At 70.1% G+C, this 111,797-nt stretch carries 113 protein-coding genes and 4 tRNA genes (2 of these 117 cut by a window edge); 27 read left to right on the top strand and 90 right to left on the bottom strand.

Translation table 11 applies throughout. From position 1 onward, the window contains the following. The 3 genes from guaB to AB0M39_RS05075 form a co-directional block, all read right to left on the bottom strand. A protein-coding gene (gene guaB / locus AB0M39_RS05065; RefSeq protein ID WP_365360294.1) for an IMP dehydrogenase crosses the window boundary here: on the bottom strand, window positions 1-767 show its 5' portion. Its footprint begins 733 nt before the window's first position; only the first 767 of its 1,500 coding nucleotides appear in the window; its start codon is at window positions 765-767; the stop codon falls past the left edge of the window. Window positions 768-937: 170 nt separating this feature from the next. Continuing rightward, the gene (locus tag AB0M39_RS05070) at window positions 938-1,525 is read right to left on the bottom strand and encodes a sigma-70 family RNA polymerase sigma factor (protein WP_365360296.1); all 588 of its coding nucleotides are present in this window, start codon (window positions 1,523-1,525) and stop codon (window positions 938-940) included. 254 nt (window positions 1,526-1,779) lie between these two features. Further along, on the bottom strand, window positions 1,780-2,391 hold the full coding sequence (locus AB0M39_RS05075) for a response regulator transcription factor (RefSeq protein ID WP_003948568.1): 612 nt from the start codon (window positions 2,389-2,391) through the stop codon (window positions 1,780-1,782). A 441-nt stretch (window positions 2,392-2,832) separates the two neighbouring features. Between AB0M39_RS05075 and AB0M39_RS05080 the strand changes: the two genes are divergently transcribed. Continuing rightward, window positions 2,833-3,156 carry a WhiB family transcriptional regulator gene (locus AB0M39_RS05080; protein WP_365360298.1) on the top strand — a complete coding sequence of 108 codons (324 nt, stop codon included), beginning with the start codon at window positions 2,833-2,835 and terminating at the stop codon, window positions 3,154-3,156. A 711-nt stretch (window positions 3,157-3,867) separates the two neighbouring features. Here AB0M39_RS05080 and AB0M39_RS05085 read toward each other — a convergent pair. Then, window positions 3,868-4,761, bottom strand: a complete 894-nt coding sequence (locus tag AB0M39_RS05085) for a LysR family transcriptional regulator (protein WP_365360300.1) — start codon at window positions 4,759-4,761, stop codon at window positions 3,868-3,870. 82 nt (window positions 4,762-4,843) lie between these two features. Between AB0M39_RS05085 and AB0M39_RS05090 the strand changes: the two genes are divergently transcribed. The 3 genes from AB0M39_RS05090 (at window position 4,844) to AB0M39_RS05100 (ending at window position 7,924) form a co-directional block, all read left to right on the top strand. Continuing rightward, complete coding sequence (locus AB0M39_RS05090) at window positions 4,844-5,533, top strand: MOSC domain-containing protein (RefSeq protein ID WP_365360302.1); 690 nt, start codon at window positions 4,844-4,846, stop codon at window positions 5,531-5,533. Between the two features lie 92 nt (window positions 5,534-5,625). After that, the gene (locus AB0M39_RS05095; RefSeq protein WP_365360304.1) at window positions 5,626-7,140 is read left to right on the top strand and encodes a multicopper oxidase domain-containing protein; all 1,515 of its coding nucleotides are present in this window, start codon (window positions 5,626-5,628) and stop codon (window positions 7,138-7,140) included. Between the two features lie 10 nt (window positions 7,141-7,150). Continuing rightward, window positions 7,151-7,924: an SDR family oxidoreductase gene (locus tag AB0M39_RS05100; protein ID WP_365360306.1), complete on the top strand. Its 774-nt coding sequence runs from the start codon at window positions 7,151-7,153 to the stop codon at window positions 7,922-7,924. Here the strand turns inward: AB0M39_RS05100 and AB0M39_RS05105 are convergent. Then, complete coding sequence (locus tag AB0M39_RS05105) at window positions 7,887-9,821, bottom strand: DUF2264 domain-containing protein (RefSeq protein ID WP_365360308.1); 1,935 nt, start codon at window positions 9,819-9,821, stop codon at window positions 7,887-7,889. The two genes, AB0M39_RS05100 and AB0M39_RS05105, sit on opposite strands and share 38 nt — an antisense overlap. Window positions 9,822-9,955: 134 nt before the next feature. On the opposite strand from AB0M39_RS05105, the gene AB0M39_RS05110 reads away from it, so the two are divergent. From AB0M39_RS05110 to AB0M39_RS05120, 3 genes are all read left to right on the top strand, one after another. Further along, window positions 9,956-11,092: a substrate-binding domain-containing protein gene (locus tag AB0M39_RS05110; protein WP_365360310.1), complete on the top strand. Its 1,137-nt coding sequence runs from the start codon at window positions 9,956-9,958 to the stop codon at window positions 11,090-11,092. Window positions 11,093-11,347: 255 nt separating this feature from the next. Continuing rightward, window positions 11,348-12,376: a hydroxyacid dehydrogenase gene (locus AB0M39_RS05115; RefSeq protein WP_365360312.1), complete on the top strand. Its 1,029-nt coding sequence runs from the start codon at window positions 11,348-11,350 to the stop codon at window positions 12,374-12,376. 102 nt (window positions 12,377-12,478) lie between these two features. After that, window positions 12,479-13,165, top strand: a complete 687-nt coding sequence (locus AB0M39_RS05120; RefSeq protein ID WP_365360314.1) for an ester cyclase — start codon at window positions 12,479-12,481, stop codon at window positions 13,163-13,165. Window positions 13,166-13,231: 66 nt separating this feature from the next. Here the strand turns inward: AB0M39_RS05120 and groL are convergent, their stop codons facing one another. The 3 genes from groL to AB0M39_RS05135 all read right to left on the bottom strand — a co-directional run bounded on the left by groL (window position 13,232) and on the right by AB0M39_RS05135 (window position 16,987). Beyond that, entirely contained in the window at window positions 13,232-14,860 is a 1,629-nt protein-coding gene (gene groL / locus AB0M39_RS05125; RefSeq protein WP_365360316.1) for a chaperonin GroEL, read from the bottom strand. A 98-nt stretch (window positions 14,861-14,958) separates the two neighbouring features. Continuing rightward, window positions 14,959-15,267 (bottom strand): co-chaperone GroES, encoded by a 309-nt coding sequence (groES, locus tag AB0M39_RS05130; RefSeq protein WP_119103562.1) that lies wholly within the window; start codon window positions 15,265-15,267, stop codon window positions 14,959-14,961. A 670-nt stretch (window positions 15,268-15,937) separates the two neighbouring features. Continuing rightward, window positions 15,938-16,987, bottom strand: a complete 1,050-nt coding sequence (locus AB0M39_RS05135) for a polysaccharide deacetylase family protein (protein ID WP_365360319.1) — start codon at window positions 16,985-16,987, stop codon at window positions 15,938-15,940. A gap of 9 nt (window positions 16,988-16,996) precedes the next feature. Between AB0M39_RS05135 and AB0M39_RS05140 the strand changes: the two genes are divergently transcribed. The 6 genes from AB0M39_RS05140 to AB0M39_RS05165 all read left to right on the top strand — a co-directional run bounded on the left by AB0M39_RS05140 (window position 16,997) and on the right by AB0M39_RS05165 (window position 20,832). Continuing rightward, a complete protein-coding gene (locus AB0M39_RS05140; RefSeq protein WP_365360321.1) occupies window positions 16,997-18,175 on the top strand; it encodes a class I SAM-dependent methyltransferase in 1,179 nt (392 codons plus the stop codon). A 97-nt stretch (window positions 18,176-18,272) separates the two neighbouring features. After that, on the top strand, window positions 18,273-18,662 hold the full coding sequence (locus tag AB0M39_RS05145) for a WXG100 family type VII secretion target (RefSeq protein WP_365360323.1): 390 nt from the start codon (window positions 18,273-18,275) through the stop codon (window positions 18,660-18,662). 146 nt (window positions 18,663-18,808) lie between these two features. Continuing rightward, window positions 18,809-19,108 carry a WXG100 family type VII secretion target gene (locus tag AB0M39_RS05150; protein ID WP_365360325.1) on the top strand — a complete coding sequence of 100 codons (300 nt, stop codon included), beginning with the start codon at window positions 18,809-18,811 and terminating at the stop codon, window positions 19,106-19,108. Between the two features lie 93 nt (window positions 19,109-19,201). Beyond that, window positions 19,202-19,861, top strand: coding sequence for a hypothetical protein (locus tag AB0M39_RS05155; RefSeq protein ID WP_365360327.1), 660 nt, complete (start codon window positions 19,202-19,204; stop codon window positions 19,859-19,861). Between the two features lie 10 nt (window positions 19,862-19,871). Next, a complete protein-coding gene (locus AB0M39_RS05160; protein ID WP_365360329.1) occupies window positions 19,872-20,177 on the top strand; it encodes an RNase A-like domain-containing protein in 306 nt (101 codons plus the stop codon). A 13-nt stretch (window positions 20,178-20,190) separates the two neighbouring features. After that, on the top strand, window positions 20,191-20,832 hold the full coding sequence (locus AB0M39_RS05165; RefSeq protein WP_365360331.1) for a contact-dependent growth inhibition system immunity protein: 642 nt from the start codon (window positions 20,191-20,193) through the stop codon (window positions 20,830-20,832). Window positions 20,833-20,933: 101 nt separating this feature from the next. On the opposite strand, the gene AB0M39_RS05170 is transcribed toward AB0M39_RS05165, so the two are convergent. From AB0M39_RS05170 to tsaB, 6 genes are all read right to left on the bottom strand, one after another. Beyond that, a complete protein-coding gene (locus AB0M39_RS05170) occupies window positions 20,934-21,548 on the bottom strand; it encodes a hypothetical protein (RefSeq protein WP_365360333.1) in 615 nt (204 codons plus the stop codon). A 90-nt stretch (window positions 21,549-21,638) separates the two neighbouring features. Then, window positions 21,639-22,877, bottom strand: a complete 1,239-nt coding sequence (locus AB0M39_RS05175; RefSeq protein WP_365360335.1) for an RNA polymerase sigma factor — start codon at window positions 22,875-22,877, stop codon at window positions 21,639-21,641. A gap of 59 nt (window positions 22,878-22,936) precedes the next feature. Further along, entirely contained in the window at window positions 22,937-23,221 is a 285-nt protein-coding gene (locus AB0M39_RS05180; protein ID WP_365360337.1) for a hypothetical protein, read from the bottom strand. Next, on the bottom strand, window positions 23,218-24,339 hold the full coding sequence (gene tsaD, locus AB0M39_RS05185; RefSeq protein WP_365360340.1) for a tRNA (adenosine(37)-N6)-threonylcarbamoyltransferase complex transferase subunit TsaD: 1,122 nt from the start codon (window positions 24,337-24,339) through the stop codon (window positions 23,218-23,220). The genes AB0M39_RS05180 and tsaD overlap by 4 nt, the downstream gene beginning before the upstream one ends. 3 nt (window positions 24,340-24,342) lie before the next feature. Beyond that, window positions 24,343-24,828, bottom strand: coding sequence for a ribosomal protein S18-alanine N-acetyltransferase (gene rimI / locus AB0M39_RS05190; RefSeq protein ID WP_365360342.1), 486 nt, complete (start codon window positions 24,826-24,828; stop codon window positions 24,343-24,345). After that, window positions 24,825-25,478, bottom strand: a complete 654-nt coding sequence (tsaB, locus tag AB0M39_RS05195; RefSeq protein ID WP_365360344.1) for a tRNA (adenosine(37)-N6)-threonylcarbamoyltransferase complex dimerization subunit type 1 TsaB — start codon at window positions 25,476-25,478, stop codon at window positions 24,825-24,827. Before tsaB ends, rimI begins: the two co-directional genes overlap by 4 nt. A gap of 128 nt (window positions 25,479-25,606) precedes the next feature. Here tsaB and AB0M39_RS05200 point away from each other — a divergent pair, with 128 nt between their 5' ends. Continuing rightward, window positions 25,607-26,167 carry a hypothetical protein gene (locus tag AB0M39_RS05200; RefSeq protein ID WP_365360346.1) on the top strand — a complete coding sequence of 187 codons (561 nt, stop codon included), beginning with the start codon at window positions 25,607-25,609 and terminating at the stop codon, window positions 26,165-26,167. Window positions 26,168-26,413: 246 nt separating this feature from the next. Here AB0M39_RS05200 and AB0M39_RS05205 read toward each other — a convergent pair whose 3' ends face one another. The 9 genes from AB0M39_RS05205 to AB0M39_RS05245 form a co-directional block, all read right to left on the bottom strand. Next, window positions 26,414-26,593, bottom strand: a complete 180-nt coding sequence (locus tag AB0M39_RS05205; RefSeq protein WP_365360348.1) for a hypothetical protein — start codon at window positions 26,591-26,593, stop codon at window positions 26,414-26,416. Window positions 26,594-26,760: 167 nt separating this feature from the next. After that, a complete protein-coding gene (gene tsaE, locus AB0M39_RS05210) occupies window positions 26,761-27,282 on the bottom strand; it encodes a tRNA (adenosine(37)-N6)-threonylcarbamoyltransferase complex ATPase subunit type 1 TsaE (RefSeq protein WP_365360350.1) in 522 nt (173 codons plus the stop codon). Further along, window positions 27,254-28,474 carry an alpha/beta hydrolase gene (locus AB0M39_RS05215; RefSeq protein ID WP_365360352.1) on the bottom strand — a complete coding sequence of 407 codons (1,221 nt, stop codon included), beginning with the start codon at window positions 28,472-28,474 and terminating at the stop codon, window positions 27,254-27,256. The genes tsaE and AB0M39_RS05215 overlap by 29 nt, the downstream gene beginning before the upstream one ends. 10 nt (window positions 28,475-28,484) lie before the next feature. After that, window positions 28,485-29,630 (bottom strand): alanine racemase, encoded by a 1,146-nt coding sequence (gene alr / locus AB0M39_RS05220; RefSeq protein WP_365360354.1) that lies wholly within the window; start codon window positions 29,628-29,630, stop codon window positions 28,485-28,487. A 66-nt stretch (window positions 29,631-29,696) separates the two neighbouring features. Next, the gene (locus AB0M39_RS05225) at window positions 29,697-31,142 is read right to left on the bottom strand and encodes an NAD(P)H-hydrate dehydratase (protein WP_365360356.1); all 1,446 of its coding nucleotides are present in this window, start codon (window positions 31,140-31,142) and stop codon (window positions 29,697-29,699) included. Between the two features lie 4 nt (window positions 31,143-31,146). Further along, the gene (locus AB0M39_RS05230) at window positions 31,147-31,515 is read right to left on the bottom strand and encodes a holo-ACP synthase (protein ID WP_365360358.1); all 369 of its coding nucleotides are present in this window, start codon (window positions 31,513-31,515) and stop codon (window positions 31,147-31,149) included. Continuing rightward, on the bottom strand, window positions 31,512-33,359 hold the full coding sequence (gene glmS / locus AB0M39_RS05235) for a glutamine--fructose-6-phosphate transaminase (isomerizing) (RefSeq protein ID WP_365360360.1): 1,848 nt from the start codon (window positions 33,357-33,359) through the stop codon (window positions 31,512-31,514). The genes AB0M39_RS05230 and glmS overlap by 4 nt, the downstream gene beginning before the upstream one ends. Window positions 33,360-33,450: 91 nt before the next feature. Beyond that, on the bottom strand, window positions 33,451-34,260 hold the full coding sequence (locus AB0M39_RS05240) for an ABC transporter permease (RefSeq protein WP_365360362.1): 810 nt from the start codon (window positions 34,258-34,260) through the stop codon (window positions 33,451-33,453). 2 nt (window positions 34,261-34,262) lie between these two features. Further along, complete coding sequence (locus tag AB0M39_RS05245; protein WP_365360364.1) at window positions 34,263-35,306, bottom strand: ATP-binding cassette domain-containing protein; 1,044 nt, start codon at window positions 35,304-35,306, stop codon at window positions 34,263-34,265. 188 nt (window positions 35,307-35,494) lie between these two features. On the opposite strand from AB0M39_RS05245, the gene coaA reads away from it, so the two are divergent. Together coaA and AB0M39_RS05255 are read left to right on the top strand one after the other, a co-directional pair. Beyond that, window positions 35,495-36,496: a type I pantothenate kinase gene (coaA, locus tag AB0M39_RS05250; RefSeq protein ID WP_365360366.1), complete on the top strand. Its 1,002-nt coding sequence runs from the start codon at window positions 35,495-35,497 to the stop codon at window positions 36,494-36,496. A gap of 70 nt (window positions 36,497-36,566) precedes the next feature. Further along, a complete protein-coding gene (locus AB0M39_RS05255; protein ID WP_365360368.1) occupies window positions 36,567-37,505 on the top strand; it encodes a DUF389 domain-containing protein in 939 nt (312 codons plus the stop codon). A gap of 52 nt (window positions 37,506-37,557) precedes the next feature. On the opposite strand, the gene AB0M39_RS05260 is transcribed toward AB0M39_RS05255, so the two are convergent. The 5 genes from AB0M39_RS05260 to AB0M39_RS05280 form a co-directional block, all read right to left on the bottom strand. Then, the gene (locus AB0M39_RS05260; protein ID WP_365360370.1) at window positions 37,558-38,949 is read right to left on the bottom strand and encodes an alpha/beta hydrolase; all 1,392 of its coding nucleotides are present in this window, start codon (window positions 38,947-38,949) and stop codon (window positions 37,558-37,560) included. A gap of 877 nt (window positions 38,950-39,826) precedes the next feature. Next, window positions 39,827-41,185 (bottom strand): phosphoglucosamine mutase, encoded by a 1,359-nt coding sequence (gene glmM / locus AB0M39_RS05265; protein ID WP_365360372.1) that lies wholly within the window; start codon window positions 41,183-41,185, stop codon window positions 39,827-39,829. A gap of 158 nt (window positions 41,186-41,343) precedes the next feature. Beyond that, window positions 41,344-41,871 carry a 30S ribosomal protein S9 gene (gene rpsI, locus AB0M39_RS05270; protein WP_365360374.1) on the bottom strand — a complete coding sequence of 176 codons (528 nt, stop codon included), beginning with the start codon at window positions 41,869-41,871 and terminating at the stop codon, window positions 41,344-41,346. Between the two features lie 44 nt (window positions 41,872-41,915). Continuing rightward, window positions 41,916-42,359: a 50S ribosomal protein L13 gene (gene rplM, locus AB0M39_RS05275; protein WP_365360376.1), complete on the bottom strand. Its 444-nt coding sequence runs from the start codon at window positions 42,357-42,359 to the stop codon at window positions 41,916-41,918. 418 nt (window positions 42,360-42,777) lie between these two features. Then, complete coding sequence (locus AB0M39_RS05280) at window positions 42,778-44,397, bottom strand: ATP-binding cassette domain-containing protein (RefSeq protein WP_365360378.1); 1,620 nt, start codon at window positions 44,395-44,397, stop codon at window positions 42,778-42,780. Between the two features lie 55 nt (window positions 44,398-44,452). Here AB0M39_RS05280 and AB0M39_RS05285 point away from each other — a divergent pair, with 55 nt between their 5' ends. After that, window positions 44,453-45,442: a hypothetical protein gene (locus AB0M39_RS05285; protein WP_365360380.1), complete on the top strand. Its 990-nt coding sequence runs from the start codon at window positions 44,453-44,455 to the stop codon at window positions 45,440-45,442. Here the strand turns inward: AB0M39_RS05285 and truA are convergent. The 31 genes from truA to rpsJ form a co-directional block, all read right to left on the bottom strand. Then, a complete protein-coding gene (truA, locus tag AB0M39_RS05290; protein ID WP_365360382.1) occupies window positions 45,413-46,282 on the bottom strand; it encodes a tRNA pseudouridine(38-40) synthase TruA in 870 nt (289 codons plus the stop codon). The genes AB0M39_RS05285 and truA overlap by 30 nt on opposite strands. 108 nt (window positions 46,283-46,390) lie before the next feature. Further along, window positions 46,391-46,876: a 50S ribosomal protein L17 gene (rplQ, locus tag AB0M39_RS05295; protein WP_365360384.1), complete on the bottom strand. Its 486-nt coding sequence runs from the start codon at window positions 46,874-46,876 to the stop codon at window positions 46,391-46,393. 138 nt (window positions 46,877-47,014) lie between these two features. After that, the gene (locus AB0M39_RS05300) at window positions 47,015-48,037 is read right to left on the bottom strand and encodes a DNA-directed RNA polymerase subunit alpha (protein WP_003956430.1); all 1,023 of its coding nucleotides are present in this window, start codon (window positions 48,035-48,037) and stop codon (window positions 47,015-47,017) included. Window positions 48,038-48,146: 109 nt separating this feature from the next. Further along, a complete protein-coding gene (gene rpsK, locus AB0M39_RS05305) occupies window positions 48,147-48,551 on the bottom strand; it encodes a 30S ribosomal protein S11 (protein ID WP_003956432.1) in 405 nt (134 codons plus the stop codon). Window positions 48,552-48,617: 66 nt separating this feature from the next. Beyond that, window positions 48,618-48,998 (bottom strand): 30S ribosomal protein S13, encoded by a 381-nt coding sequence (rpsM, locus tag AB0M39_RS05310; RefSeq protein WP_005313488.1) that lies wholly within the window; start codon window positions 48,996-48,998, stop codon window positions 48,618-48,620. Between the two features lie 186 nt (window positions 48,999-49,184). Then, window positions 49,185-49,298, bottom strand: coding sequence for a 50S ribosomal protein L36 (rpmJ, locus tag AB0M39_RS05315; RefSeq protein ID WP_003956441.1), 114 nt, complete (start codon window positions 49,296-49,298; stop codon window positions 49,185-49,187). Window positions 49,299-49,360: 62 nt separating this feature from the next. Beyond that, window positions 49,361-49,582 carry a translation initiation factor IF-1 gene (gene infA / locus AB0M39_RS05320; protein ID WP_003956442.1) on the bottom strand — a complete coding sequence of 74 codons (222 nt, stop codon included), beginning with the start codon at window positions 49,580-49,582 and terminating at the stop codon, window positions 49,361-49,363. Between the two features lie 331 nt (window positions 49,583-49,913). Then, entirely contained in the window at window positions 49,914-50,750 is an 837-nt protein-coding gene (gene map / locus AB0M39_RS05325; RefSeq protein WP_365360387.1) for a type I methionyl aminopeptidase, read from the bottom strand. Window positions 50,751-50,912: 162 nt separating this feature from the next. Further along, a complete protein-coding gene (locus AB0M39_RS05330; protein WP_365360389.1) occupies window positions 50,913-51,578 on the bottom strand; it encodes an adenylate kinase in 666 nt (221 codons plus the stop codon). Continuing rightward, window positions 51,578-52,897, bottom strand: a complete 1,320-nt coding sequence (secY, locus tag AB0M39_RS05335; RefSeq protein WP_365360391.1) for a preprotein translocase subunit SecY — start codon at window positions 52,895-52,897, stop codon at window positions 51,578-51,580. Before secY ends, AB0M39_RS05330 begins: the two co-directional genes overlap by 1 nt. A gap of 252 nt (window positions 52,898-53,149) precedes the next feature. Next, window positions 53,150-53,605, bottom strand: a complete 456-nt coding sequence (gene rplO, locus AB0M39_RS05340) for a 50S ribosomal protein L15 (RefSeq protein ID WP_142214197.1) — start codon at window positions 53,603-53,605, stop codon at window positions 53,150-53,152. Window position 53,606: 1 nt separating this feature from the next. Then, window positions 53,607-53,789, bottom strand: a complete 183-nt coding sequence (gene rpmD, locus AB0M39_RS05345) for a 50S ribosomal protein L30 (RefSeq protein WP_018550611.1) — start codon at window positions 53,787-53,789, stop codon at window positions 53,607-53,609. After that, complete coding sequence (rpsE, locus tag AB0M39_RS05350) at window positions 53,789-54,397, bottom strand: 30S ribosomal protein S5 (protein WP_005481208.1); 609 nt, start codon at window positions 54,395-54,397, stop codon at window positions 53,789-53,791. The genes rpmD and rpsE overlap by 1 nt, the downstream gene beginning before the upstream one ends. A 46-nt stretch (window positions 54,398-54,443) precedes the next feature. Beyond that, the gene (gene rplR, locus AB0M39_RS05355) at window positions 54,444-54,827 is read right to left on the bottom strand and encodes a 50S ribosomal protein L18 (protein ID WP_365360394.1); all 384 of its coding nucleotides are present in this window, start codon (window positions 54,825-54,827) and stop codon (window positions 54,444-54,446) included. Window positions 54,828-54,830: 3 nt separating this feature from the next. Continuing rightward, window positions 54,831-55,370 carry a 50S ribosomal protein L6 gene (rplF, locus tag AB0M39_RS05360; protein WP_365360396.1) on the bottom strand — a complete coding sequence of 180 codons (540 nt, stop codon included), beginning with the start codon at window positions 55,368-55,370 and terminating at the stop codon, window positions 54,831-54,833. Window positions 55,371-55,391: 21 nt separating this feature from the next. Further along, window positions 55,392-55,790: a 30S ribosomal protein S8 gene (gene rpsH / locus AB0M39_RS05365; RefSeq protein WP_005313538.1), complete on the bottom strand. Its 399-nt coding sequence runs from the start codon at window positions 55,788-55,790 to the stop codon at window positions 55,392-55,394. A 208-nt stretch (window positions 55,791-55,998) separates the two neighbouring features. Further along, the gene (locus AB0M39_RS05370; protein WP_003956452.1) at window positions 55,999-56,184 is read right to left on the bottom strand and encodes a type Z 30S ribosomal protein S14; all 186 of its coding nucleotides are present in this window, start codon (window positions 56,182-56,184) and stop codon (window positions 55,999-56,001) included. A gap of 5 nt (window positions 56,185-56,189) precedes the next feature. Next, window positions 56,190-56,747 carry a 50S ribosomal protein L5 gene (gene rplE / locus AB0M39_RS05375; protein WP_365360398.1) on the bottom strand — a complete coding sequence of 186 codons (558 nt, stop codon included), beginning with the start codon at window positions 56,745-56,747 and terminating at the stop codon, window positions 56,190-56,192. Next, window positions 56,747-57,070: a 50S ribosomal protein L24 gene (rplX, locus tag AB0M39_RS05380; RefSeq protein WP_105868304.1), complete on the bottom strand. Its 324-nt coding sequence runs from the start codon at window positions 57,068-57,070 to the stop codon at window positions 56,747-56,749. Before rplX ends, rplE begins: the two co-directional genes overlap by 1 nt. Before the next feature lie 2 nt (window positions 57,071-57,072). After that, complete coding sequence (gene rplN / locus AB0M39_RS05385; RefSeq protein WP_003956455.1) at window positions 57,073-57,441, bottom strand: 50S ribosomal protein L14; 369 nt, start codon at window positions 57,439-57,441, stop codon at window positions 57,073-57,075. A gap of 128 nt (window positions 57,442-57,569) precedes the next feature. Next, window positions 57,570-57,878: a 30S ribosomal protein S17 gene (gene rpsQ / locus AB0M39_RS05390; RefSeq protein WP_365360399.1), complete on the bottom strand. Its 309-nt coding sequence runs from the start codon at window positions 57,876-57,878 to the stop codon at window positions 57,570-57,572. Continuing rightward, window positions 57,878-58,102 carry a 50S ribosomal protein L29 gene (gene rpmC, locus AB0M39_RS05395; RefSeq protein WP_142214203.1) on the bottom strand — a complete coding sequence of 75 codons (225 nt, stop codon included), beginning with the start codon at window positions 58,100-58,102 and terminating at the stop codon, window positions 57,878-57,880. Before rpmC ends, rpsQ begins: the two co-directional genes overlap by 1 nt. Next, window positions 58,102-58,521, bottom strand: a complete 420-nt coding sequence (gene rplP / locus AB0M39_RS05400) for a 50S ribosomal protein L16 (RefSeq protein WP_189190333.1) — start codon at window positions 58,519-58,521, stop codon at window positions 58,102-58,104. Before rplP ends, rpmC begins: the two co-directional genes overlap by 1 nt. 5 nt (window positions 58,522-58,526) lie before the next feature. Next, window positions 58,527-59,360, bottom strand: coding sequence for a 30S ribosomal protein S3 (rpsC, locus tag AB0M39_RS05405; protein ID WP_328397597.1), 834 nt, complete (start codon window positions 59,358-59,360; stop codon window positions 58,527-58,529). Further along, window positions 59,360-59,707: a 50S ribosomal protein L22 gene (gene rplV / locus AB0M39_RS05410; RefSeq protein WP_135332555.1), complete on the bottom strand. Its 348-nt coding sequence runs from the start codon at window positions 59,705-59,707 to the stop codon at window positions 59,360-59,362. The genes rpsC and rplV overlap by 1 nt, the downstream gene beginning before the upstream one ends. A 42-nt stretch (window positions 59,708-59,749) precedes the next feature. Continuing rightward, a complete protein-coding gene (rpsS, locus tag AB0M39_RS05415; RefSeq protein ID WP_030154697.1) occupies window positions 59,750-60,031 on the bottom strand; it encodes a 30S ribosomal protein S19 in 282 nt (93 codons plus the stop codon). A gap of 12 nt (window positions 60,032-60,043) precedes the next feature. Beyond that, on the bottom strand, window positions 60,044-60,880 hold the full coding sequence (gene rplB, locus AB0M39_RS05420) for a 50S ribosomal protein L2 (protein WP_365360403.1): 837 nt from the start codon (window positions 60,878-60,880) through the stop codon (window positions 60,044-60,046). A 39-nt stretch (window positions 60,881-60,919) separates the two neighbouring features. After that, window positions 60,920-61,243 carry a 50S ribosomal protein L23 gene (rplW, locus tag AB0M39_RS05425; RefSeq protein ID WP_365360405.1) on the bottom strand — a complete coding sequence of 108 codons (324 nt, stop codon included), beginning with the start codon at window positions 61,241-61,243 and terminating at the stop codon, window positions 60,920-60,922. Next, complete coding sequence (gene rplD / locus AB0M39_RS05430; RefSeq protein ID WP_365360407.1) at window positions 61,243-61,896, bottom strand: 50S ribosomal protein L4; 654 nt, start codon at window positions 61,894-61,896, stop codon at window positions 61,243-61,245. Before rplD ends, rplW begins: the two co-directional genes overlap by 1 nt. Before the next feature lie 5 nt (window positions 61,897-61,901). Next, window positions 61,902-62,546 carry a 50S ribosomal protein L3 gene (gene rplC, locus AB0M39_RS05435; protein WP_351547860.1) on the bottom strand — a complete coding sequence of 215 codons (645 nt, stop codon included), beginning with the start codon at window positions 62,544-62,546 and terminating at the stop codon, window positions 61,902-61,904. A gap of 14 nt (window positions 62,547-62,560) precedes the next feature. Beyond that, entirely contained in the window at window positions 62,561-62,869 is a 309-nt protein-coding gene (gene rpsJ, locus AB0M39_RS05440; protein WP_003948644.1) for a 30S ribosomal protein S10, read from the bottom strand. 716 nt (window positions 62,870-63,585) lie between these two features. Between rpsJ and AB0M39_RS05445 the strand changes: the two genes are divergently transcribed. After that, window positions 63,586-65,724, top strand: a complete 2,139-nt coding sequence (locus AB0M39_RS05445; protein ID WP_365360409.1) for a PIG-L family deacetylase — start codon at window positions 63,586-63,588, stop codon at window positions 65,722-65,724. 154 nt (window positions 65,725-65,878) lie between these two features. Here the strand turns inward: AB0M39_RS05445 and tuf are convergent, their stop codons facing one another. The 14 genes from tuf to AB0M39_RS05515 form a co-directional block, all read right to left on the bottom strand. After that, window positions 65,879-67,072: an elongation factor Tu gene (gene tuf, locus AB0M39_RS05450; RefSeq protein ID WP_365360411.1), complete on the bottom strand. Its 1,194-nt coding sequence runs from the start codon at window positions 67,070-67,072 to the stop codon at window positions 65,879-65,881. A gap of 135 nt (window positions 67,073-67,207) precedes the next feature. Further along, entirely contained in the window at window positions 67,208-69,337 is a 2,130-nt protein-coding gene (gene fusA, locus AB0M39_RS05455) for an elongation factor G (RefSeq protein ID WP_365360413.1), read from the bottom strand. Window positions 69,338-69,375: 38 nt separating this feature from the next. Then, a complete protein-coding gene (rpsG, locus tag AB0M39_RS05460; RefSeq protein ID WP_147987673.1) occupies window positions 69,376-69,846 on the bottom strand; it encodes a 30S ribosomal protein S7 in 471 nt (156 codons plus the stop codon). A 2-nt stretch (window positions 69,847-69,848) separates the two neighbouring features. Beyond that, entirely contained in the window at window positions 69,849-70,220 is a 372-nt protein-coding gene (rpsL, locus tag AB0M39_RS05465; RefSeq protein WP_003948652.1) for a 30S ribosomal protein S12, read from the bottom strand. 379 nt (window positions 70,221-70,599) lie between these two features. Beyond that, window positions 70,600-74,514 (bottom strand): DNA-directed RNA polymerase subunit beta', encoded by a 3,915-nt coding sequence (locus AB0M39_RS05470; RefSeq protein WP_365360416.1) that lies wholly within the window; start codon window positions 74,512-74,514, stop codon window positions 70,600-70,602. 98 nt (window positions 74,515-74,612) lie between these two features. Continuing rightward, window positions 74,613-78,098: a DNA-directed RNA polymerase subunit beta gene (rpoB, locus tag AB0M39_RS05475; protein ID WP_365360418.1), complete on the bottom strand. Its 3,486-nt coding sequence runs from the start codon at window positions 78,096-78,098 to the stop codon at window positions 74,613-74,615. 553 nt (window positions 78,099-78,651) lie between these two features. Then, the gene (rplL, locus tag AB0M39_RS05480) at window positions 78,652-79,035 is read right to left on the bottom strand and encodes a 50S ribosomal protein L7/L12 (protein WP_365360420.1); all 384 of its coding nucleotides are present in this window, start codon (window positions 79,033-79,035) and stop codon (window positions 78,652-78,654) included. A gap of 111 nt (window positions 79,036-79,146) precedes the next feature. After that, complete coding sequence (rplJ, locus tag AB0M39_RS05485; protein ID WP_356633366.1) at window positions 79,147-79,677, bottom strand: 50S ribosomal protein L10; 531 nt, start codon at window positions 79,675-79,677, stop codon at window positions 79,147-79,149. Between the two features lie 1,422 nt (window positions 79,678-81,099). Beyond that, window positions 81,100-82,041: a hypothetical protein gene (locus tag AB0M39_RS05490; protein ID WP_365360422.1), complete on the bottom strand. Its 942-nt coding sequence runs from the start codon at window positions 82,039-82,041 to the stop codon at window positions 81,100-81,102. 145 nt (window positions 82,042-82,186) lie between these two features. After that, complete coding sequence (rplA, locus tag AB0M39_RS05495) at window positions 82,187-82,909, bottom strand: 50S ribosomal protein L1 (protein ID WP_365360424.1); 723 nt, start codon at window positions 82,907-82,909, stop codon at window positions 82,187-82,189. Window positions 82,910-83,016: 107 nt separating this feature from the next. Then, on the bottom strand, window positions 83,017-83,451 hold the full coding sequence (gene rplK, locus AB0M39_RS05500; protein ID WP_365360426.1) for a 50S ribosomal protein L11: 435 nt from the start codon (window positions 83,449-83,451) through the stop codon (window positions 83,017-83,019). Between the two features lie 176 nt (window positions 83,452-83,627). Next, the gene (gene nusG, locus AB0M39_RS05505; protein ID WP_365360428.1) at window positions 83,628-84,575 is read right to left on the bottom strand and encodes a transcription termination/antitermination protein NusG; all 948 of its coding nucleotides are present in this window, start codon (window positions 84,573-84,575) and stop codon (window positions 83,628-83,630) included. Between the two features lie 75 nt (window positions 84,576-84,650). Further along, a complete protein-coding gene (gene secE / locus AB0M39_RS05510; RefSeq protein WP_365360430.1) occupies window positions 84,651-84,935 on the bottom strand; it encodes a preprotein translocase subunit SecE in 285 nt (94 codons plus the stop codon). Between the two features lie 108 nt (window positions 84,936-85,043). Then, window positions 85,044-85,116: transfer RNA gene (locus tag AB0M39_RS05515), tRNA-Trp, on the bottom strand. Between the two features lie 409 nt (window positions 85,117-85,525). On the opposite strand from AB0M39_RS05515, the gene AB0M39_RS05520 reads away from it, so the two are divergent. Beyond that, complete coding sequence (locus tag AB0M39_RS05520) at window positions 85,526-86,752, top strand: pyridoxal phosphate-dependent aminotransferase (RefSeq protein ID WP_365360432.1); 1,227 nt, start codon at window positions 85,526-85,528, stop codon at window positions 86,750-86,752. Window positions 86,753-86,911: 159 nt separating this feature from the next. After that, window positions 86,912-87,931: an adenosine deaminase gene (locus tag AB0M39_RS05525; protein ID WP_365360434.1), complete on the top strand. Its 1,020-nt coding sequence runs from the start codon at window positions 86,912-86,914 to the stop codon at window positions 87,929-87,931. A gap of 59 nt (window positions 87,932-87,990) precedes the next feature. Here AB0M39_RS05525 and AB0M39_RS05530 read toward each other — a convergent pair whose 3' ends face one another. From AB0M39_RS05530 to AB0M39_RS05565, 8 genes are all read right to left on the bottom strand, one after another. Next, window positions 87,991-89,046, bottom strand: coding sequence for a UDP-N-acetylmuramate dehydrogenase (locus AB0M39_RS05530; RefSeq protein ID WP_365360436.1), 1,056 nt, complete (start codon window positions 89,044-89,046; stop codon window positions 87,991-87,993). An 89-nt stretch (window positions 89,047-89,135) separates the two neighbouring features. Further along, window positions 89,136-90,668: a DHA2 family efflux MFS transporter permease subunit gene (locus tag AB0M39_RS05535; RefSeq protein ID WP_365360438.1), complete on the bottom strand. Its 1,533-nt coding sequence runs from the start codon at window positions 90,666-90,668 to the stop codon at window positions 89,136-89,138. Window positions 90,669-90,748: 80 nt separating this feature from the next. Then, window positions 90,749-91,306 (bottom strand): TetR/AcrR family transcriptional regulator, encoded by a 558-nt coding sequence (locus AB0M39_RS05540; RefSeq protein ID WP_365360440.1) that lies wholly within the window; start codon window positions 91,304-91,306, stop codon window positions 90,749-90,751. Window positions 91,307-91,550: 244 nt separating this feature from the next. Further along, on the bottom strand, window positions 91,551-91,979 hold the full coding sequence (locus AB0M39_RS05545; RefSeq protein ID WP_365360442.1) for a MaoC family dehydratase: 429 nt from the start codon (window positions 91,977-91,979) through the stop codon (window positions 91,551-91,553). A 3-nt stretch (window positions 91,980-91,982) separates the two neighbouring features. Next, window positions 91,983-92,435 carry a MaoC family dehydratase N-terminal domain-containing protein gene (locus tag AB0M39_RS05550; protein ID WP_365360444.1) on the bottom strand — a complete coding sequence of 151 codons (453 nt, stop codon included), beginning with the start codon at window positions 92,433-92,435 and terminating at the stop codon, window positions 91,983-91,985. 109 nt (window positions 92,436-92,544) lie between these two features. Continuing rightward, complete coding sequence (rpmG, locus tag AB0M39_RS05555; RefSeq protein WP_003956487.1) at window positions 92,545-92,709, bottom strand: 50S ribosomal protein L33; 165 nt, start codon at window positions 92,707-92,709, stop codon at window positions 92,545-92,547. Between the two features lie 88 nt (window positions 92,710-92,797). Next, window positions 92,798-92,870 (bottom strand) — tRNA-Met (locus AB0M39_RS05560). Between the two features lie 48 nt (window positions 92,871-92,918). Next, a tRNA-Thr gene (locus AB0M39_RS05565) sits at window positions 92,919-92,991 on the bottom strand. A 432-nt stretch (window positions 92,992-93,423) separates the two neighbouring features. Here AB0M39_RS05565 and AB0M39_RS05570 point away from each other — a divergent pair. The 3 genes from AB0M39_RS05570 (at window position 93,424) to AB0M39_RS05580 (ending at window position 96,055) form a co-directional block, all read left to right on the top strand. After that, window positions 93,424-94,683 (top strand): amidohydrolase family protein, encoded by a 1,260-nt coding sequence (locus tag AB0M39_RS05570; protein WP_365360446.1) that lies wholly within the window; start codon window positions 93,424-93,426, stop codon window positions 94,681-94,683. Between the two features lie 107 nt (window positions 94,684-94,790). Beyond that, window positions 94,791-95,447, top strand: coding sequence for an SDR family oxidoreductase (locus AB0M39_RS05575; protein ID WP_365360448.1), 657 nt, complete (start codon window positions 94,791-94,793; stop codon window positions 95,445-95,447). A gap of 110 nt (window positions 95,448-95,557) precedes the next feature. After that, on the top strand, window positions 95,558-96,055 hold the full coding sequence (locus AB0M39_RS05580) for a GyrI-like domain-containing protein (RefSeq protein ID WP_365360450.1): 498 nt from the start codon (window positions 95,558-95,560) through the stop codon (window positions 96,053-96,055). Between the two features lie 439 nt (window positions 96,056-96,494). Here the strand turns inward: AB0M39_RS05580 and AB0M39_RS05585 are convergent, their stop codons facing one another. From AB0M39_RS05585 to AB0M39_RS05600, 4 genes are all read right to left on the bottom strand, one after another. Beyond that, window positions 96,495-96,896 (bottom strand): XRE family transcriptional regulator, encoded by a 402-nt coding sequence (locus AB0M39_RS05585; protein WP_365360452.1) that lies wholly within the window; start codon window positions 96,894-96,896, stop codon window positions 96,495-96,497. A 686-nt stretch (window positions 96,897-97,582) separates the two neighbouring features. Further along, window positions 97,583-98,269, bottom strand: a complete 687-nt coding sequence (locus AB0M39_RS05590) for an RES family NAD+ phosphorylase (RefSeq protein WP_365360454.1) — start codon at window positions 98,267-98,269, stop codon at window positions 97,583-97,585. Window positions 98,270-98,553: 284 nt separating this feature from the next. Continuing rightward, a complete protein-coding gene (locus AB0M39_RS05595) occupies window positions 98,554-101,496 on the bottom strand; it encodes a hypothetical protein (RefSeq protein ID WP_365360456.1) in 2,943 nt (980 codons plus the stop codon). Further along, window positions 101,483-103,873: a hypothetical protein gene (locus AB0M39_RS05600; protein WP_365360458.1), complete on the bottom strand. Its 2,391-nt coding sequence runs from the start codon at window positions 103,871-103,873 to the stop codon at window positions 101,483-101,485. The genes AB0M39_RS05595 and AB0M39_RS05600 overlap by 14 nt, the downstream gene beginning before the upstream one ends. A 62-nt stretch (window positions 103,874-103,935) precedes the next feature. Here AB0M39_RS05600 and AB0M39_RS05605 point away from each other — a divergent pair, with 62 nt between their 5' ends. Further along, window positions 103,936-105,375 (top strand): hypothetical protein, encoded by a 1,440-nt coding sequence (locus AB0M39_RS05605; protein ID WP_365360460.1) that lies wholly within the window; start codon window positions 103,936-103,938, stop codon window positions 105,373-105,375. Between the two features lie 91 nt (window positions 105,376-105,466). On the opposite strand, the gene AB0M39_RS05610 is transcribed toward AB0M39_RS05605, so the two are convergent. The 3 genes from AB0M39_RS05610 to AB0M39_RS05620 form a co-directional block, all read right to left on the bottom strand. After that, on the bottom strand, window positions 105,467-106,123 hold the full coding sequence (locus AB0M39_RS05610; protein ID WP_365360462.1) for a class I SAM-dependent methyltransferase: 657 nt from the start codon (window positions 106,121-106,123) through the stop codon (window positions 105,467-105,469). Window positions 106,124-107,106: 983 nt separating this feature from the next. Beyond that, entirely contained in the window at window positions 107,107-108,213 is a 1,107-nt protein-coding gene (locus AB0M39_RS05615) for a hypothetical protein (RefSeq protein ID WP_365360464.1), read from the bottom strand. Window positions 108,214-108,626: 413 nt separating this feature from the next. Beyond that, window positions 108,627-108,708 (bottom strand) — tRNA-Tyr (locus AB0M39_RS05620). A 194-nt stretch (window positions 108,709-108,902) separates the two neighbouring features. Between AB0M39_RS05620 and AB0M39_RS05625 the strand changes: the two genes are divergently transcribed. The 3 genes from AB0M39_RS05625 (at window position 108,903) to AB0M39_RS05635 (ending at window position 110,789) form a co-directional block, all read left to right on the top strand. Continuing rightward, on the top strand, window positions 108,903-109,391 hold the full coding sequence (locus tag AB0M39_RS05625) for a YajQ family cyclic di-GMP-binding protein (protein ID WP_365360466.1): 489 nt from the start codon (window positions 108,903-108,905) through the stop codon (window positions 109,389-109,391). 178 nt (window positions 109,392-109,569) lie between these two features. Further along, window positions 109,570-110,082: a methylated-DNA--[protein]-cysteine S-methyltransferase gene (locus AB0M39_RS05630; RefSeq protein ID WP_365360468.1), complete on the top strand. Its 513-nt coding sequence runs from the start codon at window positions 109,570-109,572 to the stop codon at window positions 110,080-110,082. After that, entirely contained in the window at window positions 110,079-110,789 is a 711-nt protein-coding gene (locus tag AB0M39_RS05635; protein ID WP_365360470.1) for an alpha-ketoglutarate-dependent dioxygenase AlkB, read from the top strand. Before AB0M39_RS05630 ends, AB0M39_RS05635 begins: the two co-directional genes overlap by 4 nt. A gap of 94 nt (window positions 110,790-110,883) precedes the next feature. Here AB0M39_RS05635 and AB0M39_RS05640 read toward each other — a convergent pair whose 3' ends face one another. Together AB0M39_RS05640 and AB0M39_RS05645 are read right to left on the bottom strand one after the other, a co-directional pair. Next, entirely contained in the window at window positions 110,884-111,153 is a 270-nt protein-coding gene (locus AB0M39_RS05640; RefSeq protein WP_365360472.1) for a GlsB/YeaQ/YmgE family stress response membrane protein, read from the bottom strand. Window positions 111,154-111,450: 297 nt separating this feature from the next. Continuing rightward, a protein-coding gene (locus tag AB0M39_RS05645; protein WP_365360474.1) for a YccF domain-containing protein crosses the window boundary here: on the bottom strand, window positions 111,451-111,797 show its 3' portion. 46 nt of this gene lie beyond the right edge of the window; the window shows 347 of its 393 coding nt (coding positions 47-393); its start codon lies beyond the right edge, outside the window; its stop codon occupies window positions 111,451-111,453.

Consider the following 111,797-nt stretch of genomic DNA (forward strand, 5'->3'; position numbering starts at 1 on the left):
GAGGTGTCCACGATCAGGAAGTCGACGCCCGCGCCGGCGAGCGCCTGGGCCCGCTCCAGCGCCTCCGGGCTCGCGCCGACGGCGGCGCCGACGAGCAGCCGGCCCTCGGCGTCCTTCGCCGCGTTCGGGTACTGCTCGGCCTTGACGAAGTCCTTGACCGTGATGAGGCCCTTGAGGATGCCCGCGTCGTCGACCAGCGGGAGCTTCTCGATCTTGTGGCGGCGCAGCAGCTCCATGGCGTCCTCGCCGGAGATGCCGACCTTGCCCGTGACCAGCGGCATCGGGGTCATGACCTCGCGCACCTGGCGCGTACGGACCGACTCGAAGGCCATGTCACGGTTGGTGACGATGCCGAGCAGCTTGCCCGCCGCGTCGGTCACCGGCACACCGCTGATGCGGAACTTCGCGCACAGGGCGTCGGCCTCGGCGAGCGTGGCGTCGGGGTGCACCGTGATCGGGTCCGTGACCATGCCGGACTCGGAGCGCTTGACCAGGTCGACCTGATTGACCTGGTCCTCGATGGACAGATTGCGATGCAGCACGCCCACGCCGCCCTGGCGCGCCATCGCGATCGCCATGCGGGACTCAGTGACCTTGTCCATCGCCGCCGAGAGCAGCGGGATGTTCACCCGTACGTTCCTGGAGACGCGGGACGAGGTGTCGACCGCGTTCGGAAGCACTTCCGACGCACCCGGCAGGAGCAGCACATCGTCGTAGGTCAGCCCGAGTGTCGCGAATTTCTCGGGCACTCCGTCGACGTTGGTCATGACACCTTCCCTAATGGCCTTGATCGGTGCGGATGTCCATGCTAACGGGCTCAGCGGCCGTCTCATTCCACGATCAAGATCGACGAGCAGCTTTGTGTGTTCATACGTACGGGAATGCCGTACGACTCAGCTGCTCAGCTGCCCCATCGAGGCATCGGTCACGCCCTGCGTCACTGCTCCGCCAGCGCGCGCAGCCTGCTGAGCGCGCGGTGCTGCGCGACCCGGACGGCTCCCGGCGACATCCCCAGCATCTGCCCGGTCTCCTCGGCGGTCAGCCCCACCGCGACCCGGAGCACCAACAGCTCGCGCTGGTTCTCCGGGAGGTTGGCGAGGAGTCGCTTGGCCCACTCGGCGTCGTCGCTCAGCAGCGCGCGCTCCTCGGGGCCGAGGGAGTCGTCGGGACGCTCCGGCATCTCGTCCGAGGGCACGGCGGTCGATCCCGGGTGGCGCATGGCCGCCCGCTGGAGATCGGCGACCTTGTGGGAGGCGATTGCGAAGACGAACGCCTCGAACGGCCTGCCCGTGTCCTTGTAGCGCGGCAGCGCCATCAGCACGGCGACGCAGACCTCCTGGGCGAGGTCCTCCACGAAGTGGCGCGCGTCGCCGGGCAGGCGGTTGAGCCGCGAGCGGCAGAAGCGCAGAGCGAGTGGATGGACGTGCGCGAGCAGGTCGTGCGTGGCCTGCTCGTCGCCGTCGACGGCACGGTGCACGAGGGCGCCGATGGCCCCCTGAGCAGTCGCCGCCTCGTCGTCACGCATCGGACCATCGTGCCTTGGCTGCTGAGCCTCCGTGGCACTGCGTCCCATCTTGTGCACCGAAGCGTTATGAGCAGGTGCGCCGGAAGTCATCTCGTGCGCCCTCCCCTCCCGCTCGACCGACTCGTCCCCGAGGAACTCCACACTCCAAGGATGCGGCATCGCGCGGGAAACGAATGCCCTCGGCAGTGCGCGGCCCCGCCCACCGGTGGCGGGCGGGGTCGGTCGTGCCCCCGCGGCGACCCACTCCTTATGGCCTAGCGGACCAGGCCCCAGCGGAATCCGAGCGCGACGGCGTGCGCCCGGTCCGATGCGCCCAGCTTCTTGAAGAGCCGCCTGGCATGCGTTTTCACGGTGTCCTCGGAGAGGAAGAGCTCGCGCCCGATCTCCGCGTTGGACCGGCCGTGGCTCATGCCTTCGAGCACCTGGATCTCACGGGCGGTGAGAGTGGGCGCGGCGCCCATCTCAGCCGAACGGAGCCGGCGCGGGGCCAGCCGCCAGGTCGGGTCGGCGAGCGCCTGTGTGACGGTCGCGCGCAGCTCGGCGCGCGAGGCGTCCTTGTGCAGATAGCCGCGGGCGCCTGCGGCGACGGCGAGCGCCACGCCGTCCAGGTCCTCCGCGACGGTGAGCATGATGATCCGGGCGCCGGGGTCGGCCGAGAGCAGTCGGCGGACCGTCTCGACACCGCCCAGGCCGGGCATGCGCACATCCATCAGAATCAGGTCCGAGCGGTCTGCGCCCCAGCGGCGGAGGACTTCCTCGCCGTTGGCCGCGGTCGTCACGCGCTCGACGCCGGGCACGGTCGCGACCGCGCGGCGAAGCGCCTCTCGGGCAAGCGGGGAGTCGTCACAGACGAGGACGGATGTCATGGCCGCCCTCCGCAGCTGATGCGCGTCACCTTGAGCCTCCAGGCTGGGGTACGAATCGTCACCTGTGCGGTTGACGCTCTCGGACATGTGCCCGAGCGCTTGTTCTTTCAACCGCCTCCGCACTCTCAACGACGGTCACTCGAAAGAGTTACGGGTCGGACGGCTGCCTTCAGCACTCTATGTGAGGGGTCGTGCGCAGAGGAGAGCGCCGCAGGTCATCCGTCCTTCACTGGACAGCTATGCCCCATTTAGCGGCTTTTCTTCCCTTTTGCTGGTGTCTGTGGCTAGATTCGCAATGAGTCATATTTACATCTACTAACACAGTAGATGTACGGTCGTTGGCACGGTGTGGGTGACTGGTTCGAGCGCCCCTCGGCTCGCATCCCGCCCGTTTCCGACTGGTCCTGTATCCACTCGCACGGTTTCAAGGGGACATGCGCTATGGCAGATTTCTCCCGCCTTCCCGGACCCAACGCCGATCTGTGGGACTGGCAGCTCCTCGCGGCATGCCGTGGGGTCGACAGCTCGCTCTTCTTCCACCCCGAGGGCGAGCGGGGCGCGGCGCGGAGTGCGCGCGAGAACTCGGCGAAAGAGGTCTGCATGAGGTGCCCGGTCCGCGCGGAGTGCGCGGCGCACGCGCTGGCGGTGCGGGAGCCGTACGGCGTGTGGGGTGGACTGACAGAGGACGAGCGCGAAGAGCTCATGGGACGTGCACGCCACCGGCTGATTCCGGCGACGAGCGCGGGAGGCGCGGCACGGGGATGAGACCTGAGGTCTGGGGACCTCGGGAGCTTTGGAAGAAACGTTTCTGCACTACCCCCTGCCCGGGTTGGGCGGGGGGTCGGTGCGCTGCGGGTCGACGGGGCGGGGGGGGATCGGTCTGGGTACGGCTGGTCGATCACTCGAATGGGCGAACGGGTTGGCGCGGGTATCGGCGCGGGGGGTGGGTGCGGGGGTTGCCGGGGGCGGGGGGGTGCCGCCTGGCGCGGGCGACGAGGGCGGGGCACCGGCCGCCGAGCGGCAGCCCGGAGGGGCACAGCAGCGAGCCTGCCGGGGGGCCCGCCGCCGGGTCAGGAGACCGGGCTCGGTCAGGACACCCGCTTCGGCGCGGCGGCCGCCGTGACTGGCGAGGGCTCGCCGCCCCGCCCACAGACGGGCTCCACCCAAGGGGGACACAGCCCGTTCAGAAGACCCGGCTCGGCCAAGCGACCCGCCCTGGTCAGGACCCACTCCGGTCGGGAGACCCGCCTCGGTGCGGCGGCTGCCATGACAGGCGACGGATCGCCGCCCGGCCCACAGACGCGCTCCATCCAAGGGGGACGCAACCGGGGACCCGCCTCCCGGAGAGCCGCCCTGGTCAGGACCCACGCAGGTCAGGAGACCCGCCTCGGCCCTGCGGTCGCCCCGGCAGACACGAACCCGACACCCAGCCCGGAGGCCCCGACCCCACCGTCCCCGCCAGGGCACCCACCCCCCTCAGCGCGCAGCCGACGCCGACGTCAGGTGGTTCAGGGTTGCGGCGACCGAGGGGACCTGGGCTAGGTCGGGGAGGGTGAGGGCCACGATCTGTCGTTGCACCGCCGGCTCGACGGTCACCGTGCGCGAGCCCTTCGGGCGTACCGACTCCAGTGCGAGCTCGGGCAGCACCGCCACCCCCAGGCCCGCCCCCACCAGGCCGATCACCGCCGGATAGTCGTCCGTCGCGAAGTCGATGCGCGGGGTGAAGCCCGCCTCCTCGCAGACCTCGACCAGCTGGCGGCGGCAGCGCGGGCAGCCCGCGATCCACGACTCCTCGGCGAGGTCGCCGATGGCCACCGCGTCCGACTCCGCCAGCCGGTGCCCCTCGGGGACCAGGCCCACGAGCCGGTCCGTGAGCAGCGGGCGGACCACCAGGTCGTCCCACTCCGTTCCCGTCGCGCTATAGCGGAAGGCGAGCGCCACGTCGCAGTCCCCCTCGCGCAGCATCTCCACCGAGCGCGGCGGCTCGGCCTCGACGAGGGAGACCCGGGTCCCTGGATGGGCCGCGCGCAGGGCTGCGAGCGCCCTGGGCACGAGGGTGGAGCTGCCGCTGGGGAAAGACACCAGGCGGACGCGGCCGGCCCGCAGACCGGCGATGGCCGCGATCTCCTCCTCGGCGGCGGTGAGCCCGGCGAGGATGCCGGACGCATGCCGTACGAGCGCCTCGCCGGCCTGAGTCAGGCGCATCTCGCGGCCGGTGCGGACGAGCAGCGGGGTGCCCGCCGACGCCTCGAGCGCCTTCATCTGCTGGCTGACGGCGGGCTGGGTGCAGCCCAGCTCGCGCGCGGCCGCGGAGAACGAGCCGGTGGCGGCCACCGCGCGCAGGACTCGGAGATGACGGGCTTCGATCACCCTCTGAATATAAGGGAGGCTTGGAGAGCGAGCTCCAAAATCGACTGCTCACTTTGAGATCGAACGGGTTAGCGTGCTGTCCATGAAGGTTCTGACCGTGAATGCAGGACGGCCCAAGACCGTCGACTACACCGACGCCGCGGGCGGCGCGACCGGCATCGACAAGCGGCCCGTCGAGGGGGCCGTACGAGTGACCGAGCCCGGCCCCAAGGGCGAGGGCGGCAGCGGCGTCGCCGGGGACACGGTCTGCGACCTGCGACACCACGGCGGCACCCATCAGGCCGTGTACGCCTACGCGCGCGAGGACCTGGACTACTGGGAGCGGGAGTTGGGCCGCCTGCTCTCCAACGGCACGTTCGGCGAGAACCTCACCACGATCGGGATCGACCTCGGCGCGGCGAGGATCGGCGAGCGCTGGCGGGTCGGCTCGGAGCTGGTGCTCCAGGTGACGAGCGGCCGCATTCCGTGCCGTACGTTCGCCTCCTGGCTGGGAGAGCGGGGCTGGGTCAGGCGCTTCACGCAGAACGGCCGGCCCGGGGCCTATCTGATGGTGATCGAGCCCGGCGAGATCAGCGCGGGCGACGAGATCCAGCTCGTGCACCGGCCGGATCACGACGTCACGGTCGATATGTCGTTCAGGGCCGCGACCACCGATCGGTCGCTGCTGCCGGGGGTGCTCGCGGCGGGCGAGGACGCGCTCCACCCCAGGCAGCTGCGCCAGGCCCGCGAGTACGTGGCCCAGCACGGCGCGAGCGCCCCCCATAGCGCGTAGGGGAAATCCCTGACTCCGCGCGGAAGTTGATTCGGGGGCGGCTGGGGGCCGCCCCCGATGTCGTCGCGAGCGGCCGCGGGGACGCTGGAGGCATGTCTCGGCTGAAGCGCGTCCTCATCGTCGTCACGGTGGTCGTCGCCGTTATAGCTCTCGCCCTCGGCGGCGGAGCGCTATGGCTGTACTCCGACGCGAAGGTGTCCACCGTCGGCTCGACGGAGTTCGACAACGAGCTGTCGGTGCCGCCGCTCGCGAAGTCCACGGTGACCAGCGACGGGACCCGCGTCTTCGACCTGACGATGCAGGCCGGCGAGAAGGAGTTCAGAGCCGGGAAGAAGACGCCCACCTGGGGCTTCAACGGCGACTACCTCGGGCCGACGCTGCGCGCCGCGCGCGGCGAGAAGGTCGCGGTGAAGGTCCGGAACAAGCTGGGCGAGGCCTCCACCGTGCACTGGCACGGGATGCACCTGCCCGCGAAGATGGACGGCGGCCCGCACCAGATGGTCGCCCCGGGCGCGACCTGGAGGCCGCACTGGAAGGTGGACCAGCCGGCCGCGACGCTCTGGTACCACCCGCATCCGCACGGCAAGACGGAGAAGCACGTGCAGCGGGGCCTGGCCGGGATGTTCCTCCTGGACGACGCCGCCGCCGACCGGCTCGCGCTGCCGAAGAAGTACGGCGTCGACGATCTGCCCGTCATCGTCCAGGACGTGCGCTTCGACGGGTCGAAGTTCGACCACGGGCACAAGATGATGCAGGACACCGGGTTCCTCGGCGACCGGACGATGGTCAACGGCACCCTCGACCCGTACAAGGAGGTCGGCGACGAGCTCGTACGGCTGCGGCTCCTCAACGGCTCGACCGCGCGCATCTATGACTTCGGCTTCTCCGACGACCGGGAGTTCGCGCTGATCGGGACGGACGGCGGGCTGCTGGAGAAGGCGGCGCGGATGGACCGGATCCGGCTGTCGCCGGGCGAGCGGGCCGAGATCGTCGTACACATGAAGCCGGGCGAGCGGACCGTGCTGCGCAGCTTCCCCCACGACTCCTTCGGGGACTTCTGGCAGAAGCGGTTCGCGGGCGGCGACGACTCCTTCGACGTCCTTCAGCTGCGGGCGAAGAAGACCCTGCGGGACTCCCCCGAGCTCCCCGGCGCACTGGGCGAGCTGGAGGTGCCGGACGGGTCGGACTCGGTGCGCGGGCGCTTCTTCGGGCTGCTCACCTCGGGCATCAACGGCAAGAAGATGGCGATGGACCGGATCGACGAGACGGTCACCCGGGGGACCGCGGAGACGTGGACCGTGCGCAACGAGCACAGCACGCCGCACAACTTCCACGTCCACGATGTGCAGTTCCGCGTCCTGGAGGTGGACGGCAAGCAGCCGCCGCCCTCGCTGCGCGGGGCCAAGGACACCGTCTTCGTGCCGGCTCATGCCACGGTGAAGCTGGCGATGCGCTTCGAGGGGCCTGCGGATCCTGATACTCCGTATATGTACCACTGCCATCTGCTGTACCACGAGGACCTGGGGATGATGGGGCAGTTCGTGGTCGTCGAGAAGGGCGAGAAGGCGGGCAAGGTGCGTACGCCTCACTCGCACGCAGGGCACTAACGTGCCGCCTATGACGACTGCACTGATTACGGGAGCGACCGCGGGCATCGGCGCCGCGTTCGCGCGACGGCTCGCCGCCGAGGGGCACAACCTGGTGCTGGTGGCCCGCGACACCAAACGGCTGCAGGAGCAGGCCACCGAACTGCACGACCGGCACGGCATCGAGGCGGAGGTGCTGACCGCCGACCTGGCCGAGGAGGCCGGGATCACGGCGGTCGAGAGGCGCCTCGGCGACCGGAAGAACCCGGTGGACCTGCTGGTCAACAACGCGGGGTTCGGCAACAAGGGACGCTTCTTGGAAGTGTCCATGGCCGACGAGCTGACCATGCTGAAGGTGCACTGCGAGGCGGTGCTGCGGCTGACGGCCGCGGCGACGGAGTCCATGCGCGAGCGCGGGCGGGGCGGCGTGGTGAACGTGGCGTCGGTGGCCGCGTTCGTGCCTCGCGGCACCTATGGCGCGTCGAAGGCGTGGGTCGTGCAGTTCACGCAGGGCGCGGCGCGGGATCTGGCGGGGTCGGGGGTGCGGCTGATGGCGCTCTGCCCCGGCTTCGTGCGCACCGAGTTCCACGAGCGCGCCGGGATGGGCACGGACAACATCCCCGGGTGGATGTGGCTGGACGCGGACAAGCTGGTGTCCACGGCGCTGGCGGACCTGGCCCGGGGGAAGTCCCTGTCGATCCCGGACCCCCGGTACAAGGCGCTGATGGGCGTGGTGAAGCTGGCGCCGCGCGGGATGCTGGGCGGGATCACGTCCAAGACAGGCCGGAAGTACGGTCCGCGGTAAGGGTGTGACAGGAGCCGTCCGGCCAGCGGACGCGGACGGCGCAGCTATAGGCGCCGCCGGCCTCGACGTCGGCCTCGACTTCGAATTCGACCTCGGCGAGCGTGTCGAGGGGCGCGGGGTCGGGCTCGGCGGTGAGGGACGCGAGGGCGACGAAGAGCGCCGGATCGCCGGCGGTACGGCCTTCCAGTGCGGCGGTGCGGGTGCGTCGGGCGAGCGGCGTGGAGCCGGTCTCGTACACACGGGTGCTCGAGTAGCCGTGCACGGGATGGAGTTGGGCGGTCGGGCCGTGCTCGTCGGTCGCCCAGCCGGTCTGGCGTACGGGGGTCCCCTCGGGCGCTCCGGCGACCAGATGGGCGCGTACCTCCACCCGGCCGAGGGCCAGCGTGGCGGAGACGACCCGGACGCCGGGGTGCGGGGTGTGGGCCGAGGCGAGCCAGCCGGGGCCTGAGCCGAGGGGGACGGCGGGTCCGCGCTCCGTCTCGACATCGTCGACGACCAGCGCGAAGTGGTTGTCGGCCAGGGCCTCGTGGGTGGTGGGGCCGGTCCGGGTCGAGTAGGCGAAGCGCGAGTAGTAGCGGGCGTCCTCGTCGTACACGGCGTGGTTGCTGCCGTGGTTGTGGAGGCGGACCACACCGTCGGCGGCGGTGGACTGGACGAGCATGTGCGGCGGTCCCACCAGGGTGACCGCGTCGGCGGTCTCGGCGGGCAGCGGTTCCTCGCGGTCGGTCCAGACGGGGTGGCCGGGCGGGATGAGCAGCCCGAGGAAGCCCTTGGCGGCCCAGTACGGCGAGCCGGGCCCCGAGTAGCTCTGCAGGACCGGCTCGTAGGGGCCGTGCCAGCCCAGCGAGAGCAGTCCGCGCTCGTCGCGCGCGCCTCGGTCGAGGAAGTGGCGCAGGGTCCCGGAGACGAGGCGGCGGGTGGCCCCGGGGGCGAGCGGGGTGTGGCCGGTCAGCGCGCCGAGCCAGGGCGCCGCGGCGGCGGCGAACCGGTAGGTCAGCGAACGCCCGTACGGCATGGGCGAGCCGTCCGCGCCGAAGAGGCGGGTCGCGTCGTCGAGGTGCCTGTGCAGGCGGGGGCCATAGCGGTCCAGGAGCCCCTGGTCGGCGGCGAGATGGGCATGGAGCACGGGATAGAAGTGCAGGGCCCAGCCGTTGTAGTGGTCGAAGGCGCGGTTGGCGCCGTCGCTGTACCAGCCGTCCCCCAGGTACCACTCCTCGATGCGGGCGAGGGAGCGGTCGACGGTGCGCCGGGCTCGGTCGGTCTCGATGCCGGCGTCCTGGAGGAAGCCGGCGACGGTGAGGCCGAAGAGCCACCAGTTGTTGTCGACCGGGGAGGGGTCCAGGGCGGGGAGCAGCCAGTCGACGGTCCGCTGGCGGGTGCGGTCGTCGAGGGCGTCCCAGAGCCAGGGGCGGGTGAGACGCAGGCTCAGCGCGACGGACGCGGACTCGACGATCGCCTGACGGACGTCGGCCGTCAGCGGCCAGGCCTCCGAGCGCTGGGTCCGCGCGGTTCCGGCGGCGAGCCCCTCGGCGTACCGGGCGAGATGGCCGTACGGGTCGCGGGCGTTGGGGTCGCAGCTCTGACGGGCGGCGTGCGGATCGGCGGCGTACGGGTCGCTCGGGTGTGGATCTCCGCTATAGGGGCCGGCGGGCGGGTCGGCGGCGTGCGCGCCCGCGATGCGGAGGGCGGCGAGGAGGAAGGTCCGGGCGTACCCTTCGAGGCCGTCCGACCGGGGACCGGAGCTGCTGGGGCGCGGTCCGGGGAGGTTGATCAGTCCATGCCGGGGCGAGGCGTAGGGGCGCACGGCCAGCAGGAGTTCGTCCGCTGTGGCTTCCCAGTGGCCGCGCGTCCAGCCGGTGTACGGGCTCAGCTCGCGGTTCTCGGACGGCGTGGGCATGAGGCGCATCATCACCGTGGATCGATCGACGGGTCAATGCATATGCGAGCGAACGATCGAATCCATTGTCGTTCGATCATATTGGACTAGGGTCTGTCTCATCGGGCCACCACACCGCGAGGGGGAGAGCCACCGTGCGCGAGAGTGCCGCTGAACGTCATAAGAGACTGCTGGAGCTGGTGCGCAAGCGCGGGAGCGCGCGCGTCTCGGACCTCGCCGGGCTGCTGGGGGTCTCCCCCGTCACCGTGCGCCGGGACGTGGAGGCGCTGGCCGGCGAGGGGCGGCTGGACCGCGTGCACGGATCGGTCTCCTGGCCGCAGGGCCGGGGGCAGGGCTGGGAGCCGTGGCGGGGGCAGGCGCCGGGCCAGGGGGGCGCCGAGCGGCGCGCGGGCGGCGGCGAGCTGGTGCTCGGGCTGCTCGCGCCCTCCGCGACGTACTACTTCGCCGAGGTCATCCGCGGGGCGCACGAAGCCGCGGCGCAGGCCGGCGCCCGGCTGGTCCTGCGGATCTCGGACTACCGCCCCGAGGAGGACCGCTCGCGCGCCGAGGGGCTGCTGGCCGCAGGCGCCGAGGGACTGCTGATCGCACCGGGCTGGCGCGGGCCGAAGGACCCGGCGGAGCACGGGGACTGGCTCACCGAACTGCCCGTGCCCACTGTGCTGCTGGAGCGCGGGGCCGCCCCCGGCAGCGCCCTGGACGGCCTGGACCGGGTCGTTTCCGACCACCGGCACGGGGTGCTGCTCGCCGTCCGCCATCTGGTGGGACTCGGGCACGGCGCGCCGCTGCTGGTCGCCCGAGCCGACAGCCCTACCGCGCTGGCCGTGCGCTCGGGGTACGTCGACGCGCTGGACGCGCTGGGCCTGCGAGCGCCCCGGGAGGCGATCGACTCGGTCTCGGCCGAGCAGCGGCCGGAGGACTTCGAGGCCGCGGTGCGGGCGCTGCACACGGCGGTGGCCTCCGGGCAGGCGACGGCGGCCGTGGTGCACAACGACGTGGACGCCATCCAGATGGTCCAGCGGCTGGCCGAGCTGGGCGTGCGGGTGCCGCAGGACCTGGCGCTCATCGCGTACGACGACGAGGTCGCCGCGCTCGCCGACACCCCGCTCACCGCGGTGGCCCCGCCCAAGCGGGCCGTGGGGCGGCAGGCCGCGCGGCTGCTGGTGGAGCGGCTGACGGCCGGTCCGGACGCGGACGAGCCGCGCAGGCATCTGTCGCTGCTGCCGCGGCTGCGGGTGCGCGCCTCCTGCGGCGCGGACCAGCGGACCCCCTGAGACGAGCGGACCTCCTGGCACCAGCAGACCCCTGAGACCAGCCGACCTCCTGAGCGGGCAGACCTCCTGAGGCGAGCAGACCCCTGAACGGATCGGGTGAGCATGAGGAGAGCCGCCCTGTCGAGCATTTCTGATCTATTTTCGCTCAATCGACCATCTGCTCTTGACTTCGTTCAGGACTGACCCAAGGATCGCGGCCAACGTCCATCCCGCGCCTGCCCAGGAGCCCGTGAAGCGAGGAGCTCGCGTTCCACCATGCACCGCGCCACTCACCATCGCCCCGCGCTCCTGATGGCCATGGGTCCCGGCATCGCCGAGCGCCTGCTCGCCGAGCGCCACCGCGCCCGCCTCACCGCGCTCGCCCGCACCGACCCGGACCTGGTCGCCCACAACCTCGCCGCCCCCGCGCCGCCCGTCGCCGCCGCCCTCGCCACGGCCGAGGTGCTGCTGACCTGCTGGGGAGCTCCCCCGCTCACCGCCGAGGTGCTCGCCGCGGCGCCCCGTCTGCGCGCGGTCGTCCACGCGGCCGGGTCCGTCAAGCACCACATCACCGAGGCCTGCTGGGAGCGCGGCATCGCGGTGACCTCGACGGCCGCGGCCAACGCCCTGCCCGTCGCCGAGTACACGCTCGCCGCTATCCTCTTCGCGGGCAAGCGCGTGCTGCGCTCGGCCCACCGGTACGGACAGCTGCGCGCCCCGCACGACTGGGTCTCGGAGCTCGACGGCGCGGGCAACTACCGCCGCACCGTGGGCGTCGTCGGCGCCTCGCGCATCGGCCGCCGTGTGATCGAGCTGCTGCGCCCCTTCGACCTGCGGGTCCTGCTGTACGACCCCTATGCGGACGCCGCCGAGGCCCGCGAACTCGGTGTCGTACGCACGGAGCTCGACGAGCTGTGCGCCCAGAGCGACGTCGTCACCGTCCACGCCCCGCAGCTCCCGGCCACCCACCACATGATCGACGCGCGGCGGCTCGCGCTCATGCCCGACGGGGCGACGCTGGTCAACACCTCGCGCGGCTCGCTGGTCGACGAGGCCGCGCTCCTGCCGGAGCTTCTCTCGGGCCGCCTCGACGCCGTGCTCGACGTCACCGATCCCGAAGCCCCGCCCGCCGACTCGCCGTTGTACGAGCTCCCGAACGTCCTGCTGACTCCGCATATCGCGGGCTCCCTGGGCAACGAGCTGCACCGGATGGCGGACCGGGCGCTCGACGAGCTGGAGCGCTACGCGGCCGGCCTGCCCTTCGCGGACCCGGTGCTCCCGGGGACGCTGCACCACTCGGCCTGAGGCGCTCCAGAGCGCCTGAAGCCCTCATATCTCACCAAACCGCATATCTCACTAAAATGGACGCATCCCACCCAGTCCCAGCAGACGGAATCGGGAGTCGCCATGAAATTCGTACAAATAATCGACTGTAAGACCGACCGGTCCGACGACATGGGCCGGCTGATGGACCAGTGGGTCGAACAGACCAAGGGCCGGCGGACCGCCACGCACAGCCTCATCGGCAAGGACCGCTCCGACGGGCACGTCGTAGAGATCGTCGAATTCCCGTCGTACGAAGAGGCGATGAAGAACTCCCAGCTGCCGGAGACGGACCGGATCTTCCAGGAGATGGTCGCCCTCTGCGACGGGATGCCCACGTTCACGGACCTCGACGTCGTCCGCGACGACCAGTTGAACGAAGCGCTGTCGCGCCGCTTCTTCTACGAGGTCGCCGCCGGCGGCGACCTCGCCGCCATCGACGAGCTGTTCGCGGCCGACTACCGCGACCACGACATCATGAAGGACGAGGAGTCGACGATCGGGTCCGAGGTGATCCGAAGCGACGTCACCGGATGGCGCGACGCCTTCGACTTCACGTTCACCCTGGACAAGGAGATCTGCCAGGGCGACGACGTCGTGACGCTGTGGTCGTGGAAGGGCACCCACAAGGGCGAGTTCATGGGCCTCGCGCCGACGGGCAAGGAGTGCACCATGACGGGCACCACGATCTTCCGGTGCGAGGACGGCAAGATCAAGGAAGGCTGGTGGCACTTCGACGCCATGGGCCTGATGCGCCAGCTCAGCTCCTGAACAGACGCGGAAGGCCCCCGTCCCAGCCGGCGAGCGGCTGGGACGGGGGCCTTTGTGCTGCGTGCGTCAGTGGGAGTGGCCGTGGCCGTGCCCGTGACCCGCGTCGCCCTCGTCCTCGGCCGGCTTCTCGACGACCAGGGTCTCGGTCGTGAGCAGCAGGGAGGCGATGGACGCGGCGTTCTCCAGCGCGGAGCGCGTGACCTTGACCGGGTCGATGACGCCGGCCTTCACCAGGTCGCCGTACTCGCCGGTCGCGGCGTTGAAGCCCTGGCCCTTGTCCAGCTCCGCCACCTTGGAGGTGATGACGTAGCCCTCGAGGCCGGCGTTCTCGGCGATCCAGCGCAGCGGCTCGACGGCGGCGCGGCGGACGACGGCGACACCGGTGGCCTCGTCGCCCTCCTTGCCGAGGTTGCCCTCGAGGACCTTGACGGCGTGGACGAGCGCGGAGCCGCCACCGGAGACGATGCCCTCCTCGACCGCGGCGCGGGTCGCGGAGATGGCGTCCTCCAGACGGTGCTTCTTCTCCTTCAGCTCCACCTCGGTGGCGGCGCCGACCTTGATCACGCACACGCCGCCGGCCAGCTTCGCGAGGCGCTCCTGGAGCTTCTCGCGGTCCCAGTCGGAGTCCGTGGACTCGATCTCGGCCTTGATCTGGTTGACGCGGCCGACGACGTCCTCGGACTTGCCGCCGCCGTCGACGACGGTGGTCTCGTCCTTGGTGATCGTCACGCGGCGGGCGGTGCCCAGCACGTCCAGACCGGCCTGGTCGAGCTTGAGGCCGACCTCCTCGGCGATGACGGTGGCGCCGGTGAGGGTCGCCATGTCCTGGAGCATCGCCTTGCGGCGGTCGCCGAAGCCGGGGGCCTTGACCGCGACCGCGTTGAAGGTGCCGCGGATCTTGTTCACGACCAGGGTCGACAGGGCCTCGCCCTCGACGTCCTCGGCGATGATCAGCAGCGGCTTCGAGGCGCCGCCCTGGATGATCTTCTCGAGGAGCGGGAGCAGGTCCTGGATCGAGGAGATCTTGCCCTGGTTGATCAGGATGTACGGGTCGTCGAGGACGGCCTCCATACGCTCCTGGTCGGTCACCATGTACGGGGACAGGTAGCCCTTGTCGAAGGCCATGCCCTCGGTGAAGTCGAGCTCCAGGCCGAAGGTGTTGGACTCCTCGACGGTGATGACACCGTCCTTGCCGACCTTGTCCATCGCCTCGGCGATGAGCTCGCCGACCTGCTGGTCCTGCGCGGAGAGCGCGGCCACGGCGGCGATGTCGGCCTTGTCGTCGATCGGGCGGGCGGTCGCGAGGAGCTCCTCGGACACGGCCTTGACCGCGGCGTCGATGCCCTTCTTGAGGGCGGCCGGGGACGCGCCCGCGGCGACGTTGCGCAGACCCTCGCGGACCAGCGCCTGGGCGAGCACGGTGGCGGTGGTGGTGCCGTCGCCAGCGATGTCGTTGGTCTTGGTCGCCACCTCCTTCACCAGCTGCGCGCCGAGGTTCTCGTACGGGTCCTCGATCTCGACCTCGCGGGCGATCGTGACACCGTCGTTGGTGATGGTGGGAGCGCCGAACTTCTTGTCGATGACGACGTTGCGGCCGCGGGGGCCGATCGTCACCTTGACCGTGTCGGCAAGCTTGTTGACGCCGCGCTCGAGGGCGCGACGGGCGTCCTCGTCGAACTTCAGGATCTTCGCCATGGAGCTTTCAAGTCCTCTCAAAAACGAACTGCGCCCCGGACCGCCCGGCTGTGATATCGCGGGGGCCAGGGGCGCAGGTCACGTACAACCGGGATGAACTACTTCTCGACGATCGCGAGCACGTCGCGAGCCGAGAGGACGAGGTACTCCTCGCCGCTGTACTTCACCTCGGTGCCGCCGTACTTGCTGTAGAGCACGACGTCGCCGGTCTTGACGTCGAGCGGCAGGCGCTCGCCGTTCTCGAAGCGACCCGGGCCCACCGCGAGGACGACGCCCTCCTGGGGCTTCTCCTTCGCAGTGTCCGGGATGACCAGGCCAGAGGCCGTGGTCTGCTCGGCGTCGAGCGGCTGGACCACAATGCGGTCCTCGAGCGGCTTGATGGCAACCTTGGAGCTGGCGGTCGTCACGATCCGACCTCCCCCTTCGGAGATCTCACGGGGTTAACTGTCTGAGGTGGCGACCAGGTGGATCCGTCGTCGCGGGTGCCGGACCTGCCCGTCGCTGTGTTGGCACTCTCCTACGGGGAGTGCCAGACCTGAGACTATGACCGCGATTAGCACTCGGTCAAGCGGAGTGCCAATGAGCGCTGTGGCGTCGTTTCGATCTCGATTGCCTCAGCCCGCCGCCGCGGGCCCTCCCGACCGGTCCCGGCCCGCTCCCGCAGGGACAACGCAGCGGCCCGCGCCGGGGTTCCGGCGGCGGCTCCCGTCTCGCCTCCGTGCACACCTCCATGAACGTCTCCGCGCACGTCTCCGTAGACCGCGCGGACATGCCGCGCCGCCTTGCGGGCGAGCCGCTCGATGGGGTCGAGCGAGGAGGGCGAGGCCTGCGGGGAGCACCCGGCGGCGAGAAGGGCGCCGACAGCGAGCAGCCTGACGAGCGGCCGGCGCGCGCCGCTCATCCGCGGAGCCTGTCGTCCATAGCCGCCGGTCGCCCATAGCGGTCGGCCGGCTGTCGTCCATGGCGGCCGGTCAACTGTCGTTCGCAGCGGTCGGTCGGCTGTCGTCCAGTGCGGTCAGGCAGTTGTCGTCCATGGCGGCCGGTCATCTATAGCCGCCGGTCATGCGCGGCCGCCGGTCATACGTAGTCCTCCAGCCTGGCCACGGCGTACCCCTTGGCGGTGACCGTGTTCAGGACCTGCCGGATCATGTCGGGCATCGTGCCCTTCCAGTCCTCGCGGCCGCGGAAATGGGTGAGGATGATGTCGCCGGCGTGCAGGTCGCGGTCCCACTCCCGCCACTCCATACGGTCGGGGAACCCCTCCGCCGCCCAGAGCGGCACCGCCTTGACTCCGCAGGACTGCGCGGCGCGCAGGGTGTCGCGGTTGTAGTTGCCGAACGGCGGGCGGAAGAGCGGGGGCCGCTTGCCATAGCGCTTCTCGATGTTGGCCTGCTGGCCGCAGATCTCGCGCTTCTGCGCGGCGTAGGAGAGCCCGGGCATATAGCGGTGGTTGAGCGTGTGGTTGTGCAGGAAGACTCCGCGGTCCTGCATCCGCTTGAAGTAGCCGTAGTCGTCGTTGATCACGTAGTCGCTGATGAAGGCGCTGTACGGGATCCGCAGGTCGGACATCATCCGCAGCAGCGCGGGGTCCTTCTCCGAGCCGTCGTCGATCGTCAGGAAGACGACCTTCTCCTTGACCGGCACCGTGGTGAAGACGGGCGGCAGGTCCTCGGCCCCCTCGACCTCGAACCCCTTGCGGGTGGTGATCCTCGGCTTGACGGCGGGCGGCATGGGCGCGACCAGCGGGGTCTTCTTCAGCCCCCACTTCTTGGCGGCGGCGACCCGCGCGGCGTGGGCGGCCCGTACCCGCGTCACATACGAGGAGAGCGCGCCGGCCGGCCCCCGCCGCTCCTTCGCCTGCTGGCCGGGGGCCGGCTGCGGCGGGGCGTCCGTCTCCGCGCCGCCGCAGCCGGAGGCGAGGGCCGCGAGGACGAGGGCGGCGAGGGCGGTGCGCGCGCGGGCAGGGCGGCGGCGACGGCCCTGCCCGCGACTCCGCCCACGACCTTGAATGACACACTTATGCTCTTTTTGTCTTACTAGCTGCATGGCGCTGGATCCTGTCAGCACGGATCCGTACGGCCCCGCCGACACCTCCGCCGCGAGCGCACCATCCCCCACCTGGCCCACAATGATCCGGTGAACGACCTCTCCGCCCTCGACGCCTTCTCCTCGCTGCAGACCGACCAGGGCAGGGCGCTGCTGGCCGAGCTGCGCGACTACGACCCCGCGCAGGAGCTGGCGATCGCCACCCGGCTGCGCCGCGAGCACCCCGCCGAGCTGGTCTCGGCCGCGCTCACCCAGGCGAGGCTGCGGCAGCGCGCGGCGGCGAAGTTCGGCGCGCAGGACGCGCAACGGATGTTCTTCACCCCCAACGGCGTCGAGCAGGCGACCCGCTCCTCGGTCGCGGCGTACCGAGCCGGCCGGTTCGCCGCCCTGGGCGTGCGCAGCGTGGCCGATCTGTGCAGCGGCATCGGCGGCGACGCCCTCGCGCTCGCCCGGGCGGGCATCTCCGTGCTCGCCGTGGACCGCGACCCGCTGACGGCCGCCGTCGCGCGGGCGAACGCGCGGGCGCTGGGCCTCGCGGACCTGATCGAGGTCCGCTGCGCGGATGTGACGGAGATCGACACGACGGCGTACGACGCGGTCTTCGTGGACCCCGCCCGGCGCGGCGGACGGGGGCGGATCTTCGACCCGGAGGCGTACTCCCCGCCCCTGTCCTGGGCGATCCAGGCGGCCCGCACCCGCCCGCACGCGGCCCTGAAGATCGCGCCGGGCATCCCGCACGAGGCGGTGCCCGAGGACGCCGAGGCGGAGTGGATCTCGGACGGCGGCGATGTGAAGGAGGCGGTGCTCTGGTTCGGCGCCCGCCCGGGCGCGATCAGCGCGACGCTGCTGCCGGGCCCGCGCTCGCTGACCGGGGCGGGCCTGCCCGACCCGGCGGTGCGCACGGTGGGCCGGTTCCTGTACGAGCCGGACGGCGCGGTCATCCGGGCGCATCTGGTGGCCGACGTGGCCGCCGAGCTGGGCGGCGGGCTGATCGACGAGACGATCGCGTACGTCACGGCGGACGAGCTGAGGCCGACCGCGTACGCGACGGCGTACGAGATCACCGACGAACTCCCCTTCAACGTGAAGAAGTTGAAGGCGCTGCTGCGCGAGCGCGAGGTCGGGGTGCTGACGGTCAAGAAGCGCGGCTCGGCGGTGGAGCCGGAGGAGCTGCGCCGCAAGGTGAAGCCACAGGGGCGCAACGCGGCGACGGTCTTCCTGACGAGGGTGGCGGGGGCGCCGACGATGCTCGTGGGGCGTCCCGCGTAACCAAGATCACCCCGCGGTCTTCTTTTCCCCAACCGACGGTTGGCCGGAAGCCGTTGTTAGGGTCGGGTGACTGTGTCGGGTGGCTCTAGGGGGAGTGATGGTGGAGAAGGCGAACCTCGACGTCGCCGAGGAGGACCTGACCCAGCTCGCGGGGGACCTCGACGCGATGCAGCGCCATCTGGACAGCCAGGTGCGGCGCATGGACGCGGTCGTGGACCGTATCGAGGCCGGCTGGAAGGGCGAGGCGTCCAAGGGCTACCGCGCGCTGCACCGGGGCGCGGCCGAGGACGCCGTGCGGATCAGGGAGATCCTCGTCGTCCTCGAGGAGGCGATGCGGATGAGCCGGGACGGCTTCACCCAGCAGGAGCTGGACACGCTGCGGCGGATGCGCAGCCAGCAGAGCCAGGTCGACGTCGTACGGGAGGCCCAGGAGCTGTCCGAGGACACCGCGCCGACGCCGCCGAGCAGCCGCATCCTCGACATCTGAGCCGACGCCTGAGCCGAGTCCGTGTCGACGTCCGAGCCGGTGCCTGAGCCGAGGCTGAGGCGACGTCCGGGCCAGGCGTCTGAGTCGGCGTCCGGGCCGGCGTCCGAGTCGTATCTGAGCCACGTAGGAAACCGGGGGAACACCGCATGACCGACGACTACATAGGCGTCAGCTTCACCACTCTGCGCGATCTGGCGGGCGAGCTGGAGGACATCCTCAAGCAGCTCAACCTGCGCCTGGAGACCCTCTACACCCGCACCGAGAAGGTCGTGCTGACCTGGCAGGGCGACGCGCGCGAGGCCTTCGTCGAGGAACTCGACCAGTGGGACAAGCAGATGCAGGACCTCCAGGCCGCGCAGGCCTGGCTGCACGAGGTCGTCACGACCGGCCAGGCCAACTACGGCGCCGCCCACCGCGCCGTCCTGCGAGGCTGGGGAGCCGCCTGATGGGCACCCCGCCCCCGCCCCCGCCGGCGAACGGCACGATCGACGTCAAGCCGTCCGATCTGTCCATGCCGGAAGCGCCTTAGCATGCCCGACGTGACCACCTACACCGGAGCCGTCTTCAACAACGGAGCGGTCTCCAGAATCCTCGATCTGGCCGTCGCGTGCCGACACGACGACGCCAGCCCCCTCGAGGACGAACTGGCCCGGTTCTGCCGGACGATCGAGGACTCGCCGCAGGCCGACTGGGCCATGCCCGTCGCCACGGTGTCCGCCCTGCTCGATCTGCTCTCGGACCAGCTCGCATCCGAGGAGCCGCCCGAGACGCCGGCCGGGTTCTCCGAGAAGCTCGGCGAAGCCGCCGGCGAGCTGTCCGGGCCCGAATTCCTCCGACTGCTCTCCGGTCTGCTCCGGCTTCAGGACCGGGAGGCCGTTCCGGACTTCGAGCAATTGCCGATGGCGGCCTGGGAAGCCCGTCTGAAGTTCGGCAGGATCGCGCAGTTCTGGTGGTGGGTGGACTCGGGCGAGTACGAGGACTTCGACGAGGGGGTGCGCGAGGGAGTCGCGAGCGAGCATCCCACCCGCTGCCATCAGGACATGTCCGCACTGGCCGCGGAGCTTCAGGAGGCTCTGCTGCTCTTCCCCACACCACAGGCACTCGAGGCCGGGCTCGTCGAGGCGATCCCCTGGGCCTCCAAGCCGGTCCTGCAGGCCATTCTCAACGCCGTCCACGTCCACTTCGAAGAGCAGCACTGAGGTCAATTCCGTGTCGAATCCGAACCGTTCCGCCACTTATCCCGACCGGGAGGCCGCGCAGTGGGCGACCCAGCAGGTCGTGACCGCCAACGAGCAGGCGATCCACCGCTGGCTGGCCCAGTCGACGCGGCAGCGCCTGACCATCGAGGCCGCCTGGCCCTCGCGCCCCGAGCCGGTCGGGCGGGTCCTGCTGCAGGCGATGATGCTCGCCGGCCGCGAGCCGATCGACGTCCGCGCCGCCCGCGTGGTCCTCAAGCGGGACACCGCCAGCCCGCACGGCTTCACCGTCCACGCCACCTTCCCGATCTACCTCTAGAGGCAGCACACCCGTGTCCCTGAAGCCGCGCGAACACGACCGCAAATACGGCGAGCTGGACCACGTCGTCCGGGCCTACCTCGGCCGCACGGCCGACGAGGACGAGCCGCTGACCGCCTACCTCCGCCACACCTGGCGCACCCGCCCCTGGGCCCTGCCCGTCGCTGAGCACCAGCTGCGCGAGTACGCGGAGAACCCCCCGGGCCGACTGCGCCTGCGGCTGGGCGAGTTCTACCCCGTGCCGGACGTCGGCCTGCCCGACGCGGAGATCCAGGCCTGGCTGCTGCGGCTGGCCGAGCGCCTCAAGGAGAGCGTCGAGACCGGCCAGGCCCCGCCCCCCGCCACCCCCCAGACCCACTGGGAGTGGCACGCCCGCTTCCCCGAGCTCGCCCAGCTGCTCGGCGGCTGGTACTCCCAGGACATGCCCGAGGAGTTCGAGGACCACGACGCGGCGCTCGACGACTACCTCGACACCACCGACAGCGGTCTGATCGCCCAGCTCAGCGGCGAGGTGCACGACCTGCTCACCCTCCCCCTGGACGAGTCCGACTACGCGCTGGCGCTCGCCGAGCTCGGCATGGAGGTCGACCCGCCCGAGTCCTTCGCCCCCGGCGCCTGGCTCACCGAGCTGGCCGCCCGTCTGCGCGCACGCTGACCGGGGAACGGAGACAGGCCGGCGGCCCGCGGGGGGCTGCCGGCCTGTCGGCCTGTCGGAGACGAGGGGGCGGGGACGGGCGCGGCGGAGGCCTGCTGCTCTCAGCCGCGGCCGAGACGGACCGCCCACCGGTAGTGGGTCACCGCCTTCGCGACGCCCAGCAGGCCCGTCAGCCACATGATGAAGCCCATCCCCATGACGACGGTCACCTCCGCGTACGTCTCGCTGCCGGGCCGGGCGCCCGCCGGGTAGGCGAAGCAGACCCACAGGCCGAGCGCGCACAGCACGAACGACGGGATGAGCCAGAGCAGGCTCTCGCCCGGCGCGCGGTGGCGGGCGTCGCGGGCCGGGTCGTGGGCCAGGGACGACCACTGGGCCAGCCGTTCGCGCACCGCCTTGTCGCGCCGGATCCCCGCCACGATCACCAGCCCGGTGGGAATCATCGCTCCCAGACCGATCGCCATGAAGATCGGGATGAGCATGTACGAGGTCGCGTCGACGCCGTCGTGGAAGGTCGTCAGCGCCGCGCCGATCATCCCCCACCCGGCCGCGAAGCCGGCCGCCGTCAGCCAGAACAGCAGCAGGCGCGACAGTCCGATGCTCAGCCGGCTCAGCTCGCCCATCGCCCTCCCCCGGTCGTTCAGCATCGACTCGTCGTCGGGCCAGGCGCGTATCTCGGCAGGCGGCGGAGGGGGCGGAAGCGTACTGCGGGACATGCGCACGAGGCTATCGCCTGATCAGAAGGCGAGATCAGTCAGCTCCTCGGGCACCGGCAAGAGCCCGTCTGGGCCGGGGACCTGCGCGTCTCACTCGCACTGCGCCGCCCGCTTCAGCAGCAGCTCCCTCTCCCGCTCGTTGCGCGTCAGCGACGCCGCCCGCTCGAACTCCTCCCGGGCCTCGGCCGTCCGCCCCAGCCGGGACAGCAGGTCGCCTCGCACGCTGGGCAGCAGGTGGTACCCCTTCAGCGCCGGCTCCCGCGCCAGCGCGTCCACCAGGGGCAGTGCCGCCTCGGGGCCCTCCGCCATGGAGACGGCGACCGCGCGGTTGAGCTCCACCACCGGGGAGGGGGCGACCGCGGCCAACTGCCTATAGAGGACGGCGATCGTGGACCAGTCCGTGTCGCTATAGCGGACCGCCTGGGCGTGGCAGGCGGCGATGGCGGCCTGGAGGGCGTACGGCCCGGGGGCGCCCTCGGCGGTCGCGTTCGCCCGGCCCAGGGCCGCGAAGCCGCGCCGGATCAGCAGCTGGTTCCAGCGGGTGCGGTTCTGGTCGGCGAGCAGCACCGGCTCGCCGTCCGGGCCGGTCCGGGCCGCCGTGCGCGAGGCCTGGATCTCCAACAGCGCGACGAGCCCGTGCACTTCGGGCTCCTCGGGCATCAGCCCGGCGAGCACACGGCCGAGCCGCAGCGCGTCCTCGCACAGCGCGGGGCGCACCCAGTCGTCGCCCGCGGTGGCGGAGTAGCCCTCGTTGAAGACGAGGTAGACGACCTCCAGGACCGACGGGAGGCGCTCGGCGCGGTCGGCGCCGTAGGGCGCCTCGAAGGAGACGCCCGCCTTGGCGAGGGTGCGCTTGGCGCGCACGATGCGCTGGGCGACGGTCGGCTCCGCGGCCAGGAAGGCCCGTGCGATCTCCTCGGTCGTCAGCCCGCCCAGCAGCCGCAGGGTCAAGGCGATCCGCGCTTGGGTGGACAGGACCGGATGGCACGCGGTGAAGATCAGCCGCAGCAGGTCGTCGTCGATGTCGTCGGCGTCGGCGGGCTCCGCGGGCGGCACGTCCTCCAGGGTCCGCCCGACCTCCGCCAGCTTGCGGGCGTACGTCTCCTTGCGGCGTACGAGGTCGATCGCCCGGTGCTTGGCGGTGGCCATGAGCCAGGCGCCCGGCTTCTCGGGGACGCCCGACTCCGGCCACTGCTCCAGCGCGGCGACCAGTGCGTCCTGCGCGAGCTCCTCGGCGATGCCCACGTCCCGTACGATCCGGGCGACGCCGGCGATGATCCGCGCCGACTCGATCCTGAACACCGCTTCCACCGCGCTCGCTGTCGTCACGGCCACCCATCAGAGCAGCCCTGGGAGCGCGGAGGCAAACACCTGGGCGCCCCGTCCGCTCAGGAGGGGGGCAGGGTCTCCAGCGACTCGAACCGCCAGCGGTGCACGGGCCGGGTGATCAACTGGGCGTCGGGCTCCGGCAGCTCCGGCAGCGGCGCGTTCACGTCGTCCGCGTCCCACCAGGTGATGACGAGGACGCGGTCCTGCGGGGCGCGCAGGGTCTCCTGGCGCAGCGGCTCCGACGCCAGCTCCTGCGCCCGGGCCCGCGCCCACTCCAGCAGCTCCGCGCCGCGGCCCTGCACGGCGCGGGCCTCCCACATCAGCGCGACCGTCATGCCGCTCATGAGTAGAGGTTGTCCTTGCTGATCTCGTGCACATGGTCGTGCGTGTGGGCGTGCTTGTGGGCGTGCGGCTGCTTCTCGCCCGGGACGTGGGGGTCCGTCACCGGCAGGGACGAGTCCGCCGACAGCTCCCAGTCGGAGGCCGGCCTGTTGCGGGCGACCATCTCCGCCCCCAGCGCCGCCACCATCGCGCCGTTGTCGGTGCACAGCCCGGGCCGGGGCACGCGCAGCCGGATGCCCGCCCGCTCGCACCGCTCCAGGGCGAGCGCGCGCAGCCGGGAGTTGGCCGCCACTCCCCCGCCGATCATCAGATGGTCCACGCCCTGGTCCTTGCAGGCCCGCACCGCCTTGCGGGTGAGCACGTCGACGACCGCCTCCTGGAAGGACGCGGCCACGTCCCGCACCGGCACCTCCTCGCCCGCGGCCCGCTTGGCCTCGATCCAGCGGGCCACCGAGGTCTTGAGGCCGGAGAAGGAGAAGTCGTACGCGGGGTCGCGCGAGCCGCTCAGTCCGCGCGGGAACGCGATGGCCGCGGGGTCGCCCTCCTTCGCCAGCCGGTCGATCACCGGACCGCCGGGGAAGCCGAGGTCGAGCACCCGCGCGATCTTGTCGAAGGCCTCGCCGGCCGCGTCGTCGATCGTCGCGCCCATGGGCCGCACGTCCGCGGTGATGTCGGGCGCGAGCAGCAGCGAGGAGTGGCCGCCGGAGACCAGCAGCGCCATCGTCGGCTCGGGCAGCGGCCCGTGCTCCAGCTGGTCGACGCAGATGTGCGAGGCGAGGTGGTTCACCCCGTACAGCGGCTTGTTCAGGGCGTACGCGTACGCCTTCGCCGCCGAGACGCCGACCAGCAGCGCGCCCGCGAGGCCGGGGCCGGCGGTCACGGCGATGCCGTCGAGGTCGCGCGCCGAGACGCCCGCGTCCTTCAGGGCGCGCTCGATGGTGGGGACCATCGCCTCCAGATGCGCGCGCGAGGCGATCTCGGGGACCACGCCGCCGAAGCGGGCGTGCGTGTCCACGCTGGAGGCGACGGCGTCCGCGAGCAGGGTCGTACCGCGTACGACGCCGACGCCGGTCTCGTCGCAGGAGGTCTCGATGCCGAGTACGAGCGGTTCGTCAGCCATCAGTCAGTTCTCTGTTCCTTGTACGTGGAGCCGCATGACGAGAGCGTCGTGGTTGCCGGGCTGGTAGTAGCCGCGGCGGAACCCGATCGGCTCGAAGCCGAAACGCTCGTACAGCTTCTGGGCCCGGGTGTTGTCCACGCGCACTTCGAGGAGCACCTCGTCGCACTCGAAGGCGGTGGCGTGCTGCAGCAGGTCGGTCAGCAGCCGGGCGCCGAGTCCGGCCCCCCACTGCGAGCGGGCGACGGCGATGGTCTGCACGTCCCCGAGGCCGCCGGCCGCGGCGAGGCCCGCGTACCCGACGACCTCGCCGTCGTCCTCGGCCACCACATAGCGGCGGGTGGCCTGCGGGCCGCGGGCGTGGGCGAGCTCGGACCAGAACATCCCCGGCGACCAGGCGTCCTCGGGGAACAGCTCGTGCTCGAGCGCGAGCACCGGCTCCAGATCCCACCAGCGCATCTCGCGCAGCACAGCCCTCGCTCCGGCGGTCACTTGGGCGTGACCACCTTGTAGTTCTTCGGCACCTGGGCGTCCGGCCTGCGCAGATACAGCGGCAGCGGCGGGAGGAACTCCTCCCCGGCGGCCAGCTTCCGGGCGGCCAGCGAGGCGAGCGCCCCGGCCGAGACGTGCTCGGGCGCGCGGGCGTCCGAGAACACCTCCGGGTACAGCAGCGCGCCCGCTCCGACGGCGGGCAGCCCCGCGACCTGCTCGGCGATGTCGGCGGGCCGGTCGACGGCCGGCTCGCTCACGCGCGCGCCGGAGGCGTCGTACCGCGCCCAGTAGACCTCCTTGCGGCGGGCGTCCGTCGCCACGACGAAGGGCTCCTTGAGGCCGCAGGCGTACGCGAGCCCGTCCAGCGTGCACACCCCGTGCACCGGGATCCCCAGGGCGGAGGCGAAGGTCGAGGCCGTCACCAGGCCGACGCGCAGTCCGGTGTACGGGCCGGGGCCGACGCCGACGACCAGGTCGGTGACGGCGTCGAGGCTCACCCCGGCCTCGGCCAGGACCTCGTCGACGGCGGGCAGCAGCAGCTCCCCGTGGCGGCGGGCGTCCACGCGCGCGGTCTCGGCGAGGACGGAGGCGCCGTCGTGGAGGGCGGCGGTGACGGCGGGGGTGGCGGTATCAACAGCGAGCAAGAGCACGCGAACAGCCTACGGCTCCAGCGCCCGGGGCACGGTGCCCCGGCGAAGCGCACGGCTGCTGCTACCGTCACCAGCGATACGTACGACTGGATGCGTATAGCGCGCACGAACATTCGAGAGGTGGCACGGTGTCACGGAGCAGCTCGGTCCTGGTGGCCGGGCTCACGGCGGCCGCGCTGGCCGCCGTGGGCTTCCTCGCCTTCCAGGCGTCGGCGAGCGTCTCTGACGAGTTCGCCAAGCCCAAGGGCCCGGCCTCCAGCTCCACCGCGCCGGGCGCCGACGGAACCAAGCAGAAGCCCAAGAACCCGCTGACGCTGCCCGCCGACTCGGGCAAGGGCGTGCGGGTGGTGTACGCGCTGGGCGACCGCCGTGTCTGGCTGGTCGGCGAGAAGAACAAGCTGCGGCGGACCTTCGCGGTCATGCCCTCGACGGTCAGCCCGAAGCCGGGGTCCTACACCGTGACCTCGCGGTCGGGCAGCCTCGCCGGCTCGGACGGCGTGCAGATCGAGCATGTGGTGCGGTTCGCGCGCACCGACGGCGTCTCGGTCGGCTTCAGCGCGGCGGTGGACGGCACGCTGGCCGCCCCGGACCCGGAGAAGAAGACCGGCGGCGTGCGGATGAAGCGGGCCGACGGCGACGCGGTGTGGGGCTTCGCGACGATCGGCACAAAGGTCGTCGTCGTCCCGTAGCGAAGTTCCGCGGCGAAGGGCCCCGCGGCCCTCGGGACGGCCGGGTGCGCGCCCGTCGTGGCGCCGTCGCAGAACCGCCCGTACGGAGGACCCGGCGCGGCCCGGCTCAGGCGACGCGCTCTGTCTGCCGGACGGCCCAGACGCGACGCGCTCTCCCTGCGGGCGACTCAGACGCGACGCACCGTTCGTGCCGGACGGTTCCGGCTGCCGCACCATGCGCGCCGGGCGGCTACGCGCCGCCCGTCCTCATGCCGCGTCGCGTCGCGCGGGTCCCTCCGGCCGCTCGGCGGGCTGTTCGTCGCGAGGCGGGGTGGAGACCGCGCTGGCCGCGGCACAGGACGCCAGGAGCTCGCGCATCGACAGGACCGACGGCTGAGGCGGCAGCTGCTGCTGCCGAGGACGCGTTTCGCGCTCGGATGCCGGCATGGACGCCTCCTGGGGGCTCCGGGGGCAGGCGTGGTTAGGTAGACCTAACCAGCTCTCTGTACCATGTGACCACGCCCGGCACCGCAGACGCAACATTTTCCCGACGTCTTGTCGGAATGTACACACGGCAGGGCTACACCACCCGGCGGGCGGGACTGCGCCGCTGCTCAGGCCCCCACGGCGGAGAGGTCGACCGCGGACCAGCGCGCGCCGAAGCCGTGCAGAGCGACCTCGCGACGATCGTCGTCCGTGTCCCCGACGACCCGGTGGATCACCACGTGCAGCCGACCCTCGGAGAGGTCCTCGACCTTGCCGTCGCCCCACTCCACGACGATCACCGACTCGGGCAGCGAGACGTCGAGGTCGAGGTCCTCCATCTCGTCGAGCCCGCCGCCCAGCCGGTACGCGTCCACATGGACGAGGGCCGGGCCGCCGGTCAGCGAGGGGTGGACACGGGCGATCACGAAGGTCGGCGAGGTGACGGCGCCGCGCACGCCGAGGCCCTCCCCCAGGCCCCGGGTCAGCGTCGTCTTGCCCGCGCCGAGCTCGCCGGTGAGCATCACCAGATCGCCGGGGCGCAGCAGCTTGGCGAGCCGGCGGCCCAACTCCTGCATCTGCTCGGGGGACTCGACGGAGAGAGAGGCGGTGGCGGCGGCGGTCTCAGCCGCCGGGCTGTGCGGTGCTTCCATACGGTCCAACGTTAGCCGCTGTCGGCACCGCGCCGACCCGGGCCAGCAGGTCGGCGAGCCGGTCCGTGACGGCCTCCGGGTGCTCCAGCATCACCAGATGGCCGCCGTCCGGAACGATGACCAGCTCCGCGTCCGGGAGTATGTCCGCGATGGCCTCGCTGTGGGAGCTGGGGGTGACCAGGTCCCTGTCGCCGGCCAGGACCAGCGCCGGGACCTCCAGGAAGACCTCGAGCGCCTCGGCCTTGTCGTGCTCCACGAAGGCCGGGTAGAACTCCGCGACCACGTCGATCGGGGTCGACTCGATCAGCCGCTCCGCGAACCGCGCGACCGCCGGGTCCACGTCCTTGGACGAGAACGAGTACCGCTTGATCAGGCCCGCGAACAGGTCGGCGGTGGCGCGGCGGCCCCGCTCGACCAGCTCGGCCTGCGAGCCGAGCGCCTTGAGGACGCCGGGCAGCACCCGGCGCACGGCGTTGACGCCGGCGACCGGCAGACCGTAGTTGACCTCGCCGAGCTTCCCGCACGAGGTGCCGACCAGGGCGACCCCGACGACCCGCTCCCGCACCAGCTCGGGGAACTGGTCGGCGAGCGCCATCACCGTCATGCCGCCCATGGAGTGGCCGACGAGCACCAGCGGCCCCTCCGGCGCCGCCGCGTCGATGACCGCCTTCAGATCGCGGCCCAGCTGGTCGATGGAGACCGGTACCGGGTCGGGGCCCGACTGCGAGGCGCCGCGCGCCGAGCGGCCGTGGCTGCGCTGGTCCCAGTGCACCGTGCGGACCAGTCCGCGCAGGGCGGCGCGCTGGAAGTGCCAGGAGTCCTGGCTCAGGCAGTACCCATGGCTGAAGACCACGGTGACGGGCGCGGGGGCCTTGCGGCCGAAGAGCCGGCGGCGGCGCGGGCCGCCCGAGTCCGGCTCCACCTCGTCGGACTCGTAGTAGAGCTCGGTGCCGTCGTCGGCGAGCGCCCTGCCGGGCATGCCGCGCAGCGCGCCGTAGGGCCCCGAGGCGTCCAGCGCCAGCCGGGCCTTCTTGCGCATGCCGCGGCCGACCGTGAGCCGCTCCAGCGCCACGCCCGCGGCGGCGCCGGCGGCGATCACGCCTATCGCGGCGCCGGCGATGCCCGCCTTGCGCCAGTTGCCCGCCGCCGTGGCGGCGGCTGCCACGGCGTCCCCCGTGCTGGTATCGCTCACCGTGCCGCTCCTACTCGTCCGGGTCCACGTTCAGATAGACGCGCGGAACCCTCGTTCCGATGCGGGTGACGATCTCGTACGCAATAGTGCCCGCTGCCTCGGCCCAGTCCTCGGCGGTGGGCTCGCCGCGGCGGCCCGGTCCGAACAGCAGCGCGTCGGCGCCCTCCTGGACCTTCTCCCCGCCCAGGTCGACGACGAACTGGTCCATGGCCACCCGGCCGGCGATCCGCCGCCGTTCGCCGCCGACCAGGACCGGACCTCGGTCCGAGGCGTGGCGCGGGACGCCGTCCGCATAGCCCAGCGGGATCAGGCCGAGGGTCGTCTCCTGGGCCGTGACGTAGTGATGCCCATAGCTGACGCCATGACCCGCCGGAACGCGCTTGACCAGGGCCACCGAGGCCGCGAGCGTCATAGCGGGCCACAGGCCCAGCTCCTCCGGCGTGCCGAGCTCGGGGCTGGGCGAGATGCCGTACATCGCGATCCCGGTCCGCACCAGGTCGAAGTGGGACTCGGGGAGCGTCAGCGTGGCCGGGGAGTTGGCCATGTGCCGCACCTCGGGCTCGATGCCCGCCTTCTCGGCGTACGTCAGCATGTCGCCGAAGACGTCCAGCTGGGCGGCGATCGAGGGGTGCCCGGGCTCGTCCGCGCACGCGAAGTGCGACCACAGGCCGGCGACCTTGACCGTGCCCTCGGCCTCGGCGGCGCGGGCGGCGGCGACCAGCTCGGCCCAGTCGGCGGGCTGGCAGCCGTTGCGCCCGAGGCCCGTGTCGGCCTTCAGATGGACGCGGGCGGCGCGCCCGGCCTCCCGGGCGGCGGCCCTGGCCTCCTCGAGCGCCCACAGGGCGCTGACGCCCAGGTCCAGATCGGCCTCGACGCCCTCGCGCCAGGGCCCGCCGGGCGTCCACAGCCAGCACAGGATCCGCTCCTGGAGCCCGGCGGCGCGCAGCGCGAGCGCCTCGTGCGGCGTCGCGGTCCCCAGCCAGGTCGCCCCGGCCTGGACGGCGGCCCTGGCGCACGGCACAGCGCCGTGGCCATAGCCGTCCGACTTCACCACGGCCATCAGCGCAGCCCGGGGCGCGCGGGCGCGCAGAGCGCGCACGTTGGCGCGCACAGCGGCGAGGTCGATCTCGGCGCGGGCTCTCAGTGTCTGGCTCATCGCGCCCAGTGTCTCAGAGGCCCGCGGCAGGGTTCGAGGTTCCCCGGCCCGCCCCCGGGGCGCGGATCACTCCCATACGTCCCGCCACGCGGCAGCAAGCCCCTGCGCCACCTCGTACGCCGTGATCGGCACCCCCTGCGCCACCGCGTGTCGCGCCGCCAGACCGTGCAGATACGCCGCGGCCGAGCCCGCGTCCCGCGCCTCGAGTCCGGCCGCCAGCAGGGAGCCCGCCAGGCCGGAGAGCACGTCGCCGCTGCCGGCCGTCGCCAGCCAGGGCGTGCCCATGGGGTTGACCCGGACCGGTGAGCGGCCGCCGTCCGGGGCCGCGACCAGCGTCGTCGAGCCCTTCAGCAGAACCGTCGCCCCATAGCGCTCGGCAAGCTCCCGCACCGACGCGAGCCGCGCCGACTCGACCTCCTCGCGGGCCACGCCGAGCAGCGCGGCGGCCTCGCCCGCGTGCGGGGTCAGCAGGGTGGGCGCGCCCCGGTCCCGTACCGCCTGCGCGTCCAGCAGCCGCAGCCCGTCCGCGTCGACGAGGACCGGCACGTCGGAGGCGAGGACGTCGCGTACGCAGTCCATGGCGTCGCCGCCGTCGCCGAGCCCCGGGCCGAGCACCCACGCCTGCACCCGCCCGGCCTTCGACGGCGGCCCGGCGTGCACCAGGGCCTCCGGGAAGCGGGCGAGGACCGCGTCGGCGGCGGGCCCGACGTACCGCACGGCGCCCGAGCCGCCCCTGAGCCCGCCCGCCACGGCGAGCACCGCCGCGCCCGGGTAGCGCGCGGACCCCGCGACGACGCCGACGACGCCCCGGCGGTACTTGTCGCTCGCGGCGCTCGGCGCGGGCAGCAGCTGCGCCAGGTCCTCGTGCTGGAGGGCCTCCACGTCGGGCACCGAGGGCAGCCAGTCCTCCAGCCCGATCGGGACGAGGCGGACCGTGCCCGCGTACTCCTTCGCCGGATCGATCAGCAGACCCGGCTTGTACGTTCCGAAGGTCACCGTCGCATCCGCCGGCAGGGCCTCGCCCAGCACCTCCCCGGTGTCCGCCTCGACACCGCTGGGCAGGTCGACGGCGACGACGACGGCGTTGGACCCGCGTGCGGCGCGCACCACCGGCGCCGCCTCGGGCCGCAGCCCGCCGCGCCCGCCGATGCCCGTGACGCCGTCCAGGACCAGGTCCGCGACGGCCAGCGCCTCGAAGGGGTCGTCCGCGACCCGTCCGCCCGCGCCCAGCAGGGCCGCCAGCCCTCCCTCGTGGGCGCGCGAGCCCGTCAGCACGGCCGTCACCCCGGCGCCCCGGCGCGCGAGCCGGGCGCCCGCGTACAGCGCGTCGCCGCCGTTGTCGCCGCTGCCGACGAGCAGGACGACCCGCGATCCGTACACCCGGCCCAGCAGGGGCGCGCAGGCCGCGGCCAGTCCGGCGGCGGCGCGCTGCATCAGCGCCCCCTCCGGCAGCCGCGCCATCAGCTCGGCCTCGGCGGCCCGTACGGTCTCCACGCGGTAAGCGGTGCGCATACGGTCAACCCTCCGCGATCACCACGGCCGACGCCACCCCCGCGTCATGGCTCAACGACACGTGCCAGGAGCGCACCCCGAGCGCGGCGGCGCGCGCCGCGACCGTGCCGCGCACCCGCAGCCGGGGCTGGCCGGTGTCCTCGACGTACACCTCGGCGTCCGTCCACAGCAGCCCGGCGGGCGCGCCCAGCGCCTTGGCGAGCGCTTCCTTGGCGGCGAAGCGCGCCGCCAAGGACGCGAAGCCGCGCTGCTCGCCGCTGGGCAGCAGCAGCTCCCGCTCCACGAAGAGCCGGTCGGCCATCGCCGGCGTGCGCCGCATCGACGCGGCGAACCGGTCGATCTCGGCGACGTCGATCCCCACCCCGATGATCATTCGACGGTGACCGACTTCGCCAGGTTGCGGGGCTGGTCGACCTCGTTGCCGCGGGCCGTGGCCAGCTCGCAGGCGAAGACCTGCAGCGGCACGGTGGCGACCAGGGGCTGCAGCAGCGTCGGCGTCACCGGGATGCGGATCAGATGGTCGGCGTACGGCACGACCGCCTCGTCGCCGTCCTCGGCGATCACGATGGTGCGCGCCCCGCGGGCCCGGATCTCCTGGATATTGGAGACGATCTTGTCGTGGAGCACCGAGCGCCCGCGCGGCGACGGCACCACGACCACCACCGGCAGATCCTCCTCGATCAGCGCGATAGGCCCGTGCTTGAGCTCGCCGGCCGCGAAGCCCTCCGCGTGCATATAGGCCAGCTCCTTGAGCTTCAGCGCGCCCTCCAGCGCCACCGGGTAGCCCACATGGCGGCCTAGGAAGAGCACGGTGTTCTTGCCGGCGAGCGAGCGCGCCAGCTCCCGCACGGGCTCCATGGTCTCCAGGACCTGCTCGACCGCTTCGGAGACCTTGGCCAGATCGCGGATGACCGCCTGGATCTCGTCGCCCCACTTGGTGCCGCGCACCTGCCCCAGATAGAGGGCGACCAGATAGCAGGCCACCAGCTGGGTCAAGAACGCCTTGGTCGAGGCGACCGCCACCTCGGGGCCCGCGTGCGTGTACAGCACGGCGTCGGACTCGCGCGGGATCGTCGAGCCGTTCGTGTTGCAGATCGCCAGCACCTTCGCGCCCTGCTCGCGCGCGTGGCGCAGGGCCATCAGGGTGTCCATCGTCTCGCCGGACTGGGAGATCGCGATCACCAGGGTGCGCTGGTCGAGGATCGGGTCGCGGTAGCGGAACTCGCTCGCCAGCTCCGTCTCGCAGGGGATGCGCGTCCAGTGCTCGATCGCCAGCTTCGCGATCATGCCCGCGTGGTAGGCGGTGCCGCACGCGACGACGACGACCTTGTCGACCTCGCGGAGCACCGACGTCGGGATCCGCACCTCGTCCAGGGTCAGCGAGCCGGCCGCGTCGATCCGGCCGAGCAGGGTGTCGGCGACCGCCTTCGGCTGCTCGGCGATCTCCTTGAGCATGAAGTAGTCGTAGCCGCCCTTCTCGGCGGCCGAGGCGTCCCAGTCCACGTGGTACGAGCGGACGTCCGCGGGCGCCCCGTCGAAGTCGGTGACGCTCACCCCGTCCCGGCGCAGCTCCACGACCTGGTCCTGGCCCAGCTCGATGGCCGAGCGCGTATGGGCGATGAAGGCCGCCACGTCCGAGGCGAGGAACGACTCGCCCTCGCCGACGCCCACCACCAGCGGGGAGTTGCGGCGCGCGCCCACGACCACGTCCGGCTCGTCCGCGTGCACGGCGACCAGCGTGAACGCGCCCTCGAGCTGCCGGCACACCTGGCGCATCGACTCCGCGAGGTCGCCGCAGGAGGAGAACGACTCGGCGAGCAGATGCGCCACGACCTCGGTGTCCGTCTCGGACTCCAGCTCGTGCCCGCGCTCGGTCAGCTCCGCCCGCAGCACCGCGAAGTTCTCGATGATCCCGTTGTGGACGACGGCCACCCGCCCCGCGTTGTCCAGGTGGGGGTGGGCGTTGGCGTCCGTGGGCCCGCCGTGCGTGGCCCATCGGGTGTGCCCGATGCCGGTGGAGCCGCTCGGCAGCGGCCGGTCCACCAGCTCCTTCTCCAGATTGACGAGCTTGCCCGCCTTCTTCGCCGCGGCCAGCCCGCCGTCGGCGAGGACCGCCACGCCGGCCGAGTCGTAGCCCCGGTACTCGAGCCGCTTGAGGCCCGCGATGACCACATCAAGCGCCGACTGTCCGCCGACGTAACCCACGATTCCGCACATGGAACCGCAGCCTACGGCCCGAGCCCCCCGCCGCCCGGGCAGGCGGGCTCATGCGCGGGGCACGGCCTGCCGGAGCCGTCCGATTCGGGGCTCAGACCTTCGCCCGGTACGCCCTCATCGCCAGCGGGTAGAACACGGCGGCTATCCCCGCCGCCCAGGCCAGCGACCACATCACCGGCTCGGCCACCGGGCCGCCCAGCAGCAGGCCGCGGTAGGCGTCCGACAGCTGGGTGACCGGGTTGACATCGCTCCACGCCTGGAGCCAGCCCGGCATCGTGTCGACCATGACGAACGCGCTGCTGGTGAAGGTGATCGGGAAGATGATCGTGAACGCGAACGCCTGCACCTTCTCGGCGTCGCCCGCCAGCATCCCGATCAGCACCGCGCTCCAGGACACCGCGGCCGCGAACACGACCAGCAGCACCGCGCCCAGCAGGAATCCGACGACGCCGCCGGTGATCCGGAAGCCGAGCAGCAGACCGAGGCCGATCATCAGCAGCATCGCCCAGACGTGCTTGGCGAGGTCGGCGACGATCCGGCCGACGAGCGGGGCGGAGCGGGCTATCGGCAGGCTCCGCAGCCGGTCGAAGACGCCCTTGGTCAGGTCGGTGTTGAGCGCCATCGCCGTGTACATCGTCATGAACAGCGTGTTCTGGACGATGATCCCGGGCAGCGCGTACTCCAGATACGCCTGGGGCGATCCGGCCATCTGTCCGCCCAGGACGTAGGTGAACAGGAACACGAACATGATCGGCGTGATGCTGTAGTCCACCAGCTCCAGCGGGTTGTGCTTCACCGCGACCAGCGAGCGCCAGGCCATCGTCAGCGTCTGCTGGATCCCCGCCAGCGGGCGCACCCGCCCGGACTTGGTCAGCGGGGCGGTGATCGTCGTAGCGGCCATGGCTAGCGCACCGCCTTCTCGAACTCGCTCTCGTCCACGGGCGGCTCGTCCGGCCCGCCCGTCTGGTCCTGCTCGCCCGTCTGGTCCTGCTCGGCGCGCTGCTCCGGCTGCTCCGGCTCCGCCCGGTGCCCGGTCAGCGCCAGGAAGACCTCGTCCAGCGAGGAGCGGCGCAGCGCCAGCTCCCCCACCGCTATCCCCGCGCGGTCCAGCCTGCGCACCACGGCGGGCATCAGCTCCGGGTCGTTCACCGGCGCCGTGACCGTCTCGCCCTCGATCCGGGTGTGCGGCCCGGCCGCCTCGGCCACCAGCGCGTGCGCGGCCACGAGATCGTCGCCGCGGACCGGCCGCAGCGCGAGCACTTGGCCGCCCACCTGCGACTTCAGCTCGTCCGGCGTGCCCTCGGCGATCACCCGGCCCTTGTCGACCACCACGATGTCGTCGGCGAGGACGTCCGCCTCGTTCAGATACTGGGTGGTCAGCAGCGCGGTCGCGCCGTCGGCGACGAGGGCGCGCAGCATGTCCCACAGCTCGCCGCGGCTGTGCGGGTCGAGCCCGGTCGTCGGCTCGTCGAGGAAGAGGATCTGCGGCCTGCCCACCAGGCTCGCCGCCAGGTCCAGCCGGCGGCGCATGCCTCCGGAGAAGGTCTTCACCGCGCGCCCTGCGGCGTCGGTCAGCTGAAAGCGGTCCAGCAGCTCCTCCCCGCGAGAGCGCGCCTCGCGCCTCGGCATGCCCAGCAGACGGCCGATGAGCAGCAGATTCTCGGTGCCGGTCAGATTCTCGTCGACCGCCGCGTACTGCCCGGTCAGACCGACCAGCGCGCGCACCGCGCCCGCTTCCCGCACGACGTCGTGGCCGGCCACGAAGGCCCGTCCGGCGTCGGGCTGGATCAGGGTGGCGAAGATCCGGACCGCCGTGGTCTTGCCCGCGCCGTTGGGCCCGAGCAGGCCGAGCACCGTGCCCGCCCGTGCCGCCAGATCCACCCCGGCCAGTGCCTGAGTGTCCTTGAACCGCTTGGCCAGGCCTTCCGCCTGGATCGCGTACGTCATGGGATTCCCCTCGCGGGTCCGTGGACGTCGGGCCGGCGCCCACTCCTCAGAACAACTGTGACGTACGCCACTGACATTCCTCCCGCGAGAGCCCGGGCCTGCCCGGAACGCCCCCGCGATCCGCCCGGCGGCCCCGGCGTGAGGGACGCCACGCCGCACTATGAGCGGCCTGCCGCGACAATGAGCATGTGATCACTTCGCCGCCACGAAGCCGCAGGACGGACCGGGCCGAGAGGACAGAGTCGTCCCCTTACCTCGACCTCACCCGACAGGAGTGGAGCGCCCTCCGCGACAAGACCCCCCTGCCGCTGACCGCCGACGAGGTGGAGCGGCTGCGCGGACTCGGCGACGTCATCGACCTCGACGAGGTCCGGGACATCTACCTCCCGCTCTCCCAGCTGCTCAATCTGTACGTCGGCGCCACCGCCGGCCTGCGGGGCTCGCTCAACACCTTCCTCGGCGACGCGGGCAACGGCCACGGCACCCAGCGCGGCACCCCCTTCGTCATAGGCGTCGCCGGGTCCGTCGCCGTCGGCAAGTCCACCGTCGCCCGCGTCCTCCAGGCGATGCTGGCCCGCTGGCCCGAGCACCCGCGCGTCGAGCTGGTCACCACCGACGGCTTCCTGCTCCCGATGAAGGAGCTGGAGGCCCGCGGTCTGATGTCCCGCAAGGGGTTCCCGGAGTCGTACGACCGGCGCGCCCTGACCCGGTTCGTCGCCGACATCAAGGCCGGCAAGGACGAGGTCACCGCGCCCGTCTACTCGCACCTGATCTACGACATCGTGCCCGGCGAGCGCCTGACCGTCCGCCGCCCGGACATCCTCATCGTGGAGGGCCTCAACGTCCTCCAGCCCGCCCTGCCCGGCAAGGACGGCCGGACCCGCGTCGGCCTCGCGGACTACTTCGACTTCAGCGTGTACGTGGACGCGCGCCCCGAGGACATCGAGACCTGGTACCTCAACCGCTTCCGCAAGCTGCGCGAGACGGCCTTCCAGAACCCGTTCTCGTACTTCCGGAAGTACACCCAGGTCTCCGAGGAGGAGGCGCTGGACTACGCCCGTACCATGTGGCGGACCATCAACAAGCCCAATCTGCTGGAGAATGTGGCCCCCACGCGCGGCCGCGCCACGCTGGTGCTGCGCAAGGGACCCGACCACAAGGTCCAGCGTCTGTCGCTGCGCAAGCTGTAGTCAGAGCTGTCATCAGGCCGAGCTGTCGGCAGGCCGAACCGCACGCTGAGCTGAGAGGGAGTCCCGCCACGTGCTGCATCTGCGCCTGATCACCCCGGCCGACCGCACCCAGGAGGTAGTCCGACTGGTCGAGGGGACGGTCGGCACCACGCATCTCGCGGTCGTTCCCGGCGCGGCCCTCGACCCGCCGGGCGACCTGGTGATGTGCGACGTGGCGCGCGAGGCGGCCGACGAGCTGATCGGCGGGCTGCGCCGAATGGACATCGACGACACCGGCTCGATCGCCGTCGAGAACATCGACCTGTCGCTGTCCCGGCGCGCCGACCAGGCCGAGGACGACGCGCCGGGCGAGGGCGCGGACGCGGTGCTGTGGGAGCACTTGGAGGACGCGACCCACGAGGAGTCGACCCTCTCGGCCACCTACGTCGCCTTCCTCTCGCTGGCCACGATGATCGCGGCGTGCGGCGTGGTGCTGGACAACGCGATCCTGATCGTGGGCGCCATGGCGGTCGGACCGGAGTTCGGTCCGCTGGCCGGCTTCTGCACGGCCCTGGTGCAGCGATCCGCGCGCCTGGCGTGGCGCTCGTTCGTCGCGCTGATCGTGGGCTTCGCGGTGGCGATGCTGGTGACGGTGGCGTTCAGCTCCTTCATGGACGCCGTGGACCTGTTCGACCAGGCGATGCTGAACGCCGAGCGCCCCAACACCAACTTCATCTACCGCCCGGACTGGTTCTCGTTCGTGGTGGCGGTCCTGGCGGGCGCGGCGGGCATGCTCTCGCTGACGTCGGCGAAGTCGGGCGCGCTGGTGGGCGTGGCGATCTCGGTGACGACGGTCCCCGCCGCGGCGAACGCGGCGGTGGCCTTCAGCTACCAGGAGTACCACCAGGCATGGGGCTCGACCGAGCAGCTCCTGCTGAACCTGCTGGGCATCGTCCTGGCGGGCACGCTGACGCTGCTGCTCCAGAAGGGCCTGTGGGCCGCGCAGCGCCGACGTGCCGCGAACTCCTGACCTGGGCCGTGCAGCGCCGGCGTGCCGCGAACTCCTGACCTGGCTCCGCCCGCTACCGGCGCGCGCCCCGGCCCAGGGTGTCCTCCAGCCAGTCGAAGACGACCTCGCAGTGCTGCTGCGGCGCCATCGGCGAGCAGTGCAGCTGGGCGCCGGTGGCCGCCCGCATGAGCCGGTACTCCTTGCGGGTGCGCAGCAGCTCGAAGAACTCGCGCGGCTGGCCCGGGTAGAACAGCTCGTACTCGTAGTCGAGCACCAGCGTGGGGCACTTGATACGGCCCACGACCCCGGTGATGTCGAGGGCGATGATCCGCTGGGCCGGCGTCCAGAAGTCGGTGAACATCCGGCCCTGCCGGGCGGCGAGCATCGCCGGGATCGAGAAGGGCTCGATCCGCTTCTTGATCACGAACTGCTCGGACGGCGTCAGCTCCGGGACGATCTCCTCGTTCCAGATGCGGTTGGTCTCCTCCTTGTCCGGGGTCACGATGTCCCGGAGCTCCTCCGGGAAGCCCAGCCACGGGCTGAGGCAGCCCGGCAGCGCGGCCAGGGCGGCGATCCGGTGCTCGAAGGCCGCGGCGCGCGGCGCGAGGTCGCCGCCCATGGACAGGCCGGTCAGCGCGATCCGGCGGGCGTCGACGTCCTTGCGGCGCTCCAGCCAGTCCACGAGCGGCGAGACCACCTGCTCCCAGCGCGGGCTGAAGACGAGCTGGTCGACGTAGAGCAGCTGGCCCTGGCCGGGTCCGTCGTAGACGAGCGCGTTCCAGCCGCGGGCGAGCGCGGCGGAGACTCCGTAGGACCACATGTCGACGTTCGGGCCGTCGCTGCCGTTGGTGAGGATGACGGTCGGCCGGGGCCTGCCGGAGTCGTCCGGGCGGAAGAACCAGACGGGGATCTTGGCGTCGCCCTTGTACCGGACCTGGTCGGTGACCGCCGCGGGCGTGCACAGCCGGGCGAAGGCGTCCCACGACCGGCGGCCCGCCAAGTAGATCTTCTTCTCGTCGCCGGGGGTGTCCGAGCCGAGCACGAAGAACAGCGCCTGCCCGTAGTACTGGGCGGCGCGCAGCGAGCGGAAGCGGCGGGTCTGCGGGTGCGGCGAGGCGTCGGCCGTCAGCCGGTCGCCCCAGCGGCGGAACTCCGCGGTGTACGTCTGCTCGCTCGCCCCGGCGGCGTTGATCGCGTTGACGGCGGTCAGCACCTCCCCGACCTCGGACGCGCTGTAGCCGGCGGCGCCGAGGGCGAGCAGCGCGTTGAAGTTGAGCCCGGGGTCGGCGAACAGCTGCATGACGCCGGGCGTCGGCGACGCCTCGGGCGCGGGAGTCGGGCCACGCCCGGTCGCGGCGGCGGCCGATGCCCCGGCCAGCACGACTGCCCCGGCCCCGGCGGCAAGCCCGGCGAGCGCGCCACGCCGCGTGGGCGCCTGCGCACGGTCTGTGGATGCGTCTCTCATGCGGCCGAACGTTAGGAGGAGCCTCTGCCCGCCACGCCCCCGCCACTCCGACGCTCCTCCGAACGGCCCTCGCGGGCGGCGCGGAGGGGTACGGGGGGAGGCATGCGGTACGACGTGCTGCCAGCTCATCCCGGGCCGGCCTGGCCGCCCGGCGGCTGAGGAGCAGCCGCCGTGCGGCATCGGCAGCTCCCTGGGCGGCCTCGCCACCAGTGCCGGAGCCGCCCCTGCCCTCAGCACCGCAGACTGCTGCCGGGCACCGCACTCGGCGACCTGGCCCACGCAGGCCCGCACAGCCGCCGAGCCCGCAGCTCGCGGACGGCACGCACGCATCCCCACACGGCACCAGAGCCGAGCCGCCCCTGCCCGAAGCCCCAGAGACGGCTGCCCCACGCTCTGCCGGAACAGCCCTTCCGCCAGCACCGAAACCCGCGCGGCAGGGCAGCGCCCCGGCCGCCGGAAACGCCCTGCGCGGCCGCACGGCGGCTGAGGATCACCCGCCGTGCGGCATCGGCAGCGCCCCAGGCGGCCTCGCCGCCAGTGTCCGGAAGGAAGCGGCCCACGCAGTGCCGGAGCCGCCCTGCTCGGCCTCACGGCGGCTGAGGAGCGGCTGACGTGCGGCATCCGCAGCTCCCTGGGCGGCCTCGCCGCCAGTGCCGGAGCGCGCCCCAGCCCTCAGCACCGCAGACCGCGGCCAGGCGACCTGGCCCACGCGGGCCCCGCTGCCGCCGGGCCCGCTAGCCCGCAGTCCGCCGCCCGCATCCGGCAAGCCCGCAGCCCCGCAGACCGCGGCCATGCACCGCACCCGGCGACCTAGCCCCCGCGGGCCCGCACAGCCGCCGAGCCCGCCGCCCCTACCCCGCACCCCCGCAGTCGTCCGCTAGCCCAGCGCCGACTTCACCACGTCCGCCAGGCGGCCCGCCACCGAGCGTGCCTGCTCGATGTCCGCGGCCTCGACCATGACGCGGACCAGCGGCTCCGTGCCCGAGGGGCGCAGCAGGACGCGGCCCGTGGCGCCCAGTTCGCGCTCCGCCTCGGTGACCGCGCTCGCCAGCTCCGCAGAGGTCTTCACCCGCGACTTGTCCACGTCCGGCACATTGATCAGGACCTGCGGCAGCCGCTCCATCACCGCGGCCAGCTCGGCCAGCGAGCGTCCCGTCGCGCTGACCCGGGCGGCCAGCATCAGGCCGGTGAGGGTGCCGTCGCCGGTGGTGGCGTGGTCGAGCACGATGACGTGCCCGGACTGCTCGCCGCCCAGCGCGTAGCCCTCGGCCTTCATGGCCTCCAGGACGTACCGGTCGCCGACCGCGGTCTGCACGAGCTGCAGGCCCTCGCGCTCCATCGCCAGCTTGAAGCCGAGGTTGGACATCACGGTGGCGACGACCGTCTCGCCGCGCAGCGTCCCCGCCTCGCGCATGGCGAGCGCCAGCACGGCGAGGATCTGGTCGCCGTCGATCTCCGCGCCGGACGCGTCCACGGCCAGGCAGCGGTCCGCGTCGCCGTCGTGCGCGATGCCGAGGTCGGCGCCGTGCTCGACGACGGCGGCCTTCAGCAGCCCGAGGTGGGTGGAGCCGCAGCCGTCGTTGATGTTGAGGCCGTCCGGGTCCGCGCCGATGGTGACGACCTCGGCCCCGGCCCGCGCGAACGCCTCGGGCGAGACCCGCGCGGCGGCGCCGTGCGCCTCGTCGAGGACGACCTTCAGCCCGTCGAGCCGGTTGGGCAGTACGGCGATGAGGTGCGCGACGTACTTGTCGAAGCCCTCGTCGTAGTCGGAGACGCGGCCCACGCCCGCACCGGTCGGCCGGTCCCAGGGAGCGCCGGTGCGGTGCTCCTCGTACACGGTCTCGATCTTGTCCTCGAGCTCGTCGGCGAGCTTGTGCCCGCCGCGCGCGAAGAACTTGATGCCGTTGTCCGGCATGGCGTTGTGGCTCGCGGAGAGCATCACGCCGAGGTCGGCGCCCAGCGCGCCGGTGAGGTACGCGACCGCGGGGGTCGGCAGCACACCGACGCGCAGGACGTCCACGCCCGCGCTTGCGAGACCCGCCACGACGGCGGCCTCCAGAAACTCTCCCGACGCACGAGGATCCCGTCCGACCACGGCGGTCGGGCGATGCCCGGCAAAGGTCCCCGCTTCGGCGAGCACATGCGCCGCCGCGACCGAGAGACCGAGCGCGAGCTCGGCCGTCAGGTCCGCATTGGCGACACCGCGCACGCCGTCCGTGCCGAAGAGTCGTCCCACAGCTGTCCTCCGAAAATGCTCCGACAATGCAAGCCTGTGATTGCTGGCCTCTGGGCGCTTCATGCCCGTTTATACGCCCGAGGTCATGGAATGCGTACGCCCCGGCAGCACAGAGTGTGCCGCCGGGGCGTACGCAGAAAAGCAGACCGAGCAGGCGATTAACGCTTGCTGTACTGCGGGGCCTTACGGGCCTTCTTGAGACCGGCCTTCTTGCGCTCGACCGCACGGTCGTCGCGGGAGAGGAAGCCGGCCTTCTTCAGCGCCGGGCGGTTGTTGTCGACGTCCGCCTCGTTCAGCGCACGGGCCACGCCGAGGCGCAGGGCGCCGGCCTGGCCGGAGACGCCGCCACCCGAGATGCGGGCGATGACGTCGTAGCGGTTGTCGAGCTCGAGCACCTTGAAGGGCTCGTTGACTTCCTGCTGGTGCACCTTGTTGGGGAAGTACTCCTCAAGGGTGCGACCGTTGATCTTCCACTTGCCGGTGCCCGGAACGATCCGGACGCGGGCGATGGCGTTCTTGCGGCGGCCCAGGCCGGCGGCCGGCTGGGGGTCGCCGAAGCGGGACGCCATGGACTCGGAGGTGTACTCGCCCTCGACGGGCGCGTCCGACTCGAAGGTCGTCACCTCGGCGAAGGTCTCTTCGCCCTCGGTGCCCTCGACGGCGGTCTCAACAGTGGTCTCGGCCACGATTCTCCTCAGATTTCTTTCGTTCTTAGGCGGTGTGGCCGGTATTACTGCGCGACCTGGGTGATCTCGAACGGGACCGGCTGCTGAGCAGCGTGCGGGTGGTTCTCGCCCGCGTAGACCTTCAGCTTCGAGAGCATCTGACGACCCAGGGTGTTCTTGGGGATCATGCCCTTGATGGCCTTCTCGACGGCCTTCTCCGGGGTCTTGGCCAGCAGCTCGTCGTAGCGGACGGAGCGCAGACCACCCGGGTAGCCAGAGTGGCGGTACGCCATCTTCTGGGTCTTCTTGTTGCCGGAGAGGTGGACCTTCTCGGCGTTGATGATGATGACGAAGTCGCCCATGTCCATGTGGGGGGCGTAAGTCGGCTTGTGCTTGCCCCGGAGGAGGTTCGCTGCCGTAGTCGCCAGACGGCCCAGGACGATGTCCTGCGCGTCGATGATGTGCCACTGGCGCGTGACATCGCCGGGCTTGGGGCTGTACGTACGCACGGTCGTAGCCTTCGCTTCTTCAGTGAGTGGGTTTCCCCGCGCCCGCGAGGGCTCAGGGAAAGGGTCCTGACAAGGCCACCCGGACGATCACGACAGCCTTGGCGGCACGCGGGGACGCAACCCGAATGCCTGCCGCTGGTCATCGGCCCGGTGGACCGGCGTAAGGGCCCCTCACGTGAGATAGAGCAAGCCAATACGCATAACGAACCAGAAGAATACCCGGGGTCCCCCGGGCGGGTCAAAACAGGTGACGGGTACCGGTCAGCGGGCCGCAGCCCCTGACCGGAAACAGCCCCGGAGACAGCCCGGGAACAGGCCCGGAAACAGACCGGAGACAGCCCCGGACGCCCCGGAAGCCCCGGTAGCCACGGAGACAGACCGGAGATCTCCCGGGAGACAGCCCCGGGCGCCGCCCCGGCTACCGCGCCCGCTCCACCCTGCGCTCGTCCCACACCGGCTCCGTCGTCTCCCGGACGACCCCGTCCGAGCCGAACACCAGATACCGGTCGAAGGACCGGGCGAACCACCGGTCGTGCGTGACGGCCAGCACCGTCCCCTCGTACGCCTCCAGGCCCTCCTGCAGCGCCTCCGCGCTCTCCAGGTCCAGGTTGTCCGTCGGCTCGTCCAGGAGCAGCGCCGTCGTGCCCGCCAGCTCCAGCAGCAGGATCTGGAACCGCGCCTGCTGCCCGCCCGAGAGCCGGTCGAAGACCTGGTCGCCCTGCTGCTCCAGCTCGTACCGCCGCAGGACCGACATCGCCCCGCCCCGGTCCTTCGCATGCTCCGTCCACAGGATGTCGACCAGCGTGCGGCCCAGCAGCTCCGGGTGGGCGTGGGTCTGGGCGAAGTGGCCGGGGACCACCCGCGCGCCCAGCTTCCACGTCCCCGAGTGCGCCACCGGCTCCCCCGCCAGCAGCCGCAGGAAGTGGGACTTGCCCGAGCCGTTCGACCCGAGCACCGCGACCCGCTCCCCGTAGAAGACCTCCAGGTCGAAGGGCTTCATCAGACCGGAGAGCTCCAGGCCCTGGCAGGTCACGGCCCGCACCCCGGTCCGTCCGCCGCGCAGCCGCATCCGGATGTCCTGCTCGCGCGGCGGCTCGGGCGGCGGCCCGGCCTCCTCGAACTTCCGCAGCCGCGTCTGCGCCGCCGCGTACCGCGAGGCCATCTCATGGCTCACCGCCGCCGCCTGCCGCAGATTGACCACCAGCTTCTTCAGCTGGGCGTGCTTCTCGTCCCAGCGCCGCTTGAGCTCCTCGAACCGCGCGAACCGCTCCCGCCGCGCCTCGTGGAAGGTGGCGAAGCCCCCGCCGTGCACCCATACGTCGCTGCCGGCGGGCCCCGGCTCCACCGCCACGATCTTCTGGGCGCCCCGCGCCAGCAGCTCCCGGTCGTGCGAGACGAACAGGACCGTCTTACGGGTCTCCCGCAGCCGCTCCTCCAGCCACCGCTTGCCGGGCACGTCCAGATAGTTGTCCGGCTCGTCCAGCAGCAGCGTCTCGTCGGGCCCGCGCAGCAGCGCCTCCAGCACGAGCCGCTTCTGCTCGCCGCCGCTCAGCGTCCGCACCTGCCGCCACTGGGCCTTCTCGTACGGAACGCCCAGCGCGGCCATCGTGCACATGTCCCAGACCGTCTCGGCCTCGTACCCCCGCGCCTCCGCCCAGTCGCTCAGCGCCTGCGCGTACGTCATCTGCGCGGCCTCGTCGTCGACCGTCATGATCAGCGCCTCGGCCGCGTCCACGGCCTGGGCCGCCTCCCTGATCCGCGGCTGCGCCACGGACACCAGCAGGTCCCGCACGGTCCGCTCGTCGCGCACCGACCCGATGAACTGCCGCATCACGCCCAGCCCGCCGCTGACCGTCACCGTGCCGCCGTGCGGCTCCAGTTCCCCCGCGATCAGCTTCAGCAGCGTCGTCTTGCCCGCGCCGTTCGCTCCGACCAGGGCGACGACCGCGCCTTCCCCCACCCGGAAGGAGACATCCGACAGGAGCACCCGCCCGTCCGGTAGGCAGTACTCGAGATGCGCGGCTTCAAGATGTCCCATACTCCGATTCTCTCTGCCGACACCGGTTGCTCCCAACAGGTTTAGGATGCGCGGCATGAGCTTTGGGCAGGGGGGACCTCAGTGGGGCCCCGGTGGACAGAATCAGAACCCGTACGGGGGGCAGGGTCAGGCCCCGTACGGGGGTCAGGACGCGAACGCGTACGGCGGCCAGGACCTCTTCGGCAATCGGTCGGCCTCGCCCGACCCCTTCGGCCAGCGCGGACGCACGGACGACAACACCCCCGACTGGGCCGCGCTCGCCGACGCCTCAGCCGCCCGCACCCGCCGGAAACGGTGGCTGCTGATAGGCGGCGGCGCGCTCGCGACCGCCGCCGTCGCGGGCATCGTGGCGACCGCGGTCGTCGCGTCGAACGGCGACGGGGACAGCAATGCCTCGGGCAAGAACTCCAGCGAGTTCCCCGCGCCCCCCGACCTGCCGAAGGACACCACGCAGCCGCAGCCGTCCTTCTCCTCCGTGGCGCCCCTGCCCCCGCCGAACCCCAAGGACTTCATCTCGAATGAGAAGAAGGACACAGCGCCGCTGTCCGCGGAGACCCTCTTCCCCGGCAAGAAGCTGACCATGGGCGACCGCGTCTACGCCAAGGGCGGCACCGCCCGCACCGGCGACTGCGCCTCGGCGACCCAGGGCGCGCTCGGCCCGATCCTCGACCGGAACGGCTGCGACCAGGTCTTCCGCGCCACGTACAGCAAGGACGGCATCGCCGTCACCGTCGGCGTCGCGGTGTTCGGCGCCGAGGCGGAGGCGAAGAAGGCGGTCCAGCAGGCCGACGGCAACGTCGCCCCGCTGGCCGGCTCGGGCGTGGCGACCTTCTGCAAGGGCGGCCCGGTCTGCCGCTTCACCGCCAACTCCTACGGCCGGTACGCCTACTTCACCGCCACCGGCTACACCCAGGCCAAGTCCGTCACCAAGGGCGACACCAAGGCGTTCCAGACGGGCGACGACCTCGCGGAGTTCACCTTCCGCCAGATCGTGCGCCGCGGCGAGGCGCAGGCGTCAGCAGCAGCCACCGCCCCCGCCGCCTGAACCGGGCAGCGACCGCTTGTTGCGGGCCTCCCGGTTCCGGGCGGCCAGCAACTCGTCGGCGGGGTAGCCGACTTCCTCCAGCGTCAGACCGTGCGGCCGCACGACGTGGACCGCCGAGTCCCGTACCCCCGCGGCCAGCACCTTGCCCGGCCAGTCGGCCGGCCGGTGCCCGTCCCCGACGAACAGCATCGCGCCGACCAGCGAGCGCACCATGTTGTGGCAGAAGGCGTCCGCCTTCACGGTCGCGGTGACGATCCCGGCCTCGTCCCGCTCCCAGCGCAGCGTCTGCAGGGTGCGGATGGTCGTCGCGCCCTCGCGCTTCTTGCAGTACGCGGCGAAGTCGTGCTCCCCCACCAGCCGCTCCGCGGCTGCGTTCATGGCCGCCACGTCCAACGGCCAGTCGTGCCACAGCACATGACCGCGCAGCAGCGGGTCGACGCCCCCGGGATCGTCGGACACCCGGTACGCGTACCGCCGCCAGACCGCGGAGAAGCGCGCGTTGAACCCCGCGGGCGCCTCCTCGGCCCGCCAGATGCGCACATCGCGCGCGAGCCGCCCGGCCAGCCGCTTCAGCAGCTTCTCCCGGTGCTCGGCCCACAGCTCCACCGGCAGGTCGACGTGCGCGACCTGCCCGCGCGCGTGCACGCCGGCGTCCGTCCGCCCGGCCACCGTCAGCTCGTACGTCGTCGACGACCGCGTCACCGTGCGCAGCGCGTCCTCGACGTCGCCCTGCACGGTCCGCTGCCCGCGGGCCTGCTTGGCCCAGCCGGAGAAGTCCTTGCCGTCGTACGACAGGTCCAGGCGCACCCGTACGAACCCGGGCTTCACCTCGTCACTCACCAAACGTTCCTCTCAGCGGGGCGCCGCCGGCGCGGCGCCGCCCGGCCCGGCTACGCGAAAGCGGGCCCGCCCCGCAGGGGGCGGACCCGCTCAGTGCGAGGCTGGGCCTCAGGCGTCCTTGGACTCCTCGGCAGCGGCCTCGGCCGGCTTGGCGTCCTCGTCCTTCTTGAGGGCGTCTTCCTTGACCGCGCGCTTGGTAGCGGCCTCGGCCTCGGCGACGGTCGCCTTCTTCGCGATCTCACCCTCGACCAGCTCGATCACAGCCATCGGGGCGTTGTCGCCACGACGGTTGCCGATCTTGGTGATGCGGGTGTAGCCACCCGGGCGCTCGGCGAACCGCGGAGCGATCTCGGTGAAGAGCACGTGCACGATGCCCTTGTCCGTGATCGTCTGCAGCACCAGGCGACGGTTGTGGATGTCGCCCTTCTTCGCCTTGGTGATCAGGCGCTCGGCGACCGGACGCAGGCGGCGGGCCTTGGCCTCGGTCGTGGTGATACGGCCGTGCTCGAAGAGCGACTTCGCGAGGTTCGCGAGGAGGAGCTTCTCGTGCGCAGCGCTGCCGCCCAGACGGGCGCCCTTGGCGGGCTTCGGCATGGTGTTTCTCCTTGAGATCTGCACCGGCCGTGTCAGGTACCGGTGTCAGGGCCCCGCAGGCGGATGCCTACGGGCAGCTATCAGCGATCCAGCCCGTCCGGCGACCGAGGACGAAGCCTTGGTCGCCGGGCGTTCGGATCAGTACTGCTCGGTCTCCACGAAGCCCGCGTCCGCGTCGTCGTCGGCGCCGAAGGCGTCGGCGGCGGCGGTCGGGTCGAATCCGGGCGGGCTGTCCTTGAGGGCCAGGCCCATGCCGGCCAGCTTCGCCTTGACCTCGTCGATCGACTTCGCACCGAAGTTGCGGATGTCGAGCAGGTCGGCCTCGGAACGCGCAACGAGCTCGCCCACGGAGTGGATGCCCTCGCGCTTGAGGCAGTTGTACGAACGAACGGTGAGCTCGAGCTCCTCGATCGGCAGCGCCAGGTCGGCGGCAAGGGCGGCGTCCGTGGGGGACGGGCCCATGTCGATGCCCTCGGCGTCGATGTTGAGCTCGCGCGCCAGACCGAACAGCTCGACCAGGGTCTTGCCGGCCGACGCCATGGCGTCGCGGGGACGCATGGCCTGCTTGGTCTCGACGTCGACGATCAGCTTGTCGAAGTCGGTGCGCTGCTCGACACGGGTCGCCTCGACCTTGTACGTGACCTTGAGCACCGGCGAGTAGATGGAGTCGACCGGGATACGGCCGATCTCCTGGCCCACCTGCTTGTTCTGCACGGCGGAGACGTAGCCGCGACCGCGCTCGACGGTCAGCTCCATCTCCAGCTTGCCCTTGCCGTTCAGGGTGGCGAGGACGAGGTCCGGGTTGTGGACCTCGACGCCGGCCGGCGGGGCGATGTCAGCAGCGGTGACCAGGCCGGGACCCTGCTTGCGCAGGTACATCACGACCGGCTCGTCGTGCTCCGAGGAGACGACCAGCTGCTTGATGTTGAGGATGAGGTCGGTGACGTCCTCCTTGACGCCCGGCACGGTGGTGAACTCGTGCAGGACCCCGTCGATGCGGATGGACGTGACCGCCGCACCCGGAATCGAGGAGAGGAGCGTACGGCGGAGCGAGTTGCCGAGCGTGTAGCCGAAGCCGGGCTCGAGGGGCTCGATCACGAACCGCGAGCGGTACTCGTCGACGACCTCTTCGGTCAGCGAGGGACGCTGAGCGATAAGCATGAGAAATGCCTCCAGTCTTGGCACCCACTATTTGATGCCAACGGAACAAGGGTACGGGCGATACGACGCCGAAGCGCCGTACCGCCCGAGAAGTCAGACCCGCGGGGGGTCAGACGCGGCGACGCTTCGGGGGGCGGCAGCCGTTGTGCGGGGTGGGGGTGACGTCCTGGATCGAGCCGACCTCGAGGCCGGTGGCCTGGAGGGAGCGGATCGCGGTCTCACGGCCGGAGCCGGGACCCTTGACGAAGACGTCGACCTTGCGCATGCCGTGCTCCTGCGCGCGGCGGGCGGCCGACTCGGCGGCCATCTGCGCGGCGAAGGGGGTGGACTTGCGCGAGCCCTTGAAGCCGACGTGGCCGGCGGAGGCCCAGGAGATCACGTTGCCCGAGGGGTCCGTGATCGAGACGATCGTGTTGTTGAACGTGCTCTTGATGTGCGCGTGGCCGTGAGCGACGTTCTTCTTTTCCTTGCGGCGCACCTTCTTGGCAGCGCCCTGACGACCCTTGGGGGGCATCTATATCTCCTACGGGAGGTGGTCGGTCCTACAGCGAAGACCGCGTGGTCAAGCGTCCGCTGAGGACTACTTCTTGCCCGGCTTCTTCTTGCCGGCGATGGCGCGACGCGGGCCCTTGCGGGTACGGGCGTTCGTGCTGGTCCGCTGTCCGTGCACGGGCAGGCCACGACGGTGGCGGATGCCCTGGTAGCACTGGATCTCGATCTTGCGGCGGATGTCGCCCTGGATCTCGCGGCGGAGGTCGCCCTCGGTCTGGAGGTTGGCGTCCACGTACTCGCGGATCTTGACCAGGTCCTCTTCGGCCAGGTCGCGAACGCGGGTGTTCGGGTTCACGCCGGTGGAGGCGAGGATCTCCTTGGACCGGGTGCGCCCGATACCGAAGACGTAGGTGAGTGCGATCTCCACACGCTTTTCGCGCGGGATGTCAACACCGGAAACGCGTGCCATTCAATGGCTCCTGTGTGTTCGGGGGTCTTCCGCAAAGCCGCTCCTCATTCGCCGTATGAGGTACGAATCAGGTCCCCGGCCCCCGCCGGAGGTGCCGCCGACCCTTGCGGGCTGGGCGGGCTCTGCGTATGTACGTATTGCTTGCGTCGCGCGAAGAACTGCGAAATGCAGGTCGGTCGGCGTGCGTCAGCCCTGGCGCTGCTTGTGGCGCAGGTTGTCGCAGATGACCATGACCCGGCCGTGACGGCGGATCACCTTGCACTTGTCGCAGATCTTCTTGACGCTCGGCTTGACCTTCATGGGTGTGAGGTTCTCCGGGTCAGTGCCACCACCCGCGCGCGGAGGCGGGGTGCGGGCAAGATCTACTTGTACCGGTAGACGATCCGGCCACGCGTCAGGTCGTACGGGGAGAGCTCCACGACGACCCGGTCGTCCGGGAGGATGCGGATGTAGTGCATACGCATCTTGCCGGAGATGTGCGCGAGGACTTTGTGACCGTTCTGGAGTTCCACCTTGAACATGGCGTTCGGGAGGGACTCGATCACGGTGCCCTCAATTTCGATGGCACCTTGCTTCTTGGCCACGCTTCGCCTTTCGAATCGGCTACCTTGATCGACTCTCACATACGCACGTAGACACACGGGTACACGAGAGCCGACGCATCAGTCTACGTCAGGCCACTCGAAAAGACGAATCAGGCAAGTTTGCCCACTCAGGGTGATCGTTACGCCGTGCGGGCCGCGCGCTCTTGGAGCCGCCGTCCGGGCGGCGGGGCCGAGGGCCCCGCCGCGGCGGCGAAGGGCTCGGGCGCGGGGCCGGAGGGCGGGAGCCCGGACCTCGGGGGACGCGAGCGACGGTGTGCGGCTCGCGGGGTCCGCTGCGAGGTCCGGGGCGGGGGTCCGTGGCGGGCCTCGCTCAGGCGAGCGGGTCCGGCGCCGCCGTCACGCCCAGCTCCGCCAGCTTCGCCTTGCCGCCGTCCACGGCGGTCAGCACCAGCGGGCCGTCCTCCGTCAGCGCCACCGAGTGCTCCCAGTGCGAGGACCAGGTGCCGTCCGTGGTGATCACGGTCCAGTCGTCCTGGAGCACCTCGGTGTGCGGCGTGCCCAGGGAGACCATCGGCTCGATCGCCAGGCAGAAGCCCGGGACCAGCTTCGGCCCGCGGCCGCGCTTCTTGGAGACGTAGTTCAGCAGATGCGGGTCCATGTGCATCTCGGTGCCGATGCCGTGGCCGCCGTACTCCTCGATGATCCCGTACTTGCCCGAGGCCGGCCGCGGCTGGCGGCGGATGTAGCCCTCGATGGCGCGGGAGACGTCGATGAGCCGGTTGCCGTTCTTCATGGCCGCGATGCCGGCCCACATCGACTCCTCGGTCACCCGGGAGAGCTCGAGGAGCTCCGGAGCGTGACCGCTGCCGACGAACGCGGTGTAGGCCGCGTCGCCGTGCCAGCCGTCCACGATCGCGCCCGCGTCGATCGAGATGACGTCGCCGTCCTTCAGCACGGTCTTCTCGTCCGGGATGCCGTGGACGACGACCTCGTTGACCGAGGTGCAGATAGTCGCGGGGAACCCGCCGTAGCCCAGGAAGTTCGACTTCGCCCCGTGGTCGGCGATCACCTTGCGCGCGACCTCGTCCAGATCCTTCGTCGTGGCGCCCGGCACCGCGGCCTCACGGGTCGCCGCGTGGATGGCGGCGACGACCAGTCCCGCCTCACGCATCTTCGCGATCTGCTCGGGGGTCTTGATCTGCACCATTGCGGCTGGCGCCTTTCTGGCTCGGCACGACGGGAACTGCACGACGGGAACTGACGGGAACTGCACGGGGGCCGCTCGGAAAGCGGGCTACTCAACAATACGGCCGCGGCGCCCGTAGGACACCGCGGCCGTACTCTTCACAGATTGCGTGCTGCCTACGGATCAGGCCTGCGCGGCCTTGTCCCTCTGCAGCGCCTCCATGGCCCGGGCCGTCACCTCGGTGACCTTGCCCATCGCGGAGATGGTGACCACCAGGCCCTGGGCCTTGTAGTAGTCGATGATCGGCTCGGTCTGCGTGTGGTAGACCTCGAGCCGCTTGCGCACGGTCTCCTCGGAGTCGTCGTCGCGCTGGTACAGCTCGCCGCCGCACGCGTCGCAGACGCCCTCCGCCTTCGGCGGGTTGTACGTCACGTGGAAGACGTGCGCACTGTCGTTGCGGCAGATCCGGCGACCGGCGATCCGCTTGACGACCTCTTCCTCCGGGACCTCCAGGTCGAGGACGGCGTCCAGCTTCATGCCCTCGGCCTTGAGCATCTCGTCCAGGGCCTCGGCCTGGGAGACGTTCCGCGGGAAGCCGTCCAGCAGGAAGCCGTTCTCGGCGTCGGGCTTCTCCATGCGGTCCTTGGCCATCCCGATGGTGACCTCGTCCGGCACCAGGTTCCCGGCGTCCATGAACGCCTTGGCCTGCTTGCCGAGCTCCGTGCCCTGACTGATGTTGGCGCGGAAGAGGTCGCCCGTGGAGATGTGCGGGATCGACAGGTTCTTGGCAAGGTACGCAGCCTGCGTACCCTTGCCGGCACCGGGCGGTCCGACGAGGACGATTCGCATCAGCGGAGGAACCCTTCGTAATTGCGCTGCTGGAGCTGGCTCTCGATCTGCTTCACGGTCTCCAGACCCACACCCACGATGATGAGGATGCTCGTCCCGCCGAACGGGAAGTTCTGGTTCGCGCCGCCGAAGCCTGCCAACGCCATCGTCGGGACAAGAGCGATCAGACCCAGGTACAGCGAGCCCGGCCAAGTGATCCTGTTGAGCACGTAGCTCAGATACTCGGCAGTAGGTCGACCTGCCCGGATACCCGGGATGAAGCCACCATACTTCTTCATGTTGTCGGCGACTTCCTCGGGGTTGAACGAGATCGCCACGTAGAAGAACGCGAAGAACACGATCAGTAGGAAGTACGTCGCGATGTAGTAGGGGTGGTCACCCTTGACGAAGTGCTGCTCGATCCAAGTCTTCCAGCCGGATTGCGAGTTGGAGAACTGGGCGACCAGCGCCGGGATGTAGAGCAGCGACGAGGCGAAGATGACGGGAATCACACCCGCCTGGTTCACCTTGAGCGGGATGTAGGTCGACGTTCCGCCGTAGGACCGCCGGCCGATCATGCGCTTCGCGTACTGCACCGGGATACGGCGCTGGGCCTGCTCGACGAAGACGACGAGCCCGACCATCACAAAGCCGATCAGGATGACCGTGCCGAACTCGATCCAGCCCTTGGCGAGCTTGCCGCTCTCCTTGATGGCCCACAGCGCGCCCGGGAAGCCGGCGGCGATCGAGATGAACATCAGGATCGACATGCCGTTGCCGATGCCGCGGTCGGTGATCAGCTCGCCGAGCCACATGACGGCCGCGGTGCCCGCGGTCATGGTCACCACCATGACGATGGTGGTGAAGATCGAGCGGTCGGGAACGATCTGGCTGCCCACGGAGCAGGTGCTGAACAGCGCTCCGGAGCGGGCGGTGGCCACCAGGCCCGTGCCCTGCAGCACGGCGAGGGCGACCGTCAGATAGCGCGTGTACTGCGTGATCTTGGCCGTGCCGGACTGGCCCTCCTTCTTGAGGGCCTCCAGCCGCGGGATGACCACGGTCAGCAGCTGCAGGATGATGCTTGCCGTGATGTACGGCATGATGCCCAGCGCGAAGATCGTGATCTGCAGCAGCGCTCCGCCACTGAACATGTTGACCAGGCCGAAGAGGCCGTTGTTGCCCTTCGAGGCCTGATCGACGCAGATCTGTACGTTCTGGTAGCTGACGCCTGGCACCGGGATGTGCGACCCGAGTCGGTACAGCACGATGATGGCGAGCGTGAAGAGCAGCTTCTTGCGCAGGTCGGGCGTCTTGAACGCCCGGGCGAACGCGGTGAGCACGGTGCCTCCTGCGACCCCCGCGCTACTGCGTAGAGGTGACGGTCTTGAGGATCGACGAATACGTATAGGCAAACCCGTACGGTCCCGGTAGGCGCGGACCGCACGGTCAAGGGGCGGAAACCCCCTAGGTTTAACAGCAACAGTGCACGCCACCTTACCGGCGACAGTGCCCCCCTAGGAACGACCAACCGGGGATGCCCCTTTTGGGAGGCATCCCCGGTCGGTTTTCAGCTTTCAGCCACTGAACTCGTCTCAGACGAGCTCGGTGACGGTGCCGCCGGCAGCGGCAATCTTCTCCTTGGCGGAGCCGGAGACGGCGTCGACCGTCACCTGCAGCGCCACGGAGATCTCGCCCTGGCCCAGGACCTTGACGAGGCTGTTCTTGCGCACCGCGCCCTTGGCGACCAGGTCGGCCACCGTGACCTCTCCACCCTCGGGGTAGAGAGCGCCGAGCTTGTCCAGGTTCACGACCTGGTACTCGGTGCGGAACGGGTTCTTGAAGCCCTTGAGCTTCGGGAGACGCATGTGGAGGGGCATCTGCCCACCCTCGAAGCGCTCCGGAACCTGGTAACGGGCCTTGGTGCCCTTGGTACCACGACCTGCGGTCTTACCCTTGGACGCCTCACCACGACCCACACGGGTCTTGGCGGTCTTGGCGCCCGGGGCGGGCCGGAGGTTGTGGACCTTCAGCGGGTTGTTCTCCGCCATGTCAGTCGACCTCCTCGACCGTAACGAGGTGACGGACGGTGTGCACCATGCCGCGGAACTCGGGACGGTCCTCCTTGACAACCACGTCGTGCAGGCGCTTGAGCCCGAGCGAACGCAGGGTGTCGCGGTGGTTCTGCTTGCTGCCGATGTACGACTTCGTCTGCGTGATCTTGAGGCGGGCCATTACGCAGCACCCGCTCCCGCACGAGCACGAAGCAGAGCCGCGGGGGCGACGTCCTCGAGGGGCAGACCACGGCGAGCCGCGATCTCCTCGGGACGCTGCAGGCCCTTGAGGGCCGCCACGGTCGCGTGCACGATGTTGATCGCGTTGGACGAGCCGAGCGACTTCGACAGGATGTCGTGAACGCCGGCGCACTCGAGCACGGCGCGCACCGGGCCACCGGCGATAACACCGGTACCGGGGGAAGCAGGCTTGAGCAGGACGACGCCCGCGGCCTTCTCGCCCGTGATGGGGTGCGGGATGGTGCCCTGGATACGGGGGACCTTGAAGAAGTGCTTCTTGGCCTCCTCAACACCCTTGGCGATGGCGGCCGGCACCTCCTTGGCCTTGCCGTAGCCGACGCCTACCGTGCCGTCGCCGTCTCCGACCACGACGAGCGCGGTGAAGCTGAAGCGACGACCACCCTTGACAACCTTGGCGACGCGGTTGATCGCGACAACGCGCTCAACGTACGCGGTCTTCTCGGCGGCAGCGGCGCCACCGTCGCGGCCCTTCCGGTCCCGCCGCTCGCCGCCACCGGCACCGCTTCCGCGGCGCTGGGGTCCAGCCATTGGATTTACCTCTCTCTGTTACGTCCGTTAGTCCCGGAACCGGGGCTCAGAACTTCAGCCCGGCTTCGCGGGCGGCGTCAGCCAGAGCGGCAATGCGCCCGGCGTACCTGTTGCCACCACGGTCGAACACGACAGCCTCGACACCGGCGGCCTTCGCACGCTCGGCCACGAGCGCGCCGACCTGCTTGGCCTGGGCGCTCTTGTCGCCCTCGCCACCGCGGATCGAGCTGTCCAGGGTCGACGCCGACGCGAGCGTGTGGCCCGCGATGTCGTCGATGACCTGCGCCACGATGTTGCGGTTGGAGCGCGTCACGACCAGGCGCGGGCGCTCCGGCGTGCCGGAGATGTGCTTGCGGACGCGGATGTGACGTCGCTTGATGGCGGCGCGCTTGTACGCGTCGCCCTTGGCGATCTTTACACCGTATGCCATGGCTTACTTACCCGCCTTTCCGACCTTGCGGCGGATGACCTCGCCCGCGTACTTGACGCCCTTGGCCTTGTACGGGTCGGGCTTGCGCAGCTTGCGGATGTTCGCGGCGACCTCGCCGACCTTCTGCTTGTCGATGCCCTCGACCGAGAACTTGGTCGGCGACTCGACCTTGAAGGAGATGCCCTCGGGCGCCTCCACCAGGATCGGGTGGCTGTAGCCGAGCTGGAACTCCAGGTTGGAGCCCTTCGCGGCGACGCGGTAACCGACACCGCTGATCTCGAGCGCCTTGACGTATCCCTGGGTCACACCGGTGATCATGTTCGCCACCAGCGTGCGGGACAGGCCGTGCAGGGCCTTGTTCTGACGCTCGTCGTTCGGGCGGACGACGTTCAGAACGCCGTCCTCACCCTTGGAGACCTCGATCGGCGCGGCGACGGTGTGGGTGAGGGAGCCCTTGGGGCCCTTCACCGCGACCGTGCGGCCATCGATGGTGACGTCCACACCGGCGGGAACCTGAATGGGGAGCTTGCCGATTCGCGACATTGGCTATTCCTCCGTTCCCGACTACCAGACGTAGGCGAGGACTTCCCCACCCACGCCCTTCTTCTGCGCCTGCTGGCCGGTCAGGAGACCGTGGGACGTGGAGATGATCGCCACGCCCAGGCCGCCGAGAACCTTCGGCAGGTTGGTGGACTTCGCGTAAACGCGCAGACCCGGCTTGGAGATGCGCTTGATGCCGGCGATCGAACGCTCACGGTTCGGGCCGAACTTCAGCTCCAGGACGAGGTTCTTGCCGACCTCGGCGTCCTCGACCTTCCAGCCGGTGATGAAGCCCTCCTGCTGGAGGATCTCCGCGATGTGCGACTTGATCTTGCTGTGCGGCATCACGACAGAGTCGTGGTATGCCGAGTTCGCGTTCCGCAGACGCGTAAGCATGTCTGCGATCGGATCAGTCATGGTCATGAATTGGCCTTCGGCCTCTCTCGCCGGGGTTTCCTGTATGCGCCATCCCTCTCCCCACACAGGGGCGGGACGGGTGCGGCGCGGGGACCTACGGCGTAGTAAGTCGTACGGGCGGCGGACGCCCAACCCTCCTAGCCTACGCCATGAGGGATCGGGCCTCCGCCAACCCTTTGCTTACCGAGAGACTCCGGTCATCCCTGAGAAGGGACTACCAGGAGCTCTTGGTCACGCCCGGCAGCTCGCCACGGTGAGCCATCTCACGAAGGCACACGCGGCACAGGCCGAACTTGCGGTACACGGAGTGCGGACGGCCGCAGCGCTGGCAGCGGGTGTACGCGCGCACACCGAACTTGGGCTTACGAGCAGCCTTGGCAATAAGAGCCTTCTTCGCCATCTCGCTTACGCCTCCTTGAACGGGAAGCCGAGGTGACGAAGGAGGGCGCGGCCCTCGTCGTCGTTGGTCGCCGTGGTGACCACGGTGATGTCCATACCCCGGACGCGGTCGATCTTGTCCTGGTCGATCTCGTGGAACATGACCTGCTCCGTGAGACCGAAGGTGTAGTTGCCACGGCCGTCGAACTGCTTGGGGGACAGACCACGGAAGTCGCGGATGCGCGGAAGCGCGAGCGACAGGGTGCGGTCCAGGAACTCCCACATGCGGTCGCCACGGAGCGTGACGTGCGCGCCGATCGGCTGGCCCTCGCGCAGCTTGAACTGCGCGATGGACTTGCGGGCCTTGGTGACGGCCGGCTTCTGGCCGGTGATCGTGGTGAGGTCGCGGATGGCGCCCTCGATCAGCTTGGAGTCGCGGGCGGCGTCGCCCACACCCATGTTGACCACGATCTTGACGAGGCCGGGAACCTGCATGACGTTCTCGTAGGAGAACTCCTCACGCAGCTTGCCCGTGATCTCCTCGCGGTACTTCGTCTTCAGACGCGGAGTGGTGGTGGTAGCCATCAGATGTCCTCACCCGTCCGCTTGGCAACGCGGATCTTGTTGCCCTCGTCGTCGAAGCGGTATCCGACGCGGGTCACGACCTTATTGCCGTCCTTCTCCACGACGAGCTGAACGTTGCTCACGTGGATGGGGGCCTCAGTGGTGACGATGCCGCCGGCCTGCGAGGCACGACCCGGCTGGTTGGCCTTCGTGTGCTTCTTGACCCGGTTGACACCCTCGACCAGGACGCGGTCCTCGCGGGGGAAGGCCGCGATGACCTTGCCCTGCTTGCCCTTGTCCTTGCCGGTGATGACCTGTACCAGGTCGCCCTTCTTGATCTTCATGCTTACAGCACCTCCGGCGCGAGCGAGATGATCTTCATGAACTTCTTCTCGCGCAGCTCACGGCCCACCGGGCCGAAGATACGGGTGCCGCGAGGGTCGCCGTCGTTCTTCAGAATGACAGCGGCGTTCTCGTCGAAGCGGATGTACGAGCCGTCCTGGCGGCGGCGCTCCTTGACGGTGCGAACGATGACCGCCTTGACGACGTCACCCTTCTTCACGTTGCCACCGGGGATCGCGTCCTTGACGGTGGCGACGATGACGTCACCGATGCCCGCGTAGCGGCGACCCGAGCCACCGAGAACACGGATGCAAAGGATCTCCTTGGCACCAGTGTTGTCGGCGACGCGAAGTCGCGACTCCTGCTGGATCACGTCTATCTCCTGTTTGTCTGCCGGTTCCCGGCGGGAGCCGCGTCAGCGACTCCCGCCGAGCCTGGCGGAACTGACCTGAGGGAAACCCCTCAGGCACTGATCATTGGGAGCTCCCTTGCGGGAACTGCCTACTTGGCCTTCTCGAGGATCTCGACGACGCGCCAGCGCTTCGTCGCGGACAGCGGCCGGGTCTCCATGAGGAGGACACGGTCGCCGACGCCCGCAGCGTTCTGCTCGTCGTGGGCCTTGAGCTTGTTCGTACGGCGGATGACCTTGCCGTACAGCGCGTGCTTCACACGGTCCTCGACAGCGACGACGACGGTCTTGTCCATCTTGTCGCTGACGACCAGACCCTCACGGGTCTTGCGGAATCCGCGCGAGTCCGCGCCGGCGGCGCTGGTGTTCGCAGTGTTCTCAGTCACGTTGCTCTCGCTCATCAGGCGCTCTCCACCGTCTCGATGCCCAGCTCGCGCTCGCGCATCAGGGTGTAGATCCGGGCGATGTCCTTACGGACCGCCTTCAGACGGCCGTGGTTCTCGAGCTGACCGGTCGCCGCCTGAAAGCGGAGGTTGAACAGCTCTTCCTTGGCCTCGCGGAGCTTGGCAACAAGCTCCTCGTTGCCCAGCTCGCGCAGCTCCGACGCCTTGGTACCGGTCGACATCACGCTTCACCTGCCTCGCGCTTGACGATCCGGCACTTCATCGGCAGCTTGTGCGCTGCACGAGTGAGAGCCTCACGCGCAATCTTCTCGTTCGGGTAGGACAGCTCGAACATGACCCGGCCCGGGTGCACGTTCGCAACCCACCACTCCGGGGAACCCTTACCGGAGCCCATGCGGGTCTCGGCGGGCTTCTTGGTCAGCGGACGGTCCGGGTAGATGTTGATCCAGACCTTGCCGCCACGCTTGATGTGGCGGGTCATCGCAATACGAGCCGCTTCGATCTGGCGGTTGGTCACGTACGCCGGAGTCAGGGCCTGAATGCCGTACTCGCCGAACGCAACCGTCGTACCACCCTTCGCCATTCCGCGACGCTTGGGGTGGTGCTGCTTGCGGTGCTTGACCCTACGGGGGATCAGCATTTCGGTCAGGCCTCCGTTCCGGTGCTCTCAGCAGCCGGAGCGGCGGCGGGAGCGTCGGCCTTGGGGGCCTCGGCAGCCGGAGCCTGCTGCGGCTTGCGACCGCGGCCGCCACGCTCGCCACCGCGGCCACCACGGCCGGCCGGGCGGTCAGCGCCGCCACGGGCCGGGCGGTTGCCGGCGCGGGCAGCGGCGTTCTCGGCGCGGACCTCGGCGATGTTCTTGACGTCGCCCTTGTAGATCCAGACCTTCACGCCGATGCGGCCGAAGGTGGTCTTGGCCTCGAAGAAGCCGTACTCGACGTTCGCGCGCAGCGTGTGCAGCGGCACACGACCCTCGCGGTAGAACTCCGAGCGGGACATCTCGGCGCCGCCGAGACGGCCGCCACACTGGATCTTGATGCCCTTGGCGCCGGCCTTCATGGCGGACTGCATGCTCTTGCGCATGGCCCGACGGAAGGAGACGCGGGAGGACAGCTGCTCGGCAACGGCCTGGGCCACGAGCTGAGCGTCGACCTCGGGGTTCTTGACCTCGAGGATGTTCAGCTGGACCTGCTTGCCCGTGAGCTTCTCGAGGTCGCCGCGGATGCGGTCGGCCTCGGCGCCACGGCGGCCGATGACGATGCCGGGACGCGCGGTGTGGATGTCCACCCGCACGCGGTCACGGGTGCGCTCGATCTCAACCTTCGAGATGCCGGCGCGCTCCATGCCGGACGTCATCATCCGACGGATGGCGACGTCTTCCTTGACGTAGTCCTTGTACAGCTTGTCGGCGTACCACCGGGACTTGAAGTCCGTGGTGATGCCGAGCCGGAACCCGTGCGGGTTTACCTTCTGGCCCATTACCGGGTTCCTTCCTTGCTGCTGACGACCACGGTGATGTGGCTGGTCCGCTTACGGATCCGGTAGGCACGGCCCTGGGCACGCGGACGGAACCGCTTCAGGGTCGGGCCCTCGTCCACAAACGCCTCGCTGATGAACAGCGAAGAGGCGTCCGAGTGGTCGTAGTTGTGTGCAGCGTTGGCGATGGCGCTGTCCAGCACCTTGCCAACCGGCACGCTCGCGGCCTGCGGGGCGAAACGCAGGACCGCCTGAGCCTCCGTGGCATCCATGCCACGGATGAGGTCCACCACGCGGCGGGCCTTCATGGGCGTGACGCGGATGTACCGCGCCTGGGCCCTGGCTTCCATGGTTGTCCCTTCGGTGTAAGTCATAGTCGTTCCACCCCGCCGTTAGCGGCGCTTCGACTTCCGGTCGTCCTTGACGTGGCCGCGGAAGGTGCGAGTCGGCGAGAACTCGCCGAGCTTGTGGCCGACCATCGACTCGGTGACGAACACCGGGACGTGGGTCTTGCCGTTGTGCACCGCGATCGTGTGGCCGAGCATGGCCGGGATGATCATCGAGCGACGGGACCAGGTCTTGATGACGTTCTTGGTGCCGGCTTCGTTCTGGGCGTCCACCTTCTTTACGAGGTGTCCGTCGACGAAGGGCCCCTTCTTGAGACTGCGCGGCATCTAAACCCGCTCCTAGCGCTTCTTGTTCGTCTTGCGGCGGCGGACGATGTACTTGCTCGATGCCTTCTTCGGCGAGCGAGTACGACCCTCCTTCTGACCCCACGGGGAGACCGGGTGGCGACCACCGGAGGTCTTGCCCTCACCACCACCGTGCGGGTGGTCAACCGGGTTCATCGCGACACCGCGGACGGTCGGGCGAACGCCCTTCCAGCGCATACGGCCGGCCTTGCCCCAGTTGATGTTCGACTGCTCGGCGTTGCCGACCTCGCCGATCGTGGCGCGGCAGCGGGCGTCGACCAGCCGGATCTCGCCGGACGGCATACGAAGGTGGGCCATGGTGCCCTCCTTCGCCAGCAGCTGCACGGAGGCGCCCGCGGAACGGGCGAACTTCGCGCCGCCGCCGGGCCGCAGCTCGATGGCGTGGATGGTCGTACCGACCGGGATGTTGCGCAGCGCCAGGTTGTTGCCGGGCTTGATGTCGGCGGCCGGGCCGTTCTCGACACGGTCGCCCTGACGCAGACCCTTGGGCGCGATGATGTAGCGCTTCTCGCCGTCCGCGTAGTGCAGGAGCGCGATGCGCGCGGTGCGGTTGGGGTCGTACTCGATGTGAGCGACCTTGGCCGGCACGCCGTCCTTGTCGTGGCGACGGAAGTCGATCAGGCGGTAGGCGCGCTTGTGGCCACCGCCCTGGTGACGGACGGTCACACGACCGGTGTTGTTACGGCCGCCCTTGCTGTGCAGGGGGCGGACCAGCGACTTCTCCGGCGTGGACCGCGTGATCTCGACAAAGTCGGCGACGCTGGAGCCACGACGGCCCGGGGTCGTCGGCTTGTACTTGCGGATACCCATTTCTCAGTCCTCGTCCGATTCCGGACGACTCGACCTCCGTCAGGAGGTCGGGCCGCCGAAGATGTCGATACGGTCGCCCTCGGCAAGGGTCACGATGGCGCGCTTGGTGTTGGCGCGCTTGCCGAAACCGGTGCGGGTGCGCTTGCGCTTGCCCTGGCGGTTGATCGTGTTGACCCCGGTGACCTTGACCGAGAAGACCGCCTCGACGGCCTGCTTGATCTGGGTCTTGTTGGAGCCGGGCGCGACGATGAACGTGTACTTGTTCTCGTCCAGCAGGGCGTAGCTCTTCTCGGAGACGACCGGCTTGACGAGAACGTCGCGCGGGTCCGAGAAGGTCTTGCTGGTGATCGTGGCCTCAGACATCAGGCCTCGCTCCCTTCGGTCTCAACGGCCTTGGGGCCACCGGACACGAAGGACTCGAGGGCGGCCTGAGTGAAGACCACGTCGTCGGATCGCATCACGTCGTACGTGTTCAGCTGGCCCGGCTCCAGGATGTGCACCTGGGGCAGGTTGCGGGCAGACAGCCACGCGGCCTCGTCCGAGCGCTCGACGATCAGGAGCAGGTTCTTGCGCTCCGAGATCTTGCCGAACAGCGTCTTGGCGGCCTTGGTGGAGATGTCTCCCTCGACCACGCCGGAGACGACGTGGATGCGAGCGTTACGGGCCCGGTCGGTGAGGGCGCCGCGCAGAGCAGCGACCTTCATCTTCTTCGGGGTCCGCTGCGAGTAGTCACGCGGCTGCGGGCCGTGGACGACGCCACCGCCGGCGAACTGCGGAGCGCGGGTCGAGCCCTGACGGGCGCGGCCGGTGCCCTTCTGGCGGTACGGCTTCTTGCCACCACCGCGGACCTCGCCACGCGTCTTGACCTTGTGCGTGCCCTGACGGGCGGCGGCCAGCTGCGCGACGACGACCTGGTGGATCAGCGGGATGCTGACCTTGGCGTCGAAGATCTCGGCCGGGAGCTCAACGGTCCCGGTCTTGTCGCCTGCGGGCGACAGAATGTCAATGGTGCTCATAGTCCTCAGGCCCCCTTGGCCGCAGTGCGGACCAGGACCAGGCCGCCGTTGGGACCAGGAACCGCGCCCTTGATCAGGAGCAGGCCCTTCTCCGCGTCAACGGCGTGAACGGTCAGGTTCTGGGTGGTGACCCGCTCGTTGCCCATACGGCCCGCCATGCGGAGGCCCTTGAACACACGGCCCGGGGTGGCGCAGCCACCGATGGAGCCGGGAGAGCGGTGCTTGCGCTGGGTACCGTGACCGGCGCCGAGGCCCTTGAAGTTGTGACGCTTCATGACACCGGCGAAGCCCTTGCCCTTGCTCTTGCCCGTGACGTCGACCTTGACGCCGGACTCGAACACCTCGGCAGTGATCTCCTGGCCGAGCGTGTACTCGCTGGCGTCGGAGGTGCGGAGCTCCACCAGGTGGCGGCGGGGGGTCACGTCGGCCTTGGCGAAGTGGCCCTTGAGGGGCTTGTTCACCTTGCGCGGGTCGATCTCGCCGAAGGCGATCTGGACCGACTCGTAGCCGTCGGAGTCATTCGTACGGACCTGGGTGACGACACAGGGCCCGGCCTTGACAACGGTCACCGGGACGACACGGTTGTTCTCGTCCCAGACCTGGGTCATGCCGAGCTTCTCGCCCAGGACGCCCTTGATCTGCTTTGCCATCTCTTCCGCGCCTCTCAGAGCTTGATCTCGATGTCAACGCCGGCCGGAAGGTCCAGGCGCATCAGCGAGTCAACGGTCTTGGGCGTCGGGTCGAGGATGTCGATCAGGCGCTTGTGCGTGCGCATCTCGAAGTGCTCGCGCGAGTCCTTGTACTTGTGCGGCGACTTGATGACGCAGTACACGTTCTTCTCAGTGGGCAGCGGCACCGGGCCAGCGACCGACGCACCAGTGCGCGTCACCGTCTCGACGATCTTCTTCGCCGAAGAGTCGATGACTTCGTGGTCGTAGGCCTTGAGCCGAATGCGGATCTTCTGTCCCGCCATGGCTACTCAGTAGTCCTGTCTCTCGTAACGCTCTGGAACTCGGCGAGTCCTGCATTCTTCTCCGACCCACGCGGTCGGGCGTGTCGCACTCCCTCTACGTAGATCTCCCGAAGGATTTCCCAACCAAGGGGGTGCGGGCCTAAGCCGCGCATCGGGGGAAGAACACCCACCGAGTGCCTGGTCGGTACCCCGCTGACACTTCCCGGAAGATTCCCGTACGTCCGCCATCCCGCCTGGGGCGATAGATGACGACGAGTACTGTGGGACTCGCTTCCGGTCCTCCCGGCGGGAGGCGCGCAGCATCGGCACTCAACCGAGCAACCTGGCTAGTGTGCCATATGGGGCACTAGCCTGGCCAATCGAGCCGGAGAGAGTACCCCACGCCGCCCCGAGCGAACCACCGAGCGCGCCGAAGATCGACGATCATGCTGGCCGAAGATCGACGATCATCCCGCCCGTCGCAGCTGCGCCCCGCCGTCGCCCCGCCCTCGCAGGCGTCCCCCTCCCCGCACCACCGCGCCGCGTCGTCCGCGTGGCATCGCCGTGTCGTCCGTGCGACATCGGCGTGCGCCGAGGCAACCTCGCGCCGTCATTCCCCGTCTTGTTGACCGCGGAACGGCTCTGACCAGCCCGTCCGCGCATACGGGGAAGTTTCACTGTACGCAGCATGGGGGGCCTGTCTGCCCGCTGCGAGCGGAGCGGACGGAGCACGACAGATGCATATCGCGCATGCCCGGGGAGAGGCCTCAGCGCGTTCGAAGGGACCCAGCCGGCGTGGGGTGGTGGCCGGGGCCGCCGCCGTGGCCGCGGGGGCCGCGCTCGTCTCGTGCTCGGTGCCCGCGCCCCGCCGGTCCACCCCCACCGCCGATCCCGCGCCCGGGATACCGATATCCAACTCCCGGCGCGCCCAGCTGATGCAGATCCTGGCGCACCCCGACGACGACCTGTACTTCATGAACCCGGACACCCAGCAGATGCTGGACTCCGGGGTCCCCCTCGTCTGCGTGTACGTCACCGCCGGCGAGGCCGACGGCGTCAACAAGGCCCCCGGCCGGCCGAGGCCCGCCTCCGACAAGACCGCGTACTCCTCCGCCCGCCACCAGGGACTGCGCCAGGCGTACGCCACCCTGCTCGGACTGCCCAAGTACACCGAGTGGCAGAAGGGCGTGGCCACCCTCCGCGGCGACCAGCGAGCCGAGATCAACACCCTCGCCAACGGCGCCCGCCGCGTCGAGCTGATCTTCCTCAACCTCGCCATGCACACGGCCCGCGGCGGCCGGATGGGCCTGCCCAGCCTCTGGAAGGACCGGGCGCTCAACCTCCGTACCGTCGTCGCCGACGACTCGCCCGTGCGCAAGGCGGGGTCGTACGACTACGACCAGCTCGTCGACGTCCTCGTCGGGCTGATGGACCGCTACCGGCCGACCGTCGTCCAGACCCTGGACCCCGACCCGGACATCCAGCACAGCGACGAGACCACCCGAAAGAAGGACAGCGAGCAGCGCGGCTACTCCGACCACGCCGACCACACCGCCGTCGCCTGCTTCAGCTGGGCCGCCATGGTCAGCTGGGTGGGCGAGGCGACCCAGGAGGGCGGCCGCATGCCCGCCTTCGTCGCGACCTCCTTCCGCGGCTACTACAACCGCCACTGGCCCAAGAACCTGCCTCCGAGCGTGCTCAAGCGGAAGGCCGCGCCGCTCGTCCCGTACGGCGGCGACGCCTCCTGGGACTGCGGCAACGCGGGCGGCTGCGGCGACTACAACGTCGGCGGCACCCGGCCCCTGAAGAACAAGAAGGGCTGGGTCCGCTCCACCCACTACCGCTACCCGGGGGCCCGTCTGACCGTCGCCGCCCAGGCCGACGGCCGGCGCGCCGCCTATGGCGTCCTCGGGCTGCGCGCCGTCCGCTGGCAGGAGACCGCACGGGACAGCGGCCGCTGGGGCGACCCGGAGGACCTCGGCGGCGGACCGCTCGCGCCCGCCCTCGGCGCGGCGGCCCTCGCGGACGGCCGGCAGCTCCTGTTCGGCCTGCGCTTCGCGGCCGTCAGCGGCCATGGGGGCGCCAACGAGCGCGAGATCGTCCTCCTGGAGCAGCGCTCCCCCGGCGGGCCCTTCCTGGCCTGGCAGGGGCTCGGCAACCCGGAGCGCGGCGCCGACCGCGGGCGGCGCATCGGCGTCCCCGTGGCGGTCGCCGCCCCCGACGGCCGGGTGCATCTGTTCGTACGGAACGCGGATAAACGTGTCAGCACCCGCGTGCGCGCCGCCGACGGGCGTTGGAGCGGCTGGCAGGACCTGGCGGGCGAGGAGATCCAGGACGGCCTGACCACGCTGGTGGACGGCGCCGGGCGGGTCCACCTCTTCGCCGCCGGCCACACCGCCGTCCACCACTGGACGCAGAGCGCCCCCGGGCAGCCTCTCGCCCATCAGCAGGGCGCGCCGCTGCCCCTCGCCGTCGACTCCCCCGCCGCGCTCGCCGACGAGGCCGGCCGCGTACGGCTGCTGTACCGCGAGGAGCGGCCCTGGACCCAGGAGACGCCCGACGACGGACGCGGCACGGCCTCCCCGAAGCTGACGGTCGTCGGCTCGGACGGCTCGCGGCTGCCCGATGTGCGCTTCGAGGGCTACGGGCCGGTCAGCGCGGGCGCCGCGGGCAAGAACGGCGCGGTGCTCCTCGGCCGGGATCTGCGCGGACAGGTCCAACTGCGCTTCGCCGGGAAGCTGTTGACCCGCAGCACGGGCGCGCTGTCCCTGGACGCCCCGGCGCTGCACATAGCGGGCTCGCAGGCCTCCGTCGTGGGCCTGGGGCCGGACGCGCACCCCTGGCTCTGGTGGCCGGAGACCGAGACCGCCGGCTGAGCCGAACCCACGGGCGGCGGCGCAGCACAGCGCACCTCACCGCCGCCGCCACCGCCACCGCCACCGCCACCGCCGACAACGCAAAGGGCCCCGCACCTCTCGGTGCGGGGCCCTCCTTGCAGCTCAGGGAGCTACCAGGTCAAGCGATCAGCAATTACTTGGTGATCTTGACGACCTGGCCGGCGCCGACGGTCCGGCCACCCTCACGGATGGCGAACTTGAGGCCCTCCTCCATCGCGACGGGCTGGATCAGCGCGACGCTCATGGAGGTGTTGTCGCCCGGCATGACCATCTCGGTGCCCTCGGGGAGGGTCACGACGCCGGTCACGTCCGTGGTACGGAAGTAGAACTGCGGGCGGTAGTTGTTGAAGAACGGGGTGTGACGGCCACCCTCGTCCTTCGACAGGATGTAGGCCTGGGCCTCGAACTCGGTGTGCGGCGTGACCGAACCGGGCTTGATGATGACCTGGCCGCGCTCGACGTCCTCGCGCTTGATGCCACGGAGGAGCAGACCGACGTTCTCACCGGCCTGGCCCTCGTCGAGCAGCTTGCGGAACATCTCGATGCCGGTGACCGTGGTGGTGGTCTTCTCGGTCTTGATGCCGACGATGTCGACGGTCTCGTTGACCTTGAGGACACCACGCTCGATACGACCGGTGACGACGGTGCCACGACCGGTGATCGTGAAGACGTCCTCGATCGGCATCAGGAACGGCTTGTCGACGTCGCGCTCGGGCTGCGGGATCGCCTCGTCGACGGCGGCCATCAGGTTCAGGACCGACTGGCCCCACTCCTTGTCGCCCTCGAGAGCCTTGAGCGCCGAGACCTTGACGACCGGCAGGTCGTCGCCCGGGAACTCGTACTCGGAGAGGAGCTCACGCACCTCGAGCTCGACGAGCTCCAGGATCTCCTCGTCGTCCACCATGTCGGCCTTGTTCAGGGCGACGACGATGTACGGAACGCCGACCTGGCGGGCCAGGAGCACGTGCTCCTTGGTCTGCGGCATCGGGCCGTCGGTGGCCGCGACCACGAGGATGGCGCCGTCCATCTGCGCCGCACCCGTGATCATGTTCTTGATGTAGTCCGCGTGACCGGGGCAGTCGACGTGGGCGTAGTGACGCGACTCGGTCTGGTACTCGACGTGCGCGATGGAGATGGTGATACCGCGCTGGCGCTCCTCAGGAGCCTTGTCGATCTGGTCGAAGGCCGAGGCCTCGTTCAGGTCCGGGTACGCGTCGTGCAGCACCTTGGTAATGGCGGCCGTGAGGGTCGTCTTACCGTGGTCGATGTGACCGATGGTGCCGATGTTGACGTGCGGCTTAGTCCGCTCGAACTTCGCCTTCGCCACTGGGGTCCTCCTACGGAGTGGTTCTGTACGCCTTACTCATCGGCGCCAGGTGATCTTTGCTGGGAAGCCAGCCGCCGGGGCCCGGGTTCGAACCCCGGCGGATGGTGTCAAGCCTAAAGCGTGGACTCGGAAGAGCTACTCGCCCTTGGCCTTCGCGATGATCTCCTCGGCGACGTTCCGGGGAACCTCGGCGTAGGAGTCGAACTGCATCGAGTAGCTTGCGCGACCCGAGGTCTTGCTGCGGAGGTCTCCGACGTAGCCGAACATCTCCGAGAGGGGCACGAGGCCCTTCACGACGCGAGCGCCGCTGCGCTCCTCCATGGCCTGGATCTGGCCACGGCGGGAGTTGATGTCGCCGATGACCTCGCCCATGTAGTCCTCGGGCGTGGTGACCTCGACGGACATCATCGGCTCGAGGAGCACGGGCGATGCCTTGCGCGCGGCCTCCTTGAAGGCCTGCGAACCGGCGATCTTGAACGCGAGCTCGGACGAGTCGACCTCGTGGTAGCCGCCGTCGAGAAGCGTGACGCGAACGCCCGTCATCTCGTAGCCGGCCAGGATGCCGAACTGCATGGCCTCCTGAGCGCCCGCGTCCACCGAGGGGATGTACTCCTTGGGGACACGGCCACCGGTGACCTTGTTCACGAACTCGTACGAGGCGTCGCCGCCCTCGATGGGCTCGATCGCGATCTGCACCTTGGCGAACTGACCGGTACCACCGGTCTGCTTCTTGTGGGTGTAGTCGTGACGCTCGACGGCCTTGCGGATCGTCTCGCGGTACGCGACCTGCGGCTTGCCGACGTTCGCCTCGACCTTGAACTCGCGGCGCATACGGTCGACGAGCACGTCGAGGTGAAGCTCGCCCATACCACCGATGATGGTCTGGCCGGTCTCCTCGTCCGAGTGGACCTGGAAGGAGGGGTCCTCCTCCGCGAGACGCTGGATGGCGACACCCAGCTTCTCCTGGTCGCCCTTGGACTTGGGCTCGATCGCGACCTGAATGACCGGCGCCGGGAAGTCCATGGACTCCAGGATCACCGGGTTCTTCTCGTCGCACAGCGTCTCACCGGTGGTGGTCTGCTTCAGGCCCATGACGGCGACGATGTCGCCGGCGCCCACGGCTTCGATCTCCTCACGCTTGTTCGCGTGCATACGGTAGATCTTGCCGATGCGCTCCTTCTTGCCCTTGACGGAGTTCAGCACCGAGGTGCCGGCCTCCAGGCGACCCGAGTAGACCCGGATGAAGGTGAGCTTGCCGAGGTGCGGGTCGCTCGCGATCTTGAAGGCGAGCGCCGACAGCGGCTCGGCCTCGGACGGCTTGCGCGAGACGACCTTCTCCGCGTCCTTGACGTCGTGGCCCTCGATGGCCTCGACGTCCAGGGGCGAGGGGAGGTAGCGCACAACGGCGTCGAGCAGGGGCTGGACGCCCTTGTTCTTGAACGCGGTGCCGCAGAACACGGGGGTGACCGTGGTCTCGCCGCCGCCCTTGCCGGAGGCAATGGTGATACGACGGATCGCGGCGTACAGCTGCTCCTCGGAAGGCTCCTGGCCCTCGAGGTACAGCTCCATGATCTCTTCGTCGTTCTCCGCGACGGTCTCGACCAGCTTGCCGCGCCACTCCTCGGCGGCCTCGGCGTGCGTGGCCGGGATGTCGACGACGTCGTACATCTCGCCCTTGGTGGCCTCAGCGGACCACACCAGGGCCTTCATACGAACGAGGTCGACGACGCCCTTGAAGTCGGCCTCGGCGCCGATCGGCAGCTGCATCACGATCGGGGTCGCGCCGAGGCGGTTCACGATCATGTCGACGCAGCGGTGGAACTCGGCGCCGGTGCGGTCGAGCTTGTTGACGAAGCAGATACGCGGAACGCCGTAGCGGTCCGCCTGACGCCAGACAGTCTCGGACTGCGGCTCGACGCCGGCGACACCGTCGAACACCGTCACGGCACCGTCGAGCACGCGCAGCGAACGCTCCACCTCGACGGTGAAGTCGACGTGGCCCGGGGTGTCGATGATGTTGATGGTGTGATCGACGTCCTCGAGCGGCCAGTGACAGGTCGTCGCGGCGGACGTGATCGTGATGCCGCGCTCCTGCTCCTGCTCCATCCAGTCCATCGTGGCAGCGCCGTCGTGGACCTCACCGATCTTGTAGCTCACACCGGTGTAGAACAGGATGCGCTCGGTGGTCGTCGTCTTGCCCGCGTCGATGTGGGCCATGATCCCAATGTTGCGGACCTTGGCCAGGTCAAGCGAAGTGGTGGCCATAAGGCTCAATCTTCTCTCGGTCTCGATGTGGGTAGCGACTACCAGCGGTAGTGCGCGAAGGCCTTGTTGGACTCGGCCATCTTGTGCGTGTCCTCACGCTTCTTGACCGAAGCGCCGAGGCCGTTGGAGGCGTCGAGCAGTTCGTTCATGAGGCGCTCGGTCATGGTCTTCTCGCGGCGGGCGCGGGAGTAGCCGACGACCCAGCGCAGCGCGAGGGTGGCAGCGCGACCGGGCTTGACCTCGATCGGCACCTGGTAGGTGGCGCCACCGACACGGCGGGACTTGACCTCGAGAGAGGGCTTGACGTTCTCGAGGGCGCGCTTCAGCGTGATGACCGGGTCTGCGCCGGTCTTCTCGCGGAGGCCTTCCATGGCGCCGTAGACGATGCGCTCAGCGGTGGAACGCTTGCCGTTGAGCAGAATCTTGTTGATGAGCGAGGTCACCAGAGGAGAACCGTAAACCGGGTCGATGATGACCGGGCGCTTCGGGGCAGGGCCCTTACGAGGCATTCTTACTTCTCCTTCTTGGCGCCGTAGCGGCTGCGGGCCTGCTTGCGGTTCTTGACGCCCTGGGTGTCCAGGGAACCGCGGATGATCTTGTAGCGAACACCCGGCAGGTCCTTCACACGGCCACCACGCACGAGCACGATGGAGTGCTCCTGCAGGTTGTGTCCCTCACCCGGGATGTAAGCCGTGACCTCGATGCCAGAGGTCAGACGCACACGCGCGACCTTACGCAGGGCCGAGTTCGGCTTCTTGGGGGTGGTCGTGAACACACGCGTGCAGACGCCACGACGCTGAGGGGAACCCTCGAGTGCGGGCGTCTTGTTCTTCTCGACCTTGTCCTGCCGGCCCTTCCGGACCAGCTGCTGGATCGTAGGCACTACTTCTCCGGTTTCTGTGTGCCGTATGTGAAACTAACCTGGAACGTCGCCGACCCACGCGGTCGGGTGTGTCGAATACTGCAGGCCCCCGCCGCCAGGCGGAGAAGGCGCAGATTGCGGTGGCCGATTCTTCAGGCTCGCCGTGCGGCTGAGGACACGCACACGAGCCCAGGCACACCCCAGGCACAAGGACAGAGCGTACCTACCGCATCGGCTCCGGTCAAAACAAATGCACACGCGCAGGACACACCGGCCCGCGAGCATACTTCCCCGCACCGCGCAGGGGATACCAGAACAGGGCGGCCTCCCCCGCGAGGGGAGACCGCCCTGTGGCGTGCTCCCCCGGGGCCGGGCCCCGGGAGAACACGTTTGCTACCGCTTACTGGTTGTACGGACCGTAGTCGTAGTCCTCCAGCGGGACGGCCTGGCCGGAGCCGGTGCCGAACGGCGAGTAGTCGATGTCGTCGTAGCCGACGGCCGAGTACATCGCGGCCTTGGCCTCCTCGGTGGGCTCCACCCGGATGTTGCGGTAGCGGGACAGGCCCGTACCGGCCGGGATGAGCTTACCGATGATGACGTTCTCCTTGAGGCCGATCAGGGAGTCCGACTTGGCGTTGATCGCCGCGTCGGTCAGGACCCTGGTCGTCTCCTGGAAGGACGCCGCCGACAGCCACGACTCGGTGGCCAGCGAGGCCTTGGTGATACCCATCAGCTGCGGACGGCCGGAGGCGGGGTGACCGCCCTCGGTGACCACACGACGGTTCTCGGTCTCGAACTTCGAGCGCTCGACGAGCTCGCCCGGCAGCAGCTCCGCGTCGCCGGACTCGATGATCGTCACACGGCGCAGCATCTGCCGGATGATGATCTCGATGTGCTTGTCGTGGATCGACACGCCCTGCGAGTTGTAGACCTTCTGGACTTCGCCGACCAGGTGGACCTGGACCGCGCGCTGACCGAGGATCCGCAGCACGTCGTGCGGGTTCGTGGCGCCCACGGTGAGCTTCTGGCCCACCTCGACGTGGTCGCCCTCGCCCACCAGCAGACGGGCGCGCTTCGAGATCGGGAACGCCGTCTCGTCGCTGCCGTCGTCCGGGGTGACGACGAGCTTCTTGGTCTTCTCGGTCTCCTCGATCCGGACGCGGCCTGCCGCCTCCGAGATCGGGGCGACGCCCTTGGGCGTACGAGCCTCGAAGAGCTCGACGACACGGGGCAGACCCTGGGTGATGTCGTCGCCGGCCACACCACCGGTGTGGAAGGTACGCATCGTCAGCTGGGTGCCGGGCTCGCCGATGGACTGGGCGGCGATGATGCCGACCGCCTCGCCGATGTCGACCAGCTTGCCGGTGGCCAGCGAGCGGCCGTAGCAGTACGCACACGTGCCGACCGCGGACTCGCAGGTCAGGACCGAGCGGGTCTTGACCTCCTCGACGCCCGCGGCGACGACCGCGTCGATGAGCACATCGCCCAGGTCGACGTTGGCCGGCGCGATGACCTTGCCGTCGACGACGACGTCCTCGGCGAGCATGCGCGCGTACACAGAGGTCTCGACGTCCTCCGCCTTGCGCAGCACGCCGTCGGCGCCGCGCTCGGCGATCCGCAGCTTGAGGCCGCGGTCGGTGCCGCAGTCCTCTTCGCGGATGATGACGTCCTGCGAGACGTCCACCAGTCGACGGGTCAGGTAACCCGAGTCGGCGGTACGCAGGGCGGTGTCCGCCAGACCCTTACGGGCGCCGTGCGTGGAGATGAAGTACTCCAGCACGGACAGGCCCTCACGGAAGGACGCCTTGATCGGACGCGGGATGGTCTCGTTCTTGGCGTTCGACACCAGACCACGCATACCGGCGATCTGACGCATCTGCATCATGTTTCCGCGGGCGCCCGAGTTGACCATCATGGAGACCGGGTTGGTCTTCGGGAAGTTCGCGTTCATCGCCTCGGCGACCTCGTTGGTCGCCTTGGTCCAGATCGCGATGAGCTCCTGCGTGCGCTCTTCCTTGGTGATCAGACCGCGCTCGTACTGCTTCTGGACCTTCTCGTCCTGGTCCTCGTAGCCCTTGACGATCGCCTTCTTGGCGTCGGGGACCACGATGTCGGAGATGGCCACGGTGACGCCCGAGCGGGTCGCCCAGTAGAAGCCGGCCGCCTTCAGGTTGTCGAGCGTCGCCGCCACGATGACCTTGGGGTAGCGCTCCGCCAGGTCGTTGACGATCTCGGAGAGCTGCTTCTTGCCCACCGTGTAGTCGACGAACGGGTAGTCCTCGGGCAGCAGCTCGTTGAAGAGCGCGCGGCCCAGGGTGGTGCGCAGACGGAACGAGTCGCCCTGCTGCCAGGGGCCTGCCGCGACGGAGTCGTCGCCCTCTTCGGCGGCCGGCGGGGTCCAGCCGCGCGGCGGGATGGTGCCCACCGGGAAGCGGATGTCGATCTTCGCCTGGAGCGAGAGCTCGCGGGCGTCGAACGCCATGATCGCCTCGGCCGTGGAGCCGAAGGACCGGCCCTCGCCGATGACCTTGCGCTCTTCCTCGTCGGTCGTGAGGAAGAACAGACCGAGCACCATGTCCTGGGTCGGCATGGTGACCGGACGGCCGTCGGCCGGCTTCAGGATGTTGTTCGAGGACAGCATCAGGATGCGGGCCTCGGCCTGCGCCTCCGCGGAGAGCGGCAGGTGCACGGCCATCTGGTCGCCGTCGAAGTCCGCGTTGAACGCGGTGCAGACGAGCGGGTGGATCTGGATGGCCTTGCCCTCGACCAGCTGCGGCTCGAAGGCCTGGATGCCGAGGCGGTGCAGCGTGGGCGCACGGTTCAGCAGCACCGGGTGCTCGGCGATGACCTCTTCGAGGACGTCGTACACCACGGTGCGGCCGCGCTCGACCATGCGCTTGGCCGACTTGATGTTCTGCGCGTGGTTCAGGTCGACCAGGCGCTTCATCACGAACGGCTTGAAGAGCTCCAGCGCCATGGCCTTGGGCAGACCGCACTGGTGCAGCTTCAGCTGCGGGCCGACGACGATGACGGAACGCGCCGAGTAGTCGACTCGCTTGCCGAGCAGGTTCTGACGGAATCGACCCTGCTTGCCCTTCAGCATGTCGCTGAGGGACTTCAGGGGCCGGTTGCCGGGACCGGTGACCGGGCGACCGCGGCGGCCGTTGTCGAACAGCGCGTCGACGGCCTCCTGCAGCATCCGCTTCTCGTTGTTCACGATGATCTCGGGGGCGCCGAGGTCAAGGAGACGCTTGAGGCGGTTGTTGCGGTTGATCACACGGCGGTACAGGTCGTTCAGGTCGGAGGTCGCGAAGCGGCCACCGTCCAGCTGCACCATCGGACGCAGGTCCGGCGGGATGACCGGCACGCAGTCCAGCACCATGCCCTTGGGGCTGTTGCTGGTCTGCAGGAACGCGGAGACGACCTTCAGGCGCTTGAGCGCACGGGTCTTCTTCTGGCCCTTGCCGGTGCGGATGATCTCGCGGAGGCGCTCGGCCTCCTCGTCCAGGTCGAAGGACTCCAGGCGCTTCTGCAGCGCGGCGGCGCCCATCGAGCCGTCGAAGTACGTGCCGAAGCGGTCACGCAGCTCGCGGTAGAGCAGCTCGTCGCCCTCGAGGTCCTGGACCTTGAGGTTCTTGAAGCGGCTCCAGACCTCGTCGAGACGGTCGATCTCGCGCTGCGCACGGTCGCGCAGCTGCTTCATCTCACGCTCGGCGCCTTCGCGCACCTTGCGGCGCACATCGGCCTTGGCGCCCTCGGCCTCGAGCTCGGCCAGGTCGGTCTCGAGCTTCTTGGCACGGGCCTCGAGGTCGGCGTCGCGACGGTTCTCGACCTGCTGACGCTCGACGGAGACGTGGGCCTCCAGGGACGGCAGGTCGCGGGTACGACGCTCCTCGTCCACGAACGTGATCATGTACGCGGCGAAGTAGATGACCTTCTCGAGGTCCTTCGGCGCGAGGTCGAGGAGGTAGCCCAGACGCGACGGAACGCCCTTGAAGTACCAGATGTGGGTGACGGGAGCGGCCAGCTCAATGTGGCCCATCCGCTCACGGCGCACCTTGGCGCGGGTGACCTCGACGCCACAGCGCTCACAGATGATGCCCTTGAAGCGGACACGCTTGTACTTGCCGCAGTAGCACTCCCAGTCCCGGGTCGGACCGAAGATCTTCTCGCAGAAGAGTCCGTCCTTCTCGGGCTTGAGCGTGCGGTAGTTGATGGTCTCCGGCTTCTTGACCTCGCCGTGCGACCACTGTCGGATGTCGTCCGCGGTGGCAAGGCCGATCCGCAGCTCGTCGAAGAAGTTGACGTCGAGCACTTGTCGTCAATCCCTCTTTCGGGGTCGTGTCTCAATCATGGTCTGTACGGGTCCGGGGCACGGCCGGGACTCTGGGGTCAGAGTCCCGGCCAGACCCGTCAGACCTCTTCGACGCTGCTCGGCTCGCGCCGGGACAGGTCGATACCGAGCTCCTCCGCAGCGCGGAAGACGTCCTCGTCCGTGTCGCGCATCTCGATGGACATGCCGTCCGAGGAGAGCACCTCCACGTTGAGGCAGAGCGACTGCATTTCCTTGATGAGCACCTTGAAGGACTCGGGAATGCCCGGCTCGGGGATGTTCTCGCCCTTGACGATGGCCTCGTAGACCTTCACGCGGCCGGTGACGTCGTCGGACTTGATGGTCAGCAGCTCCTGGAGGGCGTAAGCGGCGCCGTAAGCCTCCAGCGCCCACACCTCCATCTCGCCGAATCGCTGGCCGCCGAACTGGGCCTTACCACCCAGCGGCTGCTGGGTGATCATCGAGTACGGACCGGTCGACCGAGCGTGCAGCTTGTCGTCGACCAGGTGGTGGAGCTTGAGGATGTACATGTACCCGACCGAGATCGGGTCCGGGAACGGCTCGCCGGAGCGGCCGTCGAACAGGTTCGCCTTGCCGGACGGCTGGACCAGGCGGTCGCCGTCGCGGTTGGGGATCGTGGCCTCGAAGAGACCGGCGATCTCGTCCTCGCGGGCGCCGTCGAAGACCGGCGTCGCGACGTTGGTTCCGGGCTCGACCTGGTCGGCGCCGATGGCCTGCAGACGCTGAGCCCAGTCGTCCGCCAGACCGGAGACGTCCCAGCCGCGGCTGGCGAGCCAGCCGAGGTGGATCTCCAGGACCTGTCCCGGGTTCATTCGGGACGGGACGCCCAGCGGGTTGAGGATGATGTCGACCGGGGTGCCGTCCTCCAGGAACGGCATGTCCTCGATCGGCAGGATCTTCGAGATGACGCCCTTGTTGCCGTGACGGCCGGCGAGCTTGTCACCGTCGGTGATCTTGCGCTTCTGCGCCACGTACACGCGCACCAGCTGGTTCACACCGGGGGGAAGCTCGTCGCCCTCCTCGCGGTCGAAGACGCGCACGCCGATGACCTTGCCGGTCTCGCCGTGGGGCACCTTCAGCGAGGTGTCGCGGACCTCGCGCGCCTTCTCGCCGAAGATCGCGCGGAGCAGGCGCTCCTCCGGGGTCAGCTCGGTCTCGCCCTTGGGCGTGACCTTGCCGACCAGGATGTCGCCGGCGACGACCTCGGCGCCGATGCGGATGATGCCGCGCTCGTCGAGGTCGGCGAGGACCTCCTCGGAGACGTTCGGGATGTCCCGGGTGATCTCCTCGGGGCCCAGCTTGGTGTCACGGGCGTCGACCTCGTGCTCCTCGATGTGGATCGAGGAGAGGACGTCGTCCTGCACGAGGCGCTGCGACAGGATGATCGCGTCCTCGTAGTTGTGACCCTCCCAGGGCATGAAGGCGACCAGCAGGTTCTTGCCGAGCGCCATCTCGCCGTCCTGGGTGGCCGGACCGTCGGCGAGGACCTGGCCCTCGACGACCCGGTCGCCCTCGTTGACGACGACCTTCTGGTTGACCGAGGTGCCCTGGTTGGAGCGGGAGAACTTGGCGACGCGGTACGTGGTGTACGTGCCGTCGTCGTTGGCGACCGTGATGTAGTCCGCGGAGACCTCCTGGACCACACCGTCCTTCTCGGCCTTGATGACGTCGCCGGCGTCGACCGCGCAGCGGTACTCCATGCCGGTGCCGACCAGCGGCGCCTCGGCCGTGATCAGCGGAACGGCCTGGCGCATCATGTTCGCGCCCATGAGGGCACGGTTGGCGTCGTCGTGCTCGAGGAAGGGGATCATGGCCGTCGCGACCGACACCATCTGGCGCGGCGAGACGTCCATGTAGTCCACGTCGGAGCCCGGCACGTAGTCGACCTCGCCGCCACGGCGGCGGACCAGCACACGGGCCTCGGCGAACCGCAGGTCGTCGGTGAGCGCGGCGTTGGCCTGCGCGATGACGAAGCGGTCCTCCTCGTCGGCGGTCAGGTAGTCCACCTCGTCGGTGACCTGGTCGTCGACGACCTTGCGGTACGGCGTCTCGACGAAGCCGAACGCGTTGACCCGGCCGTAGGAGGCGAGCGAGCCGATCAGACCGATGTTCGGGCCTTCAGGGGTCTCGATCGGGCACATGCGGCCGTAGTGCGACGGGTGCACGTCACGGACCTCGAAGCCGGCCCGCTCACGGGAGAGACCACCCGGGCCAAGCGCCGACAGACGGCGCTTGTGGGTGAGACCCGACAGCGGGTTGTTCTGGTCCATGAACTGCGACAGCTGGCTGGTGCCGAAGAACTCCTTGATGGAGGCGACGACCGGCCGGATGTTGATCAGGGTCTGCGGCGTGATCGCCTCGACGTCCTGCGTGGTCATGCGCTCGCGCACGACGCGCTCCATACGAGCCAGACCCGTGCGGACCTGGTTCTGGATGAGCTCGCCGACGTTGCGCAGACGACGGTTGCCGAAGTGGTCGATGTCGTCGGTCTCGACGACGATCTGGGTGCCGGACTCGCCCACCGTCTCGGTCTCGCCGGCGTGCAGCTTGACCAGGTACTTGATGGTCGCGATGACGTCGTCGACGGTGAGCACGCCGGCGTCCAGCGGCTCGTCGGCGCCGAGCTTCTTGTTCACCTTGTAGCGGCCGACCTTGGCGAGGTCGTAGCGCTTGGGGTTGAAGTAGAGGTTCTCGAGCAGCGTCTGAGCGGCCTCGCGCGTCGGCGGCTCGCCCGGGCGCAGCTTGCGGTAGATGTCGAGCAGCGCGTCGTCCTGGCCCTGGGTGTGGTCCTTCTCCAGGGTGGCGCGCATGGACTCGTACTCGCCGAACTCCTCGAGGATCTGCTCGGTGGTCCAACCGAGAGCCTTGAGCAGGACGGTCACGGACTGCTTGCGCTTGCGGTCGATGCGGACACCGACCATGTCGCGCTTGTCGATCTCCATCTCGAGCCAGGCGCCCCGGGAGGGGATGATCTTGGCCGTGAAGATGTCCTTGTCGGACGTCTTGTCGATGGAGGAGTCGAAGTAGACGCCCGGCGAGCGGACGAGCTGCGACACCACGACACGCTCGGTGCCGTTGATGACGAAGGTGCCCTTGTTCGTCATGAGCGGGAAGTCGCCCATGAAGACCGTCTGGGACTTGATCTCGCCGGTCTCGTTGTTGGTGAACTCAGCGGTGACGAAGAGCGGGGCGGCGTACGTGAAGTCGCGCTCCTTGCACTCGTCGATGGAGTTCTTCGGAGGCTCGAAGCGGTGGTCGCGGAAAGTCAGCGACATCGACCCGGAGAAGTCCTCGATCGGAGAGATCTCCTCGAAGATCTCCTCCAGACCGGACTTGGTGGGGACGTCCTGTCCGTTCTCCAGAGCCGTCTCGACACGAGCCTTCCACGCGGCATTGCCGAGCAGCCAGTCAAAGCTCTCGGTCTGCAGCGCAAGGAGGTTCGGAACCTCGAGGGGCTCCTTGATCTTTGCAAAGGAGATGCGCAGCGGGGCAGTGCTGGCGCCGTTGTTCGTATTCGCGGTCGAGGCGTTGCGCGAGGCGGCCAAGAGGGGGTCCTTCCGAGGGCTCGGACTCACTACGCGCGTACCGGTCCCACGCTGGGCACGGAGAAAGACGTTCCTGATTGGGCAAATCGCCAGGTCAGGAATGTTCAGTCAACGGTGCTCGTACGTGGGGATGCCCCTGGTGACGGGCAGGGGGCAGCTAACAGGCAGCGCAAAGGGTCAGTGTAGCCACTTGGCACACTGATGTCCAGTGCGGGTTTTCGAGACCCTCGTTGTTCTCAACTCCGCGGCACCCTCGCGCCGTGTGGCGCACCTCGATACTGCCCGTTCGGTCGTCGATCCATGCCTCGGTTCCGGATCGTTGTGACGACGCGTCCTGAGAATTGCGCGCTGCGTGCGGTTCGTCAAGGCCCCCCAGCCCAACCGGGGCTGCTGAGACACCGCGAGGCGTACGACGAAGATCACGATACCCCGCGTAAGCGGAAGGGCAAGGCTGACGCCACGGCAACGACAAAGGGCGACCACCCGTACGGGTGATCGCCCTTCGCTGCGCCCTGTACGCGGCCCTATGCGGAACCGCAGTCAGGACTCAGAGTCACTTGACCTCGACGGACGCGCCAGCGGCCTTGAGGGACTCGGCGGCCTTCTCAGCGGCCTCCTTGGCGACCTTCTCGAGGACCGGCTTCGGGGTGCCGTCGACGAGGTCCTTGGCCTCCTTCAGGCCGAGGGAGGTCAGCTCACGCACGACCTTGATGACCTGGATCTTCTTCTCGCCGGCGCCGGTGAGGATGACGTCGAACTCGTCCTGCTCCTCGACGGCGTCGACAACGGCGCCCGGGCCGGCCGGACCGGCGACGGCGACGGCCGCGGCGGCGGTGACGTCGAACTTCTCCTCGAAGGCCTTCACGAACTCGGAGAGCTCGATGAGGGTCATCTCCTCGAACTGCGCGAGCAGGTCGTCCTGGGACAGCTTCGCCATGATGGCGTCCTTCCACTAATTCGGCAGGTGCCGGATGTACATGTAGGCGGGCGTACGTTCGGCCCGCTGCGACCGTCGCCCTAGCGGGCGGCGATCAATGCGCGAGCCGAATTACTCGGCACCGCCCTGCTCGGCCTGCTTGGCACGAAGCGCCTCCGCGGTGCGGACGAACTTCGAGGGAAGCGCCTGGAAGAGCTGAGCAGTCTGCGTCTGCTTGCCCTTGAAGGCGCCCGCCAGCTTGGCGAGCAGAACCTCGCGGGACTCGAGGTCCGCAAGCTTCTTGATCTCATCGGCGGACAGCGCCTTGCCATCAAGGACACCGCCCTTGATGATCAGGTTCGGGTTCTCCTTGGCGAAGTCACGAAGACCCTTCGCCGACTCCACCGGGTCACCGGTGATGAAGGCAACCGCCGTCGGACCAGTGAACTGGTCGTCGAGCGAAGTGATCCCGGCCTCGTTGGCCGCAATCTTGGTCAGCGTGTTCTTCACCACGGCGTACTGGGCGTTCTCACCGAGCGAACGACGCAGCGTCTTGAGCTGCGCCACGGTGAGACCCCGGTACTCGGTCAGCACGGCGGCGTTCGAGCTGCGGAACTGGTCCGCGAGCTCGGCTACCGCGGCAGCCTTGTCGGGCCTTGCCATAGAGCGTCGGCCTCCTTCCGGGTGATGAGGACCGCTCAGAAGGGGCTGAACAAAACGAAACGCCCCGGCGCAGGCGCACGGGGCTCAGCTCGACCGGATCAGATCCGGGAACTTCTCCACAGTCACCTACGCGGGTCGTCCGCAGCTAGCGGATCCTTCGGCCGCCGCACACTCTTACGAGCACACGGCAACGACCAGCGGTCTTTGGCTTCTGGAGGAGAGTACGGGACGGAATCCCGGTCAGGCAAATCGGGCCATCGGGAGATCCAGACCACGGGGGGGCGAGGCCGGCTGGGTCGGGCGCGGGGCGGTGCGACGGAGCGGGCTCGGGGGCGGAGGCGGGGCTGAGGCGGGGCTGAGGCGGGGCCACGGGAAGCCGCCCAGCGCCCTTCAGGGCCCGATGCGGCCTGGCGGGCGGGACGGCGGGAGCCGCCCAGGCGTCGTACGGCCGGTCCGGCGCCGGAGCCGCTCAGGGCGGAGGAGCCCGGACGGGCACCGGCCCGACGCGGCGGCAGGCCGGTCAGGGCCGACTAGGCCAGACGGGCGAGGCGGCAGGAGTCGCTCAGCGCCCCGCAGAGCCGGCCCGGCGGGCCGCGCCGGAGCCCTCAGGGGCCGACGAGGCAGGGCGGGCAGGACGACGGGAGCCGCCCAGGCGTCGTACGGCCGGTCCCACCGGAGCCCTCAGGCCGACGAGGCCCTGAAAGGCAGCGGCCCGTCAAGGCGACTGAAGCCGTTCATGGCCCCTCAGGGCCGACGAGGCCCGAGCAAGCGCTGGGCAGTGCGGGTCTCAGCGGGGGCGGCTAGGAGCCGCTCAGGACCGACGCGGCCGGACGGCCGCGGGGCGGGCGAGGCGACAGGAGCCGCTCAGCGCGGTCACGGCGGTAAGGCGGCCTCGCCAGAGCCCCACGGCCGATGCGACCGGCCGGGCGGGACGACGGGAGCTGCCCAAGGCGTCGTACAGCCGATCCGGCACCCATAGCCCTCTCGGGGCCGACGGGACCGGACGAGCACTGGTCCAGCGAGGCGGCAGGCGCCCCTCAGCGCCTCTCCGGAGGCCTCGCCGGAGACCTCAGGGCCGGCCGGCCAGGCGGGAGGCTGCCCCGGCGTCGTACGGCCGGTCCCACACCAGAACTCCTCAGAGCCGACAACGCCCTGACGGGCACCAGCCCGTCAGGGCGACTGAAGCCGTTCATGGCCCCGCAGGGCGGAGGAGGGCCGGACGAGGACCGGCCGAGCCACGCGGCAGGAGCCGCTCAGCGGCCCCCAGGGCCGCCCGGCAGAGGCAGGACCACTCCACCGGACCCCGGTCGCCGGGACAGAGCCAAGAGCCCGCCCGGGCTGGCGCAGGGGGCCGTCCGGGCCGGAGGGGCAGGGATGCCGGTCCGGACGGGCTGCCCGGCGCTCAGGGCCCGGGTGGGGCCGTTACGACTTGTCCGCGGACTTCAGGCCCTCGCTGAGCTCCTTGAACATCTCCATCAGGTCGACGGTCTCGCCCGCCGGCGGCGGCGTCACCGTGGCCTTGGAGCCGTAGTCGGAGTACTTCGCGACGACCTTGATCTTGCCCTCGGGGGTGTCCATCCCGATGTTCATCCGCACCGGGTACTCGTCCTCGTTGACCCAGACCTCGGTGTCGTACCCCTTGACGCCGGCCTTCTTCATGTTCTCGGTGAGCTTCTTGCGCTCCTGCTCCTTGAGCGACGTGAACTGCTTGTTCGTCTTCATCATCTCTTCGAGCGTGAGCGTGCCCTTGTAGTGCTGGGTCTCCACGCCGTCGACCTTCGCCGGGCCGACGTGCTTGAGGTTCGGCGACTCGAGCAGCATCGCCAGCTGCTGGGCCGGGTCCTGGTTCATGCTCTCCAGGTTGCCGGTCATCTGCTTCTGGATCGCCTTGTCGCCGGAGAGCTCGGCCATCTTGCCCAGGTCCATCTTGACCCAGCGCTTGCCGTCCATCTCCTTGGCCTGCTTGGCGCCCATGTCCATGTACATGACGTTGTCGAGCCACACCATGCGGACCTGCTCCGGCGCGCCGGGCTCCGCCTCGAAGGCCTCGCCCTTCATGGTCATGTCCATCACCGTGGGGTCCCACCCCATGGTGCCGGTCACCTCCATGTCGCCGTCGCCGCCCTTGACCCCGGCCGGCATCTCCATCGTCATGTGGACCTTGGCCGACTTGGCGGCCGCAGTCTTCTTGTACGCGGCCGTCAGGACCTGCGTCACAGCCTCGCGCGACTGCGTCTGAGGCTTCTCAGACCCCCCGGTCGCCTTCTTCTTCTCCCCTTCGCCGCTCTGACAGCCGGCGACTCCCGCCACGAGCGCTACAGCCGTCAGAGAGACGCCCACGCGCTTCCATGCGGATTTGGTCATGTCCCCACCCCTTGTTTTTCTTGCGAACTCCTGAACGGTAGCTCACCCGTACGACAGAGGGCAGCAGAAAAAACCGGCTCCCGCGCCTCAAGTGAGGTGCGGGGGCCGGTTTTTCAGTACGCGAGACCCGCGACTGCCGTCAGTGTCAGACGGCGGCCGGGTCCTCCTCGACGAGGAGGTTGCGGGTGCGGTTGGCGTCCAGCGGGATGCCGGGGCCCATCGTCGTCGTCAGGGTCGCCTTCTTGATGTAGCGGCCCTTGGCGGCGGACGGCTTCAGACGGAGGATCTCCTCCAGCGCCGCGGCGTAGTTCTCGACCAGCTTCGTCTCGTCGAAGGAGACCTTGCCGATGATGAAGTGCAGGTTCGAGTGCTTGTCGACGCGGAACTCGATCTTGCCGCCCTTGATGTCGTTGACAGCCTTGACGACGTCGGGGGTGACCGTGCCGGTCTTCGGGTTCGGCATCAGACCACGCGGGCCGAGGACGCGGCCGAGGCGGCCGACCTTGCCCATGAGGTCCGGGGTGGCGACGACGGCGTCGAAGTCCAGACGGCCCTTCGCGACCTCGTCGATCAGTTCGTCGGAGCCGACGATGTCGGCGCCCGCGGCTTCCGCCGCCGCAGCACGGTCACCGGTCGCGAAGACCAGGACCCGGGCGGTCTTGCCGGTGCCGTGCGGAAGGTTGACGGTGCCACGGACCATCTGGTCGGCCTTGCGCGGGTCGACGCCCAGGCGGAAGGCGACCTCGACGGTGCCGTCGAACTTGGTGGAGGTGGTCTCCTTGGCGAGACGGACGGCCTCGAGGGGGGCGTAGTTACGCTCCCGGTTGATCTTGGCGTCCGCAGCGCGGAGAGTCTTGCTGCGCTTCACTTCTGCTCCTGTTGCAGTTACACCATGCGGCTCGGCCGCGTGGCAGGTGTGGGAGTCGTGGTGCAGGCCAGCGCTTGGCCCTACCACTGAGGTCATACGGGGGCTGATCAGCCCTCGACCGTGATGCCCATCGAACGGGCGGTGCCAGCGATGATCTTCGACGCGGCGTCGAGGTCGTTGGCGTTCAGGTCGGGCATCTTCACCGTGGCGATCTCGCGGACCTGGGCGCTGGTGAGCTTCGCGACCTTGGTCTTGTGCGGCTCGCCGGAGCCCTTGTCCACACCCGCGGCCTTGAGGATCAGCTTGGCGGCCGGCGGAGTCTTGGTGACGAAGGTGAAGGAGCGGTCTTCGTAGACCGTGATCTCCACCGGCACGACCATGCCACGCTGCGACTCGGTCGCGGCGTTGTAGGCCTTGCAGAACTCCATGATGTTGACGCCGTGCTGACCCAGCGCGGGACCGACCGGCGGAGCCGGGTTGGCCGCACCGGCCTGGATCTGGAGCTTGATAAGCCCCGTGACCTTCTTCTTCTTGGGAGGCATTGCTCTCTCCGGGTCCTAGTGAGAGTTTTCGGCACTCCACCCGATCATCCGGATGGAGGCATACCGCACAACGATAACGGGTATAGCTGCGCGGCCAAAAACCGGGCAGGTCAGGCTGGCTGCGAGAGCCTGCCTGACCTGCCCGGAAGATCTTGTTCCAGAGGCCCTGATACGGGTCAGTTCTTCTGGATCTGGTCGAAGCTGAGCTCGACCGGGGTCTCGCGGCCGAAGATCTCGACGAGGCCCTTGACCTTCTTCGAGTCGGCGTTGATCTCGTTGATCGTCGCCTGCAGCGTCGCGAACGGGCCGTCGGTGACGGTGACCGAGTCGCCGACCTCGAAGTCCAGCACCTGGACCTCGACCTTGCGGGCCGGAGCCGGCTTGCCCTCGGCCTCGGCGGCCTCGCGGGCGGCCTTCTCCTCGGCCTCCGGGGCGAGCATCTTGACGATCTCGTCCAGGGTCAGCGGGTACGGGTCGTAGGCGTTGCCCACGAAGCCGGTGACGCCGGGGGTGTTGCGCACGACGCCCCACGACTCGTTCGTCAGGTCCATGCGGACCAGCACATAGCCGGGGAGCTTGTTCTGGCGGACGTTCTTGCGCTCGCCGTTCTTGATCTGGACGATCTCTTCCTCGGGCACTTCGGCCTGGTAGATGAAGTCCTCGACGTTCAGCGAGACGGCGCGCTGCTCCAGGTTGGCCTTCACACGCTTCTCGTAGCCGGCGTACGTGTGGATGACGTACCACTCGCCGGGCAGGCCGCGGAGCTCGTCGCGCAGCGCGGTGATCGGGTCGACCGGAGCCTCGGGCTCGGCCAGCTCCTCTTCGCCCTCGTCCTCGTCCTCGTCAGCATCGGCGTCGGCGTCGACGGCCTCTTCGGCGGACTCGTCCTCAAGGGCGGCGCCGTCCTCGAGAGCGGTCTCGTCCTCGTCCTCGTCGACCTCGACGGCGGACTCGTCCTCGACGTGGATCGCGTCCACCTCGGCCGGCTCGCCCGCAGCGGCGTCGGCAGCCTCGGCCTGGTCCGGGTCCACAGCGTCCGCCGCCTCAACGATGTCGAGCTGGTCCTCGATGGACTCAAAGCTCTCGCCGGGCTCAGTGGCGTCGTTCAGGTTCGGGTCAGACACGGTGGCTGCTTCTTCCTGGCTACAGATGGGGTGGAACATGCGAAAGGGGCGCCGGGTTCAGGCGCCCTCCGCGGATCAGCCAAAGACGTACTTGACTGCTTCCTGGAAGCCATAGTCAATCACGGTCACAAGGCCGATCATGACGACAACGAAGACAATCACCACGGTGGTGTACGTCGTCAGCTGGCTGCGAGAGGGCCAGACGACCTTGCGCAGCTCGGCGACGATCTGGCGGTAGAAGAGCGCGAGACGGCCCAGAGGGCCCTTCTTTCCGCGCTTGCCGCCCTTGCGGTTCTTCTTCGACTGCGGCGCCTCGTCCTCGGCATCAGGCATGTCGATGGAGCCCACGGCGTCCGTCACGATCTCTCACCTGATTCCGGGTCGGCCGTGCCGCACCCGGTCGGAGCCGCACGGCGGTGCATTGAAGTACGTACATGCGCACACATCCCTGCTGAAAGGTGTGTGTAGCAGGGCCGGAGGGACTTGAACCCCCAACCGCTGGTTTTGGAGACCAGTGCTCTACCAATTGAGCTACGACCCTTTGTGGATTCCCCCAACCTACCGCATCCGACCGGATGCACGGAGTGCGCGGTTCGGACGTGGCTGGTGAGGGCCAACGACGAGTGAGTGTACGTGGTCGCGGCCCTGACGTCGAACAGAAGGCCCCGCGGGCCGTTCATGAACGTTTTCGCGTCCGCCGCCCGAACGCCCCCTGCCCGCCGCTCGACCGCCCTCTCCCCGCCGCCCGGCCACCGGCTGTCCGCCGCCCGCGGCCTGACCGTCCGTCGCCTGGGCGCCGCCCGTCCGGGGCGCGCCCTCTGCCCTGTCCCTGCTCTGTCCCTGCTCTGTCCATAGCTCTTTCCGCGCTCTGCCCGTGCTCTTTCCGTCCTTTCTGTCCGTCCTTCGAAACCTGTGTGCCGGGTCGGTTTCGCGTCTGGGACGATGGCCGTATGAGCGCTGCAACCTCTCCCACCGAGCGCCGGGTCTCCGCCCGCATCGGCGCGATCTCCGAGTCCGCGACCCTCGCCGTCGACGCCAAGGCCAAGGCCCTCAAGGCCGCCGGCCGCCCGGTGATCGGCTTCGGCGCGGGCGAGCCCGACTTCCCGACGCCCGACTACATCGTCGAGGCCGCCGTCGAGGCCTGCAAGAACCCCAAGTACCACCGGTACACGCCGGCCGGCGGCCTGCCCGAGCTGAAGAAGGCCATCGCCGCCAAGACCCTGCGCGACTCCGGCTACGAGGTCGACCCCGCGCAGATCCTGGTGACCAACGGCGGCAAGCAGGCGATCTACGAGGCGTTCGCCGCGATCCTCGACCCGGGCGACGAGGTCATCGTCCCGGCGCCGTACTGGACGACCTACCCCGAGTCCATCCGCCTGGCGGGCGGCGTCCCGGTCGACGTCGTGGCCGACGAGACCACCGGCTACCGGGTCTCCGTGGAGCAGCTGGAGGCGGCGCGCACGGAGAACACCAAGGTCGTGCTCTTCGTCTCCCCGTCCAACCCGACCGGCGCGGTCTACAGCGAGGCCGACGCCCGCGCGATCGGCGAGTGGGCTGCCGAGCACGGCCTGTGGGTGCTGACGGACGAGATCTACGAGCACCTGGTCTACGGCGACGCGACCTTCGCCTCGCTCCCGCAGCTCGTCCCGGCGCTGCGCGAGAAGTGCATCGTCGTCAACGGCGTGGCCAAGACGTACGCCATGACGGGCTGGCGCGTCGGGTGGATCATCGGCCCGAAGGACGTCGTGAAGGCCGCGACGAACCTCCAGTCGCACGCCACCTCCAACGTCTCCAACGTCGCGCAGGTGGCCGCCCTGGCCGCCGTCTCCGGCGACCTGGACGCCGTCGCGGAGATGCGGAAGGCCTTCGACCGCCGCCGCCAGACGATCGTGAAGATGCTGAACGAGATCGACGGCGTGCTCTGCCCGACCCCCGAGGGCGCGTTCTACGCGTACCCCTCGGTGAAGGCGCTGCTGGGCAAGGAGATCCGCGGCCGGCGTCCGCAGACCTCCGTGGAGCTGGCCGCGCTGATCCTCGACGAGGTCGAGGTGGCGGTCGTTCCGGGCGAGGCCTTCGGCACGCCGGGCTATCTGCGGCTGTCGTACGCGCTGGGCGACGAGGACCTGGTCGAGGGCGTCTCGCGGCTCCAGAAGCTGCTCGCCGAGGCGCGCGACTGACCCGCTAACAGATGCTGACAGGTACTGAATTCAGTAGCTGATCGAGCCAGCAGACGGGCTCCCGGCCGATGCGGCCGGGAGCCCGTTTCTTCGTTCGGGCAAGGACCCGATCGGGGAAAGGGGCTGCCGTACGGCGGGCGGGTGCGGCAAGATCCTGCAATGGAGCACGTTCGAAACGTAAGTCTGCTGCCGAAAGCCCATCTGCATCTGCACTTCACCGGGTCGATGCGGCCCGGCACCCTGCTCGAACTCGCCGACAAGTACGGCGTGCATCTCCCCGAGGCTCTGACCAGCGGCGAACCGCCGAAGCTCCGGGCGACCGACGAGCGCGGCTGGTTCCGCTTCCAGCGCCTGTACGACATCGCGCGCTCCTGCCTGCGCTCCCCCGAGGACATCCAGCGACTGGTGCGCGAGGCGGCCGAGGAGGACGTCAGGGACGGCTCGGGCTGGCTGGAGATCCAGGTCGACCCGACGTCGTACGCGCCGATGCTGGGCGGTCTGATCCCGGCCCTGGAGATCATCCTGGACGCCGTGGACCGCGCCGCGCGGGACACCGGTCTCGGCATGCGCGTGCTGGTCGCGGCGAACCGGGTGAAGCACCCGCTCGACGCCCGCACCCTGGCGCGGCTCGCGGTGCGCTACGCGGACCGGGGGGTCGTCGGGTTCGGCCTCTCCAACGACGAGCGCCGGGGCATGGCGCGGGACTTCGACCGCGCGTTCGCCATCGCCCGGGAGGGCGGCCTGCTGGCGGCCCCGCACGGCGGCGAGCTGACCGGCCCCGCGTCCGTGCGCGACTGCATGGACGATCTGCGGGCGGCCCGGATCGGACACGGCGTACGGGCGGCGGAGGATCCCCGCCTGCTGCGGAAGCTGGCCGAACGGGGGGTGACCTGCGAGGTGTGCCCGTCGTCCAATGTGGCGCTGGGCGTGTACGAGAAGCCGACGGACGTGCCGCTGCGGACGCTGTTCGAGGCGGGGGTGCCGATGGCGCTGGGGGCCGACGACCCGCTGCTCTTCGGCTCGCGGCTGGCCGCGCAGTACGAGCTGGCGCGCGGGTCCCACGGCTTCACGGACGCGGAGCTGGCGGAGCTGGCCCGGCAGTCGGTGCGGGCGTCGGCGGCGCCGGAGGGCGTCCGGGCCAAGATGCTGTCGGGGATCGACGACTGGCTGTCGAGCTAGCCGTGCGTCTCAGGATCTGACGCGCCTCAGATGCCGGCGCGTCCAGATGCTGACGCGTCTCAGATGCTGACGCCGACCGTCACCGGCTCGTTGACCAGGGTGATCCCGAACGCCTCGCGCACGCCCGCCACGACCTCGCGGGCGAGGGCGAGCAGGTCCTCGGTGGTGGCCTCGCCGCGGTTGGTGAGCGCGAGCGTGTGCTTGGTGGAGATACGGGCCGGGCCGGAGCCGTAGCCCTTGGTGAAGCCCGCCTTGTCGATCAGCCAGGCCGCGGAGGTCTTGGTGTGGCCGTCGCCCGCCGGGAACGCGGGCGGGGCGGTGTCCGGGCCGAGGCGGTCGTGGACCCGGGCGAGGAAGGCGTCGAACGCCTCCTCGGACAGGATCGGGTTGGTGAAGAAGGACCCGGCCGACCAGGTGTCGTGGTCCTCGGGGTCGAGCACCATGCCCTTGCCGGCACGCAGCTTGAGCACCGTCTCACGGGCGTCGGCGGCCGGCACGCGGTCGCCGGCCTCGACGCCGAGGGCGCGGGCTGTCTCGGCGTACCGCAGCGGCGCGGACAGCCCGCCGGCGTCCTCCAGCGCGAAGCAGACGCGCAGGACGACATAGCGGTCGGGGTCCTGCTTGAAGCGGCTGTGGCGGTAGGAGAAGTCGCACTCTGCGTTCGGGATCACGACGGTCTCGCCGGAGCGGCGGTCGTAGGCGATCACCTCGGTGATGGTGCTGGAGACTTCCTGCCCGTACGCGCCGACGTTCTGGATCGGGGTGGCGCCGGCCGAGCCGGGGATGCCGGCCAGGCACTCGACGCCCGCCAGGCCCGCCTCGACGGTCCGGGCGACGGCGTCCGTCCACACCTCGCCCGCGGCCAGCTCGAGCGCCGTGCCGTCCAGCTCGAATCCGGTGGTCGCGATGCGCAGGGCCGTGCCGTCGAAGCCCTTGTCGCCGATGACGAGGTTGCTGCCGCCGCCGATGATCAGCAGCGGCGTCCCGGCGGCGTCCGCCTCGGCCACGGCGGCGATCACCTCGGCGTCGGTGGTCGCCGTGACAAGGCGCGTGGCGGGCCCCCCGAGCCGGAAGGTGGTGAGGGGGGCGAGGGGGGCGTCGTGAAGTTCCTGCACGGGGACAAGAGTACGGTCCGCGGCCCCGCCGGTCGGGCGGGGCCGCGGAACGCGGGGCTGGGGCGGGCGTACGGGCCCTCCCGCCGGCCTCAGGCCGTGCCGCCGACGCCGGCCGGCTCGCGGTCCTCGACGTCCGGGCCGGAGCCCGTGTCCGGTCCGGAGCCCGTGTCCGATCCTGCGGCCTTGGAGACCTCGGACTTCGAGACCTCCGCCTCCGCCTCCGGAGCCTTGTCAGCAGGCTGCTGCGCCTGGCGGGAGGGGATCAGCAGCGCCGTCAGGGCCGCGACGGCCACCGCCGCCGCGCCGATCCACAGGGCGGGCACCGTGCCGTCGGTGAAGGCGGTCGGGGACTCGTACCCGCCCTGCGCCGCGAAGACCGCGCCGAGGACGGCGACGCCCAGCGCCCCGCCCACCTCGCGCAGCGCGTTGTTCGCGCCGGAGGCGATGCCCTGCTCCGCGGGACGGACGCTGGACATGACCACGCTGGCCGCGGGGGCGAAGTACAGCGCCATGCCCACGCCGCTGAGGATCAGGGCAGGAAGCTGGGCCGCGTACGACACTCCCGGCTCCAGGACCAGCGCGAAGAGCCCGAGCCCGACCGCCTGGAGCGCGAGGCCCGCCGCGACGACCGGACGGCCGCCGATCCTGTCGGAGAGGATTCCGGCGATCGGCGCGACGATCAGCGGCATGCCGGTCCAGGGCAGCATCCGCAGTCCCGCCTCGGTGGGCGAGTATCCGGCGACGCCCTGCAGGAACTGGCTGAGCAGGAAGATCGAGCCGAACATGCCCAGGAACATCAGCAGGCTCGCCACATTGATCCCGAAGAAGGCCCGGTCGCGGAAGAGCCGCATGGGCAGCATCGGGTTCTTGCCGACGATGCCATGGCGTACGAAGGCGAGGATGAGCGCGGCGCCCACGATCAGCCCGCCCAGGATCGGCGTGCTGGTCCAGCCGTCCGCCTGGCCGTTGACCAGGGCGTACACGATTCCGAAGAGGCCGGCGCTGACGAGCAGCGTGCCGCGCACGTCGAGCTTGGCGTCGGGGGCGTAGGACTCGTCGAGGCGGAGCCGGGCGAGCGGCAGCAGGGCCAGGCCGATCGGAACGTTGAGCCAGAAGATCCACTGCCAGGCGATGTGCTCGGTCAGGGTGCCTCCGATGAGGGGTCCGCTGGCGACCGCGAGACCGGTCACCGCGCCGAAGATCCCGAGCGCCGCACCGCGCCGAGCCGCCGGCACCGCCGCGGTGAGCAGGGTCAGCGTCAGCGGCATCATGATCGCCGCGCCGACGCCCTGGACCGCGCGGGCGGCGATCAGTCCGTCGATGCCGGGCGCGAGCGCCGCCGCGGCGGAGGCGCCGGTGAAGATCGTCAGACCGACTATGAAGAGCCTGCGCCGGCCGAACCGGTCGCCGAGCGCGGCGCCCAGCATCAGCAGCACGGCGAAGGTGAGGGTGTACGCGCTCACGGTCCATTCGAGGTCCTCCAGCGCTCCCCCGAGGTCCTCGCGGATGGAGGGGAGGGCGGTGGTGACGACGAGGTTGTCCAGGGCCGCCATGAATCCGGCGACGCTGGTGATGACGAGTGCCCAGACGGCGCTTCCGCGGCGGGCTGCTTGCTGGTTCATCGCTTCCCCAGATTGGTTAGTTATTAATGACTAACTTTGTTGGACAGACCTCGGCCCGAGAGAACGGGCAGGTCACTCCATCAGCGCGGAGGCCGGATGTCGGACATATCGAGCCCGGACCACACACGGTGGTCCTCCGGGAAGCCCAGCGCCACCAGAACGTTGATCAGCATGCCGCAGCCCAGGAAGTCGACCGTCTGCCGCGTCTCCCCTGCGAACGCGACGTTGGCCTGGTCCCAGATCTCGGCCCAGCCGGCCCTGATCCGCTCGCCGAACTCGTGGTCCCCCGCCGCCTCGGCCGAGGCCACCGCGACATAGGTCTGCATCTGCATCAGCAGCTTGTCGCGGTCGTCGATCAGTCCCATGTACGCCGCCGCCATGGCCTCGAGCGGCGAGCTGCCGGGCTTGCGCTCCAGGGCGTCGGCGAACGCCTGGGGCGTCTCCTCCAGACAGCGGAGCGCGGCGGCCAGGAACAGCTCCCTCTTGTTCTTGAAGAGGCGGAAGAGATACGGCTGCGATACGCCGACCCGCTTCGCGATCACCTCGGTGGAGGTGCCGTGGTAGCCACCGCGCCCGAACTCGGTGATCGCGGCGCGGATGACGCTCTCGCGTCGCTCCTCTGCGCTCATCCTGGTCATGAGAACTAAGTTAGTGACTAATCACTTACGAGTCAAGAGGGGATGGGCGCGGGCGGGCGCAGGACGGGCATGCGTAAGGGGCGCCCCTCAGGGAGGGGCGCCCCTTACCCAAGCTCTATGGCGCGAGGTCCATGCCGCGAGCTCAATGGCTCTGTGGCTCTATCGCGAGCTCTATGGCGCGCCAGGGACCCGAGCCCGACACCTCAGCCTCAGCCTCAGACCGGCCGGACCCGAGCCCGATGCCTCAGGCCAGCCGGACCACGGCCCGGGCCATGCCCAGCACCTTCTGGCCCGCGCTCATCGCCGTCAGGTCGACCCGCACGCGGTTGTCGTCCAGCTTGACCGCGACCTTGCCGCTGACCTCGACCAGCGCGCCCTTCTCGTCGTTCGGCACGACGACGGGCTTGGTGAAGCGGACGCCGTACTCGACCAGCGCACCCGGGTCGCCCACCCAGTCGGTGACCACACGGACCGCCTCGGCCATGGTGAACATGCCGTGGGCGATGACGTCGGGGAGCCCGACCTCGGTGGCGAACTTCTCGTTCCAGTGGATCGGGTTGAAGTCACCCGACGCGCCCGCGTACTGCACCAGTGTGGCGCGTGTCACGGGAAAGCTCTGCGCCGGCAGCTCGGCGCCGACCTCGACGTCGCTGTATGCGATCTTCGCGGTCATCCGTCACACCCCCTCGGCGGCGCGCGCCACCAGCTTCGTCCACGCGGTCACGACGTGCTCGCCGTTCTCGTCGTGCACCTCGCCCCGGATGTCCACGATGTCGTTGCCCGCAAGAGACTTGATGGCCTCGATGGTCGAGGTGACCGCCAGCCGGTCCCCCGCCCGCACCGGGCGCGTGTACGCGAACTTCTGGTCGCCGTGCACGACACGGTCGTAGTCCAGCCCCAGTTGCCGGTCCTGAATAACCTGCTCGGCCGCCTTGAAAGTGATCGCGAAAGCGAAAGTCGGCGGGGCGATCACATCGGCGTGGCCGAGCGCCTTGGCGGCTTCGGCGTCGGTGTACGCGGGATTGGCGTCGCCCACCGCCTCGGCGAACTCGCGGATCTTTTCCCGGCCCACCTCATAGGGCTCGGTGGGCGGATAGGAACGCCCCACGAAGGACTGGTCGAGCGCCATGGACTGGCTCCCTCCTGATGGATTGACCACATGGACCACATGGATCGGCGACAACACAAACGACACGAGGCCGCCCCCAGTGGGGACGGCCTCGTATACGAGCCTGTAACTAGCGCGTCTCGCGGTGCGCAGTGTGCGAGTTGCAGCGCGGGCAGTGCTTCTTCATCTCAAGACGGTCCGGGTTGTTACGCCGGTTCTTCTTGGTGATGTAGTTCCGCTCCTTGCACTCCACGCAGGCCAGCGTGATCTTCGGGCGGACGTCGGTGGCAGCCACGTGAGTGCTCCTTGGACGGACTATGGACGGATGAACGCATAAAAGAGTAGCCGATCGGAGGACCGACCCCACAATCGGCTACTGTGTGTAGCGGTGACCGGACTTGAACCGGTGACACAGCGATTATGAGCCGCTTGCTCTACCGACTGAGCTACACCGCTGAGATGTCTGGATCACCCCGCCCGAAGGCGAGGATCTCCGAACACCAGAGCCCCAATACGGAATCGAACCGTAGACCTTCTCCTTACCATGGAGACGCTCTGCCGACTGAGCTATTGGGGCGAGCGATGAAGACATTACACGGTCGGTCGCCGATCGCCCAAATCCGTTTCCCTGCCCCCCTGCCCGGCGTCCGAACCCCCTCGCCCCGGCCGGCTCGCTCCCGGTCCGCCGGCGTCTGACGCGGCCGCTCGCGGTCCGCCGCAGGCCGCCCCGGGTGCGGCGTGATCCATAGCCCTCCCGCAGGGGCGTGCGGGCCGGGCGGCGGCCTTGCGCCGTCATCGCCCCGCCCGTCTCGTACGCCACTGGTGGCCACACCGGTACGACTATTGCGCTCCTCCTCGAAGCGCGGTCTGACCGCCCCTAGGCTCGGTTCACGCTGTGTGATCTTGCCCCCTCGACCATGCCGGCTCCCCGCCCCCCGCCGGCCCGTCCGCCGCAATCCAGCCGGACCAGCCGCAGTCCCGCCGCACCACCGCACCACGCAGGAGCGCGATGCCCGACAGCCAGCCGCAGCCCCCCGACGGCGCCACCGCGGACACCACTGCGCTGCTGCTCTGCGGCGCCCGGCTCACGGACGGCCGCACCGTCGACGTGCGGCTCAGCGGCGGCCGGATCGAGGCGGTCGGCACAGCGGGCAGCCTGACCCCGTACTGCGCCCGTGTGGACCTGAGCGGCTATCTGCTGCTCCCCGCCCCGGCCGAGCCGCACGCCCACGGCGACACCGCGCTCACCGCGGACACCCCGGGCCCCGTCTCGTACGACTCCGAGGACGTCCAGCGGCGCGCCACCGAGGCCGCGCTGCTCCAGCTCGGCCATGGCGCGACGGCGATGCGCTCGCACGTGCGCATCGGGGACGTGCAGGGCCTCGGCCCGCTGGAGGCCGTGCTCCAGGCGCGCCGTTCGCTGCGCGGGCTGGCCGATCTGACCGCCGTCGCCGTGCCCCGGCTGCTCACGGGCGTCGCCGGGGCGGATGGGCTGGCGATGCTGCGGGACGCGGTGAAGATGGGCGCGGGCGTGGTGGGCGGCTGTCCGGACGCCGACCCCGATCCGGGCGGGTACGCGGAAGCGGTGCTGGAGGTCGCCTCCGAACACGGCTGCCCTGTCGATCTCCACACCCATGGCGACGATCCGGCCCGGCTCGCCCGGCTGGCCGCTATGGCGGGCGGGTTGCGGCCCGGGGTGACGATCGGGCCGTGCGCCGGGCTGACACGGCTGCCCCGGGAGACGGCCTCGCGCGCCGCCGACCAGCTCGCCGCGGCCGGGGTGACGGTGGTCTGCCTGCCGCAGGGCGGCTGCGAGGGCGTGGAGCAGCGCGGAAGCGCTCCGGTGCGGCTGCTGCGCTCGGCGGGGGTCCGCATCGCCGCAGGCAGCGGGGCGTTGCGGGACATGTCGAACCCCGTGGGCCGCGGGGACCCCCTGGAGGCGGCCTATCTGCTGGCCTCCCAGGGCGGGATGCGGGCCGAGGAGGCGTACGGCGCCGTGGCCGGGGCGGCCCGGGAGGCGATGGGGCTGCCCGAGGTGCGGGTGGAGGCGGGTTTTCCGGCGGAGCTGCTGGCCGTGCGGGGCGAGCGGGTCTCCCAGGTGCTCTCGCTCGCGTACAGCCGGATCGTCGTGCACCGGGGGCGGGTGGTGGCGCGGACCAGCGCGGTGCGCGAGTACTGCGACTCGGCGGCCGCCGTCGCGCTCGAACTGCCACGCCAGGGGCGGCCGGAGCGGCCCGAACGACCCGAGCGGCCGGACCACGGTCCGTGAGCGGGCGGGAGGGGCGCCGCGGGCGCTATGGAGGGCGCGGCCGGGGCCTGCGGAGTGCGGGTGTCGTCCATGGGCGGACCGGGGCCTTCGGACGTACCGTCGTAAGCATGCGCATTGTCATCGCTGGTGGACACGGTCAGATCGCGCTCCGTCTGGAACGGCTGCTCTCGGCGCACGGACACGAGGCCGTGGGCATCATCCGCAAGCCGGAGCAGGCCGACGACCTGCGTCAGGCGGGCGCCGAACCCGTCGTCCTGGATCTGGAGTCGGCCTCGGTGGAGGACGCCGCCGCGGTCCTGGGAGGCGCCGACGTCGCGGTCTTCGCGGCCGGCGCGGGCCCGGGCAGCGGGGTCGGCCGCAAGGACACCGTCGACCGGGGCGCCGCGGTCCTCTTCGCGGACGCCGCGGAACAGGCGGGCGTCCAGCGGTACATCGTCGTCTCGTCCATGGGCGCCGACCCGCAGCACGAGGGCGACGGAGTGTTCGACGCGTATCTGCGGGCGAAGGGCGCGGCCGACGCGTACGTGCGCTCCCTGTCGAGCCTCGACTGGACGATTCTGCGCCCCGGCGCGCTGACGGACGACCCGGGGACGGGTCTCGTGCACCTGAAGGCGTCCACCGGGCGCGGCTCGGTGACGCGCGACGACGTCGCGGCAGTGCTCGCGGACATCGTGGAGACGCCGGGGACGGCCGGTCTGACGCTGGAGCTCATCGGCGGGTCGGTGCCTGCGCCGGTCGCGGTGAAGGCTGTGGCGGGGAACTGACTGCGCCGGGGCGCCCGCTCCTGTGCGCCCCCCTCCGCGCCACGAGTCCCTCAGCGCGCGACCGATGAATTCGCTGCCCGTCCACGGTCCTTGAGGTCATGAGGAGACAGATGCCTGAGATCCAGCCCGCTGTGGTGAGGCGCGAGGAGCAGCTCTACGCCTTCATCCGGGGATCCGTACGGATGGACTCTTTCGAGGCCATCGCCGACCGGCTGCCGGAGCTGGTCGGCTGGCTGGCCGACCACGAGGTGGCGTTCGCCGACGCGCCGTTTTTCCGGTTCAACACCGTCGACATGCAGGGCGAGTCAGTGGTGGAGGCGGGCGTGCCGGTTGTCTCGGCGCCGGAGCCCGAGGGCGACATCGGCATCGCGATGCTGCCGGCGGGGCGGTACGCGACGCATACCCATGTCGGCCATCCCGACCAGCTGTTCGGAGTCATCACGGAGCTGCGGGCTTGGGCGGAGCGGGAGGGGCTGGAGTGGGACATGACCTACGTGGACGGGGTCGAGCACTGGGCCTGCCGCCTGGAGTCGTACAAGACCGACCCACGGCAGGAGCCTGACATGTCCAAGTGGGAGATCGAGCTGGCCTTCCGCCTGGCCGACTGAGGCCGCCGCCTCCCTGAACCGTCGTACGCAGGACCCGCCTGGCTGGAACAGCACGAGGGCTCGGTACCGGGACTCAGCACGACGGCTCGGTACCCGGACTGCGTACGACTCACGGTTCGCGGTACGAGGGCCCTGTCGCGCGCAGCGGCCTTCCGTCGGCTGCCCGCGCTCAGGCGGTCTGGACGACCTATGCCCAGACCGCCTGCTGGCCTCTCCGCTGATGCTTGCGGCGCCTATGGCGCGCGGACGGCTGACGGCTGACGGCGCTGTCGTCGAACACTCGCCACGATCGACCGAACGCGGGACCTCCCCGCCCCCGCCCGGTCCTGAGCCCGTCGCTCCCGCCACGCCGGCCACACCGGATACGCCAGATGCGCCGACGTCGTACGTCAGCTCCCAGGCCGTACGCCAGGCGCCACACGCAGCCCGGCCAGGAGATTCAGCCGCCGTCGACGTACGCGCGCGCCGCGACCATGACATCGCGGAAGCGGCCCTCGGCGATCACGGTGAGCGGGGCTTCGTCCTCGAGTTGAGGGTTCATGCCGATCAGCCATGCCCGCGCGGTGTAGAGACTCTCGGCGTCCTGAATGAGCTGGAAGACCTGCAGGGCAGCACGCAGCCGGTCCTCGGCGTCCTGACGCGGCGCCGAGTCGCCACACGCCCACTTGCCGACCTGCCGGGGATCGCTGATGTTCGTGATCCGCGCGGTCAGGCGTTGGCCGAGGTTGTCCTGCAGGAAGCGGGCGATGTCCGCGGTGGACATGCGCACGGTGGCGAGGTGAGCTCGCTCGGCGCTGGCCGCGCTCCTGGCGATCGCAGGGGTGTTGGCTGTGTTGGGCATGGCTTCGTCTCCCTCGTGTTCTGACTGCGCGCCAAAGGCACCGAAGCGGCGGTCGCGTGTCAGGCAACGGGTGCAGGCATGTGGGCCGCAGCCGATCGGCCCTGGCACGTGACTGACGCAGGCAGCGTGCGGGCTCGGTCGCCGCGAGTGGAAAGACGCTTCTGAGTGGGGTGATGGATCCGGGGGAAGCGCGACCTCTACGGACCCTGCAGGCGCTGAATGCAGCCTGTCGTCAGCACCGTTGCATGCCGGTCGAAGACGCGGATCCGGTGCAGGGCTGACTGAGAGGGTGCAGGCGGTGCAGAAGCTTGCCGGGACGCCGGCTGCGGGGCGGACTCGCCTGCGAGGCTGCTCCAGGCGGTGTGAGTATGACCACTGGCCTGGGGATGCGTTGTAAGTGGCAGCTGATTGCTTCCATCATTCCTCCTCAGTAGTTCGGTGAGTTAAGGCTACCCACAATCCACCTCTAACTCCACCGTCTTTGCGCAATTTGTTGGCGCTTGAGTGAGTGTCAAGATGCCTGTTACATACCGCTGTTGGGGCTCTGACGTGCACTTTCCATGACGCCTGGGGGTCCTGGTCGTCATGTGGCCGATGCGTAATTCCTTCGTTCGGGCTACCGCGATTACGGTGGTTTCCAGATGGGCAGAAGGAGGCATAGCCGTGCTGTTCGCCGAGCCCCGGTCTCAGCGGATCGTGAGTCCGTACCCAGAGGCGACGGTGCGCAGGCCCTCCGTCTCGGGCCAGATGGGCTGGCGCTCGACCTCCTCAAGGTCGACGTCGCTGAAGACGGCCCAGCACTGCCGCATCGCGAAGCGGGAGCGGTAGGCGATCCCATGGATCAGACGGTCCTGCTCCGCCGTCCGCTGGGCTATTGCCCAGGCGGAGATCTGCCGGGTCACCCGGCGGTCGGGACCCCGGACGTGCTCCGGGGCCAGCGCGTCGACGTCCAGGCACTCGAGCTCCGCCTTGAGCTCCTGGGTCAGCGTGCGCAGCGTGTGGTCGTCGTCGACGTCGAGGAACCGCGCTTCCTTGGCGGGCTGGAGCCGCACCAGCGCGTGCCGGGTGCGCCAGTCCTGGGGGAGGTCGCCCGGCGGCATGTAGTAGGGCTCATGCCAGTCGTCGCCGATGATGGCCCGCAGCGCCGGATCCACCCGGAAGGGCGCCAGCGCCTCCGCGAAGCAGCCGTCCAACTCGGAGGCGCAGTACAGCGTTCCGTAGCTGACGAGGCTCCACCGGTTGCCTCCCGAGCGACTGTCGTCCTCCGGGCTGATCTGGTTGTACTTGAGCGGATCCTTCGCCTTGCCCAGACGCCACAGCCCTCGTTCGGGCGCCGGGATGAGGCGTACGTCTAACGGGGTGCCCTCGCTCATGCGCCACTCCTTACTCCGGCGGTCACAGGCAGGTGCGCCCGCCGGTCTCGCGTGTCGCCCGCCTCGCGTGCCACAGAGCCGGGCAGGCGCGACAGGCGGTGTCCTCCGTTGTGTGCAGCTCTCCTGTCCCGGATCAGCGGCAGGCGCTGGGCGCACGTCGGCGCGTCCGGCTCACAGAGCTGAACGATCATTCTCTGACGCCTGGCGTATGAAAAAGGCTTTCTTGCGGATTCCATCAGGGGCGCACGAAGGATTTGAGGGGGCGCACACGCGCTCCTGGCCGGCTACAGGTCCTCCAGGCCCAGTTCGAGGACGGCGACGCCGGCTTCTCCGGCCAGAGCGAGGACGACGCGGCCCGGGCGCTGGTCGCTCAGCCGGGCCGACAGCGCGCGGACGCGGCTGCCGGTCGCCAGCTGCAGGACGCACGTCGACGACGCGGCGTCCCAGAACCGGATGGTGCCGTCCCGGGCCGCGCTGGCGACGTACGAGCGAGGGTCGTCGTCGTCCGTCGACCACGTCGCGACGGCTTCGACGGGCGCGGTGTGCCCCAGCAGCGGCTCGCCCATCGGCACGGCCTCGGACAGGTTCCACAGGCGCAGCGCTCCCGTGTCTCCGCCGCTGGCGAGGAACGGGGGCAGCGAGGGCGGCAGCGCGTTGATCGCGATGGCGTTGACGCATCCCTGGAGGCAGGGGAACTCCGCGGCCGGGGCGCCGTCGTCGGGACTCCACAGGCGTACGGTCCCGTCGGCGCTGCCGGAGGCGAGCCAGTTTCCGCCGCGGCCGTCGGGAGCCGCGGCCACGGTCCGTACGCCGAAGGAGTGCCGCCACTGCCGCAGCGCCAGACCGCGGTCCAGGTCCCACAGCCGGACGGTGTGGTCGTCGCCGCCGCTGACGGCGAGGCGCCGCCCGTCGGCGTCCGTGGTCGAGGCGATGGCGCGCACCGGCAGACAGTGGCCGACGAGGGCCGTGTCGGCCGCCGCGCCGTGCTCGGGGTCCCAGCCGCGGATGCTGTGGTCGGCGGCGGCCCACAGCAGCAGCCGCCGGCTCCCGGGCGCGGACGGCGCCCAGGCGAGGGCGGAGGCGGGGTGCTGGGGAGCGGTGCTGAAGGCCGCGGCGGGCGTACGCGCGCCGGGGGCGCACGCCTGGGGCGTACGGCCGCTGGCGTCCCACGCCTGGACCTGCCCGGTGGTGTAGCCGACGGCCAGGCAGGGCGCGGCGGCCGGGACGTCGGCGAGTACCGCCGCGAGTGCGGCCGGAGCGCTGTCGGCACCCTGCAACGCCCGACGGACGGCCTGGGCGTCCCATAGCCGCACGGTGTTGTCGCGGGCGGTGGAGACGAGGCGTACGGGGGGCGGGGAGGGTGTCGGGGGCGGGGAGGGTGTCGGGGACGCGGAGGGTGTCGGGGGCCCGGAGGGCGGGGAGGGGCTCGGGGGCCCGGAGGGGGTGCCGGGATCTGTGGGGCCGGCGGAGCCTGCGGGACTTGCAGGATCGGCGGAACCTGCGGGACCAGCAGGACCGGCGGGACCTGCCGAACCGGTGGGGCTTGCCGAACCGGCGGGGCTTGCCGAACCGGCGGGACCGGTGGGACCTACGGGACCTTCGAGACCGCCGGAGCCTGTCGAACCTGCCGACAAGGCGTGCAGCGCAGTGACGCTGTCCGTGTGGCCGGTGAGCCGGCCCGACCACTGCCCTGAGCCGATGTCCCATAGCTCGATCGTCGCCCCCGGCCCCGCCGCGGCCAGCAGGTCCATGCCGTCGACGCGCAGGGCGGCCAGGGCGGTGACGGGCTCTCCGTCGCCGCGGAAGGCGGCTCGTACTCCCGTCGCCGTGTCCCACACCGTGATGGAGCCGTCGGCGTGGCCTGAGGCGACGCAGCCGGGGACCGTCGTGGCGATCAGGACCCGGACCGCGTGCTCGACGGGGTACGCGTTCAGCAACTCATGGTCCGCGGCGCTCCACACGTTCACCGTGGCGCCGGCGCCGACGAGGAGGCGCCGGCCGTCGGAGTCGACGGTGAGGGCGAGGGCGAACGCGGCCGGGTCGCGCGGGTGCACGGGCAGGGCGGCCAGGGCGCGCTCCCCCGCCTGCTCCCGCCATAGCGTCATCGCGCCTTCTCCGTTGACCGCCACCACGGCCAGGCGCCCCTCGTCGGTGCGGTAGCCCACGATGTCGGAGGTCCAGGTGTTGCCCCTGGGCCTCATGTGGTCGACCAGGGTGCCCTGGCCGGTGTCCCAGATCCGTACGGCGCCGTCGGTGCTGCCCGAGACGAGGTCACCGCCGCCGTCCGGGCGGGGGACGAAGGCCAGGCAGCGAACGGCACCCTCGTGGGCGGGAATCCGGTCTCCGACGGCGGCGCCCGTCGTGGCGTCGAGAAGTTCGATGCTCCCCGCCTCGTTGCCCACCGCCAGCAGCGGGGAGCCGTCCGGCTTCGACGCCTTGGCGAGGGACAGGCTGGGGCGCAGCAGCGTGGCCAGGACGTTGTACGGGGGCGCCCACTGGGACCAGAGCACCCGCAGCCGGGAGCCCGCGAACGTCGCCGCTTGCCGCGGCAGTTCCGCGTACGGCGCGCCCGGATAGTGCAGGGCGGTGTAGGCCAGATGCAGGCTGGAGCACCGGGAGGGGAGATCGGCCTGCTGCACATAGGGCTCGACGGCCGCCCACGCCGTCAGCCACTCCGTACGCCCTCGCTGGTCGTGCGGCTGGCCGAGCAGTCCCCGCACGCCGTCGCCCGTCGCCCACGGCAGGAGGCCGGGGGGCACATGGTCGTCGTCCAGGACGCCGCCGAGCGCGGCGTGCCGGGCCAGATGCCGGCCCAGGTACGGGTGCGGGGCCGTCAGACCGTCCGTTCCGGCCAGTCGGGCCAGGGCGGCGGCGATGCGGGCGTGGTCGTCCTGGTGGGTCAGTCTCTCGCCGGTGTCCTGGTCTCTATGGTTCGCCGGTTCCCCCCGGTCGTCCTGGTCCCTATGGTTCGCCGGTTCCCCCCGGTCGTCCTGGTCCCTATGGTTCGCCGGTTCCCCCCGGTCGTCCTGGTCTCTATGGTTCGCCGGTTCCCCGCGGGCGCCCTGGTGGGGCTGTTCCCCCCGGGCGTCCCGGCCCCTCTGCTCCCCTTGACTCCCCTGTTCCCCTTGGCCCCTCTGTTCCCCCTGGTCCCCGTGCCCGTGGCCCTCGGGTGCGTGCGCGTCTTCCGCGTTCGCCGCGGCCGCCGATTCCGGATCATCCGGATTCATCCGTCGGTTCCCCCACCTCGTACGGCCGTTGCGGCCACCGGCGCAGCATGGCTGCGAGCTGCTCATGAGCCGGCCGGTACACCACGCGGTCATCTTCGCTGTCATGGGTGAGATACCCAGCCAGCCTGCTCCCCAGAAGCCGCCGGATCTTCTCGTCCGCGTGATCGATGGGCGCCTCCAGGAGCCCCTCGGCCACGGCCGGCCAGATCTGCGCCCAGGGAATCCCCCGGCCCAGCCCGAACGCGGTGGCGCGCAGCAGGGCCACCGCCTCGTCCCTGTTCAGCCCCTCGTCCGTGACGTGGTCGAGGTCCTGTTCGAAGAGGCCCACCGTGCCCCGGTCGAGCTGCGCCAGCCAGCTCGGGTCGTCCAGCAGGGCCGATCCGCCGCTGCGGCGCAGCTGTTCGGCGGCCAGGCGTGCGTCGAGGAACGACCGGCCCACCCGCGGCGCCACGCGCTGCGCCGCCAGCTCGGCCGTGGCCGGGTCGGCGCCCCAGGGCGCGCCGGCCAGCAGGGCGGTCACATAGGCGGCGATGTCCGCCTGCACCCCGTCGCCGTCGGTGCGCACCACCCGCGCCCTGGGGAAGGCGAGCTGCAACTCCGCCAGCAGCTCTCCCGGTCGGGCGGCGACGGTGGACTCCGGGTCGCCCGGGCTGCTGCTGCGTACGCCCAGGAGCAGCCGGAGCCCTCGTCGGGCGGTCTGCTCGGCGGGAGCGGCCGGGGCGGGGCCGGCGCCCTGGGCGGGGATGGCGCCGGGGCCCGCGCCGGCTGGCTCGCCCGCATAGGCGGCGAGAGGCGCGAGAACGTCGCGGATGCAGGCAGCGGGGTCGGTCGACTCGTCGAGGCTGTCGACGACGACGGTGACGGTCACGGTGTCCGCGTCCCCGGCACCGTCCTCGCCCGGGTGTGGGCGTGGGTATGGGCCCGCGTAGGTGTCCGGGTAGGGGCCCGGGTACGTAGTCGGGTCGCCGTCCCTGTCCGTCTCGGAGTCCACATCCGTGCACGAGTCCGCGTACGCCTCGGTGCACGAGTCCGCGTACGCGTCGGTGCACGAGTCGGTGTAAGCGTCTGCCTGACGGGGCGTCGTCGTGAAGAACCTCCGCAGCCCCTCCTGCCACTGCCGCAGCGCGTCCGCCGCCGGCCGGGAGCGGTCCTGTTCGCAGCCCAGTCGGCTGCCGATGGCCTCGATCAGGCTCAACGGCCCCCGGTTGCGGGCCGATACCGCGACCTGGACGGCCCCCTCGTCCGGAACGCTCTCCGCCGGCGACCGGCGCACCGCCTCCGCGTACCGGGGGGACGCCCTGAAGACCGGGTCGCTGAGGGTCACGACCCGCCCCAGCACGGCGGACTTCCCGCTGGCGGCCGTCCCCGTCACGATCTGGACCCCGGCCGGGCCCTCGACGAAACGGGCCAGCTGCCGGTTGAGCTCCTGGCGGCCGGAGAAGTACCAGCCGGGATCGTCGTCGCTGGCGCGGCCGCTCGCGCGGTCCAGCCAGTACTCCAGCTCCTCGTGCGTTGCGGCGACCTCTTCCCGGGCCTCGGTGACGACCTGCGGCTGCGGCCGGTAGCCGGGGTTGGGGAGCGTGGGCGCCGGCGCGCTCAGCCTGGCCTGGAGCACCGGCCGGGGACCGGGCAGCGACATGCCGCGGTCCGCGTTGAGGCGTTCGGTGGCCTGCTCCAGGGCCTGGACGAACTCGGAGATCGACAGATGGGGGCGGGTGATGCCCGCCGCCTCCTGCAGCCACTCGAACGCTCCGCGCAGGACGAGGGCGAACTCGCGGCCCAGCACCGGGGAGCGGTTCGCCGTGGTCGCCACGACGTTCAAGGTGCCGTCCGCGGTGCGCCCCCGTGCGAGGTCGCGGGCGAGCGCCCGCAGCTCCACGTCGACGCCTTCCGCCTCACAGGTGTTGACGATCACCAGAACGTGGCGGGCCCGTGAGTCGAGTGCGGCGACGACGACGTCGTTGGTCGGCATGCCCGTGGCGAGCAGCCGGTCGCGGTCGGTCTCCGGGAGGAGGAGGAAGTGCCTGCCCGACGTGCCGACGGCGCCGTGGGAGGTGATGTACACGACCAGCGGCTCGTCCTCGCCCGCCTCCCGGATGCCGGAGGTGTGCAGGAACCGCTCCACGTCGTGGCGCTCCTCCGGCGCCCGCAGAACGGTCTGGACGAACCCCTGCCCGGGCGCGGGCCCGCCGTGCCACCACGAGGTCACGACCGAGAGCTGCTCCTCGATGGCTTTGGCGAACTCCGGGTCGCCGTCCTCCACCGTCACGATGACCAGCGAACCGGGGCCGTCGGCGCCCTCGCTCTCGCCGCGCGCCGCCGACCGCGCCCGCCCGGCTAAGCCAATCTCCCCGTAGTCCCGGTACTCCCCGTGCATGTTCTCTATTGTTCACAGCCATGAATCTCCGCAGGACAGATCGTACGAAGTCCGCTTCCGCCGTGGCGGAGACGACCGCCGACGTGACCCAGGACGCGGTCGTCATCGTCCCCGGCATCATGGGCAGCGAGCTCTACGACACCGTGGCCGAGAAGACGGTCTGGGGCTTATCCGGTGTGGCATGGCTGCTCAAGGCGTGGACCCGCCCCCACGGGCTGGAGCCGCTGCGTCTGACGCCCCGCGAACTGGAGGGCGAGACGGGCCGCATCAAGCCCACCCAGCTGATGCGGCACTCCTCCTGGACCCCCTACCTTCAGGGCTTCGAGCCCTACACCGATCTGATCGCCACCGCCCGCGGCTGCGTCGCCGACCCGGCAGCCGTCCTGGAGTTCCCGTACGACTGGCGTCTGCCCGTCTCCGTCAACGGCCGCCTGCTGGCCGAGGCGGCCCGCCGCCACCTGTCCGCCTGGCGAGCGCACCCCGCCCACGACGAAGCGCGCCGCAGCCGCGTCGACGAACGCCCCGCGCGCCTCGTCTTCGTCGCCCACTCCATGGGAGGCCTCGTCGCCCAGGCCGCCCTCGACGGCACGCACGACAGCGACCTGGCCGAGGACACCCGTGCGGTCCTCACGCTGGGCACGCCCTTCTACGGGGCGGTGAAGGCGGCCGCGATCCTCAACTCCGGGCGCGGCGCCCCCGTTCCCCTCCCCCACCGGCAGCTGCGGTCGATCTCCGCCACCATGCCGGGGCTGCACGACCTCCTGCCGCGGTACACCTGCGTGCTCGACGGCGACGACATGCGCCACCTCGCTCCCGGCGATGTGAGCGGCATCGGCGGCAACGCCGAACTGGCCCAGGCGGCGGCCGACTTCCACCGCAAGCAGGCCCATGTCACGCTGCCCGGCCACCGGGCCGTGGCGGGCGCCAACCAGGCGACCCTGCAGAGCCTGACCATCCGCGACGGCGTCGTGGCGCCGCACCACCACGGCGCCCGCCAGCACAGCGACGGCGCGTTCATCCGCGACCCGCGCGGCCGCCTGAAGCTGTACGACGTGAAGGGCGACGGCACTGTCTACAAGGAGTCGGCGGCGGTCGGCCCCGCCGTCACACCGCTCCCGCTCCAGCACGGAGCCCTCGCCTCCGACCCCGTGGCGCTGAAGGCGGTCGCGGAGATGCTGCGCGACGACGAACACCTCGGCCCGCCCCAGGGCGCACCCGGCTGCGGCCTGAACGTCCCCGACCTCGTCGAGGCGGGCGCCCCGTGGACCATCACGCTCGGCGGCGTGGACTCCCTGGCGGGCGTCCAGTGCGAGGTCGCGGACGTGGCGGGCTCGGACGTCCAGTCGCCGAAGCTGGGCTGGGGCGACGGCGAGATCATGGCCAGGGCAACCGTGAACGCCCCCGGCCTGTACCGAGTCACCGTGCGCACCATCGACGCCCACACGATCACCCAGCTGGTGTTGGCGAGCGACCCGAGAGAGAGCGGGGGCGACACGGACTGACGGCGGACGCGGGGTGGTCGGTTGCAGGCGATCAGCGGTCAGACTGGGCGGTCGGCCGTGCGATCAAACGTGGGCGATCAAACGTGGGCGATCAGACGTGGGCGATCAGCGCGTACCTCTCGTCGGCGACGGGGCCGCCCCACAGCTCGGGGTCGCCGCTGAGCGGCTCGATGCGGAGGCCGGCGACAAGGGGACGGACGGATTCGGCCAGGTCAGCGGCCGATATACCGCCGTGCCAGGGCAGCGATTCGGCTCCGGCGACGTACGGCACGCCCTTCTGCCCGGACTCCCGCCACCGGCCCTCGACCAGTACCAGCCTGCCTCCGGGGCGCAGCCGGGCGACCCACTCGCCGAGCGCGGCCTGGGGGTGGGGCAGCGTCCAGAGCAGGTGCCGGGAGAGGAGGACGTCGAATCGCTCCTCGCCGGTCGGCGGGACGGCGGCGTCGCCGACGAGGAACCGGCCGGGGAGGCCCGCGGCCGTGTGCCTGGCCCTGGCCTGCTCGACCATCTGCGGCGCCAGGTCCACACCGGTGACCCGGTGCCCGGCCTCGGCCAGCAGCAGCGACAGCGATCCGGTGCCGCACCCGACGTCGAGGACATCGGCCGGCCCGACGGGCGCCCAGCCCGTCAGGCGCCGGGCCCACGCGGCGCGGGTGGGCTCCTGACGCAGCCCGTGGTCAGGCTCGCGGTCGAACGCCGGCGCGGCGGCGTCCCAGTACTCGGTGATGGCCTGAGTGGGATCGGACATGGGATCGATCCTGCCAGCCGCCACTGACAACGCCCCCGACCAGGGAGAACGGCGGACTGCTCGCGTACCTCCCCCCTGCGCCTGCCAGGCTCGCGACCGAGTCCGCCTGGGAGTTATGCGCGTGAACCGGCTGCCCGGACCTGGCAACCGTGACGGCTGGAGCCGCGAACCATTCGCGTGATGGCGTTATGTGACGGTGAGTCCGATCGCATTCCGCTCCGGTCCCTGCGCAGTCACGGGCTCGGGAGGGGGATGGCTGTCACTGGATCGTCCGACGGGCCCTCTATGGCTGGGCGTTCAACGTCAAGCGGCGGGACGAGGCACTCTCCTCCGACGTGATAGCCATCCTCACGTGGATCAAGCGTAAGTCGGTTCCGATGGGAGGCTCCTGAGCGGGTGGAAGAGGAGCTGGACCCAGCATGCGTTCCGAACCCAACTCCCGCCGCCGCCCTCTTGGCCGACGTCCGGGGGCAAGGAACCCGAGGACGTCACCTGAGGCGTTCTTCGGCTGCCTCTGCTACGCCGCGTCTAGCCTGCTGAGACGGTTTGGGCTCAAGCTGAGGGACTGCGAACTGCCCCAGCGAGGATGGGGCATGCTGCGACTGCACGAGAGCCGAGCACGCTCGGGAACGGCATGGACGGACAGTGGCGAAGCTCACGACCAACGAGGGCTCAAGCACGGCTCGCGCAAAGCCGTGCGGTACGTACCAGTGCCGCCGGAGCTGGTTGCTTGCTGCGCCGGCAGCTCATCCGGTTCGGCACGGCGCCCGACGGTCGTCTCTTCCGTACGGCACGCGGAGGATGGTGCGGGAAGGCGGCTACGGCGAGGCCTGGGCCCGCGCCCGAGCGGACGTGCTCACCCTTGGTGCGCCGGCGTCGCTTTTCATGGCGCTCTATCCATGACTCGCCTACGCGCTCCGAACACACTCATAGCGACTCTTTCACCACACCGGAGTCGGAGCCACTATGAGGCAACGAGAGTTCTACGTCAGCTCTCCATCTACGCGCGGCTGACGAACAAGGATCGCCGGTCTCTGGTTTGGAAGTACGACTGGGTCAGATTCACCGTCGAGATGAATGATTAGCGCATCCATGACCTCTGCCAGAGTGTGAGGCTCATACTTCATGGCCGTTCTGACATCAATCAGAAGCGCACGGAGCTCCGAGTCCCCCACATCCCCCGCGAGACGAATAAGATCGTCCAAATCGACGAGATCTGGTTCGTCTGCTTGGAATGCTCCAATGACAGCATCGCCATGCGTCAGGCTCCCTAGAATTCCATGCAGCGGAGACGAGGACGCCATCACTGCTTCGGCCCTTGAGATATCTGACCACTCGATGCGCCTAGACAGTCGCCCTGGTAACCGTCTAAGCCATGCCATGACTTGCCGCCGAGCGGCCAACATGTCCGGGCCGAGCACTAATCGCCCGGCCACGATTTCTCGTGCCACGCCACCTGTAGCAACCGCCGCGCCGACCCCCAGGGAGTCCAGCCAGTTGTCCGTGAAGAGGAGATCCGAGGTGAGGCCTGCTACGGTGCCGGCTACCAGCGCCTGAAGCCATGCTCGCCAGTGCGCATGCCTCTCGCGAACCTCGCGATCGGGAATCTCGCCGAGTACAACACCCGCCATACGGTAGCGGGCGTTGTTCTGGCCTTCCGGGCGACGAGACTCCCTGAGCAGCCCCCGAACCTCGTTCGCCACGGCGACGGCGAAGATCTCCGCTCGTTGCACAGGGTCAGGGTAGCCAACCCTGTCCAATGCAGCCTGAGCCTCGTTGGTGTGCATCGCATGTGCGACCCACTCGTACAGACGCTCCATGAATGTTGAATGGGATGGACCGTCATGCCGGGGAAACCGAATCCCGCGGCTAACCTTTTCACGCGTCCACCTACCGACACGCTTCGTGAACCCAGAAGCAGACTCAGTCGGCAGATCCGTCCGTTCAAGAATTTCACAGATCTCGTCTGCAGCTTCGCCGATCTTCTCGGAAACGAGCTGGTTTTCTCTATTGAGCACACGCACTACGGATTCCCGCCGCAGATACTTCAGCCACTCACGCTCGTCGTGAATTATCTTAGCCGCGTGCATTACGCGATACATGCGACTTACATCACCAGGTCCGGCGCCCATTTGCCCCCCAAGACAGAACAGGCCAGCAATGTAGCGGCCTGCAAGATACCCGCACAACGCGACAAATGTTCGCCAGACAACTCTTCGCCCGGGGAACCCGGCGAAAAGCGCGAGACGCGATCTTGAACTGCCACAACGTGCGTGCAGTCGTCCTGCGGGAAGGTCGAACGATCAAGACGTAGGCGAGTGCAGCGTCCGGGGCGGGGCGACACTCGAGCCTGGGCCGCCTGGGGGCGGTAGCGGCCGCCCACGTCTCGTCCACAACACCTGGCAGAAGGTGCGGGAGAACGAGACGGCGACCACTGCCGGCGAGAACAACGACGATGGCCCCTGATCTGCGTTTCCGCAGATCAGGGGCCATCGTTTTCGCGTGGCGGCGCCAGGATTCGAACCTGGGTAGGCTAAGCCGACGGATTTACAGTCCGTTCCCATTGGCCACTCGGGCACACCGCCATGGGATGTCGCCTCGAAGTCGACCGCTGTGGGGCGGTGCTCCGTGGCAACGACGTAAACGATACCTGATGCCCAGGGGTGCTCCGCCACCGGATTGATCAGCCCTCCGGGCGGGTGCGGGTGGCTAGGCTTGCCCGTGCGGTCCGGGGACCCCGGCCGCGCCTCCACGCACCCGATACAAGGAGCCACAGGACATGGCCGACTCCAGTTTCGACATCGTCTCGAAGGTAGAGCGGCAGGAGGTCGACAACGCCCTCAACCAGGCCGCGAAGGAGATCTCCCAGCGCTACGACTTCAAGAACGTCGGGGCTTCGATCGCCTGGTCCGGCGAGAAGATCCTTATGCAGGCGAACTCCGAGGACCGCGTCAACGCGATCCTCGACGTCTTCCAGACCAAGCTGGTCAAGCGCGGGATCTCGCTGAAGGCGCTGGACGCGGGCGAGCCGCAGCTGTCCGGCAAGGAGTACAAGATCTTCGCCTCGATCGAGGAGGGCATCTCCCAGGAGAACGCCAAGAAGGTCGCGAAGGTCATCCGCGACGAGGGCCCCAAGGGCGTCAAGGCCCAGGTCCAGGGCGACGAGCTGCGCGTCACCTCGAAGAGCCGGGACGACCTGCAGGCCGTGCAGGCGCTGCTCAAGGGGCAGGACTTCGAATTCGCGCTGCAGTTCGTGAACTACCGCTGAGCGCGGCGGGGCGCGGAGCGAGCGACGGCTCGACCGGGGGCGGAGCAGCCTTGCCGCTCCGCCCCCGGCCCGTGCCAGGGCCGGCGGGCCCCGGGCATGACGTCCGAATTCCGCCAGCCTCGCAGCGGCACGGGTCGCAGACTCGTAGGTGCACGCACCGCGAGGAAAGGAACAGGCCATGAGCGCCACGACGGTCTACGCGACCATCGACAGCCCGCTGGGCGACTTGCTGCTGGTGGGTCAGGAGTCCGCCACGGCGAACGGCGGCACCGCGCTCGCCTCCCTCTCGCTTCCCGGCCAGAAGGGCGCCGCTGCCGTCCAGGACGAGTGGCGGCACGAGCCGGCGGCCTTCGAGGAGATCGGGCGGCAGCTCGCCGCGTACTTCGCGGGCCGTCTGACGCGCTTCGAGATCGAGTACGCCGACGGCGGCACCGCCTTCCAGCGGCGGGTCTGGCAGGCGCTGGAGGAGATCCCCTACGGGGAGACGGCGACGTACGGCGAGATCGCCGAGCGGGTCGGCACGTCGGCCGTGGGCGTGCGCGCCGTGGGAACCGCGATCGGGCGCAATCCGCTGCTCGTGGTCCGGCCGTGCCATCGGGTGATCGGGGCTGACGGGGCTCTTCGGGGATACGCGGGCGGGCTGGAGCGCAAGGAGCGGCTCCTCGGGCTCGAGGGCGCGCTGGCGTCGTGAGCGGCGACGCCCTGTTTCCGAGGGAGCGAACGGTCGTCGCTCCCGGCGCGGTGCACGTGCCGGGCTGGCTGCCCGTTGAGCGGCAGCGGGAACTGGTCGAGGCCTGCCGCTCCTGGGCGCGTGGTCCCGTCCCGATCCGGCACACCATGCTGCCGGGCGGCGGGGTGATGTCCGTGCAGACCGTGTGCGTGGGCTGGCACTGGCAGCCGTACCGGTACACCCGCACCGCGGACGATGTGAACGGCGAGCGGGTCGCCGAGTTCCCTCAGTGGCTGGTGGAGTTGGGGCGCTCGGCGCTGGCCGAGGCCTACGGAGAGCGTCCGGACCTCTCCGGCGAGCACGCCCAGGAGCACTCCCCGTACTCCCCCGGCACCGTGCCGTACTCCCCCGACACCGCACTGATCAACTTCTATGACAGCGCGGCGAGGATGGGGATGCACCAGGACAAGGAGGAGCGGTCAGGCGCTCCGGTGGTGTCGCTGAGCATCGGCGACACCTGTGTCTTCCGGTTCGGGAACACCGAGACACGGGGCCGGCCGTACACGGACGTGGAGCTGGTCTCCGGTGACCTGTTCGTCTTCGGAGGGCCCTCGCGCTTCGCCTTCCACGGAGTGCCGAAGGTGTGTCCGGGCACGGCGGACCCGGCGACGGGGATGAGCGGCGGTCGGCTGAACATCACGCTGCGGGAGACGGGGCTCCCGGGCTGAAGCCCTGACACCCCGAGACCGCCTGGGGCCTCGCGCCGGACTCGCCCGCTGCCCGGCTCGGTCCGGGCCGGTTCGGGCCGACCCGGTCCCGGGCCTAGCGCGAGCGCGAGTTGCCGAACAGGATGCGGTAGGCGATCAGCAGGACGAGCGAGCCGCCGATCGCCGCAGCCCACGTGGCCCCGTCGTAGAAATCGTTGGATATCGGCCGGTCCAGATAGCGGGCCGAGATCCATCCGCCGGTGAACGCGCCGGCGATGCCGATGACGGTCGTTCCGATCAGCCCGCCCGGGTCGCGGCCCGGGAGCAGGATCTTGGCGATGACCCCGGCCAGGAGCCCGAGGACGATCCAGCTGATGATGCCCATGCCGTGAACCTGCCTTTCGTGCTGTGGTGTCCGGTAGGACGCGGGTGGATGGGGGCGCGGTTGCGGTGATCGTTAGCGTGCGGCGCAGGACACAGCGGCGGCTGCGGACGTGCGCGGGACGATCGGCTTCTCGTCGTTCGAAGTGCTGGTGTCGTGCTGGTGTCCTACACAATCGCCAACGCCTCGGCGTGGAGCTCGAGTTCCAGACCGGCTGGCTGCCACCCGTTCGAGCGATCGCCGCCTGCGGGCTGACGGGCTGCCTCGCCCCGGCCTTCGGGGGCTAGGAGAGCCCTGGCGTCACCGGGTGGCGAACGGCTGGTCGGTCGGCACGATCTCCCTGCCCAGCGGCAGCAGAGCGATGGGGATCATCTTGAAGTTGGCGATGCCGAAGGGGATGCCGATGATCGTGATGCAGAGCGCGACGCCCGTCACGATGTGGGCCAGGGCGAGCCACCAGCCCGCGAGGATCAGCCAGATGACGTTGCCCACGCAGGACGGCGCCCCCGCGTCATGGCGTTCGACCGTCGTATAGCCGAAGGGCCACAGGGCGTAGACGCCGATGCGGAACGCCGCGATGCCGAACGGGATGCCGATGATCGTGATGCACAGGAGAAGGCCGGCGACCAGGTAGCTCAGGAAGAGCC

The organism is Streptomyces sp. NPDC051907 (genome assembly GCF_040681075.1).
In the GTDB taxonomy this organism is placed as follows: Bacteria; Actinomycetota; Actinomycetes; order Streptomycetales; family Streptomycetaceae; genus Streptomyces.

Bases quoted from the DNA above. Each gene is read 5' to 3' on its own strand.
- AB0M39_RS05545 (WP_365360442.1), bottom strand. From the start codon at position 91,979: ATGACCGCGAAGATCGCATACAGCGACGTCGAGGTCGGCGCCGAGCTG.
- AB0M39_RS05070 (WP_365360296.1), bottom strand. From the start codon at position 1,525: ATGCGTGACGACGAGGCGGCGACTGCTCAGGGGGCCATCGGCGCCCTC.
- AB0M39_RS05630 (WP_365360468.1), top strand. From the start codon at position 109,570: ATGAGCGCCACGACGGTCTACGCGACCATCGACAGCCCGCTGGGCGAC.
- rplD (WP_365360407.1), bottom strand. From the start codon at position 61,896: ATGAGCACCATTGACATTCTGTCGCCCGCAGGCGACAAGACCGGGACC.
- rpsQ (WP_365360399.1), bottom strand. From the start codon at position 57,878: ATGAGCGAGAGCAACGTGACTGAGAACACTGCGAACACCAGCGCCGCC.
- AB0M39_RS05540 (WP_365360440.1), bottom strand. From the start codon at position 91,306: ATGACCAGGATGAGCGCAGAGGAGCGACGCGAGAGCGTCATCCGCGCC.
- AB0M39_RS05600 (WP_365360458.1), bottom strand. From the start codon at position 103,873: ATGCACGGGGAGTACCGGGACTACGGGGAGATTGGCTTAGCCGGGCGG.
- AB0M39_RS05535 (WP_365360438.1), bottom strand. From the start codon at position 90,668: ATGAACCAGCAAGCAGCCCGCCGCGGAAGCGCCGTCTGGGCACTCGTC.
- tsaE (WP_365360350.1), bottom strand. From the start codon at position 27,282: ATGGAAGCACCGCACAGCCCGGCGGCTGAGACCGCCGCCGCCACCGCC.
- AB0M39_RS05525 (WP_365360434.1), top strand. From the start codon at position 86,912: ATGGAGCACGTTCGAAACGTAAGTCTGCTGCCGAAAGCCCATCTGCAT.
- AB0M39_RS05595 (WP_365360456.1), bottom strand. From the start codon at position 101,496: ATGAATCCGGATGATCCGGAATCGGCGGCCGCGGCGAACGCGGAAGAC.
- rplE (WP_365360398.1), bottom strand. From the start codon at position 56,747: ATGGCTACCACCACCACTCCGCGTCTGAAGACGAAGTACCGCGAGGAG.
- AB0M39_RS05445 (WP_365360409.1), top strand. From the start codon at position 63,586: ATGCATATCGCGCATGCCCGGGGAGAGGCCTCAGCGCGTTCGAAGGGA.
- AB0M39_RS05115 (WP_365360312.1), top strand. From the start codon at position 11,348: ATGCACCGCGCCACTCACCATCGCCCCGCGCTCCTGATGGCCATGGGT.
- AB0M39_RS05575 (WP_365360448.1), top strand. From the start codon at position 94,791: ATGCGCATTGTCATCGCTGGTGGACACGGTCAGATCGCGCTCCGTCTG.
- AB0M39_RS05180 (WP_365360337.1), bottom strand. From the start codon at position 23,221: ATGAGCGGCATGACGGTCGCGCTGATGTGGGAGGCCCGCGCCGTGCAG.
- AB0M39_RS05105 (WP_365360308.1), bottom strand. From the start codon at position 9,821: ATGCCCACGCCGTCCGAGAACCGCGAGCTGAGCCCGTACACCGGCTGG.
- AB0M39_RS05285 (WP_365360380.1), top strand. From the start codon at position 44,453: ATGAGCTTTGGGCAGGGGGGACCTCAGTGGGGCCCCGGTGGACAGAAT.
- AB0M39_RS05260 (WP_365360370.1), bottom strand. From the start codon at position 38,949: ATGAGAGACGCATCCACAGACCGTGCGCAGGCGCCCACGCGGCGTGGC.
- rpmC (WP_142214203.1), bottom strand. From the start codon at position 58,102: ATGTCGACCGGTACCAAGGCGTCGGAGCTGCGCGAGCTGGGCAACGAG.
- AB0M39_RS05330 (WP_365360389.1), bottom strand. From the start codon at position 51,578: ATGCGAATCGTCCTCGTCGGACCGCCCGGTGCCGGCAAGGGTACGCAG.
- rpmJ (WP_003956441.1), bottom strand. From the start codon at position 49,298: ATGAAGGTCAAGCCGAGCGTCAAGAAGATCTGCGACAAGTGCAAGGTG.
- AB0M39_RS05100 (WP_365360306.1), top strand. From the start codon at position 7,151: ATGACGACTGCACTGATTACGGGAGCGACCGCGGGCATCGGCGCCGCG.
- rplW (WP_365360405.1), bottom strand. From the start codon at position 61,243: ATGTCTGAGGCCACGATCACCAGCAAGACCTTCTCGGACCCGCGCGAC.
- AB0M39_RS05550 (WP_365360444.1), bottom strand. From the start codon at position 92,435: ATGGCGCTCGACCAGTCCTTCGTGGGGCGTTCCTATCCGCCCACCGAG.
- AB0M39_RS05580 (WP_365360450.1), top strand. From the start codon at position 95,558: ATGCCTGAGATCCAGCCCGCTGTGGTGAGGCGCGAGGAGCAGCTCTAC.
- AB0M39_RS05640 (WP_365360472.1), bottom strand. From the start codon at position 111,153: ATGGGCATCATCAGCTGGATCGTCCTCGGGCTCCTGGCCGGGGTCATC.
- alr (WP_365360354.1), bottom strand. From the start codon at position 29,630: ATGAGCCAGACACTGAGAGCCCGCGCCGAGATCGACCTCGCCGCTGTG.
- AB0M39_RS05230 (WP_365360358.1), bottom strand. From the start codon at position 31,515: ATGATCATCGGGGTGGGGATCGACGTCGCCGAGATCGACCGGTTCGCC.
- AB0M39_RS05585 (WP_365360452.1), bottom strand. From the start codon at position 96,896: ATGCCCAACACAGCCAACACCCCTGCGATCGCCAGGAGCGCGGCCAGC.
- rplO (WP_142214197.1), bottom strand. From the start codon at position 53,605: ATGGCGGAGAACAACCCGCTGAAGGTCCACAACCTCCGGCCCGCCCCG.
- AB0M39_RS05170 (WP_365360333.1), bottom strand. From the start codon at position 21,548: ATGTCCCGCAGTACGCTTCCGCCCCCTCCGCCGCCTGCCGAGATACGC.
- rplK (WP_365360426.1), bottom strand. From the start codon at position 83,451: ATGCCTCCCAAGAAGAAGAAGGTCACGGGGCTTATCAAGCTCCAGATC.
- rpmD (WP_018550611.1), bottom strand. From the start codon at position 53,789: ATGGCCCGCCTCAAGATCACGCAGACGAAGTCGTACATCGGCAGCAAG.
- rpsK (WP_003956432.1), bottom strand. From the start codon at position 48,551: ATGCCCCCCAAGGGTCGTCAGGGCGCTGCCAAGAAGGTGCGCCGCAAG.
- groL (WP_365360316.1), bottom strand. From the start codon at position 14,860: ATGGCGAAGATCCTGAAGTTCGACGAGGACGCCCGTCGCGCCCTCGAG.
- rplR (WP_365360394.1), bottom strand. From the start codon at position 54,827: ATGGCATACGGTGTAAAGATCGCCAAGGGCGACGCGTACAAGCGCGCC.
- AB0M39_RS05570 (WP_365360446.1), top strand. From the start codon at position 93,424: ATGCCCGACAGCCAGCCGCAGCCCCCCGACGGCGCCACCGCGGACACC.
- rplB (WP_365360403.1), bottom strand. From the start codon at position 60,880: ATGGGTATCCGCAAGTACAAGCCGACGACCCCGGGCCGTCGTGGCTCC.
- AB0M39_RS05520 (WP_365360432.1), top strand. From the start codon at position 85,526: ATGAGCGCTGCAACCTCTCCCACCGAGCGCCGGGTCTCCGCCCGCATC.
- AB0M39_RS05075 (WP_003948568.1), bottom strand. From the start codon at position 2,391: ATGACATCCGTCCTCGTCTGTGACGACTCCCCGCTTGCCCGAGAGGCG.
- rpsC (WP_328397597.1), bottom strand. From the start codon at position 59,360: ATGGGCCAGAAGGTAAACCCGCACGGGTTCCGGCTCGGCATCACCACG.
- AB0M39_RS05245 (WP_365360364.1), bottom strand. From the start codon at position 35,306: ATGACGTACGCGATCCAGGCGGAAGGCCTGGCCAAGCGGTTCAAGGAC.
- rplL (WP_365360420.1), bottom strand. From the start codon at position 79,035: ATGGCGAAGCTGTCCCAGGACGACCTGCTCGCGCAGTTCGAGGAGATG.
- rplJ (WP_356633366.1), bottom strand. From the start codon at position 79,677: ATGGCAAGGCCCGACAAGGCTGCCGCGGTAGCCGAGCTCGCGGACCAG.
- AB0M39_RS05280 (WP_365360378.1), bottom strand. From the start codon at position 44,397: ATGGGACATCTTGAAGCCGCGCATCTCGAGTACTGCCTACCGGACGGG.
- glmS (WP_365360360.1), bottom strand. From the start codon at position 33,359: ATGTGCGGAATCGTGGGTTACGTCGGCGGACAGTCGGCGCTTGATGTG.
- AB0M39_RS05120 (WP_365360314.1), top strand. From the start codon at position 12,479: ATGAAATTCGTACAAATAATCGACTGTAAGACCGACCGGTCCGACGAC.
- rplP (WP_189190333.1), bottom strand. From the start codon at position 58,521: ATGCTGATCCCCCGTAGGGTCAAGCACCGCAAGCAGCACCACCCCAAG.
- rplC (WP_351547860.1), bottom strand. From the start codon at position 62,546: ATGGCAAAGCAGATCAAGGGCGTCCTGGGCGAGAAGCTCGGCATGACC.
- AB0M39_RS05080 (WP_365360298.1), top strand. From the start codon at position 2,833: ATGGCAGATTTCTCCCGCCTTCCCGGACCCAACGCCGATCTGTGGGAC.
- rpsJ (WP_003948644.1), bottom strand. From the start codon at position 62,869: ATGGCGGGACAGAAGATCCGCATTCGGCTCAAGGCCTACGACCACGAA.
- AB0M39_RS05145 (WP_365360323.1), top strand. From the start codon at position 18,273: ATGGTGGAGAAGGCGAACCTCGACGTCGCCGAGGAGGACCTGACCCAG.
- rpsH (WP_005313538.1), bottom strand. From the start codon at position 55,790: ATGACCATGACTGATCCGATCGCAGACATGCTTACGCGTCTGCGGAAC.
- rpsE (WP_005481208.1), bottom strand. From the start codon at position 54,397: ATGGCTGGACCCCAGCGCCGCGGAAGCGGTGCCGGTGGCGGCGAGCGG.
- AB0M39_RS05150 (WP_365360325.1), top strand. From the start codon at position 18,809: ATGACCGACGACTACATAGGCGTCAGCTTCACCACTCTGCGCGATCTG.
- AB0M39_RS05625 (WP_365360466.1), top strand. From the start codon at position 108,903: ATGGCCGACTCCAGTTTCGACATCGTCTCGAAGGTAGAGCGGCAGGAG.
- AB0M39_RS05610 (WP_365360462.1), bottom strand. From the start codon at position 106,123: ATGTCCGATCCCACTCAGGCCATCACCGAGTACTGGGACGCCGCCGCG.
- rplQ (WP_365360384.1), bottom strand. From the start codon at position 46,876: ATGCCGAAGCCCGCCAAGGGCGCCCGTCTGGGCGGCAGCGCTGCGCAC.
- map (WP_365360387.1), bottom strand. From the start codon at position 50,750: ATGGTGCAGATCAAGACCCCCGAGCAGATCGCGAAGATGCGTGAGGCG.
- AB0M39_RS05225 (WP_365360356.1), bottom strand. From the start codon at position 31,142: ATGCGCACCGCTTACCGCGTGGAGACCGTACGGGCCGCCGAGGCCGAG.
- AB0M39_RS05205 (WP_365360348.1), bottom strand. From the start codon at position 26,593: ATGCCGGCATCCGAGCGCGAAACGCGTCCTCGGCAGCAGCAGCTGCCG.
- rplX (WP_105868304.1), bottom strand. From the start codon at position 57,070: ATGAAGATCAAGAAGGGCGACCTGGTACAGGTCATCACCGGCAAGGAC.
- AB0M39_RS05490 (WP_365360422.1), bottom strand. From the start codon at position 82,041: ATGACCAAATCCGCATGGAAGCGCGTGGGCGTCTCTCTGACGGCTGTA.
- rplV (WP_135332555.1), bottom strand. From the start codon at position 59,707: ATGGAAGCCAGGGCCCAGGCGCGGTACATCCGCGTCACGCCCATGAAG.
- AB0M39_RS05370 (WP_003956452.1), bottom strand. From the start codon at position 56,184: ATGGCGAAGAAGGCTCTTATTGCCAAGGCTGCTCGTAAGCCCAAGTTC.
- tsaD (WP_365360340.1), bottom strand. From the start codon at position 24,339: ATGGCTGACGAACCGCTCGTACTCGGCATCGAGACCTCCTGCGACGAG.
- rpsG (WP_147987673.1), bottom strand. From the start codon at position 69,846: ATGCCTCGTAAGGGCCCTGCCCCGAAGCGCCCGGTCATCATCGACCCG.
- AB0M39_RS05240 (WP_365360362.1), bottom strand. From the start codon at position 34,260: ATGGCCGCTACGACGATCACCGCCCCGCTGACCAAGTCCGGGCGGGTG.
- rpsS (WP_030154697.1), bottom strand. From the start codon at position 60,031: ATGCCGCGCAGTCTCAAGAAGGGGCCCTTCGTCGACGGACACCTCGTA.
- AB0M39_RS05095 (WP_365360304.1), top strand. From the start codon at position 5,626: ATGTCTCGGCTGAAGCGCGTCCTCATCGTCGTCACGGTGGTCGTCGCC.
- AB0M39_RS05300 (WP_003956430.1), bottom strand. From the start codon at position 48,037: ATGCTTATCGCTCAGCGTCCCTCGCTGACCGAAGAGGTCGTCGACGAG.
- AB0M39_RS05090 (WP_365360302.1), top strand. From the start codon at position 4,844: ATGAAGGTTCTGACCGTGAATGCAGGACGGCCCAAGACCGTCGACTAC.
- fusA (WP_365360413.1), bottom strand. From the start codon at position 69,337: ATGGCCACCACTTCGCTTGACCTGGCCAAGGTCCGCAACATTGGGATC.
- rplF (WP_365360396.1), bottom strand. From the start codon at position 55,370: ATGTCGCGAATCGGCAAGCTCCCCATTCAGGTTCCCGCCGGTGTGGAC.
- AB0M39_RS05590 (WP_365360454.1), bottom strand. From the start codon at position 98,269: ATGAGCGAGGGCACCCCGTTAGACGTACGCCTCATCCCGGCGCCCGAA.
- AB0M39_RS05615 (WP_365360464.1), bottom strand. From the start codon at position 108,213: ATGCACGCGGCTAAGATAATTCACGACGAGCGTGAGTGGCTGAAGTAT.
- rpsM (WP_005313488.1), bottom strand. From the start codon at position 48,998: ATGGCACGCGTTTCCGGTGTTGACATCCCGCGCGAAAAGCGTGTGGAG.